The organism is Sediminicola sp. 1XM1-17 (assembly GCF_037203765.1).
Classification (GTDB): Bacteria; Bacteroidota; Bacteroidia; order Flavobacteriales; family Flavobacteriaceae; genus Sediminicola.
Genome location: NZ_JBBCAS010000001.1, coordinates 576,715 through 667,174, shown reverse-complemented (window position 1 = coordinate 667,174; position 90,460 = coordinate 576,715). Strand labels below are relative to the sequence as shown.

At 41.5% G+C, this 90,460-nt stretch carries 83 protein-coding genes and 1 tRNA gene (1 of these 84 cut by a window edge); 41 read left to right on the top strand and 43 right to left on the bottom strand.

Annotated features, from left to right (window positions below):
* Window positions 1–95: 95 nt before the first annotated feature.
* Together WAA86_RS02980 and WAA86_RS02975 are read right to left on the bottom strand one after the other, a co-directional pair.
* A complete protein-coding gene (locus WAA86_RS02980; protein ID WP_337299481.1) occupies window positions 96–380 on the bottom strand; it encodes a GIY-YIG nuclease family protein in 285 nt (94 codons plus the stop codon).
* 136 nt (window positions 381–516) lie between these two features.
* The gene (locus WAA86_RS02975; protein WP_337299480.1) at window positions 517–1,071 is read right to left on the bottom strand and encodes a nitroreductase family protein; all 555 of its coding nucleotides are present in this window, start codon (window positions 1,069–1,071) and stop codon (window positions 517–519) included.
* 183 nt (window positions 1,072–1,254) lie between these two features.
* On the opposite strand from WAA86_RS02975, the gene WAA86_RS02970 reads away from it, so the two are divergent.
* Entirely contained in the window at window positions 1,255–3,558 is a 2,304-nt protein-coding gene (locus WAA86_RS02970; protein ID WP_337299479.1) for an FdhF/YdeP family oxidoreductase, read from the top strand.
* Window positions 3,559–3,596: 38 nt separating this feature from the next.
* Here the strand turns inward: WAA86_RS02970 and WAA86_RS02965 are convergent, their stop codons facing one another.
* Genes WAA86_RS02965 through WAA86_RS02955 form a run of 3 tightly spaced genes read right to left on the bottom strand, consistent with a single transcriptional unit; the run spans window position 3,597 to window position 6,768 of the window.
* Window positions 3,597–4,493 (bottom strand): DMT family transporter, encoded by an 897-nt coding sequence (locus tag WAA86_RS02965; protein ID WP_337299478.1) that lies wholly within the window; start codon window positions 4,491–4,493, stop codon window positions 3,597–3,599.
* Between the two features lie 57 nt (window positions 4,494–4,550).
* Complete coding sequence (locus tag WAA86_RS02960; RefSeq protein WP_337299477.1) at window positions 4,551–4,943, bottom strand: response regulator; 393 nt, start codon at window positions 4,941–4,943, stop codon at window positions 4,551–4,553.
* Between the two features lie 10 nt (window positions 4,944–4,953).
* Entirely contained in the window at window positions 4,954–6,768 is a 1,815-nt protein-coding gene (locus tag WAA86_RS02955; protein WP_337299476.1) for a PAS domain-containing sensor histidine kinase, read from the bottom strand.
* Window positions 6,769–7,136: 368 nt separating this feature from the next.
* On the opposite strand from WAA86_RS02955, the gene WAA86_RS02950 reads away from it, so the two are divergent.
* Complete coding sequence (locus tag WAA86_RS02950) at window positions 7,137–10,397, top strand: VPS10 domain-containing protein (RefSeq protein ID WP_337299475.1); 3,261 nt, start codon at window positions 7,137–7,139, stop codon at window positions 10,395–10,397.
* Window positions 10,398–10,450: 53 nt separating this feature from the next.
* On the opposite strand, the gene WAA86_RS02945 is transcribed toward WAA86_RS02950, so the two are convergent.
* Entirely contained in the window at window positions 10,451–10,927 is a 477-nt protein-coding gene (locus WAA86_RS02945; RefSeq protein WP_337299474.1) for a nucleotide triphosphate diphosphatase NUDT15, read from the bottom strand.
* A 68-nt stretch (window positions 10,928–10,995) separates the two neighbouring features.
* Window positions 10,996–12,783, bottom strand: coding sequence for an alpha-amylase family glycosyl hydrolase (locus tag WAA86_RS02940; RefSeq protein ID WP_337299473.1), 1,788 nt, complete (start codon window positions 12,781–12,783; stop codon window positions 10,996–10,998).
* A 200-nt stretch (window positions 12,784–12,983) separates the two neighbouring features.
* Here WAA86_RS02940 and WAA86_RS02935 point away from each other — a divergent pair, with 200 nt between their 5' ends.
* Window positions 12,984–14,189 carry an NAD(P)/FAD-dependent oxidoreductase gene (locus WAA86_RS02935; protein ID WP_337299472.1) on the top strand — a complete coding sequence of 402 codons (1,206 nt, stop codon included), beginning with the start codon at window positions 12,984–12,986 and terminating at the stop codon, window positions 14,187–14,189.
* 95 nt (window positions 14,190–14,284) lie between these two features.
* On the opposite strand, the gene WAA86_RS02930 is transcribed toward WAA86_RS02935, so the two are convergent.
* Window positions 14,285–14,358, bottom strand: a tRNA-Asn gene (locus WAA86_RS02930).
* Window positions 14,359–14,440: 82 nt separating this feature from the next.
* Window positions 14,441–15,796 (bottom strand): RIP metalloprotease RseP, encoded by a 1,356-nt coding sequence (gene rseP, locus WAA86_RS02925; RefSeq protein ID WP_337299471.1) that lies wholly within the window; start codon window positions 15,794–15,796, stop codon window positions 14,441–14,443.
* Window positions 15,797–15,955: 159 nt separating this feature from the next.
* Here rseP and WAA86_RS02920 point away from each other — a divergent pair, with 159 nt between their 5' ends.
* The 5 genes from WAA86_RS02920 (at window position 15,956) to WAA86_RS02900 (ending at window position 21,057) form a co-directional block, all read left to right on the top strand.
* Window positions 15,956–16,630, top strand: a complete 675-nt coding sequence (locus WAA86_RS02920) for an SCO family protein (RefSeq protein ID WP_337299470.1) — start codon at window positions 15,956–15,958, stop codon at window positions 16,628–16,630.
* Window positions 16,631–16,718: 88 nt separating this feature from the next.
* A complete protein-coding gene (locus tag WAA86_RS02915) occupies window positions 16,719–16,964 on the top strand; it encodes a FeoA family protein (RefSeq protein ID WP_062056535.1) in 246 nt (81 codons plus the stop codon).
* Entirely contained in the window at window positions 16,961–19,198 is a 2,238-nt protein-coding gene (gene feoB, locus WAA86_RS02910) for a ferrous iron transport protein B (RefSeq protein WP_337299469.1), read from the top strand. The genes WAA86_RS02915 and feoB overlap by 4 nt, the downstream gene beginning before the upstream one ends.
* A gap of 1 nt (window position 19,199) precedes the next feature.
* Entirely contained in the window at window positions 19,200–19,349 is a 150-nt protein-coding gene (locus WAA86_RS02905; protein WP_337299468.1) for a hypothetical protein, read from the top strand.
* A gap of 166 nt (window positions 19,350–19,515) precedes the next feature.
* Window positions 19,516–21,057: a carboxypeptidase-like regulatory domain-containing protein gene (locus WAA86_RS02900; protein WP_337299467.1), complete on the top strand. Its 1,542-nt coding sequence runs from the start codon at window positions 19,516–19,518 to the stop codon at window positions 21,055–21,057.
* Here WAA86_RS02900 and WAA86_RS02895 read toward each other — a convergent pair.
* The 9 genes from WAA86_RS02895 to WAA86_RS02855 form a co-directional block, all read right to left on the bottom strand.
* Window positions 21,054–21,440 (bottom strand): DUF423 domain-containing protein, encoded by a 387-nt coding sequence (locus WAA86_RS02895; protein ID WP_337299493.1) that lies wholly within the window; start codon window positions 21,438–21,440, stop codon window positions 21,054–21,056. The genes WAA86_RS02900 and WAA86_RS02895 overlap by 4 nt on opposite strands.
* 115 nt (window positions 21,441–21,555) lie before the next feature.
* The gene (locus tag WAA86_RS02890; RefSeq protein WP_337299466.1) at window positions 21,556–21,963 is read right to left on the bottom strand and encodes a DUF2141 domain-containing protein; all 408 of its coding nucleotides are present in this window, start codon (window positions 21,961–21,963) and stop codon (window positions 21,556–21,558) included.
* Between the two features lie 54 nt (window positions 21,964–22,017).
* Window positions 22,018–22,449 carry a hypothetical protein gene (locus WAA86_RS02885; RefSeq protein WP_337299465.1) on the bottom strand — a complete coding sequence of 144 codons (432 nt, stop codon included), beginning with the start codon at window positions 22,447–22,449 and terminating at the stop codon, window positions 22,018–22,020.
* A gap of 218 nt (window positions 22,450–22,667) precedes the next feature.
* Entirely contained in the window at window positions 22,668–23,828 is a 1,161-nt protein-coding gene (locus WAA86_RS02880; RefSeq protein WP_337299464.1) for a metal ABC transporter permease, read from the bottom strand.
* On the bottom strand, window positions 23,821–24,948 hold the full coding sequence (locus WAA86_RS02875) for a metal ABC transporter permease (RefSeq protein ID WP_337299463.1): 1,128 nt from the start codon (window positions 24,946–24,948) through the stop codon (window positions 23,821–23,823). Before WAA86_RS02875 ends, WAA86_RS02880 begins: the two co-directional genes overlap by 8 nt.
* Window positions 24,949–24,963: 15 nt before the next feature.
* Window positions 24,964–25,707, bottom strand: coding sequence for a metal ABC transporter ATP-binding protein (locus WAA86_RS02870; RefSeq protein WP_337299462.1), 744 nt, complete (start codon window positions 25,705–25,707; stop codon window positions 24,964–24,966).
* Between the two features lie 16 nt (window positions 25,708–25,723).
* Window positions 25,724–26,638 carry a metal ABC transporter solute-binding protein, Zn/Mn family gene (locus WAA86_RS02865; protein ID WP_337299461.1) on the bottom strand — a complete coding sequence of 305 codons (915 nt, stop codon included), beginning with the start codon at window positions 26,636–26,638 and terminating at the stop codon, window positions 25,724–25,726.
* Between the two features lie 10 nt (window positions 26,639–26,648).
* On the bottom strand, window positions 26,649–27,455 hold the full coding sequence (locus tag WAA86_RS02860) for a transporter (RefSeq protein ID WP_337299460.1): 807 nt from the start codon (window positions 27,453–27,455) through the stop codon (window positions 26,649–26,651).
* A complete protein-coding gene (locus WAA86_RS02855; RefSeq protein ID WP_337299459.1) occupies window positions 27,455–28,108 on the bottom strand; it encodes a metal-dependent transcriptional regulator in 654 nt (217 codons plus the stop codon). The genes WAA86_RS02860 and WAA86_RS02855 overlap by 1 nt, the downstream gene beginning before the upstream one ends.
* Before the next feature lie 350 nt (window positions 28,109–28,458).
* Between WAA86_RS02855 and WAA86_RS02850 the strand changes: the two genes are divergently transcribed.
* Both WAA86_RS02850 and WAA86_RS02845 read left to right on the top strand, forming a co-directional pair.
* Window positions 28,459–29,601, top strand: a complete 1,143-nt coding sequence (locus tag WAA86_RS02850) for a lycopene cyclase family protein (RefSeq protein ID WP_337299458.1) — start codon at window positions 28,459–28,461, stop codon at window positions 29,599–29,601.
* A gap of 22 nt (window positions 29,602–29,623) precedes the next feature.
* Window positions 29,624–30,205: a GNAT family acetyltransferase gene (locus WAA86_RS02845; RefSeq protein ID WP_337299457.1), complete on the top strand. Its 582-nt coding sequence runs from the start codon at window positions 29,624–29,626 to the stop codon at window positions 30,203–30,205.
* A gap of 13 nt (window positions 30,206–30,218) precedes the next feature.
* Here the strand turns inward: WAA86_RS02845 and WAA86_RS02840 are convergent, their stop codons facing one another.
* Complete coding sequence (locus WAA86_RS02840; RefSeq protein WP_337299456.1) at window positions 30,219–31,193, bottom strand: polyprenyl synthetase family protein; 975 nt, start codon at window positions 31,191–31,193, stop codon at window positions 30,219–30,221.
* A gap of 156 nt (window positions 31,194–31,349) precedes the next feature.
* Between WAA86_RS02840 and WAA86_RS02835 the strand changes: the two genes are divergently transcribed.
* From WAA86_RS02835 to WAA86_RS02820, 4 genes are read left to right on the top strand one after another with little or no spacing between them, the layout of a single operon-like run.
* Window positions 31,350–31,955, top strand: a complete 606-nt coding sequence (locus WAA86_RS02835; protein WP_337299455.1) for a TetR/AcrR family transcriptional regulator — start codon at window positions 31,350–31,352, stop codon at window positions 31,953–31,955.
* Window positions 31,956–33,293 carry a TolC family protein gene (locus WAA86_RS02830; protein ID WP_337299454.1) on the top strand — a complete coding sequence of 446 codons (1,338 nt, stop codon included), beginning with the start codon at window positions 31,956–31,958 and terminating at the stop codon, window positions 33,291–33,293.
* Between the two features lie 39 nt (window positions 33,294–33,332).
* On the top strand, window positions 33,333–34,502 hold the full coding sequence (locus WAA86_RS02825; RefSeq protein ID WP_337299453.1) for an efflux RND transporter periplasmic adaptor subunit: 1,170 nt from the start codon (window positions 33,333–33,335) through the stop codon (window positions 34,500–34,502).
* A 7-nt stretch (window positions 34,503–34,509) separates the two neighbouring features.
* Window positions 34,510–37,980, top strand: a complete 3,471-nt coding sequence (locus WAA86_RS02820) for an efflux RND transporter permease subunit (RefSeq protein WP_337299452.1) — start codon at window positions 34,510–34,512, stop codon at window positions 37,978–37,980.
* 205 nt (window positions 37,981–38,185) lie between these two features.
* Here the strand turns inward: WAA86_RS02820 and WAA86_RS02815 are convergent, their stop codons facing one another.
* On the bottom strand, window positions 38,186–38,533 hold the full coding sequence (locus tag WAA86_RS02815) for a toxin-antitoxin system YwqK family antitoxin (protein WP_337299451.1): 348 nt from the start codon (window positions 38,531–38,533) through the stop codon (window positions 38,186–38,188).
* Between the two features lie 315 nt (window positions 38,534–38,848).
* Here WAA86_RS02815 and aspS point away from each other — a divergent pair, with 315 nt between their 5' ends.
* The 4 genes from aspS (at window position 38,849) to WAA86_RS02795 (ending at window position 42,995) form a co-directional block, all read left to right on the top strand.
* The gene (gene aspS / locus WAA86_RS02810; protein WP_337299450.1) at window positions 38,849–40,603 is read left to right on the top strand and encodes an aspartate--tRNA ligase; all 1,755 of its coding nucleotides are present in this window, start codon (window positions 38,849–38,851) and stop codon (window positions 40,601–40,603) included.
* An 86-nt stretch (window positions 40,604–40,689) separates the two neighbouring features.
* Complete coding sequence (locus WAA86_RS02805) at window positions 40,690–42,447, top strand: chloride channel protein (protein ID WP_337299449.1); 1,758 nt, start codon at window positions 40,690–40,692, stop codon at window positions 42,445–42,447.
* A gap of 10 nt (window positions 42,448–42,457) precedes the next feature.
* The gene (locus WAA86_RS02800) at window positions 42,458–42,715 is read left to right on the top strand and encodes a hypothetical protein (protein WP_337299448.1); all 258 of its coding nucleotides are present in this window, start codon (window positions 42,458–42,460) and stop codon (window positions 42,713–42,715) included.
* 85 nt (window positions 42,716–42,800) lie between these two features.
* Window positions 42,801–42,995, top strand: coding sequence for a cold-shock protein (locus WAA86_RS02795; RefSeq protein WP_337299447.1), 195 nt, complete (start codon window positions 42,801–42,803; stop codon window positions 42,993–42,995).
* A gap of 77 nt (window positions 42,996–43,072) precedes the next feature.
* Here WAA86_RS02795 and WAA86_RS02790 read toward each other — a convergent pair whose 3' ends face one another.
* Entirely contained in the window at window positions 43,073–43,522 is a 450-nt protein-coding gene (locus WAA86_RS02790) for a nucleoside deaminase (RefSeq protein ID WP_337299446.1), read from the bottom strand.
* A gap of 75 nt (window positions 43,523–43,597) precedes the next feature.
* Here WAA86_RS02790 and WAA86_RS02785 point away from each other — a divergent pair, with 75 nt between their 5' ends.
* Window positions 43,598–45,361 (top strand): 1-deoxy-D-xylulose-5-phosphate synthase, encoded by a 1,764-nt coding sequence (locus tag WAA86_RS02785; protein ID WP_337299445.1) that lies wholly within the window; start codon window positions 43,598–43,600, stop codon window positions 45,359–45,361.
* Complete coding sequence (locus WAA86_RS02780; protein ID WP_337299444.1) at window positions 45,348–46,487, top strand: DUF3078 domain-containing protein; 1,140 nt, start codon at window positions 45,348–45,350, stop codon at window positions 46,485–46,487. Before WAA86_RS02785 ends, WAA86_RS02780 begins: the two co-directional genes overlap by 14 nt.
* Here the strand turns inward: WAA86_RS02780 and dgt are convergent.
* Window positions 46,484–47,830, bottom strand: a complete 1,347-nt coding sequence (dgt, locus tag WAA86_RS02775) for a dGTP triphosphohydrolase (RefSeq protein WP_337299443.1) — start codon at window positions 47,828–47,830, stop codon at window positions 46,484–46,486. The two genes, WAA86_RS02780 and dgt, sit on opposite strands and share 4 nt — an antisense overlap.
* Window positions 47,831–48,201: 371 nt before the next feature.
* On the opposite strand from dgt, the gene WAA86_RS02770 reads away from it, so the two are divergent.
* The 8 genes from WAA86_RS02770 (at window position 48,202) to WAA86_RS02735 (ending at window position 56,894) form a co-directional block, all read left to right on the top strand.
* Window positions 48,202–49,407, top strand: coding sequence for a porin (locus tag WAA86_RS02770; protein WP_337299442.1), 1,206 nt, complete (start codon window positions 48,202–48,204; stop codon window positions 49,405–49,407).
* A 112-nt stretch (window positions 49,408–49,519) separates the two neighbouring features.
* The gene (locus WAA86_RS02765) at window positions 49,520–50,464 is read left to right on the top strand and encodes a PstS family phosphate ABC transporter substrate-binding protein (protein ID WP_337299441.1); all 945 of its coding nucleotides are present in this window, start codon (window positions 49,520–49,522) and stop codon (window positions 50,462–50,464) included.
* Between the two features lie 69 nt (window positions 50,465–50,533).
* Window positions 50,534–51,412: a phosphate ABC transporter permease subunit PstC gene (pstC, locus tag WAA86_RS02760; protein WP_337299440.1), complete on the top strand. Its 879-nt coding sequence runs from the start codon at window positions 50,534–50,536 to the stop codon at window positions 51,410–51,412.
* Window positions 51,405–52,259 carry a phosphate ABC transporter permease PstA gene (gene pstA, locus WAA86_RS02755; RefSeq protein ID WP_337299439.1) on the top strand — a complete coding sequence of 285 codons (855 nt, stop codon included), beginning with the start codon at window positions 51,405–51,407 and terminating at the stop codon, window positions 52,257–52,259. Before pstC ends, pstA begins: the two co-directional genes overlap by 8 nt.
* A gap of 26 nt (window positions 52,260–52,285) precedes the next feature.
* On the top strand, window positions 52,286–53,077 hold the full coding sequence (gene pstB / locus WAA86_RS02750) for a phosphate ABC transporter ATP-binding protein PstB (protein ID WP_337299492.1): 792 nt from the start codon (window positions 52,286–52,288) through the stop codon (window positions 53,075–53,077).
* An 11-nt stretch (window positions 53,078–53,088) separates the two neighbouring features.
* A complete protein-coding gene (gene phoU, locus WAA86_RS02745) occupies window positions 53,089–53,751 on the top strand; it encodes a phosphate signaling complex protein PhoU (protein ID WP_337299438.1) in 663 nt (220 codons plus the stop codon).
* Window positions 53,752–53,878: 127 nt separating this feature from the next.
* Window positions 53,879–56,149 (top strand): inorganic phosphate transporter, encoded by a 2,271-nt coding sequence (locus tag WAA86_RS02740; RefSeq protein ID WP_337299437.1) that lies wholly within the window; start codon window positions 53,879–53,881, stop codon window positions 56,147–56,149.
* Between the two features lie 238 nt (window positions 56,150–56,387).
* Entirely contained in the window at window positions 56,388–56,894 is a 507-nt protein-coding gene (locus WAA86_RS02735; protein WP_337299436.1) for a nicotinate-nucleotide adenylyltransferase, read from the top strand.
* A gap of 73 nt (window positions 56,895–56,967) precedes the next feature.
* Here the strand turns inward: WAA86_RS02735 and WAA86_RS02730 are convergent, their stop codons facing one another.
* Window positions 56,968–59,466, bottom strand: a complete 2,499-nt coding sequence (locus WAA86_RS02730; RefSeq protein ID WP_337299435.1) for a zinc-dependent metalloprotease — start codon at window positions 59,464–59,466, stop codon at window positions 56,968–56,970.
* Between the two features lie 115 nt (window positions 59,467–59,581).
* Here WAA86_RS02730 and WAA86_RS02725 point away from each other — a divergent pair, with 115 nt between their 5' ends.
* Together WAA86_RS02725 and WAA86_RS02720 are read left to right on the top strand one after the other, a co-directional pair.
* Window positions 59,582–60,292, top strand: coding sequence for a DUF6503 family protein (locus WAA86_RS02725; RefSeq protein ID WP_337299434.1), 711 nt, complete (start codon window positions 59,582–59,584; stop codon window positions 60,290–60,292).
* A 74-nt stretch (window positions 60,293–60,366) separates the two neighbouring features.
* Entirely contained in the window at window positions 60,367–60,534 is a 168-nt protein-coding gene (locus WAA86_RS02720; protein WP_337299433.1) for a hypothetical protein, read from the top strand.
* Between the two features lie 329 nt (window positions 60,535–60,863).
* Here WAA86_RS02720 and nadD read toward each other — a convergent pair whose 3' ends face one another.
* The 7 genes from nadD to WAA86_RS02685 are packed head-to-tail and all read right to left on the bottom strand — an operon-like array spanning window position 60,864 to window position 65,950.
* Complete coding sequence (gene nadD, locus WAA86_RS02715; RefSeq protein WP_337299432.1) at window positions 60,864–61,448, bottom strand: nicotinate (nicotinamide) nucleotide adenylyltransferase; 585 nt, start codon at window positions 61,446–61,448, stop codon at window positions 60,864–60,866.
* A 19-nt stretch (window positions 61,449–61,467) separates the two neighbouring features.
* A complete protein-coding gene (gene gmk / locus WAA86_RS02710; protein ID WP_337299431.1) occupies window positions 61,468–62,055 on the bottom strand; it encodes a guanylate kinase in 588 nt (195 codons plus the stop codon).
* The gene (locus WAA86_RS02705) at window positions 62,055–62,912 is read right to left on the bottom strand and encodes a YicC/YloC family endoribonuclease (RefSeq protein WP_337299430.1); all 858 of its coding nucleotides are present in this window, start codon (window positions 62,910–62,912) and stop codon (window positions 62,055–62,057) included. Before WAA86_RS02705 ends, gmk begins: the two co-directional genes overlap by 1 nt.
* A 36-nt stretch (window positions 62,913–62,948) precedes the next feature.
* A complete protein-coding gene (locus tag WAA86_RS02700) occupies window positions 62,949–63,311 on the bottom strand; it encodes an SdpI family protein (RefSeq protein ID WP_337299429.1) in 363 nt (120 codons plus the stop codon).
* Window position 63,312: 1 nt separating this feature from the next.
* A complete protein-coding gene (locus tag WAA86_RS02695; protein WP_337299428.1) occupies window positions 63,313–64,125 on the bottom strand; it encodes a 3-keto-disaccharide hydrolase in 813 nt (270 codons plus the stop codon).
* Between the two features lies 1 nt (window position 64,126).
* Window positions 64,127–64,882 (bottom strand): 3-keto-disaccharide hydrolase, encoded by a 756-nt coding sequence (locus WAA86_RS02690; protein ID WP_337299427.1) that lies wholly within the window; start codon window positions 64,880–64,882, stop codon window positions 64,127–64,129.
* A gap of 15 nt (window positions 64,883–64,897) precedes the next feature.
* A complete protein-coding gene (locus WAA86_RS02685) occupies window positions 64,898–65,950 on the bottom strand; it encodes a sugar phosphate isomerase/epimerase family protein (RefSeq protein ID WP_337299426.1) in 1,053 nt (350 codons plus the stop codon).
* Window positions 65,951–66,313: 363 nt separating this feature from the next.
* Here WAA86_RS02685 and WAA86_RS02680 point away from each other — a divergent pair, with 363 nt between their 5' ends.
* Complete coding sequence (locus tag WAA86_RS02680; RefSeq protein ID WP_337299425.1) at window positions 66,314–66,772, top strand: ASCH domain-containing protein; 459 nt, start codon at window positions 66,314–66,316, stop codon at window positions 66,770–66,772.
* 51 nt (window positions 66,773–66,823) lie between these two features.
* Here WAA86_RS02680 and WAA86_RS02675 read toward each other — a convergent pair whose 3' ends face one another.
* The 4 genes from WAA86_RS02675 to WAA86_RS02660 form a co-directional block, all read right to left on the bottom strand.
* Window positions 66,824–67,960: a Gfo/Idh/MocA family protein gene (locus tag WAA86_RS02675; RefSeq protein ID WP_337299424.1), complete on the bottom strand. Its 1,137-nt coding sequence runs from the start codon at window positions 67,958–67,960 to the stop codon at window positions 66,824–66,826.
* 24 nt (window positions 67,961–67,984) lie between these two features.
* Window positions 67,985–69,214, bottom strand: a complete 1,230-nt coding sequence (locus WAA86_RS02670) for a nucleoside permease (protein ID WP_337299423.1) — start codon at window positions 69,212–69,214, stop codon at window positions 67,985–67,987.
* Between the two features lie 16 nt (window positions 69,215–69,230).
* Window positions 69,231–69,599, bottom strand: a complete 369-nt coding sequence (locus WAA86_RS02665) for a DinB family protein (RefSeq protein ID WP_337299422.1) — start codon at window positions 69,597–69,599, stop codon at window positions 69,231–69,233.
* Window positions 69,600–69,688: 89 nt separating this feature from the next.
* A complete protein-coding gene (locus WAA86_RS02660; RefSeq protein ID WP_337299421.1) occupies window positions 69,689–70,690 on the bottom strand; it encodes a sugar phosphate isomerase/epimerase family protein in 1,002 nt (333 codons plus the stop codon).
* Between the two features lie 138 nt (window positions 70,691–70,828).
* On the opposite strand from WAA86_RS02660, the gene WAA86_RS02655 reads away from it, so the two are divergent.
* Both WAA86_RS02655 and WAA86_RS02650 read left to right on the top strand, forming a co-directional pair.
* Window positions 70,829–72,541 carry a GMC family oxidoreductase gene (locus WAA86_RS02655; RefSeq protein ID WP_337299420.1) on the top strand — a complete coding sequence of 571 codons (1,713 nt, stop codon included), beginning with the start codon at window positions 70,829–70,831 and terminating at the stop codon, window positions 72,539–72,541.
* Window positions 72,541–73,188, top strand: coding sequence for a gluconate 2-dehydrogenase subunit 3 family protein (locus WAA86_RS02650; protein ID WP_337299419.1), 648 nt, complete (start codon window positions 72,541–72,543; stop codon window positions 73,186–73,188). Before WAA86_RS02655 ends, WAA86_RS02650 begins: the two co-directional genes overlap by 1 nt.
* 436 nt (window positions 73,189–73,624) lie before the next feature.
* Here the strand turns inward: WAA86_RS02650 and WAA86_RS02645 are convergent, their stop codons facing one another.
* The 3 genes from WAA86_RS02645 to WAA86_RS02635 all read right to left on the bottom strand — a co-directional run bounded on the left by WAA86_RS02645 (window position 73,625) and on the right by WAA86_RS02635 (window position 78,088).
* Window positions 73,625–76,108, bottom strand: coding sequence for a ribonucleoside-diphosphate reductase subunit alpha (locus WAA86_RS02645; RefSeq protein WP_337299418.1), 2,484 nt, complete (start codon window positions 76,106–76,108; stop codon window positions 73,625–73,627).
* Between the two features lie 201 nt (window positions 76,109–76,309).
* Window positions 76,310–77,296, bottom strand: a complete 987-nt coding sequence (locus tag WAA86_RS02640) for a ribonucleotide-diphosphate reductase subunit beta (protein WP_337299417.1) — start codon at window positions 77,294–77,296, stop codon at window positions 76,310–76,312.
* Window positions 77,297–77,956: 660 nt separating this feature from the next.
* Window positions 77,957–78,088: a hypothetical protein gene (locus WAA86_RS02635; protein ID WP_337299416.1), complete on the bottom strand. Its 132-nt coding sequence runs from the start codon at window positions 78,086–78,088 to the stop codon at window positions 77,957–77,959.
* A 402-nt stretch (window positions 78,089–78,490) separates the two neighbouring features.
* Between WAA86_RS02635 and WAA86_RS02630 the strand changes: the two genes are divergently transcribed.
* Together WAA86_RS02630 and WAA86_RS02625 are read left to right on the top strand one after the other, a co-directional pair.
* Window positions 78,491–79,225, top strand: coding sequence for a LytR/AlgR family response regulator transcription factor (locus WAA86_RS02630; protein WP_337299415.1), 735 nt, complete (start codon window positions 78,491–78,493; stop codon window positions 79,223–79,225).
* 18 nt (window positions 79,226–79,243) lie between these two features.
* Complete coding sequence (locus WAA86_RS02625; protein ID WP_337299414.1) at window positions 79,244–81,211, top strand: tetratricopeptide repeat-containing sensor histidine kinase; 1,968 nt, start codon at window positions 79,244–79,246, stop codon at window positions 81,209–81,211.
* Here WAA86_RS02625 and WAA86_RS02620 read toward each other — a convergent pair.
* Entirely contained in the window at window positions 81,201–81,773 is a 573-nt protein-coding gene (locus WAA86_RS02620) for a DUF3109 family protein (protein WP_337299413.1), read from the bottom strand. The two genes, WAA86_RS02625 and WAA86_RS02620, sit on opposite strands and share 11 nt — an antisense overlap.
* A 120-nt stretch (window positions 81,774–81,893) precedes the next feature.
* On the opposite strand from WAA86_RS02620, the gene WAA86_RS02615 reads away from it, so the two are divergent.
* Together WAA86_RS02615 and WAA86_RS02610 are read left to right on the top strand one after the other, a co-directional pair.
* Window positions 81,894–82,472: a MarC family protein gene (locus WAA86_RS02615; protein WP_337299412.1), complete on the top strand. Its 579-nt coding sequence runs from the start codon at window positions 81,894–81,896 to the stop codon at window positions 82,470–82,472.
* A 57-nt stretch (window positions 82,473–82,529) separates the two neighbouring features.
* Window positions 82,530–82,733, top strand: coding sequence for a hypothetical protein (locus tag WAA86_RS02610; RefSeq protein ID WP_337299411.1), 204 nt, complete (start codon window positions 82,530–82,532; stop codon window positions 82,731–82,733).
* Between the two features lie 16 nt (window positions 82,734–82,749).
* Here the strand turns inward: WAA86_RS02610 and WAA86_RS02605 are convergent, their stop codons facing one another.
* The 4 genes from WAA86_RS02605 to WAA86_RS02590 form a co-directional block, all read right to left on the bottom strand.
* On the bottom strand, window positions 82,750–84,366 hold the full coding sequence (locus tag WAA86_RS02605; RefSeq protein ID WP_337299410.1) for a S41 family peptidase: 1,617 nt from the start codon (window positions 84,364–84,366) through the stop codon (window positions 82,750–82,752).
* Between the two features lie 10 nt (window positions 84,367–84,376).
* A complete protein-coding gene (locus tag WAA86_RS02600) occupies window positions 84,377–84,811 on the bottom strand; it encodes a deoxycytidylate deaminase (protein WP_443217562.1) in 435 nt (144 codons plus the stop codon).
* A 134-nt stretch (window positions 84,812–84,945) separates the two neighbouring features.
* A complete protein-coding gene (locus WAA86_RS02595; protein WP_337299408.1) occupies window positions 84,946–85,530 on the bottom strand; it encodes a HupE/UreJ family protein in 585 nt (194 codons plus the stop codon).
* 56 nt (window positions 85,531–85,586) lie between these two features.
* The gene (locus tag WAA86_RS02590) at window positions 85,587–86,321 is read right to left on the bottom strand and encodes a TerB family tellurite resistance protein (RefSeq protein WP_337299407.1); all 735 of its coding nucleotides are present in this window, start codon (window positions 86,319–86,321) and stop codon (window positions 85,587–85,589) included.
* A gap of 131 nt (window positions 86,322–86,452) precedes the next feature.
* Here WAA86_RS02590 and WAA86_RS02585 point away from each other — a divergent pair, with 131 nt between their 5' ends.
* The 4 genes from WAA86_RS02585 (at window position 86,453) to WAA86_RS02570 (ending at window position 89,874) form a co-directional block, all read left to right on the top strand.
* Window positions 86,453–86,863 carry a BrxA/BrxB family bacilliredoxin gene (locus WAA86_RS02585; protein WP_337299406.1) on the top strand — a complete coding sequence of 137 codons (411 nt, stop codon included), beginning with the start codon at window positions 86,453–86,455 and terminating at the stop codon, window positions 86,861–86,863.
* Window positions 86,864–86,960: 97 nt separating this feature from the next.
* The gene (locus WAA86_RS02580; RefSeq protein ID WP_337299405.1) at window positions 86,961–87,698 is read left to right on the top strand and encodes a lysophospholipid acyltransferase family protein; all 738 of its coding nucleotides are present in this window, start codon (window positions 86,961–86,963) and stop codon (window positions 87,696–87,698) included.
* Window positions 87,695–88,354 carry an HD domain-containing protein gene (locus tag WAA86_RS02575; RefSeq protein WP_337299404.1) on the top strand — a complete coding sequence of 220 codons (660 nt, stop codon included), beginning with the start codon at window positions 87,695–87,697 and terminating at the stop codon, window positions 88,352–88,354. Before WAA86_RS02580 ends, WAA86_RS02575 begins: the two co-directional genes overlap by 4 nt.
* A 104-nt stretch (window positions 88,355–88,458) precedes the next feature.
* Entirely contained in the window at window positions 88,459–89,874 is a 1,416-nt protein-coding gene (locus WAA86_RS02570) for a Gfo/Idh/MocA family protein (RefSeq protein WP_337299403.1), read from the top strand.
* A 73-nt stretch (window positions 89,875–89,947) separates the two neighbouring features.
* Here WAA86_RS02570 and WAA86_RS02565 read toward each other — a convergent pair whose 3' ends face one another.
* Window positions 89,948–90,460, bottom strand: partial view of a PA0069 family radical SAM protein gene (locus WAA86_RS02565; protein WP_337299402.1) — the end only. It continues 561 nt past the right edge of the window; only the last 513 of its 1,074 coding nucleotides appear in the window; its start codon lies off the right edge, out of view; the stop codon is at window positions 89,948–89,950.

Below are 90,460 nucleotides of genomic sequence, written 5' to 3'. Positions count from 1 at the left end.
GGTTTTTTATAAAAATTCGTGGTGGGGAGGAAACTCTTCCCGATAGCTATCGGGACTATCCGTTGAACTATGAGGCTATTTTTGGAGCTGCAAATTTAAGAATACTTTTCGATAAGTTTTTGACTTATCTCTGGATATTTTACCAGATCCATATAATATTCTTTGCTATAAACCTCTTTTAGGTGCTTTTCCAATTTTCCGGCCAAAAAATAACTTTTCACCTCCATGGTGAAAAAATATTCCCAAGGAATTCCAGATTTGCTGGTCCCTTCATTAAGTTCCTCCGTGTTGTGATACATAATGCGCTGCTCCAAATCGAAGGTTTTACCGATAAAAAAACTCCCGTCCTTTACCGATCTTATGATATATACAAATGGCATTTTTTCGCTCTGACTCAATCAGATTTATAAATTATTATCTTTCCTTGTCCCTGTAGCTTTTGGATATTCCCCAAAGGCTTAAGGCTATTTTTTCACGCGGCGAATTTAGTAATACTTTTATTTACTTTTGATAAAATTATATCCATACCGTTTTTTTGGAAATTGGCCCGGGAATCCGCTCATCTATAGGGCCATCGAAATTACCCAAATAGAAAAAACCCAAACAGGTTTCCCCCAAGGCCATTTCAAAAAACTCGTCCATATATTGTATCAAACCCGGGGAACTCCAGTAAGAACCTATGCCCATTTCCGTGGCCGTTAACCACATATTCTGAACGGCCATGGCTACTGATGCCACTTCCTCCCATTCAGGGATGCTTTCCTTAGGATCCCGTTGCATACAGATCGCAATTATCGCACCCGCTTTTTTGGGGTTTTCCATGAGCTTCTTATATTTAAATTCAGAAAAATTTGCCTCTGTCTCCTTATATTTTTCGGCCAGAAATGACCCCAGTCTCGCTTGGGAATCGCCATGAAGTACCTTAAACCGCCACGGTTCTGTTTTTTTATGGGTTGGGGCCCAGTTGGCGCTCTCCAACAAGGTATTGATTTGTTCCTTCGTGACAGATTTGGAATTATACTGAACAGGCATTACGGAACGTCTGTTTCTTATGATTTTGAGAATATCCATATACTTCTTTCCTTAAATTTAGCTAATGCGCTATTTTACAAAGCTATAAAGAAGGAGGAGAACACATGTCCTGGAAAAATAAAAAATAAGTTAAATCTATAAGCCCTACTTTTAATTAAAGAGGTAATCCTTTAACTTGCATAGCCCCCTAACATTCCGTCCCAATTATAATATGATCCAAAAATGAAAAATAGTTCTAAGAGAAAGGTGTCCACCATAGGTTCCACGGAGTTTACTGGCATAAGGTTATCAGAACCTGCAACTTATGCCGCCGGACCAAAAGCCGTGAAAGTTACCTTGGAGCATACCTTTAGGGAGATGGGAGTTTTTAGGGCATTGAATACCTTGTCACATATGAATCAGAAAGATGGGTTCGACTGCCCAGGTTGTGCCTGGCCAGATCCGGAAAAACCATCCAAGCTGGGGGAATATTGTGAGAATGGCGCCAAAGCTTTATCCGAGGAAGCAACCACTAAACGGGTGGATCGGGCATTCTTTGCCCAATATTCTGTGGAAGAGCTCTCCCATTGGTCAGATTACCATATTGGCAAAAGTGGTCGCCTCACCGAGCCTATGGTTCTTAGACCGGGCAGCATACACTATGAACCTATTACTTGGGACGGTGCCTTTGAAGTAATTGCCAAAGAGCTACAACAGTTAGCTTCACCAGATGAGGCTATTTTTTATACATCGGGAAGATCCAGCAATGAGGCTGCGTTTTTATATGGTCTTTTTTCCCGTGCGTATGGCACCAATAATATGCCCGACTGCTCCAATATGTGCCATGAATCGAGTGGTGTTGCCCTTGGGGAAACCCTGGGCATAGGCAAGGGTTCCGTAAAATTGGAAGATTTTTATGAGGCCGAAGTGGTGATGGTCATTGGGCAAAACCCCGGCACCAACCACCCAAGGATGCTTTCAGCTCTGGAGAAATGTAAGGTGAACGGTGGGAAGGTCATTGCCATAAATCCACTGGAAGAGGCAGGGCTGATCCGTTTTAAAAATCCACAGGAAATCAAAGGTGTTCTTGGAGCTGGGGAAAGCATAACGGACATCCATCTTCAAGTAAAAATCAACCAAGATATCCCACTGTTAAAGCTCATCCTTAAGAAACTGGCTTCATTGGATCAACAACAAGGGAATGTATTTGATCACGAATTCATAAAGCGCTATACCGAAGGCTATGAAGCCTTACTGGAAGACCTCAACAAGTATTCGGATCAAGAACTTTTGGAATTATCCGGAGTCTCTGAAAGCGCGATTGATAAGACCGTAGCCCTTTTGGCAGAGAAAAAGAAAATCATCATTTGCTGGGCCATGGGGCTGACACAGCATAAAAATGGTGTTGAGAACATCAAGGAATGTGTCAACCTACTGCTTTTAAAAGGCAGTCTGGGCAAGCCAGGGGCAGGTACCTGTCCGGTAAGGGGCCATAGCAATGTGCAGGGCGACCGAACTGTAGGAATCATGCATTATGTCTCGGAAGAACTCAACCAGGCCATAGAAAAAACGTTTGGCTTCAAAGCCCCTACCAAGGAAGGTTATGATACGGTGCGCGCCGTCCAGGCCATGCATGAAGGCAGGGCAAAGGTGTTTGTTGGTTTGGGCGGTAATTTTGCATCCGCGGTCTCTGATACGGAATACACCGCAGAAGCCTTACAGAATTGTACCCTGACGGTAAATATAAGCACCAAACTGAACCGGACCCATTTGGTCACAGGAAAAACAGCATTATTACTACCCACATTGGGAAGATCTGATTTGGATATGAAAGATGGAAAACCTCGATTTTTCACCGTTGAGAACAGTATGGGGAAAGTTCACCGTTCTAAAGGTATGCTGGCCCCAGCGTCGGACAACCTCAAGAGTGAACCGGAAATTGTGGGAGGTATAGCGGATGCCTATTTTAAAAGCAACCATGCTGTAGATTGGAAAAATCTAAGCGCTGATTACGAACTGCTACGGGAAAAAATGGGATTGGTCCTTAATGGGTTTAAGGATGTGAACAGAAAATCTGAAGGCAGTGGCTATTATTTGCCAAACAATGTACGGGAATTGGACTTCAGCAAGCTTCCCAACCAAAAAGCACAATTCAGTATAAATGGTCTTCCCGGGCACAAATTAACACCCAACGAATTTATCCTGATGACCATTAGGTCCCATGACCAATTCAACACCACAATCTATGGACTCAATGATCGCTACAGGGGTGTTCACAATGAACGCCGAGTAGTTTTTATGAATATCAAGGACATGGAAAGATTCAACTTAAAAAAACTGGATGTAATCAACCTCATGAGCAACTATGACCAAAAAGAAAGAAAAGCCCTGAAATTTCTTGTGGTCCCCTATAACATACCCGAAGGCAATATAGCCTCATATTATCCAGAAACCAATGTCTTGGTACCTTATAACCAGTATGCCGATAAAAGTTATACTCCCATTAGCAAATCTGTGGTTGTCACCTTAGAAAAATCTAGATTGTGAGGTATTGGAGTCAATATATTTTATTTTTGAATCCCTATTCATTCGGACTTAGAGGCCATCAACCTCGTTTTATACCAAACATTAAGGACCATGCCTCCCACGATCAACGAAATACCCAATAAGCTCCAGAGCCCATACATTTCGTCGAACCAAAAAAATCCTATTACACCGGTAAACAACACCTCCGTATATTTAAATGGGGCTACAATATTTGTTTTGGCACCTTGAAAAGCTTTGGTCATGTACAACTGTCCGAAAAATCCAAATATTCCCAAAGAAAGTAGCAGAAGCCATTCCCACCCTTCCGGCATTATCCAATTGGGGATTGCCAATACCCCTCCGACCAGAGTTGCGATCAGCATAAAATAATTTACGATGACCACGGGGTGGTCTCCTTGCCCAATTCTATTGATGATGATAAATACCAGCCCACTGGCCACTGCCGCCCCCAAGGCCAAGGATAACCCCACAAAACTTACTTGTCCGTCAAACCCTTTGAGCACAATGACGCCAATAAAGGACATGAGAAAAAAAATCCACTGCCACCCCTTAATGCGCTCCTTTAGTAGGACAACCGCAAAAAGAGCTGCAAAAATTGGTGCTATATACCTTACGGAAACAGAGGTTCCTACCGGTAGGTATTTTAAGGACATAAAAAAAAGGGTCATGGAAGTAACCCCTGCCAAACCCCTTAGGACCAATAATTTTCTTTGATTGCCCAAAATGGAGATCCGTTGTTGCCAAAGAAAGCCCATGGTAAAAAAAAGGGAACCCAAGGACCTAAAAAACACCAATTCATACGCATTGAAATGCACGAGGTATTTCACAAATACGTTCATAAAGGTAAAACCAAAGGCACTCAAGATCATGTAGCCAATAGCCCTTTTCACATCTGAATCACCAACGGTCATTAACCTCTCTTTTCTACCTGCCAAGCCTTATTTTTTTGTGAAAAGTATATTTCCAATATTGTGCATAATAAACAGCCTGTTTTATCTTATGATCTTGTCAAGATCTTGTGGCGTAACAGGCTTAAGAATATAATTTTTTACCTCCGTATAGGATTTGGCCCTTTCACAATCTATAGGATCTACGGAAGAACTCATAATGTATAATGTTACTCCGTTTTTTTGGCCAAGGGGAATCTTCTTGTATTCTTCCAAAAACTCCCACCCGTTCATAATTGGCATATTCAGATCCAATAATATCAGTGAAGGTAATTTCTTGTTCTCTTGGGACATTTCAGTCAAACCTTCCACGGCATCCTGCCCATTGTTGTAAACAATTAAATCGCCCTTAAATCCAATTTTTTTCATGATTTTTCTGGTCCCAAAAACAAATATGCGATCATCATCTATAATACAAATCGAACCCTTTTTTTCCATGATCGTAGATTTAGAAAACTTTAAAATATAGCTTGAAGGTCGATCCTTTCCCAACGGTGCTTTCCACTTCAATTTTACCGTTCATGGCCTCTATCTGGTTTTTGGTAATAAACAGACCAATTCCTTTGGCTTCCTCATGCTTATGGAAGGTTTTGTACATTCCAAATATTTTATTCCTGTGTCGCTCTAAATCGATCCCCAAACCATTGTCCGATATGGACAATATTACGTTGTCCTTGGTGGTTGTGGAGGATATTTCTATTTTAGGATTTTTATTCGGATCCCTATATTTGATACTGTTGGTCACCAAATTCAAAAGGATGCTGTCAACATAGGCCGGTACTGCTTGGACCACTTGATCCTTGGGCACGGAGATTTCAAATTGAACATCACTCTCTTTGGCCAACGCGCTAATATTCTTCCTGACGCTTTGGATGGAATTGTACAAGTCTACGCCGGTTAGTTTTTGGGACGCGTCTTTTTTGATCTGAACTACTTCATTGAGATGGTGAACCGTATCACTCAGGCTATCTGAGGCATCTTTTAGCATTGCCAACACATTTTCTTGATCACCTTGTTCCTCTTCATCCATGAGGAAACTCGTGAGCATGGAAAGGTTACTGGAATGGGACCTTAAGTTGTGGGATACGATATGTGCAAAGTTGGTTAAATTCTCATTTTGACCCTTTGTTACCTCCAGTAGATCCCTCAATTGCTTTTCGGCATGCTTCAATGCCGTTATATCCCAATTTGTTCCTATGATCCTTTTGGCTATGCCATTCTCATCCCTTTCTAAAATGGAATCTACCTTCAAATAACGATGTTCCCCATTGGGCCATACTATTCTAAATTCCCCATTGAACTCCTTTCCTCCGTAATAGGCTGCTTCTATGCCCTTATGGCAAAGCTTTCTGTCTTCGGGATGGATCATATTTAACCACTCACCATAATCACCATTATATTCATCTTTCCCAACGCCATAGAGGGTATACATCTGATCGCTCCAATAATGGCCACTTCTTGAAAAATCGTATTCCCATATGCCAATATTCGCTGCCTTGGTGGCAATAGCAAGTCTCTCGGAGATCTTATTATACTCTATTTCTGCCCTTTTATCTTTGTCTATATCCTGGAATGTTCCAAAAAGACGAATACACTTGCCATCTACAAGTTCCGCTTCCCCTTTGGCCCTTACCCAAAGTTCCTTGCCCTTAGCAGTTATAATAATAAGTTCCGTATCCCAAGGCTTACCTTCTGCTATTCCGGAAGCGACAAGTTCCGTTATTTTATCTCGGTGTTCTCCCGCCTTATAAAAATTAATCCCCTCCTCTAAACTAGGGATATAATTTTTGGGCAATTCGTGTATCTCCTTGGTACTGTCCGACCAATAGAGTTTATTGGCGATTAAGTCTACCTCCCATCCCCCAATATTGGCAACAGATTCTGCCTTTTTGAGCATTTCCTTTTGCCTCTTACCCTGGGATATATCTTCAACAACGACGATAAGGCCACCTACCGAGCCATCTTCCTTTCTCCAAGGATTTATTTTCCACTTCAACCAATGAATGGCACTTTCAGGTCCAAAGATCTTCTGTTCCTCCATTGCAAATGAATTCCCTTTCAAACAATAATTCATTGCCTCCTTCACTTCTTCGGAAGTATTGGGAACCGAATCGAAGATATGTTCCCCTTCCAAATTCCTATCCCCAATTCCAAACTCTTGGTTCCATAAGTCCGAATATTCAATAAAGCACAAATTCTGATCTAAAGCCGATATAGGGAGGGGGGCTTCACTGATATAAGTCTTGGTATGTGTAGGTTTCAAATTATTATCCTTTTCAATTGATTTAGTAATAAATTAGGTATGCGTGGGGTATGTATCACAAGATAGCAAATATCCGAACCATTTTCTCAATCTATAAGGCTAAAATGTCTGTTCATACATCGTTTTATAACTTTCATACACCCTAAACCTAAATGGAGAGTCCTAACTTATATTATTACCCACAACCAAATAAACAAAAGAAAACAATTAAAATTAATGTCGAACTATTTGTACAACTCGAATGTCACGCTTACTCCCTGAGAATACTTTGTTAAGATTGAAAAGGTAGGCGTTTGATGGCTAACCTTTTATGAAAATTTTCATTAAATTAGGCCGGCATATCATTTTTTTAACCCAAAAATTCATTTATGAAAAAATTATTACAATTAAGCACTTTGGTTTTTTTGTGCTGCTTCACTTTGGTGCAAGCTCAAAAGAAACGCTCCAATACATCAAGCTCCAATTCCGATGAAATCTCATTGGAAGGACTACAATTGCGCAATGTAGGTCCGGCATTCCTTTCGGGAAGAATTGCAGATATTGCCGTTCACCCGGATGATCAAAATGTATGGTACGTAGCCGTTGGCTCCGGAGGCGTATGGAAAACAGAAAATTCCGGTACCACATGGACCCCCATCTTTGACAAGGAAGTTTCTTATTCTACAGGCTGTATAACCATAGACCCAAACAACCCCTCTACCATTTGGGTAGGTACAGGAGAAAATGTAGGTGGCCGCCATGTAGGCTATGGAGATGGTATTTATAAAAGTAAAGATGGAGGGCACAGTTGGGAAAATATGGGCTTAAAAGCGTCCCAGCATATATCAGAGATCATTGTACATCCTTCCAATCCAGATATTGTATGGGTTGCTGCGCAAGGACCTCTTTGGAACAAGGGAGGGGAGCGTGGTCTTTATAAAACTATGGATGGCGGAAAAACCTGGAAAAATGTACTCAGCGGAAATGAGTGGACAGGGGTAACGGATATCCTTTTGGACCCAAGAAATCCTGACCGCATCTATGCGGCTACCTGGCAACGACATAGAACGGTAGCGGCCTATATGGGAGGTGGACCAGATTCTGGAATTCACAAATCTGAAGATGGTGGCGAGACTTGGGAGAAATTGAACAGCGGCCTTCCCAAATCCAACATGGGAAAAATAGGAATTGCCATTTCCCCACAACAACCCGATATTTTATATGCAGCCATAGAATTGGATCGTACCAAAGGCGCCGTTTACAAATCAGAGGACCGTGGTGCATCTTGGAAAAAAATGTCGAACACCGTTTCTGGTGGTACCGGCCCACACTACTATCAGGAATTATATGCGAGTCCACACGAATTTGACCGTTTATATTTGATGAATGTCCGCATCCTGACCTCGGGCGATGGTGGCAAGACCTTTGTGCAATTGGAGGAAGAGGACAAACATTCGGACAACCACTCCATCGCCTTTAGGGCCGATGATCCCAATTATTTACTGGTAGGTACCGATGCCGGCATCTATGAGAGTTTCGACAATGCCAAAACATGGCGCTATATCAAAAATCTGCCCTTGACCCAGTTTTATAAGGTTGCCGTAAATGACCAAAAGCCGTTCTACCATATATTTGGTGGTACTCAGGATAATGGTTCTGCTGGGGGACCTTCTAGAACCGATGAGGAAGAGGGCATCCATAATGGGCATTGGTACAAGACCTTGGGAGCAGATGGTCACCAATCGGCCACCGATCCGGAATACAACAATATCATTTATGCAGAGACCCAACAGGGAGGCTTGCACAGAGTAGATCTGAACACTGGGGAACAAGTATTTATACAACCACAAGCTAGAGCAGGCGAAGGGTTTGAAAGATTCAACTGGGACGCCCCAATCTTGGTAAGTCCACACAAGGCCTCCAGATTATATTTCGCCTCACACCGCGTATGGAAGTCGGAGAATAGAGGAGACAGTTGGACCCCAATCTCTGGTGATCTTACCAGGAACGAGGAACGTATTACGCTTCCCATCATGGGCAAACAACAAAGCTGGGACAACCCATGGGACGTTGGCGCCATGTCCAACTACAACACCATAACATCCTTGGCAGAATCCCCTATTAAAGAGGGGTTGATCTATGCCGGAACAGACGATGGATTTATCCAGATGAGTTCCGACGGTGGAGGGAACTGGAACCGCATTGCAGTGACCAATCTCGGTATTCCTTCGCGCTCTTTCGTCAACGATATCAAAGCAGACCTTTTTGATGAAAATACAGTTTACGTTGCTTTGGACAATCATAAAGAGGGAGATTTTTCATCTTACTTGTTCAAAAGCACCAATCAGGGTGCAAGCTGGCAATCCATTACCGGAAACATCCCAGAAAATACCTTGATTTGGCGGGTGGTTCAGGACCATGTAAACATGAATTTATTGTTTGCCGCTACAGAAAAAGGGATCTATACCTCCATGGATGCTGGCAAAAACTGGCAAAAATTACCAGGTTCACCAACCATACCCTTTAGGGACGTAACCATCCAAAGAACCCATAACGATTTGGTTGGAGCATCCTTTGGTAGAGGATTCTATGTCCTGGACGACTATAGCGCCCTTAGGGAAATTTCAATTGAAAATATCAAGAACGAGGGGACCTTGTTTTCCACACGTGATGCTCTCTGGTATGTTCCTAAAAGCACCATAGGAAACACTGGCGCAGATTTTTACTTTGCCAAAAACCCTGATTTTGGTGCTGTTTTTACCTATCACTTGGCAAATGAATTCTCAGATCTGGAAAAAGCGCGTAAAGATTCAGAAAAGGAATTGGAGAAAAAGAATCTGAACATCCCTTTCTCGGGTTGGGACAACTTGGAAAAGGAGCGCAGACAGGATGATGCGAAAATCTGGATCACTATTAAAGATCAGGAAGGAAATGTGATACGCAATGTTGAAGGAACCACTAAAAAAGGAATCAATAGAGTTGCTTGGGATTTAAGATATCCCAGCGCAAGACCTATCAGACCTGGTCAGACCGAAGATAGGGGTGGAAGATGGAATATTGGTCCATTGGCCATGCCTGGAGCTTATACCGCAACACTTTTCAAAGAAGTAGATGGGGTTGCTACCCTTTTGGACGGACCACAGAATTTTAAAGTGGTTCCCCTAAGGGAAGGAACTCTAAAAGGTATCTCCTATGAGGATTACCGATCCTATAACGATAAGTACAATGAAGTGCAAACCAAAAGTGTCATGATCTCTGATATGCTGAACCAAAGTATGGATAAGGTAAAGGCCATGGAATTGGCGTTGACCAAGGCACAGGCAGCTCCAGGAGCATTGACCAAAAAATTATACGATGTGAAGCAACAACTCTATGGATTTGAAGAAAAACTGGAGGGAAACAAATCCAAAGATGAAATAGGGGAAAGAAACCCACCAAGTATCAATACATTTTTGGGCACGGCAAGAAGGGGAATGTCCACTACCTATGGCCCAACACCGATGCACCAGGATAATTTGGAGACCGCAGCAAAAATGGCATCTCAATTGATGGAAGAAATTAAACCTATGGCCAATGGCACTATTCCACAGTTGGAAAAAGAACTTAGAAACCTTGGGGCCCCTTACATTTTAGGACAGGGGATAGATTAAATCGAATACTACAATTTTATATAAGGGAGCCACATTTAATTGTGGCTCCTTTTTTATGCCCCATGATCCGTTTGACCACTCCCCTTCTTCAAAGTTGGGATATAAAAAATAGCTTCCAAATAACAGTGAATACCCATTCTGCTAGCATCAAAATGTGGCATTGGAAGATTATTGGGATCTACCCATAACCATTCCACGCATTTATCGGGCTCCATTAAACGAAGGATCCCAGAATATGATGTGGCCACCAAAATTACGGAGATATAGTGCACCCCCTCCAGTGAAAAGGTTTCCAAATTATTGGTAACTGCAATTACTTGGGGATTATCTATAGAAAGATCGGTTTCTTCCTTCACTTCACGTATGGCCGCTGACTCAAAAGACTCCCCCAGCTCCAAGTGACCTCCCGGAATGGAATAATAGGGCGCATGTCCACCTCTGCGCTTACCAACAAGCACCCGGCCACTTTCATTAACGACGATAACCCCTACTCCTACTTTCGGTTCTTGCTTTTGATCTAACCAAATCATAGAATTAAGTTACAAATAATAACAGACATCAATAATAAAGCCGTCTAAAAAACAAGAGCAACTCGGCACTATCTGGTAAAAATGAGGGCCCCGTATCCCGGAATGTCAATTTTTCCAGTAAATGCCTTTTGGTCGGTTCCTTCGTCTATAACCTTGGGATCGGCAACTTCCATTTCTGAGAAAGCAATGTCGTATTCCTTCGCAACGCTGTTGATACGCAGTTTCCAATTGGTTCCTTCGTCCAAGCCTATACCATAATCCCCTCGATCCTGATTACTGAAATTTAAGACGATAAGTACCGGGTTTTCACTACCACCTCCTCTTATATAGGCCAATATTTTGGTCTCTGGATTAAAATGCACAATATCTATATCCTGGGTCCGTAGACCTGTGGCCCCACCCCATTCTCCGGTACGGAACTTGATGAGGTCTCCCACCATTTTGCTTATACCACGGTGCTTTTTCTGTTTTCTCCAATCCAGCTCCTCTGTGTCCTGAAAATACTCGTCCTCTATGAATTCCTGTCCCTGAAATAGCATGGGAATCCCCGGGGCTGTAAGGGTCAGTACAATACCCAAGATCGCACGTTTTTTCGCAAATTCACTTTCCGCATTACCTGGTTGAACCTCTTCGGGAATCCTTGCCTTTCCGTTGGCAATCTCGTCATGCGATTCCGTATAGACTACCCGTTTAAAGGCATCCATACTATAACGGTATTGCAGGGCGTCAACAATTTTTTGGAGGTCCCTGGTATCGTCATGGGTATCTATAAGCACCTCACGCACTGGGTGCACGAAGTGCATATCCCATTGTGCTCCATAGCCGATACCTCCATTTTCAATTGGGTCCGTTACAAATTCATGACCCTTAAGATCTTCTGCAATAGTGATGACCTTTGGATATTTTTGTTGAAGTTCAGCATTGATCTCGCGCATCATCTGATTACCTTCTTCTATGGCCTTATCCTCTCCAAGTCCGCCACCTTCAAATCTGATATAGGAAGTGGCATCGAGCCTCAAACCATCACAATGGTATTTCTCAATCCACATCAGGGCATTATCGCGCAGATATTGTCGTACTTCCTGCCTTCCATAGTCGGGCCGGGTATCTCCCCATGGTGTGGCACTACGATGGTCATTATAAAAATAGATACCACCCTTGTCGTTCTCGCTCCAACCATCAAACTGCCAAAGATCCACGTCCGAAGGTCCAAAATGATTGTACACTACATCCATGATAATTCCTATTCCCAATTTGTGTGCCTCCTTTACAAGTTCTGCAAGACCTTCTGGTCCCCCGTAGTCCTGTTCAATCGCAAACGGGTGTGCGGGATTATATCCCCATGAAATAGCCCCTGCAAATTCGGCTACTGGTAGTAGTTCGATGCAATTGATACCAAGTTCTTTGAGATATGGAAGTTTGTTTACAACATCGCCAAAAGTCCCTACCTTATGCGGATTGCTCCTATTAAAAGTTCCCACATGCAGCTCATAGATCACGAGCTCGTTGTAAGGGGGAAGTTCAAAATGATCCCCATCCCAATTGAAATCCAAATTTCGTACGACAGAGTTGCCGTTGCTATTGGTGACCTCATATGCGTACGGATCATTGCGCTCCAGAACCATGTCGCCATTATGTATAAGGAACTTATATTCATCCCGATTGTTTGCCTTATCCGTGGTTGCCGCCCAGTACCCATTCTCTTCCCGCTCCATTTCGAGGTCTTGCCTTTCCCAATCATTAAAGTCACCAATAACGAACACCTTATCGGCATTCGGAGCCCATACCCTGAAGGTCGTTAATCCGTCTTTCAGGATTGCACCCATTCCCAAGGATTTTTTGATTGTCATCTCCATAATACATTGATATTGTAATTGTTGAACAAAATAATTAGCGGATTGAAATAGGATATAAATCTATGCTAATCCTGAAATCGACGATAGAATTTACCACTTATTAATGCTCCTAAAAGGATTAAAAATGACCCTAAAGAGAAGGGGACAAAAACGTATGGATTATTGCCATAATTTTAATCTATCAGACAAAATAGATAGTTATGCGATTACGATCTAGTGAGCCGTTTTGGTTGGAAAAGAATGGGATATTGAACTCTTATCCTTCTTTGCGCGAAGATGTGGAAACAGAAATTCTAATTATAGGTGGAGGAATTACTGGTAGCCTTATCGCACACCAATGCATGGAAGATGGCTATAAGACAGTTTTAATTGACAAACGCGAAATCGCCCATGGCAGTACTTCGGCCACTACCTCCATGCTTCAGTATGAAATTGACGTGCCCTTGTTTGAGTTGATGAAAAAGATTGGTGCGGAAGGGGCAGTAGCAAATTATCGAGCGTGCTCGGAATCCATAGATACCCTAGGGAAGGTATCCAAACAGGTAAAATCTGGGTGCGGTTATGCAAAAAAGGATTCCCTATATTTTGCGGCCTATAAAAAAGATGTTGCCGACCTAAAAAAAGAATTTGACACAAGGAAGGAAAATGGGTTTCCCGTAACTTGGCTCGAAGCAAAGCAAATAGAGAAGCAATATGGACTTAAAAATACCCATGGTGGTATACTCTCCGCTCAAGGTGGCAGTATTGATGCCTTTCGTTTGGCCCACGATATTCTAGCCTATAATCATAAAAAAGGGCTATTGATATTCGACAAGACCAATATAGAAAACGTGCAATACAGGAAAAGTGGGATTACGGTCAAAGTTGAAAACGGACATACCGTCCGCACCAAAAAACTAATCTATTGCAACGGTTTTGAAAGCACGGAAATCATCAAGGAAAAGTTTGTTAAACTCCTTTCAACTTTTGCCATGGTGGGGGAGCGTTTGGAGGACGACCAGTCGAAATTAGAGTCCACCCTATTCTGGAACACTGCCGACCCATACATCTACATGCGTACTACCGATGACAATCGCTTATTGATTGGAGGGGAAGACGAGGACTATATAGATCCAGAAAAAAGAAATGCCAATGTTGGGAAAAAGGCCGACAAACTGGAAAAATACCTCAAGAAGGTCCTACCGGATTATGATTTCGTAAACGACTTCGCTTGGGCGGGTACTTTTGGGGAAACCAAGGACGGTTTGCCGTATATTGGCAAACACAACGATTTTGATAGCACGTATTTCGTATTGGGGTTTGGAGGTAATGGTATTACTTTTTCCGTAATCGGAATGGATATCATTTCGTCAATGTTGAAAGGTAATGCTCATCCTTTGGCCGAATATTATCGGTTTGGAAGATGATATCAATAAGCTTTTGCTACCCTTAAGGTCTAAAAAAATATTTGGGACAGGTACCAACAAAAAAGAGCCGCACTTGCGTGCAGCTCTGTATTTTGCTCCCCCTCTTGGGCTCGAACCAAGGACCCTCTGATTAACAGTCAGATGCTCTAACCAACTGAGCTAAGGAGGAGTTTCACACCTAAACTATTGCTTAGGCGGGTGCAAATATATATGTTTTTTCAAATGTACCAAACAAATAAATAGGGTTTTTTTTATTTAAAAAGCCATTTGTAGATATCATTGCCATTTGCGAACAATAATAACCCTATCAATAGGAAGAATCCGACCATTTGGGCGTACTCCAAAAACTTATCGCTAGGCTTTCTTCCAGATACCATTTCATACAGCAGAAACATTACGTGACCGCCGTCCAATGCCGGGATGGGCAAGATGTTCATAAAGGCTAGAATGATGGATATAAGAGCGGTTGTCCCCCAAAAGATCTCCCAGTTCCAAGTATCAGGGAACATGCTACCGATGGCCGCAAAACCACCCACGCCTTTATACGCCCCAGTTTCTGGATTGAATATTTTTTTCAATTGCTTTACATAACTGGACAAGGTGGTCACACCTTTGTCAATTCCCGCAGGGATTGCTTCCAAAAAGGAATATTTCTGGGTCTCGATCTTAAAAACTCCCATATCAGCATATTCCTGAAAAGTCAATGCGCCCACGGCAACTCCCAGCTTCCCCTCTTGAGACACCTTTACATTGACTGTTTTAAGAGAACCATCTTTGGTTTTAACTTTAAGGTCAATATTCTGACCTGCATATTTTTTCAACAAAGGTTCAGCCTGGTCAAAATAAGCAATCTCATCATTGCCTATAGCGACGACCTGATCTCTTTCTTCTAGATCAACACCCTTATTGGGGGAATCCTTTGAAACCTCCTTTATAATAAATGGTTGTCGGATACTGATAAATCTAGCCTTATCCTCATCTTCAATCAAGGTTGCGATAAAGTCAACCGGGATCGCTTGTTCAAAGACTTGTCCGTCCCTTTCAATGGTAATACTATTGCCATTTACAATTTCGATGAAAAGTTCATCAAAATTCTCAACTTTTTCTCCGTCTACCGCTAGAATTTTATCTCCCGTCTGCACCCCTAATTCGTCACCTATTGCCTTTTCGGTTACGAGAATACCTCCTTTTAAAGAATCCATAGGTATATACTGATCTCCGTAAGAATAAGCCATACCTATATATATGATTACTGCCAATACAAAATTTACGGTGACCCCACCAAGCATAATGATCAATCGCTGCCATGCCGGCTTACTTCTAAACTCCCAAGGTTTGGGTTCTTCTTTCATGGCCTCCGTATCCATGCTCTCGTCTATCATTCCGGCAATCTTCACATAACCGCCCAAGGGCAACCATCCAATACCATAAACTGTTTCCCCAATCTTCTTTTTGAAAAGGGAAAACTTGATATCAAAAAAGAGATAGAACTTCTCTACCCTGGTCTTAAATAGTTTTGCAGGAATAAAATGCCCCATTTCATGAAGGACAATCAACAAGGAAAGACTTAAAAAAAACTGTATGGTTTGTACCAATATTGGACTCATCTATTTCTATCTAAAATTAAAACGCCCAAAAATACACTTTTAGGGGGTCTTAAAAAAGAAACAATTTTCACCATTATTTAATTTAAGAAAGATTTAGGAGGAAAGCACAAGGATATCCTTGAATGATTTTTATAACTGCCGTACCTTTGAGGAAAAATCATGCGTTCCTTTTTCGCTAAATACAAGCTTTTTTTTATGGTGATGACGGTACTTTCCGCCATCATCGTGTATTTGTTCTACAATGCGCTCCAACCACAGGAAAACCTGCCCATTTATCAACCTTCCATGGTCAATTTTGAGCTGGTGGACAGCACCCTACAGCATGTAAAAAAATACCACACCATTGCCGATTTCTCCTTGACCAACCAAAATGGGGAAACCATTTCACAAGAGAATTATAGGAATAAGATATATATCGCCGATTTTTTCTTTACTACCTGCCCTTCCATCTGCCCCATCATGACCAAAAATATGGCTGAAATTCAGGAAAAGATCATTGATGATCCCGATGTACTTTTGCTTTCCCATTCGGTTACCCCTATTATAGATTCCGTGCCCCAACTCAAAAAATACGCCTTGGAAAAGGGGGTAAAGGACAATAAATGGAATTTGGTGACCGGCGATAAAAAGGAAATTTATGAGCTAGCAAGAAAATCCTATCTGGCTGTTAAAACAGATGGCGATGGCGGTCCGTACGACATGATCCACACCGAAAATTTTATCCTTGTGGATAAGGAACGTAGAATAAGAGGTTTTTACGATGGCACCAAACAGGAGGACATTGAGAAACTTATGGCCGATTTAAAAATCCTAAAAGCATCATACCAGCCCTAACTGCTACCATATTTAATATTTATTTAGACCTTAATTTGATAATTTTCCCTTATTTTTGACCTTTAATTAAAATCAATCTAAATAAAAATTGATTACCACCGTAGCACATCTTAAGCGAGGACAAAAAGGAATCATCAAGGAATTCGCGGATGACATCCTACCCATAAAACTATTGGAACTTGGCTGCTTGCCAGGAAATGAAGTAGAAATGGTACAAGTGGCCCCCCTTAATGATCCAATCTACATCAATGTAAACGGCTCCCATATTGCCATTAGAAGGGAAGTAGCCCTTCAAATTGAATTGGAAATCATTGTTGATAATGCAGTTTTATGAGCAAAAGCATCAATGTAGCCCTTATAGGCAATCCCAACACCGGTAAGACTTCGGTTTTTAACCAACTTACTGGACTTAAGCAAAAAGTAGGTAATTACCCAGGTATTACAGTTGAAAAAAAAGAGGGCATCTGCAAACTCCCTAGAGGGGTCAAGGCCCATATTCTGGACTTACCGGGAACATACAGCCTTAACACCACTTCTTTGGACGAAAGTGTGGTCGTAGAGCTTTTACTGAATAAAAACGACAAGGATTTTCCGGATGTGGCCGTAGTGATCACCGATGTGGAAAACCTGAAGCGAAACCTGTTATTGTTTACCCAGATAAAGGATTTAAGAATTCCTTCCATTTTGGTGATCAATATGGCGGACCGGATGTCCCGCAAAGGAATCTCCCTGGACATTCCTTTGTTGGAAGAGCAACTGAATACCAAAATAGCTCTGGTCAGCACAAGACAGGGAACCGGGGTAGAACGCATTAAAGAACTTATTGCCGATTATAAGAATTTGTCCACCACCCCCAATGTGGATACCAAGATCATAGCGCCGGAGTATTTTGAGCGTCTCAAAGAGACTTTCCCCAAGGAGGATCTCTATAAACTGTGGTTGGTCATCACCCAGGATGTCAACTTTACCCCTATTGAAAAAATACTGACCCAAAGCACTACTTCCTTTGCCACAAAATCCAAATCTGAATTAAAAAGGCTGCAGCAAAAGGAAACGATTTTGCGCTATCAGTTTATCAATGGCGTTTTAAAACAAGCTTATAAGGTAGACCTAAATGCCGCTAAAGGATTCAGGGCAACATTGGACAAAATCCTCACTCACAAAGTTTATGGGTATCTCATTTTCTTTTTGATCCTATTGACTATTTTCCAGGCTATTTATGATTGGAGCAGTTACCCCATGGATTTCATTGACGAACTCTTTGTTTCTGGGAGTGAATGGGTAAAGGATACCCTGCCCCCTGGTGAGTTCACCAACCTGATTGCAGAGGGTATCCTTACTGGTATTGGAGGTATCGTCATATTTATTCCCCAAATTGCCTTTTTGTTCCTATTTATCTCCCTGTTGGAAGAAACGGGATACATGAGCAGAGTGGTCTTTTTAATGGACCGATTGATGAGACCATTTGGTCTGAGCGGAAAGAGTATTGTTCCCCTCATATCAGGCACTGCCTGTGCCATTCCGGCTGTCATGGCCACTAGGACCATAGAAAACTGGAAGGAGAGGCTGATCACCATCTTGGTAACACCTTTTACAACTTGTTCGGCCAGGCTTCCTGTTTATTTGATCATCATTGCCTTGGTTATTCCGGAAGGCCGGTTTTTGGGGCTCAGTTACCAGGCCCTGACCTTAATGTTGCTGTACCTCATAGGCTTCGGGGCCGCGATTCTTTCCGCCATGGTGCTCAATAAGATCCTAAAGATCAAATCGAAATCCTTTTTTGTGGTTGAAATGCCCAATTACAAACTACCCTTGATAAAAAACGTGGCCTATACCGTTTTGGAAAAAACAAAGAGCTTCGTCTTTGGGGCGGGAAAAATTATTTTGGCGATCTCCATCATTCTATGGTTTCTGGGTTCCAATGGTATTTCCAACGAATTCGAAAATGCAGATGAAATCGTTAAAGAGCGTATAGCCAACGAAGGGTATTCTAGCTATAACGAAGCCAATATCGAGAACAAAATAGCCGCCTATAAATCAGAATTACAAGAGCATATTGATGACAATAACCTCGTAATTTCTCCCAGTGCACTACAAGACTCCATAGCACAAAAAATGTCCCTTTTGAGGGCGAGGGCCGAAAACCAAGAGATAGCGAGCTATAAATTGGAGAATTCCTATATGGGATACATGGGGAAGGCCATAGAGCCTATCGTAAAGCCACTTGGCTATGATTGGAAAATAGGGATTGCCGTTTTGACCTCCTTCGCCGCAAGGGAAGTTTTCGTGGGCACTTTAGCCACGATTTACAGTGTTGGAAGTGATGAGGAGGAGACCATTAAAAATAGAATGGCTGCCGAGGTAAATCCTTATTCCAAAGAACCATTGTTCAATATGGCATCCGGTATTTCGTTGTTGTTATTTTATGCTTTTGCCATGCAATGTATGAGCACCCTGGCCGTAGTAAAAAGGGAGACCAATACGTGGAAGTGGCCAGCCGCACAGCTTGTATTTATGAGCATTTTTGCGTATATTGTAGCATTGATCGCCTATCAAATCCTAAAGTAAAATGGAACTGTTTCAAAACATATTGGTCTACATCACATTGGTCTTGGCCATAGGCTATATCGTTAAAAAATTCTTTTTGCCCAGTACGGTTTTCGCATCCAAAAAAAGAAGGGCGAAATCCTGCGGTGATGGCAATTGTGGATGCCACTAAGGGATTCCCTTCAAGTCTTATTTATCTCCTCCAATTTGGGTCTTATTTAGGCCTTGGAACAATCTTTTCGGTTAAAACACTAAAATAGGTCTTAACAAAATGTCAAATGCCTAGGTTAAATTTCATTCATTGTATTGATTTGTAGAAACTCCTTAGAAATCACGCCATGGCCATAAAAAAGCATCTAATACCCATTATCTTAATAATCTATAGCTTCCTCCCATTAAGGGCACAGGTCATTTCCGGCACCTTACTGGATTTCTCCACTCAAAAGCCTATTCCGTATGCAACCATCCATTTGGAAAATAACAAAGGAGTTATCTCCAATGAGGAAGGACAATTTAACCTATTTCTTGATCGCAATAACAAAAGCACAGATTCGCTTTTCATATCCTGTATGGGCTATGAAACCCTAGGCAATACCATTGGCCAATTTAAAGACACCCTGGTATATCTAAATCCGAAACCTATAGCATTAAACTCCGTGATTGTTTCCAATAAACAATACAGCGCCGATGATATTATAGCATTGGTCAAGACCAACATGGACAAGAATTATAACCGTGAGCTTACCAAAAAAAGGTTGTTCTTCAGGGAATATTACTACCAGCATCTTTACAGATCGAAATATTCCGATTTAAAATCGACCATCAAGGCATTCAATAAGTCCTTTCTGGACAGCGTTATACAAACCGTACCCAAAGTGGATGCCCGATATATGGAAGTGCTCTGTGATCTCTATGGTAATTTTGAAAAGGAAAATCAGAAAATAGATCTTATCAAAGCGTCCGAGCTTTACGACAAAAACAGTGCATTGGACCTAGAGGCCCTGGAAGAAAAGTTCAATACGATTATAAAGAAGAATGTAAAGAGCGATTCTTATTTTAAAATAAAATCGGGTTTATTTGGAACAAAGATGGATGCCGATGAACTATTTGAATCCGAAGTGGATTCCAATGACGTTGCGGCTCTAAACAAACATTTGGAACAAGAAAAAAAGAAAACCGAAGAGCGAAAAACAAATTTCGCCAAATACAGAAAAAGCACCATTTCCAACCTTATGGAACAAATCTTCTTTATGGAAGATTCCAATCTCAACTTTATTTGGAAGCCCCGCAGATATCACTTTATATTAAACGGATTTACCTATTTGGGAAGCGATCCGGTTTATGTAATAGGTTTTGAACCAAAAGGCTCTGAAGAGTATCGTGGATCCCTATACATCAATGCTGATGATTATGCCATTACCAGGATCGATTACGAAAATGTCAAACCCGTTCGCAATTTTAAATTGCTTGGAGTTTCCTTGAACCAATACGGCTCCAAGGGGAAAATGATATTTTACAAAGGACCGGAAAATAAGTATAACCTGAGGTACCTGGAAAAAGAAAATGGTAGTACCGCAGGTATAAAAAGACCATTAAAAATTATTGAAAAAAATAAACATGTCAAGGGAAGGAGAAAGCAGAACGAGCTTTCTTTGGATATGGATTTGGGCATTTCCAGTACCAATAAATTTGAAATTGTTGTTTTCGACACCCAGTATTCTTCCGTATCACAATTTGAAGCCTTCACTGAAAACAATACCACCTTGCCCACGTATATGCCCAAATACGATCCAGAATTCTGGAAAGGTTACGCGATCATAGAACCCAATAAGGCAATCAAGGAGTTTACCTCCAAAGAAGAGGTTACGGATAAAGATTAGATCACCTCTGCTATAAAGGAATACAACAATAGACCCCAACCAACAACTAAGAACAAGCCCCCTATGGGCGTGATTGGCCCCAGAATTTTTAATTTCTTTCCTTTCGAATCGCTCAAGCACAAGCCGTATATACTAAAGGAGAACAAAAAAGTCCCAATGATAAAACAATAGGCAATATTGGTTTCCAAGGTAGTATTAAACCCAAAGTTAAAACCAATGACCAACAATACGATAGCGTGGTACATTTGATACTTCACCCCGGTTTCAAAACTACTGAGCTGCGCTTCAGAAAATGACTTTTTGAGCGCATGGGCTCCAAAAGCCCCAAATATAACCGCCAACATTCCATATAAAGCGCCAATAACCTGTACCAGTAATATCATAGTATTTTTTTCCAAATATAGGAATTCCACAAGGTTTAATACGCTGTCCACACGCTTGAAATAGGTCAATAAAACGGTCACACGATTGGTGGTGATATTTTTGCCTAATCAAAGCTTAATTGAGTTCCAATCGGATTTGGGCATCCCCTTGGAGGTTAAAAGCACAATCTTCAAAACTCGGGGGTCCAAACGTTTTCATTTTGGCATTGGAAAAGCCAATAGCCTCCTTGGGTATCCCCAACCAATTCGTGTCCAACTTGTCATTCCCATTCTTGTCATGGAAAACCGCCAAGGCATAGGTGCCGTTGGGGAGGTTGGTAATAACAAGATTAGTTTTCTTTTTCTTGGCTGCAGTACTATCACTCCTGTAAACTGACTCGAATTTTAAGAACCCGGAGGATTTATTGTAAACAGCCACACTGATCTGCCCTTCGGAGGAGGCAACTCCATCTACCTCAACAGAAAGCTTATTTTGGGAAAAACCGATCAAAGGGAAAATAAATAATAGCAGTACGTATCTCACAGTGTCAAATCTATTAAAAATTGCCGCAAATTAAACGCTATTTATCAAGGGAAATTATTCTTGTTCAAGTTTTATTTTTCCATGTAAGAACTGAAACATCTGCTGGGTCTTGGTACTATCGGTCAGATTGAGGAACAACTTCAAGGAGTCTTGGTAAACGACCCTTATTTTTGGCTGTGATAGTCTGTCCACATAAACCAATACTTCCGTTTGATGGATACTGTCCTTAAAGATTCCCTTTTCGCGCTCCATGGCAGAGAAGCCATTGATGCGTTCCATTTTGGGAATCTTCTCCACCATGACCACACTATCAATTTCGGAGTAGGGCAATTCCTTGTAATAGATACCTGATAAAATTTCGATGGTATCCATTTCGGTCCGGATCCAGTTTTTATAATGGGCGGTAAAAACCAACAACACCACAAATATGGTGACTACGATCAACATATTCAACATCCAAGGCCTTTTACTGTTGTTTCGTCCCATTATTCAAGTTCTTTAATTTTGTATTGAACGTACCAGACCAAGGTATGTGCAATTTTGGTTGTCAAGCTACTGGGGCTGTTCGCAATGCAATGAACAGCTCTTGGAATCTTAACCAAAACAGCCTCCATTCTCGGCAATGTCTTCTGTATCGTCATAGATATTTTAGAGTGAATAAACTTAAGCAATCCTACAGATTATTACAAGACCTGTAACGCGACCTATCCTCTAAACAGAAAGAACCTATCCTTCATATCTTCAATGGCCGCACTTTTGTTGGTGATAATGTAATTAATGGCCTCGGCCGTGAACATCTTTCCCTTTTCCGTTAAGGAGATAATCTGATCTTCAATAACGATCATATTGTTCTTCACGGCCAGGTCCAAGACTGATTTTGCCGTAACCTCATGCCAATTGATATGCTCATTAAGGTGTTTGATATGTCGCTCTGCAATATCCTCATGATTCTGCAAATGCAGTAAAAAGGTGAGTAGATGAACCTCTATCTGTTGACGTTTTTGACGATATAGCACAGATATCAGTCCGGTGTTGGGAGCAAATAGGTAGACCAAGAAAAACAATACCCCTAATATGGTGGTGATGGAACCAGCGATGGAAGCGTCTAGCCAATGTGCCACCCAATAGCCCAAAATAGCGGCTATTACTCCAAAAAGTACGGAAAGCCACAACATTCTCTTTAAATCCTTGGTCAATAAATAGGCCATTGCTGCAGGAGCTATCATCAAAGCTACCACTAGGATGGCCCCTACGGCATCAAAAGCCCCAACGGTCGTCACCGATGCTACCGTCATTAATCCATAATGCATCACTACCGGAGAAAAGCCCAGGGTAGCTGCCAACTGTGTATCAAAGGTGCTCAATTTAAGTTCCTTGAAAAATGCAATCAATAACACCAAAGTGATCAACAATATTGTTCCTATGACATAGAGTGATTTGGGACCCATATCGGTTCCGTTGATCAATAATCGATCAAAAGGTGCAAACGCCAATTCTCCCAAGAGAACAGCATCGATGTCCAAATGCACGTCCCCAGCGTTTTTGGCAATAAGAATAACCCCAATGCTGAACAGTGCTGGAAAAACAAGGCCAATGGCCGTATCCTCCTTTACCAATCCGGTTTTTTGGATATACTCTACCAAAACCACGGTAAGTATACCACTGAAGGCGGCCAATAAAATGAGCCAGGGAGAGTTTAAGTCTTCGGTCAAAAAAAATCCGACCACAATGCCTGGAAGAATGGAATGGCTAATGGCATCGCTGATCATTGCCATCTTGCGGAGCACCAAAAAGGTCCCCGGAATGGCACAGGCAATGGCCACAATACATGCAATCAACTGTATTTCCAATTGTGCGCTAGTCATACAAATTTTCTTGTTGGTTATACAAATTGATGGCCTTTTCAAAACCTTTGGTGGTCAAAGACCACGTTGACCCTTGGATGGTTATGTATTCTCTATCTGCCAATTTGTTGAGTGAACTTTTGGTATACCCCTGAAAATTGTTCAGGATCTTTACCTCGTGGGGATGCGAAACGTCCTCGTGGTTTTTGGCAATGTCGTACATAAATGCCAGGGTTTTGTGAAGTTGCAGATCGTTCCTGTTGTTCCAATACCTGATTTCCTTGAACAATAGCCCACGTCCTGGCGAAAAAATAAAAGAGATCACCACAAAGGCAGCAGCTATCAATACAATGACAGGTCCTGTAGACAGGTTATTGGAACTTGCACTGACCGCAGTTCCCAAGATTCCAGAAAAGGCCCCGAACAGCGCGGCCAAAAATACCATGACCCCCAATTTATTGGTCCATTGACGGGCAGCGGCAGCCGGTGCCAATAACATGGCACTCATGAGGACTACACCCACTGTTTGGAGTCCTATCACAATGGCAAGCACTATGAGTGAGGTAATGATCGTGTCCAAAAACCGGGTATTGAACCCAAGGGATTTTGTATAATCGGCATCAAAATGAAGTAGTTTGAACTCTTTCCAAAAAATAATGAGGACAATAAGGCTTATGGCCATGACAACGGACATCAACAAAACATCGCTTTCCACCAAGGTAGCTGCCTGTCCAAAAAGATATTTATCCAACCCCGCCTGTTGGGCATTGGGCATTTTTTGGACAAAGGTGAGCAGGAGCATTCCAAAACCAAAAAACAGGGACAGTATCAGACCCAAGGCGGTATCTGATTTTAAATGCGTCTTTTTTACAATTCCCCTGATCCAAAAAGTTCCTATCAAACCACTGATCAAGGCTCCGATTAAGAGGGTATTGCTGTTTTTAGCACCTGTGATCAGAAAGGCAATAACAATTCCGGGAAGTGATGCATGAGAAATGGCATCTCCCAATAAGCTCTGTTTCCTCAACACGGCAAAACTTCCGAGTATACCACAGACCAAGCCCAAAACGGCCGTTCCCAGCGTAATGGTACGCAAGGTGTAATCGCTGATTACCAGTGAAAAGTACTCTTGAATGGACATCTAGATAATATATAATTAGTTTAAAACACTGACCTTGTAATTGATGCCATATGTTTTTGTAAGGTTATCGTCATTAAAAATTTCCTTTACGGAACCCGTGGCAATTTTTTTGACATTCAAAAAGGTGACCCAATCAAAATATTCCGGAACCGTCTGTAGATCGTGGTGTACGACCACCACCGTCTTACCTGATTTTCTCAATTCTTTAAGGATATTGACAATGGCGCGTTCCGTAGTGGCATCGACCCCTTGGAAAGGCTCGTCCATCAGATAGATACTGGCATTCTGTACCAAGGCCCTAGCAAGAAAGATGCGTTGTTGTTGGCCACCGCTCAACTGGCTTATCTGTCTATTTTTAAACTCCAACATGCCCACCTTTTCCAAAGCTTCCAGTGCTTCCTTTTTCTGTTTTTGTCCCGGTCTTTTTATCCATCCCAGGCTACCATAAGTTCCCATTAGGACGACGTCCAGGGCCGTGGTTGGAAAGTCCCAGTCCACACTGCCCTTTTGTGGCACATACGCCACTAATTGATATTGTTTTTTATAGGGCTCTCCAAAAACCGAGACGGACCCTGCGATGGGCTTGATTATTCCTAAGATGGCCTTGATCAAGGTAGACTTCCCGGCGCCATTGGGTCCTACAATGGCCATCAGCACCCCTTCGGGAATGGCTAGATCAATATCCCACAGTACCGGTTTATAATTATAGGCCACGGTAAGGTCATCTATTTGTATGGCAATTTTGTTGTTCGTCTCCATGGTTTTGAATTAAACCCTATTTAAGGGCATTTACTATGGTATTAACATTGTATTGGAACATACCAATATACGTACCCTCCACAGTGCCTTTGTTTCCAAGTGCATCGGAATATAAACTCCCCCCTATGGCCACATCATGACCTTTGGATTTTACAGACGATTGCAAAGCTTCAATGGTTCTTCTGGGCACCGATGACTCTACAAAAATGGCTTTAATCTTCTTCTCGATAATAAAATTGGACAACTCCTGTACATCCTGGACCCCCGCTTCCGTTGCGGTAGAGATCCCCTGTAACCCGACCACCTCAAATCCATAGGCATTACCAAAATAATTGAAAGCATCATGGGCAGTAACGAGGATCCTCTTTTCGGGTGGCAATGTTTCTATAATATACCTTATTTCAGTTTCCAATGCGTCCAATTTCTCTATATAGGCCGTACTGTTCTTATCAAAAAGATCAGCATTGTCAGGATCCTGTTCCTTTAATTTTTCCGCTGTATAAAGCGTTATCTTTTTCCAAAAACCAATATTGAACCATATATGTGGATCGTAGTTGGATGCGAAATATTCTGACCCCAAAAGCTCACTTTCATCAATGGCATCTGCAACAGCTGCTGTCTTTTTGCCCTGACTTTCCATTTTTTCAAATATTTCCACCAATTTGCCCTCTAAGTGGAGGCCTCCATAGATTACAAGATCGGCATTAAATAATTTGCTGACATCACCCTCACTTGCTTTGTACAAATGCGGATCTACCCCACTTCCCATCAACCCTTGGACTTCCACGGCATCTCCCCCGATATTCTGCACCAAATCGGTGATCATGGTTGTGGTGGTTACAATTTTCAGCTTCCCAGAGTTGGCCTTATCGGCCTTGTCCTTACAACCAACTACGGCCAATATGGCCGCAATTATAATATACTTTTTCATACTTCTTATTTTAATTGGGCACCCTAAAACTGACACCCGCACTTAACAAAATATCCTGATCATCTGTAATTCCCTTCCCTACGGTAGCATCTAGCTGTATGTTGGACTGCAATAAGTACGTTATTCCCGTATCAAAGAAATGATTGGCCGTACTGTTTTCGGGTAAATCACCGTACAGTTCCACATAAAATCCAAACTTGTCAGTAATTCTATGGCCTAAGGCAATTGTATAGATGTAGGCCAGTTCAGGAGAATCATCACCCCATTTTGCCCCCACATTGTACGATAAATTTGATTTTTCGGATAGGGTATGTGAAAATGCAAATCTGAAATCTGCCCCGGTGGTCTGTGGCCTAAAATCTTTGCTGGCACTAAAAGGCAAAAACAAATGTCCTATCAGCCCAATTTCTGGCGCCCCATTCTTCTCCTGTGCAATACCAATTTTTACGCCCAATAAAAGGGGGGAAAATCCATTGAGATCAGTATCAAATCCCAGGCCTCCCATATTTAATTTTTGCGACTCAAGATTCCAGCCCAGCCGTAGTTCCATATTGTCCAAAAGACCATATCGCATTAAGGTGGTATTGTAAACGGTCCTTTCAAATTTGGTATTGTTCTGATCCAAGGATTCATAATACCCTCCGGTTTCCACCTGCAGATAACCTTTGGGAACCAGAGTGGGGGATTCCGTGGCATCTGGCCTATCTGTGACAATGGTACCTGGTCCTGTATTGTCCTGCTGGGCTTGCACCTTATAGAAAGAACCCATCAAGATCATAAAAACTAAAGAAATTCCAAAGTTCTGATTTCTTCTCATTATGAAATTTTAATATAAAGGTTGGATGCTATTTGATTTGAAATATGCTCTCTTCGATTCCCAATTTTGATGTAAAACGAACTATCAAATTCCTCTTTTTCCAAAATGGTAATTTCATCACCAAGGGCAATTTTATTTTTATCCAAGAACTTTAAAAAGGCAGTTGAGGAATCTTTGACTCCTACACAGATACCTTTTGACTCCACGGGCAATTCACTCAACAGTTTGCGGTCCCCATGCTTAAAAGCACCATTTTTGTCAGGAATGGGATCACCGTGCGGATCAAATTTTGGATAGTTCAACAGTGCATCCAATTTGTCTATTAGCTTATCACTTTTAATATGCTCCAGCTGCTCGGCAACCTCATGGACCTCATCCCAAGAAAAGTCCAGTTTATCAACCAAGAAAACCTCCCAAAGACGATGTTTTCTGATAATGCCCAAGGCGGTTTTGGTACCCAATTCCGTCAATGAAACACCTTGGTACCGTTTATAGTTGACCAAGTCCTTCTCGGAAAGTTTTTTGACCATATCGGTAACCGAAGAAGGCTTGGTTTCCATCAATTCCGCAATGGCATTGGTAGCAACGGCCTCAGTTCCTTTATTGCCCAAATGAAATATGGTCTTTATATAGTTCTCTTCAGAACGCGTCATATCCTTATACAAGTTTATACAAAAATACATTTTTACATTTTAAAATTAATTTTTAGACGAACCTAAATTTAATTGACGTGAAATTTAACATTTTGATTACCAATCCACATCTAGCCGTATAAGGGTATAGTCGTCTTGCCCTGCTTTTATATTGTTTTATATCAGTGACAAACACACCGGTCTCACGGACCTTTAAACAATGTTTGTTGGCCTTCCATAGAAATACCCATAAATCCTACATCATATAGCTTGTTGCCCTTTGATGATAATTTGTATTTTTGATCAATGCAACAACCTTGGATGGGAAGTTTTAAATAAAGGGTTCCATAAGTATGGACATATAGTACGGTATGGACACATTCGATTATATTATTGTAGGCGCTGGGGCAGGCGGATTTATGCTCGCCGAAGCTCTGGGGAAAGATCCTTTTTTCAAGGGTAAAACTATCTTATTATTGGATAAGGATTCCAAAAGTAACAATGACCGAACCTGGTGCTTTTGGGAAAATGGCATGGGCGACTTTGATGACATCCTCCACAAGTCCTGGAACAATATTTATTTTGGAGGCCCAACCTACGATGCAAGATTGGACATAGCGCCCTATTCCTACAAAATGGTAAGGGGCATTGATTTCTACTCCGCATATAAGAATAAAATTGCCTCTTATTCCAATATTGCTTTCAGAACAGATACGGTTCTTGACATTGAGGACAGGGACCAGCATGTTTTGGTCAGGACAGAGAATACCGTTTATACCGCAAAAAAAGTATTCAATAGTATATTGGATTACAAGGTGTTGAAAGCCCAGACCAAATACCCACTATTACAACAACACTTCATCGGTTGGTTCATTAAAACCGATAAACCAGTTTTTGATATGGACCAAGCTACCTTTATGGATTTTTCCATTCCCCAAAAAGGCAATACACGGTTTATGTACGTACTCCCCTTTTCTGAAACTGAGGCCTTGGTGGAGTACACCTTATTTTCAGAAAGCCTACTCCCTGAAGCTGAATATGAAGAGGCCATAGCCACCTATATAAAAGAACAATTGCAATGTGATGCATTTACTATCCTTGAAAAGGAAAAGGGCAACATACCCATGACCTGTTTTGATTTTAATGTTTTCAACAGTAAGAATCTACTCCATATAGGCATGGCCGGGGGATGGGCAAAACCCAGCTCGGGATATACTTTCAGGTATGCTTGGAAAAAAACCAAACTCTTGGTCTCATACTTGAAAAAAGACAAACCACTTCATCATTTCTCCAAAAAGGACCGTTTTTGGTACTATGATCTACTATTACTGGATATTCTTCATCGGGACAACCACAAAGGCGAGTCCATTTTTGGCACGCTCTTTAAAAACAGGTCCCCACAATTGATTTTTAAGTTTTTGGATGAGGAAACCAATTTATGGGAAGAACTTAAAATTATTACGGCCTGCCCAATTATTGACTTTACCAAAGCTCTATTGAGAAGGGTATTCTAACCTTAAAAAAACCTTCCATGAAATGATACAAACGCGTTTGGGAAAATTATCGGATATCATCGGAGTATTGGAGCTTCAGGAACTGAATCTTTTTAAAAATTTAACTTTTGAGGAATTGCAGCATGGGTTTGTCACCACTCCTTTTACCCAAAAACAAATTGAAGACATTATATCACAAGATGGTCTCTTTGTTGGGCTTGATGAGCACCAGAAGGTAATTGCCTATGTCTTTGCCGGGGACTGGTCGTATTTTTCACAATGGGATATATTCAATAAAATGACCGGAAGATTTTACAATTTATCATTTCAAAATATTCCGATTACCACGGAGAACAGTTTTCAATACGGTCCCATATGCATCCATAAGGACCACCGCGGCCGCGGAATTATAAACCAGATTTTCGAAACAATGCGACTAATTTTCGTGGACAAATACCCCATCAGTGTCACCTTTATAAACAAATTGAACAAAGTTTCGGAGCATGCCCATATCCAAAAGTTGGGTTGGAAAGTTGTGGATGAATTCAGTTACAATGGCAATGCCTATAGTGCCTTGGCATTTGATATGTCTAAAAGTGTCCAAGATAAGGGCTCTTGCAACTAAGGTGCTAATGGCGCTATACTTTGCGCTTCATTAAACCTTCCCCAAAACGCTTGAGAATTTCTTTCTTATCGGGGGAAATTTCCAATGTTTCCAACACCTCAAAGGCCTTATTGGTGTACTTTTCAATTTCGTCCTTCGTCTGTTGGGCGGCCGTGCTCTCTATAAATACATCCTTCACGGTATTGATCTTGGCCGAGGTATCTTTGGGTTTGATAGAAAACAAATGCGCCAATTCTTGCGCTTGTTGGGTGGTCGCCATTTCCAATGACTTGAGGTACAAGAAAGTTTTTTTGTTCTCTATAATATCCCCACCTACCTGCTTCCCAAATGTCTTGGGATCACCAAAAGCATCCAGATAATCATCTTGCAATTGAAATGCTATTCCCAAAAGCCTACCAAATTCGTAAATGGCTTTCTGGGACGCTACCGATGCACCCGCAATAATAGCTCCCATTTTCATCGCCGCCGCAACCAAAACTGCGGTCTTATATTCAATCATTTTAATATACTCAGGGATGGTCACATCCTCCCTATCCTCAAAATCTACATCGTACTGTTGTCCTTCGCAAACTTCCAATGCTGTTTTGCTGAACAATCTTAGAAGATCTTTATAAACCTGCCCCTCATATCGTTCAAAATATTGGATTGCACTGATCAACATGGCATCACCTGATAGTATCCCTGTATTTATATCCCATTTTTCATGTACAGTGACCTGTCCCCTGCGGAGTGGGGCATCATCCATTATATCGTCATGTACCAAGGAAAAATTATGGAAAACCTCCACGGCCAGTGCCGCGTCCATGGCCTCTTTGTAATCCTTTCCAAAAATATCCGCTGTCATCAATGTCAATACAGGACGCAAGCGTTTTCCTCCCAATCCCAAGATATAGCTCATAGGGGCATATAAATTTTCAGGCTCTCTGGTTGTGGTCTTGGCCTCTAAATAATCGATGAATTCCGAACGGTACTGGTCTATGGTGAGCATTAATGCAATTTTTGTCCAAAAATACACCAAATCAATAAATCATCATACTTTCCAAAGGGATTAAGCGTTTTTCATGCCTTCATGATATCCATTCCACGAAAAACTTTGGAAACTTTTTTTGTTTTTAAAGTTTCCTGCGTTATATTTGCCGCTCTTATGAGAGAAAATATCATCGAAAAATCGTCCGAATTGTTCTTGAAACTTGGATTCAAAAGCATTACCATGGATGATATTGCCCAAGAAATGGGCATTTCCAAGAAGACCATTTACATCCACTTTAACAACAAGACCACTTTGGTAGAAGAGTGTACCATGTTCATCTTCCATAAAATTGTGGATAATATCAATTGTATCCGGGATCTGCAAAAAAATCCCATCGAAGAGCTCTATGAGATCAAAAAAATAGTCATGTTGCATTTGCATGATGAAAAAGGATCCACAGAATTTCAGCTACAGAAATACTATCCAAAAATTTTTATCGCCCTTAGAAAGAAGCAATTCCAGATCATGGAAGATTGCATCGTTGACAACATCAAGAAAGGTGTTGGTGAGGGCATATACCGAGAGAACATCAACGTGGACTTTATCGGTAGGATCTATTTCTCCGGTGTCACAACCCTAAAGGATCATGATATATTTCCCGAAGAGCAATTCCCCATAAAGGTATTGATGGATGACTTCCTGGAATACCATCTTAGGGGAATAGTAACCCCAAAGGGAAGGAAAATATTAAATGCATTAATCAATTCAAATCACGAATAAATGAAACAGTTTTTACTAATCGCCTTTACTGCACTCATTGGCCTAACGGGGTCTGCCCAAGAACAGGTCCCACAGAGCTTTTCTTTGGACGAGGCGATCGCCTTTGCCCTGGAGCATAATTATAAGGCCATCAATGCCAACAAGGATATCATTGATGCCCAAAAACAAAAGTGGGAAACCATTGCCGGGGGCCTACCGCAAATTGAAGGTGCAGTAAGCTATCAAAATCAACTGAAACAGCCCGTTTCCCTGATCCCTGCAGAGTTTTTTGGTGGGGAACCTGGGACCTTCGCTCCTATTGTATTTGGACAGGCACAAACAGCAAGTGCCACAGCCACCTTAAAACAACAAATTTTTGACGGCTCCTATATTGTAGGCGTACAGGCATCCAGAGCATTTATCAGCTATAGTGCCAACAACAAAGAAAAAACAGATCTTGAGGTCCGCAAAGCCGTGGTTGAAGCCTACGGTAATGTGCTTCTTGCCAAAGAAAGTGTTGCAATACTTGAAAAAAACCGGGAAACACTTAACAAAAACCTGTACGAAACCAAGAAAATCTATGAAAATGGACTTGGAGACGAAGAAAGTGTGGACCAACTTCAGATTACCCTTTCTTCCGTGGAGAATCAATTGAGAAATTCACAACGATTGGAGAGGTTGACCCTTCAAATGTTGAACCTCGTAATGGGCCTGGACATTGAAACTCCCATCGTTTTAAAGGAAGATCTGGACAAACTTACCCAAAAAAAAATGGACCTAAGGCTACTGGATCAGGAGTTGACCATGGAAAACAATGTGGATTATAAGTTGGCCTACAACCTCAATGAACAACGTTACTATGAACTAAAATTGGCAAAAAGCAGGGCCCTACCCACGTTGAATGCCTTTCTAAATTACGGGTCCACGGCCTTTAGTCAAAATTTTGATTTTTTTAGCGGGGATCAAGAATGGTATGATTCATCCGTACTTGGTTTTGACCTCAGCATACCCATTTTCAGCTCCTTTAAGCGCAGTGCCACTACGGCAAGGGCCAAAATAGCATTGGAAAAGGCAAAGACTCAGTTGGAAGAAGCCAAAGAAAATATCAGATTGCAGTTGGAAAATGCCAAAAGTGAGTATCTGTTCGCCATAGAACAGTACGATACTTCCAAGGACAACCTGGCCTTGGCCGAGCGCATTGAACATAAAAATCAGGTAAAATATACTGAGGGACTGGCTTCGAGTTTTGAGCTAAGGCAGGCCCAAACACAATTGTATACCGCCCAACAGGAATATTTGCAATCTATGGTTGGGGTTATCAATAAGAAAACAGCATTGGAAACTATCATCAACAACTAAGAGATCTATCAAAATAAAGCCATCTATAATACTATTCAAATGAAAAAAATCTATTCCATACTTGTATCCGCCCTTGTACTCACCGCTTGTGGCAATAACGGTCAGTCCTCCGTGGACAGCCTTATTGAAGCTGGTGATGTGGAGGCCCTAAGGGCCAAGAAAAGTGAACTTTCCGAGCAATTAAAAACTACGGATAGGGAAATAAAGCTTCTCGACTCTGTCATTGCAACTTTTAACTTGGATGAAAAGTTACCATTGGTTACCACAGTCATGGCCGAGGAACAAAAATTTGACCACTTTTTGGAACTTCAGGGAGACGTAATGACCAAACAAAATGTATTGATCTATCCGGAAATGGCTGGAACATTGCAAAAGGTCTATGTTCAAAAAGGACAGCAAGTAAGAAAAGGACAGTTGTTGGCAACCATAGATGACGGTGGGTTGGGAAGCCAATTGGAGCAACTTAAAACACAGGCCGAACTGGCCAAGACCACCTTTGAACGCCAAAAACGCCTATGGGAACAAAAAATAGGCTCTGAAATACAGTACCTCCAAGCTAAGTCGAACTACGAGGCACAACAGAATGCTGTGAAACAATTTCAAAGCCAATTGGGAAAATCTACCATTAGGGCTCCCTTTGCTGGTATCATTGACGATGTTATCAAAGACCAGGGTACCGTGGTTTCTCCAGGTCCGGGATCAGAAGTGTTCCGAATTGTCAACCTCTCTGACATGTACATAGATGTAGAGGTTCCGGAAACATATCTAGGCAGTATTACCAAAGGGAAAGAAGCACAGGTTTACTTTCCTGTTTTAGGGGATAGTGCCAACACCAAAATCCGCCAGACCGGAAATTTCATCAATCCAAGCAATAGATCTTTTAACGTGGAAATCCCCGTTCCCAATAAAAATGGGAACATAAAGCCTAACCTCACCGCCAAGGTTCGTATCAATGATTACACTAGTGAAAAAGCAATTCTGATTCCCCAGAGCATTGTTTCCGAAAATGCCGAAGGGGAGCAATATGCTTATATCGCCATGGAACCCAATGCTGATAATGAGGCTATAGCGAAAAAAACCATTATTACCACCGGGAAGACCCAAGGAGCATTAATTGAAGTGCTTTCCGGATTGGTCAATGGACAACAGGTGATCAAGGAAGGCGCAAGGAGCGTTAAAGATGGTCAAAAAGTAAAAATCATAAACTAAAGAGTCCATGAGCAGACAGAAAAAAAACGCTGATAAGGAATTTGGACTATCATCATGGGCCATTGATAACCCGAGTGTGATCTATGTGATGATCGGTCTCTTTCTTTGGATAGGCCTTTCCTCATATTTTGCGATGCCAAGGGAAGATTTTCCGGAAATCAAGGAAACCAAGATCTATATAAGCACCCTCTACCCCGGCAATACCGCGGAGGACATAGAGCGCTTAATTACCGACCCTTTGGAGGACAAATTAAAGAATGTGAGCAACCTTGTGGAAATAACCTCCACCTCCCAAGAAGATTACTCCATTATCACGGTAGAATTTGATGAAGAAATTACCGTAGAGGCTGCCAAGCAGAAAGTAAAAGATGAAGTAGACAGTGAAAAGGCCACGGAAGACTGGCCTATTTTCAACAATGCCAAGGTAGACCCCAATGTGTTCGACCTAAATCTTTCCGAGCAGTTCCCTATCATGAACATCAATTTCACTGGGGATTATCCGGTTGAAAAGTTAAAAGAATTTGCGGAGCACATGCAGGACGAAATTGAGGACCTGCCCGAGGTAAAGCAAGTGGATATAAGAGGAGCCCAGGACAAGGAGGTTGAAATTGCAGTGGATGTATATAAAATGATGGCTGCCAAAGTCAGTTTTGACGATGTATTGAACACGATAAGAAACGGGAACGTAACCATGTCCGCTGGTAACCTAAAAACCAGTAGTCAAAGAAGGACCATTAGAATATTGGGGGAGATTGAAGACCCCAAGGAACTCAACGACTTTGTGGTAAAATCAGAAAATGGAAATGCCGTTTATCTAAAGGACATAGCGCAAGTGACCTTTTCGGAAGAAGAAAAAACAACCTTTGCCCGTGAGTTCGGAGAGAGTGTGGTGATGTTGGATGTAAAAAAACGGGCGGGCAAGAACATGATTGAGGCGGCAGACAAGATCAAGGCCATGGTCAAGGATGCCAAGGCAAACTACTACCCTGCAGATCTGGGAATATCCATAGCCAATGATTCATCGGGCAGGACCCTGAACCAAGTAGATGACCTTGTCAACAATATCATATTTGGTATTATCCTGGTGGTTACCGTACTCATGTTCTTTTTAGGGTTCAGAAATGCGCTCTTTGTAGGGTTTGCCATCCCCATGTCCATGTTCATGTCGTTTATGATCCTGTCATTATTGGGATATACCCTAAACACCATGATTTTATTTGGTATGATCATGGGCTTGGGAATGTTGGTAGATAATGGCATTGTGGTCGTGGAAAATGTGTACCGACTCATGGATGAGGGAATGCCGCGTATTGAGGCAGCCAAAAAAGGTATTGGTGAAATAGCATTTCCCATTATTATTTCAACGGCCACTACGGTAGCCGCCTTTGTTCCCCTAGGTCTATGGCCTGGAATTTTCGGGCAGTTCATGATATACTTCCCGATCACCCTATCCGTGGTTCTTGGATCATCACTTTTTGTGGCCATATTCATGAATTCCATGTTGGTCTCCAATTTTATGGACACCGGAGATAAGGAACTATCATTGAAGCAATTGATCCGCCTTAGTATAATCCTGGGCGCAATAGGTATTTTTGTGCTCATTTTTGGCGGAGCGATGAGAGGTTTGGGAACGGTCATGATCATAACAGCTCTGATGTTCTGGGTTTATAAATACTTCCTGAAAAAGTGGGCTGTCAATTTTCAAAAAAACACCATGGTACGTTTTGAAAACTGGTATGAAAAGAGATTGATCCATGCGCTCAAAGGAAATAATGTCTATTGGTATTTTGGCATAACCGTGGTCATGTTGATCGGTGCATTTATGCTTTTTGGGGCTTCTATCGGGGCAAAAAGAACCAAAATTGAATTTTTCCCGGACACCATCCCCAATGAAATATATGTGTACATCGAATATCCCCAAGGAACATCCATTGAGAAAACGAATGAGTTAACACAGGCTATTGAGAAAAGGGTATATGCTATTGTAAATAGCAATAAATATACCGATGCCACCGGCGAGACCAATTACCTTGTGGAATCTGCCGTTTCACAGGTCGGTGAGGGTGCAGGGAACCCACAAACAGATGGTGGCTCGGCTGCCGAAATGCCGCATCGTGGCAAGCTAACCGTATCCATGAGGGAATATAAGTACCGGAACGGACTGGATACAGAGGAACTCCGGGAAAACATACAGGAATCCCTAAAGGGTATCTATCCAGGAGTAGCCATTTCCGTGGAGAAGGATGCTGCTGGTCCTCCTGCGGGATATCCCATCAATATTGAACTTCAAGGAAAGGATTATGATGTATTGATCAATACCGCTGAGGACATGCGGAATTTTATCAACACCAAAAATATTGCAGGGATAGAGGAACTGAAAATTGACGTAAATAAGGGCAAGCCCTCTATGCAGGTGGTTGTAGACCGTGAGAAAGCAGGGGAGTTGGGTGTTGCTGTAGGCCAGGTGGGAAATCAGCTCAGAAGATCCCTGTTTGGCGAAAAAGCCGGTATTTTCAAAAAGGATGGGGAGGACTATAATATCAATGTTCGTTTTAATGAGGAGAACAGATATGAAAAGAGTGCCCTCTTCAACCAAAATATCATTTTTAGGGATCCGGCAAACGGACAGATCAAAGAAATTCCGGTCTCTGCCGTAGCCTCACAAAGAAACACCTCTTCTTTTAGCGCCATCAAGCACAGGGACAACGAAAGGGTGGTTACGGTTTATTCCGGATTAAAACCTGGATTTACGGATGCTGCGGCCATTGTGGCCGAAATCCAAGAAGAAATGGAGAGCTATAAGGCCTTGCCACAGGACGTACAAATAGATTATACCGGACAGATTGAGGAACAGAACAAGCAAATGAACTTTTTAGTGGGCGCTTTCTTTTCCGGGTTAGGGTTGATCATGCTTATTTTGATATTCCAATTTGGGGGAATCTCCAAACCAGCGATAATCATGATTGCTATATTTTTGAGTTTTATCGGGGTCTTTGGCGGACTGATCATTACCGGGAAACCATTTGTGATCATGATGACCATGATGGGCATTATTTCCTTGGCGGGTATTGTGGTCAACAATGGTGTGGTACTGTTGGACTACACTCAAATACTTATTGACCGAAAAAAGGTTCGTTTGAATATTGACGATAGTGAACTACTAACAAGGGATGATGCTAGGGAATCCATTATACAAGGTGGAAAAGCAAGATTGCGCCCTGTTATACTTACCGCAATCACCACCGTATTGGGGTTGATTCCTTTGGCGATTGGATTGAACATAGACTTTTTTGCCCTGTTTTCGGAGTTTAATCCTCACATCTATATAGGAGGGGACAATGTGATCTTCTGGGGGCCATTGGCATGGACCGTCATCTATGGTCTTATCGTGGCAACCTTCCTTACGCTTATTATTGTGCCTGTATTATTCTTCATCACCTATAGGTTCAAAATAAAGTTCCGCGCTAGAAGGAAGTAATAAAATGTATAAATTGGCAAATAAAAAAAGGGGTAGTTCTAAAAACACTGCCCCTTTTTCCGTATTTCTAAGCTAAGTTTGTTACCATGAAATAATTCCTATGTTCAAATAGAATTTAAGCTTATCACTTGATCATACCCTCTAAAATTTGGACATAAAAAAACCCGCAATAGATGCGGGTCATATATTTTATAAAGTAATTCTTTTAATTGATCACCAACTTACCGGCTTTATCCCATTGGATTACTTCTGCAATACGGCTATCCACAAAATCAACCTCCTGTAATCCATCAGCCTGCCAAAAAAACCACTTTCCAGTTTTTTGTCCTTCCACATAAGAACCCAAAGCTATCTTCTCTCCTTTTTCGTCATACATGGTCCATTCACCATGTAATTTTCCGTTCAAGAAATGCCCTGATTGGGAAACTATACCATTTTCATGGAAGTAGGTTGCTTTAACCATATCACCAACCTTAACAAAGTTCGGTTCAGGTGTCTGAGCATAAGTTACTAGTGAGAAAATAAATGCGAAAACTAAGGATGCTACTTTCATTGTATTTGGGAATTAAATTGAATTATAATTTGTTAACGAATTAAATTTACAAATATTTTACAATAAAACAATAGTTAGGTAACATTTAGTTTACATTAAATTAACATTGGAATACGCGACAACGTTTCAAAGAATAGAAAAAAACATGCTATGGTCCACTCTTTACATTTTAAGTAACATTTAAAAGCCAATAACTTTCACAGCTAGTTAAAGGAAAATGCTTTGCACTTTTAAAAATATTGCACAACATACACCCTAATTGTTTCTCCTTATCCCGATACTTCTTACATTTGCGAATCAATTAAGACATTATAAATGTATAGAAGTCAAACCTGTGGCCAATTAAGGTCTTCAGACATCAATAAAGAAGTAATCCTCTCCGGATGGGTACAAAAAGTTAGGGATAAAGGGTTTATGATTTGGGCCGATCTTAGGGATCGTTATGGCATTACCCAACTCATTTTCGATGAGGAGCGTACCTCCAAAGAAATAATGGATCAGGCAAAATCCTTGGGAAGGGAATTTGTGATCCAAATACAAGGCAAGGTAATTGAAAGGTCCTCCAAAAATCCAAATATGCCTACGGGAGATATCGAAATATTGGTCACCAATCTGGTCATTTTGAACAAGGCCCTGCTTCCACCGTTTACCATTGAGGACCAGACAGATGGTGGGGAAGATATCCGAATGAAATATCGCTATCTTGATATCCGAAGGAACCCAGTTAAAAACAACCTGATATTCAGACATAAGGTGACCATGGAGGTAAGGAAATACCTCTCCGATCAAGCCTTTATAGAAGTTGAAACACCATATCTAATAAAATCCACTCCGGAAGGAGCAAGGGATTTTGTGGTCCCAAGTAGAATGAACGAAGGTCAGTTTTATGCCCTTCCACAATCTCCCCAAACCTTCAAGCAATTGCTAATGGTTGGCGGCATGGACAAATATTTCCAAATCGTTAAATGTTTTAGGGACGAGGACCTCAGGGCAGACCGCCAACCGGAGTTTACGCAGATCGACTGCGAAATGGCATTTGTGGAACAAGAGGATATATTACATGTATTTGAAGGACTTACAAGACATCTATTGAAGGAAATCAAAGGGATTGAAATTGGGGATTTTCCACGTATGACCTACGATGATGCCATGCAGAAATACGGGAACGATAAGCCCGACATTCGATTTGGAATGGAATTTGGCGAATTGAACGCTGTAGCCCAACATAAGGATTTTGCCATATTCAACGATGCGGAACTGGTTGTGGGAATTGCAGTACCAGGGGGAGCTGCGTATACAAGAAAAGAAATTGATGCACTTATAGACTGGGTAAAAAGACCACAGGTAGGTGCCAAAGGCATGGTCTATGCCAAATACAATGAAGATGGCAGCTTCAAATCTTCCGTAGACAAATTCTATGACGAAAAAGATCTTTCCCTTTGGGCCGAAGCTACTAATGCAAAACCAGGCGACCTAATCTGTGTCCTTTCAGGAGAAACTCATAAAACAAGGACACAATTAAGTGCTTTGAGAATGGAACTGGCTCAACGTTTGGGACTTCGGAACAAGGATGAATTTGCCCCGTTGTGGGTTGTAGATTTCCCTTTGTTGGAACTGGATGAGGAAACCGGTCACTACCATGCCATGCACCATCCCTTTACCTCCCCAAAACCAGGACAACTAGAATTGCTGGACAGTGATCCGGGAGCAGTAAAGGCAAATGCCTATGACTTGGTATTGAATGGTAATGAAATTGGGGGAGGATCTATCCGTATCCACGATAAGGAAACCCAAGCTACCATGTTCAGGCATCTAGGCTTTACAGAGGAAGAAGCAAAATCACAATTTGGCTTCTTGATGGACGCCTTCCAATACGGTGCACCTCCCCATGGAGGTCTGGCATTTGGACTGGACCGGTTGGTTGCTATTTTGGGCGGACAAGAAACCATCAGGGATTTTATTGCCTTCCCAAAAAACAATAGCGGAAGGGACGTCATGATAGATGCCCCTGCCTTTATTGATGACGCACAATTGAAAGAATTAAATCTTAAATTGGACATTCAATCATAACCTAAAAATCCCGTTTATCACGGGATTTTTTTTAACTATACATTAAGGTAAGCCAAACAATGCCGATCCAGAAGAAGAATATCTTAATGCGGTTTTTAATTTGGAGATACAAACATATCTCCAACAAAACCTTTATTTATATTCTCAGTGTCATTGTTGGTTTTTTGGCCGGTTTGGCTGCTGTCACCTTAAAGAACACTACTTATTTTATTGAGGCATTTTTGGAACAGGGGATTATCTTTTCCAATAATCAATTGTATTTCATATTGCCCGTAATTGGGCTTTTCTTTGTGTTTCTTTATGTGAAGTTTGTTTTGAAGAAACCCTTGGAACACGCTGTTTCCTCCATCCTTTTTACCTTGTCCAAGAAAAAGGGACTTATAAAGCCCGTACAGATTTATACCCCTTTGATTACAGCTCCCCTTACCGTTGGTTTTGGAGGTTCTGTTGGATTATTGGGCCCGGCCGTGGCCTCGGGAGCTGCCATTAGTTCCAACCTTGGAAAATTGTTCCACATCAATGCCAAAACAAGGTCCTTATTGATTGCCTGTGCCTCGGCAGGAGCTATTGCCTCCATCTTTCAATCCCCTATCGCCGCCATTATTTTTGCCGTGGAAGTCTTTAGCTTGGATCTGACCATGCTTTCTTTACTTCCTTTATTACTGGCATCTATTTCGGGTGTTCTAACATCGTATTTCTTTCTGGGCAATGAGGTACTTTTTAATTTTACCATTACGGACAAATTCGAAATAAAGGATACCTTTTTCTTCATTTTACTCGGTGTCGGAACAGCCTTTGCCTCTATTTACTTCACCAAAATGTATTTTGCTATTCTTGCTTTTTTTAAAAGGTTCAAGAGTCCTAAATACAAATTATTGGTCGGAGGTATTACCATAGGGATCATGCTCTATTTTATTCCGCCTTTATACGGGGAAGGTTTCGGACTGATCAACAATCTTTTGGATGGGGACCATTTAAAAGCCTTGGGGAAAACCCCGTTCGATGCGTTTACCAGCAACATATGGGTGGTAATTGCGCTTTTATTTGGCATTACCATTTTCAAGGCCATTGCGATGACCACTACGATAGCGGCAGGAGGGTCCGGTGGGATCTTTATCCCGACGATGGTCATGGGAAGTGCTTTGGGGAATGTAGTCGCCAAGGTCATCAACAATTCTGGGCTGGGCCTAGTGGTTTCAGAAAGTAATTTTACCCTTATTGGCATGGCCGGACTTATAGCCGGTGTTTTGCACGCTCCCCTAACTGCCATATTTCTAATAGCCGAGATTACGGGAGGCTACGAACTCTTTGTGCCCTTAATGATCACCTCTTCCATCTCCTACCTGATCACCAAAAACACAATAGACCATTCCATTTATACCAAGGAATTGGCACAACAAGGTGCATTGATAACCCATAACAAGGACCAGACCGTTCTTACCCTAATGCATTTGGATGATGTGATAGAACAGAATTTCAAGACCGTGACCTCCACAATGACCCTAGGGGAAATGCTCCATGATTCCGTTGCAAAATCTACCAGGAATATCTTTCCCGTCATAGATGAAAATGATGCTTTGGTGGGAATCATCCTTTTGGACGATATAAGGGAAATAATGTTCGACAGTTCCCTATATGAGTCAACCATGGTAGGATCCCTTATGCACAGTGCCCCGGAATATATCTTTTACGAAAAGGACACCATGCAAGAGGTCATGAAAAAATTCCAGGATAGCGGTGCTTGGAACCTGCCCGTAATAAAGGATGGCAAATACCATGGTTTCATTTCAAAATCGAAACTGTTGACCGCTTACAGGAGAAAATTGATCAATTTTACCAAATAAAAAAATCATCATGAAACTAAAATATATCATAGTTGCAATCCTTCTAGCCTCCTTGGGGAGCATCATATATGGCTTTACCTTAATGGATGCAAATCCCTTGTTAGGCAATAAATATATCGGATTTGGTACGGTTGGAATTTTTCTCATTGCCATGCCCCTATTTCTTATCAAGGAGAGTAAAGGAAAAAAGGTAAAAGATTATATGTTGACCGAAGAAAATATTAGAAAAATGCAGGCCAAAAATGAGGAAAAGCCTGATAATCAATAATTTTACTTGCTATTTTCTACACTTTCGCCCAAAAAAACATAACTTAGTAGTTCAAACGATTTGTATATTTTTTAATTTTTATTGAATGACTGGAACTGTTAAATTTTTCAATGTATCCAAAGGTTACGGATTCATAACCAATGACGACACCGGGAAAGACATTTTTGTTCACGCAACAGGATTGAACGGGGTTGAGTTAAACGAAGGCGACAAAGTAGAATACCAAGAAGAGGAAGGAAGAAAAGGAGTGGTTGCTGCACAAGTGCAAGTAATTGGATAATATGTTTTATTTTGAATTGAAACTAGAAGCCTTCTTAACGGAAGGCTTCTTCTTTTTGGGACTCTGTTGTTCAGCCATTAATTGAGGTTTCTTCGCTGTATAAAGAATTTTTTTAGGAGTTCAGAAGCTTCTTGCTCCATGACCCCTCCCCTAATTTTAGTTTTGGGATGGAGGACCGTTCCCATGACCCCACAACCTCTTTCCACATCCGTGGCCCCGAATACTATATTGGCAATCTGGCTCCAGTACAATGCCCCGGCACACATCTGGCAAGGTTCCAAGGTGACATATAGGGTACAACGATGCAAATATTTTCCGCCCAAGAAATTGGCTGCAGCGGTTATCGCCTGCATTTCCGCATGTGCCGTAACATCATTTAACTGTTCGGTCAAGTTATGGGCACGTGCAATTATTCTATTTTCAATGACTATAATGGCCCCAACGGGAACTTCCCCCTTGTCATAGGCGGCCTCCGCCTCTTGCAGGGCCCGTTTCATAAAATAGGCATCGTCCATTTTTAAATCCATACCCCCAAAATTACAATTTTAACCCTTTAATCCCCCGCCTGAAAAAATGAATTTAATGTACATTTGCCTGAAGCCATGAAACATCTAGAAAAAATAAATTTTCCAGCAGATCTACGACAGTTAAAAACTGCTGACCTTCCCCACCTTGCAAAGGAATTAAGGTCATTTATCATAGATATTGTCGCTACCAAGGAAGGGCATTTGGGCGCTAGTCTCGGCGTGGTGGAGCTTACCATAGCCCTACATTATGTATTCAACACCCCTATAGACAGATTGATCTGGGACGTAGGCCATCAAGCCTATGTACATAAAATTCTTACCGGAAGAAAAAATCTTTTCGATACCAACCGACAACTGGGCGGTATCAGTGGATTTCCAAATCGGAAGGAAAGTGTTTATGATGCTTTTGGAACAGGTCACAGTTCAACCTCCATTTCAGCCATTTTGGGAATGGCCATCGCATCAAAAATTAAAGGGGAAGAGGATAGGCACCATATTGCAGTCATTGGAGATGCTTCCATAGCGAGCGGAATGGCCTTTGAAGGTTTGAACCATGCCGGAGTAACGGATACCAATGTCCTGATCATCCTCAATGACAATGCAATCGGTATAGATCCAAGTGTTGGAGCTTTAAAAAAATACTTGACCAACGTTAAAAAAGGAACGGCAAAAGAGGAGAATATCTTTGAATGCCTAAATTTTGATTATTCCGGACCTGTAGACGGTCATGACATTACTGTTCTCATTGCAGAATTGGAGCGCTTAAAGACCGTGAAAGGTCCTAAATTACTACATATCATTACCACAAAAGGAAAAGGCCTTCCCCAGGCGGAGGCAGATCAGGTGACCTATCATGCCCCGGGAAAATTTGATAAACTGACAGGTGATCTGTATCCAAAATCGCTTCAGGATGGGCCTCCAAAATACCAAGATGTATTTGGACATACCTTAGTGGAGCTGGCACTGGAAAACAAGAAGATCATTGGGATAACCCCCGCCATGCCTACTGGAAGCTCCTTAAAATTCATGATGGAACAGATTCCTGAAAGGGCACTGGACGTGGGCATTGCCGAACAACATGCGGTTACCATGGCCGCTGGGATGGCGGCAGAAGGACTGGTGCCATTTTGCAACATCTATTCCACTTTCCTGCAACGGGCCTATGATCAGGTGATACACGATGTTGCCCTGCAGCAGCTCCCCGTCATTTTCTGCTTGGACCGGGCGGGATTGGTAGGCCAGGATGGCGCTACCCATCACGGTATCTATGATATTGCCTATCTAAGATGCATCCCAAACATGATCATTTGCGCCCCGAGGAACGAGATCGAACTGAGAAATATCATGTATACTGCCCAATTGGGATTGGACAGACCAATTGCCATAAGGTATCCCCGAGGAAAAGGTGTCTCAAAACAATGGAGACAACCTTTTCAAAAAATTGAAATTGGATCTGCCGAAGAAATGAAAAAAGGCACAAAAATTGCGGTGCTTTCGCTCGGACATATTGGAAATAGTGTTGGCCAGCTTTTGCAGCAAATGGATAATCCCGAAAAGGTTGGTCATTACAATATGCGTTTTGTAAAGCCCTTGGACGAAAAAATGCTGGAAAGGGTCTTTATGGAGTACGAACATATTGTTACGATTGAAGATGGGGTTAAAATAGGCGGTATGGGCAGCGCGATCATAGAATTCGCCAACAAAATTGGATCGGACAAAAAAATAAAAATATTTGGTATAGATGATACTTTTATAGAACACGGCACTGTTGAAGAATTACAGTCGCTCTGCCACATAGATGTATTGTCCCTTAAAAATTATATTGATGAGATTTATTGAGTATTGTTGTAAAGAGGGCAAAAAATGGTCAGTATTCTTACTATTTTTCCTAGGCCTTTCCACAATGACCGCACAAGATACCATTCCCGTAATTCAACCCATAGATACCACAGCTGTAGACACTACTATTGTTGACACTATAGTTATTCGTGCCGTTCAGAGCAAGATCAGAAATATCCCCCGAAGTGTAAATCTCACCAATCCCATCGTATCCTTCAAAAAAACAAAGGCGAGGACCAAGGAATTCCGGCAATTCCAAGTACCATCATTCTGGCACAATGAAAATGTGCTGAAAATCAACTTCAATGAGGTTGCCTTTGTCAATTGGAAGGCCGGTGGAGACAACTCCATTGCTGCGGCCGGGAACCTTAAGTTCGTCAAGAATTATAAGTTCAGGTATATACAATGGGACAATGATCTGGAATTTAGATATGGACTCAATGCTCAAGAAGGGCGTAAAGTCCGAAAAACCGAAGACCTTATACGCCTTAGCTCTACCTTTGGCTATAGAAGGGACACCCTGAGCAATTGGTATTATTCGGTAAAGGCCAATTTTAATACCCAATTTTCCAACGGGTACAAGTATCCCGACAGAACGACCCCCATATCCAGATTCATGGCCCCGGGATACCTATTTTTGGGAGCGGGAACTTCATTTATTCCAGACGGAAAAAAATTCAATCTTTATATTTCACCCATAACCCAAAAGGCCACTTATGTCCTGGACCAAACCCTGGCCAACCAGGGTGCTTTTGGAGTTAAAAAGGCAAGTTATGATGCTGAGGGCAATGTCATTGCCCCCGGTGAAAATGTTTTTATGGAATTTGGTTTTCTCGTTACCAATACGTGGCAAAAGGAAATTTTTGACAATGTGTTTTTGGACCACCGGATAAACTTATATACCGATTATCTCCGTAGGTTCGGCAATATCGATGTTGACTGGGAGCTTAATTTAAAGCTCGTAGTCAATAAGTATATCCAAACTAACATCGGCACCCAACTTATCTATGACGACGATATTAAGTTTGATGAGATCATAGCAGATGATGGTACCATTGTGGACTCAGGTGGACCTAGAATCCAGTTCAAACAGATTTTGGGGGTTGGTGTTGCCTATACCTTTTAAAGTTGCCTACCCATTATTTTATTGTGGATGTGCACGGCCGCCCCATCGGATAAGCTGGCCACATAACAACACGTATTCAATAGAATTTGATAAATAGAAAGACCTTCCGTTCGTTGATAAAAAGCCGGTAAGGTCCTTATTACCAATTTATCGTAATTGGACGCTTGACCCTCCGTTTTTTTGACCAATGCACTCGTGTAAACATCCAGGATATCAGAAATAATCCTATATCCTGCTATCTCCTTTTCTATAACTTCCTGGGACTGGTACAACTTATCAACACTAAGTTGGATTATATCGGCAATTTGGGCCTTATACTTACTCTTGTCCAATAAGGAAACCCCGAAGGTGCCCTCTAAAATGGCATCTTCATTTTCTACAAAAACATCAATGACGTCCGTTATCAACGTACTTATTGCCAATGCCCTAAGATAGCTGAGCCTATCCTCCATAAAGGCCATTTCATTGTACTTTTTTGTATTGATGTTGTCCTTGACCAATTTGATCAGATACTCCAAAGCAAAATCTTCAGGAATCAGTCCCAGGTTAATCCCATCCTCAAAATCTATTATGGTGTAACAGATATCATCTGCCGCCTCCACCAAATAGGTCAAGGGGTGCCTAGAAAATGAGGTGTCCTTTCCCTGTCGTGTCTGATTTAATCCCAGCTCCAATGCCACTTCCTCAAAGAATGGGCGCTCGGTCTGGAAAAATCCAAATTTCTTATCTGCAATATGAGCGGTTGGCTTTTTGGGCAAAGACTCCTTGGGGTATTTCATAAAGGCCCCAAGGGTAGCATAGCTCAATCGCAATCCTCCCTGCACCCCTTCCCTGGTTTCCGTCAATAGCTTCAAACCATTGGCGTTGCCCTCAAAATCTATAATGTCCTGAAATTCTTTTTCGGATAATCTGGAGCGATACTGCTGCCCGTTCCCAGTTTTAAAATATTCCCCTATGGCCTTTTCGCCACTATGCCCAAATGGTGGGTTTCCAATATCATGCGCAAGTGCGGCTGCGGCAACTATAGCTCCAAAATCATTGAACTGGTACCCATGGACCTCCTTTAGATAGGGATGTTTTGCCAAGATCTTTTTTCCCGCAATCCTTCCCAAACTTCTACCAACAACGGAAACTTCCAAACTGTGGGTAAGCCTTGTGTGCACAAAATCGGTCTTGGATAATGGGATTACCTGGGTTTTGTCCTGTAAACTTCGAAATGCTGAGGAAAATATAATACGGTCATAATCCACCTCAAACCCCAAACGGGTCTCATCTTGTTCTTTCCGTATCCTTTTGTGGGTATCCCCTTGTCTTCTAAGGGATAGCAATTGTTCCCAATTCATAGTAAATTATTTGAAGACGCAAGATACATTTTATAGCTTTTCCTTACCTAATCCCCCTTCTTTAAAACTAATGTTACAAGAATAAATTTTCCATTCAGATGTGGATTAGATTTTATTCTTAATAATTCCTTAATCTAAAATTTACCTAAGAATGGAGAAAATATCTCAATTTGGTACCGTCTTTAGACCCCTTATAGATTTCATAATGTATTAGTTTTTGTCAACTATTTATGTAAATCAACAGGCTACCTCTGGCCAAGGTAGCTTTTTTTCTACATTTTACTGGGAAGCAATGATGTCTTTAGGTTAATCTCCAATTAACGTTAACTTAACTTTGCCTCTTGTTCTTTGCAGCGACAAAAACTAATAAAATGAAAATAAGAATTTTTACAGCAGGTTTGTTCCTGTTTGTTGCAACTTTAAGTTTTGCCCAAGAAACAGAAGCTCCCGCTTTTGGAAAGGGACTTTTCAACCTAATGGGAAAAGATAGCACCTTTAGCATGAAAATTGCGACCAGGATGCAATTTTTAACGGTTGCCAATTGGGAGAAAGACGCCGATGGAGGATTAGTAAATCCAGAGTCCAATTCTTTGGTCCGCAGGTCCCGTTTGAAATTTGACGGATTTGTCTACAGCCCCAAATTGGAATATAAATTGGAGTTGGGATTATCCAACAGGGATATTTCTGGTACCTCGGAATTCACTAGCAATGCGCCAAGATATATTTTAGATGCGGTTGTCATGTGGAACTTCTACGAAAACTTTGAACTTTGGGTTGGTCAGACCAAACTTCCAGGTAACGTGGAACGTGTAGTATCCTCTGCAAACCTACAGTTGGTAGATCGTTCCCTATTAAATAGCAGGTTCAACATAGACCGTGATATGGGTATTCAATTAAGGCATAAAACAAAATTGTCCGACAATTTTGTGATGCGCGAAAAATTTGCCATCTCACAAGGGGAAGGTAGAAATGTGACCACCGGCAATTTGGGAGGACACCAATATACCTCACGTTTGGAATTCTTGCCTTTCGGAGAATTTAAAGGGGATTATACAGGATCAGATTTAGACCGGGAGAAATCCCCAAAATTAATGATTGCCGCTACTTATGATATCAACCAAAATGCGGTAAGAAATCGAAGTAACCTAGGATCCTATATGACCATTGACAATGAAACCGGTTTCTATGAAACCAACATCAACACTCTTTTCATTGACGCCATGTTCAACTATAATGGATTCTCCTTTATGGGTGAATATGCCCATAGGGATGCCAAAGATCCTTTGGCCAAAAACTCTGACGGCACTTTAACAGGTGACGAAGTGCAGGTGGGCAATGGTCTAAACCTACAAATGGGATACCTATTAAAAAATGATTGGGAAATCTCAGGACGTTACACCAACATCACATTGGATGAGAATATCACAGGAAAATCACCAGAGGACCAATACACCTTAGGTTTATCCAAATATATTGTAGGTCACAAATTGAAGGTACAAACGGACCTTAGCTATCTAAATGTAGATGGTGGAACGGACGAATTGATGTACCGCCTTCAATTGGATGTACATTTTTAAGTATCTAAACAATTGTTTTATAGGGATTTGATCAAAATTATTCTTAACCCTAATTTAACCCCTAGTATTTATTTAATTCTTAAATTTAGCAACTTTTAAAAGTATTATTCTCATGAAAAAAATTGTATCTCTTTTAACCTTGGCCCTGGTATTGAGCGCCTGCGGTGACAAAAAAGAAAAAAAGGATGGTGCTGGTTCAATGACCGGGACAATTCAAATTGACGGTTCCAGTACCGTATTCCCAATTACAGAGGCTGTTGCTGAAGAATTCAGATCGGAGCAACCCGATGTAAAAGTTACTATTGGGGTTTCCGGAACCGGAGGAGGTTTTAATAAGTTTTCTAGAGGAGAAACCAATATTTCCAATGCTTCCCGACCTATAAAGGATCAAGAAAAAGCGATTTGTGAGGAAAACAACATCAACTACATTGAGCTAGAGGTTGCTTATGATGGTTTGGCTGTATTGGTCAACCCAGAGAATACATGGGTAGATAATTTTACGGTAGAGGAGCTGAAAAAAATATGGGAGCCATCTGCTCAGGGTACCATTATGAAATGGAACCAGATCCGTCCAGAATGGCCAAATGAAGAGATCCACTTGTATGGTCCTGGAGTTGCTTCAGGTACCTACGATTATTTTACGGAGGCTGTTGTAGGAAAGAGCGGTTCCAGTAGGGGCGACTTTACTGCCAGTGAAGATGATCATGTTTTGGTTCAGGGTATTGCAGGCGATAAATATTCCCTAGGCTTTTTCGGATTGGCCTATTATGAAGAGAACAAAGATAAATTAACCCTTATTGGAGTGAACAATGGAACCGAGGTTGTTAAACCATCTTTGGAAACCGTAAAGAACGGTACTTATACACCATTGTCCAGACCTTTGTTCATCTACGTAAACAGCACTTCTGTAAAGTCTCCTGAAGTGGTTGAATTTGTGAACTTCTATTTGGATAATGCAGGAGAATTATCTACCGATGTAGGATACATTCCGTTACCTTCAGAATTGTACGCCCAACAAAAAGAAAGCTTTAAAACTTTTGTTGAAAACAACAAATAATTAAAAGCTATAGATGAAAAATCAGGTGCTTTATAGGTGCCTGATTTTTCCTATTTAAAATAATCTTACATGCGCAAGATAAAAGAACTTATAATCGAGAAATCGCTTTTAACAAGCGCTTTGATTACTATTGCCGTTACCGTAGGTATCATTTTGGTTCTTTCCATTGAAGCGGTACAGTTCTTCAGTGAGGTATCTATTATTGATTTCTTTACCGATACTCAATGGACTCCGTTGTTCACTGAAAAGCACTTTGGAATTCTACCGCTGCTCTCCGGAACATTGTTGACCTCCTTTATTGCCATTGCAGTAGCATTGCCAATTGGATTGACCATCAGTATTTACCTGAGCGAGTATGCCCCACGAAATTTTAGGAAAACTATAAAACCATTATTGGAACTACTGGCTTCCATCCCAACGGTTGTTTATGGTTTTTTTGCTTTGGTTGTTGTAACCCCTTTCTTACAGGGATTTATCCCAGATCTAGCTGGCTTCAACTCCCTTTCGGCGGGTATCGTTATGGGGATCATGATAATCCCTTATATCTCCTCCATAAGTGAGGATGCCCTTCATGCCGTTCCCGCTTCCCTGAGGGAAGCTTCTTACGGCATGGGTGCCACCAAACTGCAAACAGCTTTTAAAGTGATTGTCCCGGCAGCATCCTCGGGTATTATCGTTTCTATCATCCTGGCCATCTCCAGGGCCATTGGAGAAACCATGATCGTTGCCGTAGCTGCAGGTCAACAACCCAGATTAACATTGGACCCAACGGTTCCCGTAGAGACCATTACCGCCTATATTGTTCAGGTGAGTCTTGGAGATGTACAGCACGGGTCTTTGGAATATAGGACTATTTTTGCCGCAGGTATTACCTTGTTTGTATTTACCTTTTTACTGAATACATTGAGCTATAGAATCAGAAAAAAATACCAAGAGAAATATGAATAATATACAGAAAAATAGGTGGAAAGACCAGGCTTTCAAGTATTGGGGCATATTCTGTACCATTATCGGCTTGGTATTATTGGCAGTCTTCATTGGAGATATCCTAATTGACGGAATACTTAGGATAGATTGGGCTTTTATCACGGACCTGCCTTCCAGAAAGGCTGAGAATTCCGGAATCTACACTGCCCTTATGGGGAGTATTTGGATCTTGCTATTAACCACCATCATCGCATTTCCCATCGGGGTTGCCGCTGGGATCTATCTGGAGGAATACGCAAAGAATAATAAGCTTGCGGGTCTTTTGGAAATAAACATCTCCAATCTGGCAGGGGTACCTTCCATCATCTATGGACTTTTGGGTCTTGAGGTTTTTGTTCGTATCATGAACTTGGGTGCCAGTGTCTTGGCCGGAAGTTTAACCCTATCCCTGCTCATCCTGCCTATTGTTATCGTGGCAACCCGGGAAGCTATCAAGGCCGTGCCTAAATCAATCAAGGATGCATCCTTTGCTTTGGGTGCCTCTAAATGGCAAACAATTTGGCACCAGATATTACCGGCTTCCAGCGGTGGAATTCTTACCGGGGTCATTTTGGCCCTTTCAAGGGCAGTTGGGGAAACGGCACCATTGATCGTAGTAGGTGCATTGGCCTATGTGCCCTTTGCCCCTTCCAATCCGATGGATGAGTTCTCTGTGATGCCAATTCAAATATTCAACTGGATATCAAGACCACAATCCGGATTTATAGAAAATGCCGCTGCGGCTATCATTATCTTATTGGGCATCACTTTTATCATGAACGGTATAGCGGTGTACTTTAGGAACAAATGGCAGAAGAAATGGAAATAATTATGGATAATCCTATAAAAGAAAATATGGTACTGGACAGTGTAATAGACCCGTCTTTAAAAAAGATACCTAAAATAGAAGCCAAGAACATTAAAGTTTGGTATGATGATTTCAATGCTATAAAGGGTATTGATATGTCCATAAAACCAAACACCGTCACCGCCTTTATTGGGCCTTCAGGTTGTGGAAAATCTACTTTCCTTCGTCTATTTAATAGAATGAACGATTATGTTGATGGCTTTAGAATGGAAGGGAAGATCAAGATCAACGGCAATAATATCTATAAGAAAAATATCAACGTTGAGGAATTGCGGAAGGAAGTGGGAATGGTGTTCCAAAAGCCAAATCCGTTCCCAAAATCCATATTTGACAATGTTGCCTACGGTCTGAGGATACAAGGCATAACCGATAAGAAATTTATCGAAGAACGGGTAGTTTCCTCCCTACAACAAGTTGGACTTTGGGAAGAGGTGAAGGATGGTCTAAAGAAATCTGGCATTGCCCTTTCAGGAGGACAGCAACAAAGACTATGTATTGCACGGACATTGGCGGTTGAGCCCTCCATCATCTTAATGGACGAGCCCACATCGGCGTTGGATCCAATTTCTACAGCGAAAATTGAGGAACTTATTTTTCAATTAAAAGAAAAATATACCATTATCATTGTAACCCATAACATGCAACAAGCCAGTAGAATCAGTGATTATACTGCTTTTTTCTATCTTGGTGATCTTATTGAGTACAATAAGACAAAAAACATCTTTACTAACCCAGAAAAACAAAAAACCGAAAACTACATCACTGGTAGGTTCGGATAAAATATAGGATTATGGCAAATGCTATTTACCAAAGGGAAATCATAAACCAGTCGGGTTTCAAAATGCTTACGTTGTGCAAATCCCAGCTTGAAAAAGCCAAAGTTGCATTTCGGGAGCACGATAGTGATTTGGCAGAGGAAGTCATCAATACGGAGAACAGGGTCAATGCCTTGGATCTGAAAATTGAGGAAGATTGTGAAAAATTCTTGGCACTGTACAATCCAGTAGCCATCGATCTTCGATTCATCATGGCAGTTCGTAAAATCAATTTCGATTTGGAAAGAATCGCCGATCACGCCTACAGTATTTCAAAGTACGTAGTTGATCTTGACGAGCCCATAGCGCCACATCTTTTTGAAAGATTACAGTTTGAACAGATGTATACTACGATCTCCGCTATGTTTGACCACATAACCGTTGCTTATGAGGATAAGGACGTAAAGGCCGCTAGAAAAGTCTTTAAAAAAGACAAGGTTCTGGATCAGATCAATAGGGAGTCTTTTGCCATTATTGAAGAGGAAATACGTAAAGACCCGAAACTCATTAGACAATCCCTGGTGCTGTTCTCCGTTGTGAAAAAATTGGAACGTGTAGGAGATTTAATGAAAAACGTGGCAGAGGAAGTTATTTTTTATATCGATGCCGAGGTACTGAAACATAAAAGAAAAAAATAAATTTTTACCCCAATCCCTATTACAACCTACATAGTACTAGGGATTTTGGTCAAATTAGTGCTCTTTTAATATTATACATTGTTAAGTTTTAAGTAGGTTTGCAAGGTTGGCTTTCAAGACTTTAATTATGGATAATATTTACTTGTTAATGATTATTGCCCTTGCCTTTTTGGCCGTGGCCGATTTGGTAGTTGGCGTTAGCAATGATGCAGTAAATTTTTTGAATTCTGCCATTGGCTCCAAAGCCATTTCCTTCAGAACCATCATGATTGTTGCCAGCTTGGGAATTGCCATAGGTGCCATATTTTCCAGTGGGATGATGGAGGTAGCCAGAAAGGGCATTTTCAATCCCAGTGAATTTATGTTCAGTGAGATCATGATCATATTCATGGCCGTGATGATCACCGACATTTTATTGTTGGATTTCTTCAATACCGTAGGAATGCCAACTTCTACAACGGTTTCCATTGTATTTGAACTTTTGGGTGCTGCAGTGGCCATGGCCTTTATCAAGGTGGCTGCGGATACTGGAAATTATGTAGATGTATATAGGCATATCAACACCTCCAAAGCAACCGAAATTATCGTTGGGATCCTATTATCTGTCGTCATTGCCTTTTCCATAGGTGCCCTCGTCCAATATTTCTCTAGGATGTTGCTCTCTTTTGATTTTAGAAAAAAAGCAAATTGGGTGGTATCCATATTTGGTGGCAGTGCCCTAACGGCCATCACCTATTTCATTATGATAAAAGGATTAAAAGGAGCCACTTTCGTTAGTGATGACTTACTCACTTTTATTCAGGACAACACCATCCTAATTATCATGGGAAGCCTTGTTATTTGGACCGTATTCTCTTATTTGATTACCATTATCTTAAAATTTGATGTTTATAAACTGATCATTATCGTTGGAACTTTTGCCTTGGCCCTCGCCTTTGCAGGAAACGATCTTGTCAATTTTATAGGTGTCCCCATTGCTGCATGGCAGTCTTTTGAAGCTTGGCAAGCTTCCGGTATTCCGGCAACTGAGTTTAGCATGACCGTTTTGGCAGAAAAGGTACCTACCCCTAACTTCCTATTATTTGGAGCAGGGATGGTCATGGTTTTGACCTTATGGTTCTCAAAAAAGGCTCGTTATGTGACCCAGACCGAGATAAACCTCTCAAGAGAAGGGGAGTCCAAGGAACGTTTTCAGCCCAACTTCCTTTCCCGGGGAATTGTCAGGGGAGCTATTTTAGTTTCACAAATCACCACTTCCCTCATCCCAAAATCACTCAAGAATAGGATAGATGCCAATTTTGAAAAACCGGTCATAGCACTTTCCAAGGATAAAACTTATGAAATGCCGGCTTTTGATATGGTTAGAGCCGCAGTTAACCTAATGGTAGCAGGGGTATTGATCTCTATAGCCACCTCTTACAAATTACCGCTTTCCACCACCTACGTAACTTTTATGGTTGCCATGGGTTCTTCTTTGGCAGATAGGGCTTGGGGTGCTGAAAGTGCCGTTTACAGGGTTGCCGGAGTATTAAATGTTATCGGGGGATGGTTCTTTACTGCCTTCATTGCTTTTATATCGGCGGCAGTAATCGTATACCTAATCAATATCCATGTCCCTTCCATGGTAGCCATACTTTTACTTATAGCTATTTTCCTTTTGGTAAGAAATTACATTTCCCACAGTCAAAAATCAAAAGAAATAAAAGCTGAAGATAGCCTTAGAAAAGCAGAGAGCAGTTCTATCCAAGGAGTTATAGAGGAGAGTGCCAATAACATTGCCAATGTTGTAAAAAGAGGAAACAAAATATACACCAACACTATCAATGGTTTGGCCAAACAAGACCTTGATCTCCTCAAAAAGAATAAAAAAGGAGTTATCAAATTATCCAATGAAGTGGATGAGTTGAGGGATCATATTTTTTACTTCATCAAAAACTTGGACGAAGCCAGTGTGGGCGCAAGCAATTTCTACATCAATATATTAGGGTTTTTGCAGGACCTGGCCCAATCCCTGGAGTACTTGGCCAAAATAAGCCATAAACACATCCATAATAACCACAAGAAACTTAAGTACAATCAGATCAAAGAGCTAAAAGAAATAGATCTTAAGCTCGATGAACTTTTCCGTGCCACGAAGGAGGTTTTCGATTCCCGCTCATTTGAGCAAATTGGAGAGCTTCTAACAAGCAAACAAGAATTACTGAACATGGTCTCTGAAAAAATTGAGAGGCAAGTGGAAAGGACACGTACGGAAGAATCCAGCCCTAAGAATACCACGTTATACTTTGCCCTACTCCTTGAGACGAAAGATATAATTTCGGCAACCACCAACTTATTGGAGCTGTATTACAAGGAACATGACAGTTCCGTAATTCCTGCCAAGTTGGACACCAAGTAAAACTTGTTGAACTTAAAATTCAAAGGTTCGGCCAAACTATGTTTGGCCGAACCTTTTTTTTATTGCTCATCCTGATCATTGTACGCTGTGCTTTATTTTTTGAATGAGAAGCAGCTACTCCCTTCATTAACTAACCTCATGGTTATTCCCACATGACCTATATCATGGTGGAACATGATCAGAAAAGATAATTTTGGGACACACTAAAGTTTAACCATTATCTATTAAAATACGTATTATGAAAAAAATATTGTTTGGTCTATTCGTTTTTGGCCTTACCAGCCAAGGTTTTTCTCAAATTGTTAAAACAGAACAGTTATCCGAGGTGGTTGTTACAGCGGTTAACTATAAATACCTCAATGCAACTACCAATGAAGAGGAGGCGCTTCCCGTAAAAATGCTGGAAAGAAAAGCTGCAGCTTACAACATCAAAGAATCAGATCTTTACAGCGATGAATATGATTTTTACACGGTTTCCTTTTTTATACCTGAAGGTAAAATTGTCGCCGTTTATAATGCAGACGGCCAGATTACTAGAACCATTGAAAAATTCAAAAACGTAAAATTACCGGAAACTGTTGCTAAAGCCGTAATGGACAGGTTCCCCAAATGGACGGTTGAATCCGATGTATATCTCGTAAGTTATACGGATGAAAAAGGGGCCAAGAAGACCTACAAACTAAAATTGATGAACGGGGATGAAAGAATGAAGGTGAAAATTGATGAAACTGGAACCTTCCTCTAGTCAGTCTAGACTTCTAAAAAATAAAGGGCCCAACTTAGTGAAGTTGGGCCCTTAATTTTTTACTAATCTACAATTACTTTCCAGGATCCAATATCTGGTCTATTCTGGCAATGGCATCCTCATAGTGATACCTTGTAATTGTATTCACAGCGCTGTTCCTCGCTGCCTGCAACCTAAATCGAAGGGTTTTGAGCTCTCCCCTTACCAACGTACGCACATCCGAAGTACTCACGTCGAACGTTAAGGTTCGTTCCACTTCCGAATCATTGTTTCTACGGGATGGACCTTCATCTGTCATTAAATAGGCCATTCTATCCAAATAGGTGCGCTGTAGGTTTCTGCGATAAATATCAACATTGGTGCCCCTTCTGACCTCGCTCCACACACCATTGCGCAAGTCCCTTAGCATTCCCAAAGCACTGTAATAGTCCACAACGGTTGTTTCTGCATCGATGAGCCTGCCTATCCGGTCAAAACTGAGCAGATCGTTCAGATGCCTGGCCTGCACCCTTCGCAATGCCTCAAAGTAACCTGCATGGTCTATATTTTGTAATATTTCCTTATCAATGAGCCAAGCTGGTGTTGAAAATAAATTTTCCTGTAACCATACCATGGATGCCTTTTGCGCAGCATGATCCAAGTGGGTATATACCAGGCCTTCCTGATCTGGAGTTTTCAAATTTTCAAATACGCCTCCAATATTGGTCACTACATGGCCTACATACCTACTGTACACACCCAACAACTCCCCATACAACTCTTCAAGATCACCATAGTCATTGGTCCGGTCCGATGTCCAACTCTTAAGGTTCTGTGCCACATATTTTAGATTGCTCAAGGCATAATCTCCTGCTTTTATGGGGTCGTCCCCTATACTTTCTGTCTGAGATTGGGGATCAAAACGACTGGATTGCCGGCCAAACTTATATTTCGGATCCAACTCGTGCTTTCTGATCCATTGATCTAGCGTATCCCGTTCCTCCGCCACCGTGGTGGTGTTCGGAATGACCCGATAGCCCCAATTGGTCGCATAATGGTCATAGGGGCCCATTTGTCGGATGAACCTAATATTTTCATCCTCAGGCTGTGCCACATAGTTATAACGGGCATAATCCATAATACTGGCGGCTATTCCATTTTCTTGGGTAAAGGCGCCATTGCGCAAAGAATCAACAGGGTAGGCATAACTGGCCGCCATATTATGAGGAAAGCCAAGGGCATGCCCCACTTCATGGGCTATAACCATGCGCATCATCTCCCCTATTTCTTCCTCGGGAGTATTCAGGGTCCTCGCTGATGGATTTGCGGCTCCGGTTTCCAACAAATATCTATTTCTATAGCTTCTCAAATGATTGTGGTACCAAATAATGTCACTTTCAATAATTTCTCCACTTCTAGGATCCGACACACTGGGACCAGTGGCATTCCTTGTGGTGCTGGCAACATATCGGACCACGGAATATCGGATATCCTCCGGACTGAATTCTGGATCTTCCTCTGCCGTGGGAGCGTCTTTGGCCAAAATGGCATTTTTAAAACCAGCCGTTTCAAAGGGTTTTTGCCATTCCTCTATTCCCTGCTTGATATACTCCCTCAAATTCTCAGGAGTTCCGGGATCCAGATAATACACAATGGGCTTTATGGGCTCTACCAGTTCACCCCGCGCATATGCTTCTGCATCCTTGGGCTCCAACCGCCATCTCCTGATATAGGTTTTTTGATCCGATTTCAATTCCTTGCTTCCATAGTCGTACTGGCTAACCGTAAAGAACCCTACCCTGGGATCATACCTTCTGGGCCTCATGGGCTCCTTTGGCAATAAAATCATAGATTGGTTCATCTGTAGACTAATGGACTCCAAGTCAGAAAAGGAAGGTGGCTCCGAGGCACTATAGGTCAAATCCTGTTTTACCTCAATATTCTCGGGGAAACTCTTGATCCCGTTAATAAAACTCAAGGAAGACTCGAGCTTTTTCACCTTATACTCCTTGCGCAATCTTGCGGATAGACCACTGATGGCCACCACATCTGTATTAAAAAGAGAGGTCACATTGATCACCACTGCCGTGGTGTCCGTATTATAGGCCTTTATATCGAAGGCAAATAGTGTAGGCTCGTAATTATTCACCATCACCGAATGGTGGATCGCCTTGGTGCTGTCCGCCACATTCGCGTAGGACTTTACCTTTAATAGAATTTTATCTTGGAACCTAACCCACTCCACCACTTGCTCATTGGTCTTGGTACCCGCATTAAAATAACCGCCGCCCAATCCCTCGGGGAGCTGCGCAATTCTGCTTACCCAAAGCATTTCCTTTTTTAGCTTATTGAACGGTATTTCATAAAAATACTCCTCCTTTATCCTATGCACCGTAAAGAGTCCATCATCGGAAACGGCATCTTTAGTTATTACCTCCCCATATTCTTTAATGCCATTTTTATTTTTAGGCTTGGTAGCATCGTTAAAATTGGTCGGTATTTTGGGGTCTTCATTTCTAGGTCTTCTTTGCCCCTCCACAGTTAGGGATATAAAGAACATGGAGAACAAAATAAACGGCAATAGGCTTTTCATAAGAGGTAATTGTTTTTTTCTGTCTTCTAAAATAAAACTATTCAAAAGCTATTCCTGCCTTTTTATAGAATATTAACAAAATACTTACCTTGTAAGCGTGTTAACCTTATACATCATGATGAGAATAATTATTGTATTGCTTCTATCTTCCATGTCTTTCTTAGGCCACTCTCAAGAACTAACAGCAAATCAACTTTTACAAAAAACTATGGCCTACCACGATCCCAACAATAATTGGTCATCGTTCAGTGGGGCGTTCAAGGTACTTATGAAAACTCCGAATAGCAGCGAGAGAAAAAGCATCATTCAAATCAACCTCCCACAGGAACAATTTAATTTGAACGTTGAAAAAGATGGAAATACATTGGAGTACAAATTGAAAGGCAAAACATGTACTTTACTTTTAAACGGTAGTCCAGAAATAACCGAGGCGCAACAAAAATCATTCAACCTAAATTGTGAGCGGGCAAATATGATGAAGGACTACTACACCTACCTGTATGGCCTGCCAATGAAATTAAAAGACCCAGGAACCATTATTGACCCTAAGGTGCAGCATAAAAAATTGAAGAACAAAGAGTACCTGGTTCTAAAGGTCACCTATGAGGAAGGTGTTGGCGGGGACACATGGTATTTCTACTTTGATCCGGCTTCCTATGCCATGGAGGCCTATCAATTTTATCATGATGAATCAAAAAATGACGGGGAATATATCCTTTTAAAGGACCAAGAAAACATCAATGATATTAGGATGCCAAAAACCAGGGAGTGGTATTACAATAAAGACCACAAATTTCTTGGGACCGACATCCTATCCCAAATATAAATTGTGGTCCAAACTGACGGTGCTCATATCCACCAGTATTTGAAACAACTACTTTTGCATATTATATAATTCATATGAAAACCGTAATTTCCTTACTCTTTACCCTTTTGTTTTGCCCCATCCTATGGTCACAAGACCCCAAAACCGAGGAACTTTCGGAGGTGGTGGTTACGGCGGTCAACTATAAATACCTCAGTAGTATTGACTCCAAGGAGACGCCGGTACCGGTTAAACTATTATAGCGTAAGGTAGCTGGTCATAACGTAAAAGAGGAAGGTGCTTTTCAGGATGAATATCCATTTTATACCGTTTCCTTCTATATACCGGAAGGCAAGATAGTCGCCGTATATGACGAGAACGGCAAGATATTAAAAACGATCGAGCGATTTAAAAACCTTGACCTTCCTTCTGCAGTCCTTAGTGCCTTAAAAACCAAATATCCAGGTTGGAATATTATTGACGATGTTTATCTCATAGATTACAACCATCAAAAAGGAGTGAACAGGACATTTAAAATCAAATTAAAAAAAAGAAAAAAAACCCTCAGGGTAAAGTTGGATGAAAAAGGCAATTACCTATAAAAATTCATTTCATCCATGTAAGCCCATACATTCTCCGGCAATAAAGGCCTAATATTTTTTCCGGCCTTGTGTTCTTTGCGGATAAAAGTAGATGAAATCTCCATGATCGGGGCATTGATATGGGTAATCTTAGGGTGCCCGTCAAAACTGTGATCCACTTCACCCTCTGAAATTCTCGGATAGACATAAATCTGATGGTGCTCCAGAATGGCTTCATAATTTTTCCACTTATGTAGTCCTTTGAGGTTATCCTCTCCCATCATGAGTGAAAATTCATATTTGGCACCGTACTTCTCGGCCAAATGCACCAACGTATTAATGGTATAATTGGGTTGGGGAAGATCAAATTCTATCTTACTGGGGTGTAGTTTAGGGTAGTCCTTGGTAGCTTCATAGACCATCTCGTATCTATGGTTATTGTCCAATAATGTTTTCTTTTTCTTAAAAGGACTATGTGGGGTAATGACCATCCAAACCTCATCAAGATCCGAAAATTCCACCATATGATTGGCAATTATAAGATGACCAATATGGATTGGATTAAACGTGCCAAAATAGAGACCTACCTTTTTCATCCTTCTAATATGCCCGGTGCTATTTTTTTTCCTGTTTTACCCCTACAAAATCGGCAACCAGATCATAGGCCTCCTTAAGGGCTATTTCCAATTCATAATTTTTGATGATCTTATCAAATTGTGGAGCCGTAGCGAGTTCTACTGATGCCTTGGCGATACGCATATTGATCTTGTCATCACTTTCAGTACTGCGTTTTTTTAATCTGATCTTTAGTTCGTCAACACTAGGTGGTTTTACAAAAACAGCCAACGTATTCTCGGGGAATTTCTTCTTTATTCTAAGCCCCCCCACTACATCAATATCAAAAATCACATTCTTGCCCAAGGCCCACAAACGTTCCACCTCACTTTTCAAGGTACCATAAAAGTTATCTCTATATACCTCTTCCCATTCCAAAAACTCATCGTTCTTAATGTGGTTTTTGAAATCGGATATGGACATAAAGTAATAATGTTCCCCATGTTTTTCCTTTCCCCGACGAGGTCTGGAAGTAGCGGAAACGGAAAAGGCCAAATTCAATTCTGGCTGATCCAATAAATATCTGGTGATGGTTGTTTTTCCACTTCCCGACGGTGCCGAAAAGATTATAAGTTTTCCTTCCTCCATTACAGTACGTTTAGCATTTGTTCCTTAATTTTCTCTAACTCATCTTTCATTTGCACAACGAGCTGTTGCATAGGAGCATAATTGGCCTTGGATCCTATGGTATTTATTTCCCTTCCTATTTCCTGACTTATAAAGCCCAGTTTTTTTCCGTTGGAATCTTCAGATTTGAGAGCAGTCGCAAAATAGTCCAAATGATTGGCCAAGCGCACTTTTTCCTCTGTGATATCGTATTTCTCCAAATAATAAATCAATTCCTGTTCAAACCTATTGGTATCCAGATCGGTCTTTAAATCGGCTACGGCCTTTTCCAAGCGTTCTCTCACCATGGAGAGTCGGTCTTTATCCATGGCCTTCACTTCTTCCAACAACCGGTTCAGCGAAGCGATCCTTTCCAAGAAATCCTTTTCCAGTACCTGACCCTCCTCCGATCTGAATATGTTGATTTCTTTCAGGGCATTATTAAGAGCTTCCAAAATGGCCTTATATTCCTCTTCATCAATATCGTCCCTTTCCGTCTTTAGGGCATCTGGCAAGCGTACAGCCATTTCCAGGAATTTAACATCATCCCCTTCTGCAATGGCTCGTAACTGTTTGATATAACCCTTAACCACCCCTTCGTTGATCACAGCGGAGGTTTCATCACCCGTAGACTCCATATACAATCCAAAATCTACCTTTCCTCTCTCCAAAGAACTGGCGATAATCTTTCGAAGCTCCAACTCCTTTTCCCTATACGCCGACGGTATGCGGGCATTTAAGTCGAGACTCTTGCTGTTCAATGATTTTATTTCAATGGTGATTTTCTTTGAGGGAAGTTGAATAACGTACTTCCCAAACCCTGTCATGGATTGGATCATAAATTGATTTTAAATTTTGGCAAAGGTAATTAAAATTCAGTTTTGCTTTTTTGGGTTGCCATTTTTATCAAAATACCTATTGATCTTTGTCTCGCACCAATACATCCCTGCACCAATACCAATGATAAAAATAAAAAATGAAGCCACTATATTGGCACTTGGGGCCAAAAGGAAATAGGCAAAAAAACTTAAAACCAAGGTTACTATACCTACCTTGATGAACATTTTCGATCCTATTTTATTGGCATAATCCCATATGAGCTGGTTGGCCATACTTCTTCTGGTCCGGTAGCCGTACAACGCATTGATTTTCTTAGGGGGATATAATTTCCAATAATAACCAAAGGCAATCAATAAGGTTGGGGTAATGCCTATGGCCATCAATTCTTCCAAGAGCATGCTACAGTTCCCTGACCCAAATATTTCTAAAGCTTACCCTGCTGTTGTCTCCATGATCTTGGAGCTTTATAGGTCCCTTTCCATGGGCTTCGTTCTTTGGCCAGCCAATGTAGGGTGTAGTACCTTTTATTTCTGCGTGGTCCTGGACCAAAACCCCATTGTGTATTACCGTAATGGTCCCCGACCTAATTTTCTTTCCTTCATCATTGAATACCGGTTCATGAAAAATGATGTCATAGGAATTCCATTCCCCTGATGGCACGGACGCTTTTGCCAAAGGCACGTGTTGCTTGTAAATAGAACCAACCTGGCCGTTTACGTAAGTGTCATTGTTGTTATTGTCCAGAATCTGAACCTCATAGATCCCCTGAAGGAAAACCCCACTGTTTGCCCTGTTCTGGCCTTCCCGTTGTATGTCTGCAGGAGATTTCCATTCCAGGTGCAACTGAACACTTCCAAAATTCTGTTTGGTCTGAATATCCCCTGACCGATCCTTTACGGTCATACTCCCATCCTTGTTCAAGTGCCACGCTACTGAAGTACTGTCCTTTGCACTGATCCACTGGTCAAAATTTTTCCCATCAAATAGCACAATGGCGTCACTTGGAGCTCCGTTATTCGCATAGGGCTGTACTGTAGGGGGTACAGGCTCATAGACCTCCGTTTCTTCCGGTTTTGTGGGTTCCACTCCGGTATACTCCTCATAGACTATTTCCTGGGGAGTGTTGTCCTTTGCCTCCAATGGGGCTACTTCTACCTTTTCTTTACAAGAAAAAAGGGCAAGGCCCAAAAAGACGGTAAATACATATTTCATACTATAGTTCCTTTATTTTGATATTTCTATAGGAAACCATATCTCCATGATCCTGCAGTCCTATTTTTCCTGTTTTATATTTTCCAAAATGTTCCCAATCTGCAAACTTGGATTTGGCCACCATGGCACTCCATTCCGGATCATTTACGGGAAAGGTAACTATGGTCATTCCATTGAGTTCCACACGACCCTCGTTGGTTTTGTGGTTTACGGTCAATACACAGGTATTCCACTCTCCAGCAGGTTTCGCCATTTCGTGATTGGGGGCCACCATATCATATAAAGCACCTGCTTGGTGGGTAGTACCAACTTTCGCATCAGGATGTCTTTCATTGTCCAACACTTGAATTTCCGGTCCGGTCTGATAAGCTTCGGACAAATTGGGATCTTCTTTGACACCCCAAAAAATACCACTGTTTCCTCCTTCGGATATCTTCCAGTCTATGGAGAGTACAAAGTCCGTAAATTCCTTGTCGGTTACCAGATTGTAACTGGCCCCTTTGGCTCTATCTTTGGGTGGATGGAAAACCATTGCCCCATCTTCCAATTTCCATTGTTCCGGCATGTCTTCTTTTAGATAGCCGTGCCAACCATCAAAAGAGGAGCCGTCAAAAAGTACCGTCCATTCATCTTGTGTTGCTGCTTCCATTTGTGTCTCTGCCCTATCGGCATTCATTTCTTCTTTGGTTTCCTTGGCCTTTTCTTTACAGCCGAAGATCATCAAGGCCAAAAGGCCACTAAAAATTAGTTGTTTCATGGGTATAGGTATTAGTTAGATTCCAAGTATTTTTTTGAGTGTTGCCTTATCTATTTCCGCCCCAGCAAAATCATCAAATGTCTTCTCTGTAGCCTCTATGATATGGTCCTGAATGAATTTTGCTCCTTCCCTGGCACCTTGTTCCGGGCTTTTGATACAGCACTCCCATTCCATAACTGCCCAAACATCACAACCATATTGGGTCAACTTGGAGAATATTGTTTTAAAATCAATTTGCCCATCACCCAAGGAGCGGTACCTTCCGGCCCTATCGCCCCAATCATTATACCCGCCAAAAGCTCCTTTTTTTCCCGTGGGATTAAATTCGGAGTCCTTCACATGAAACGATTTGATAAATTCATGGTAGTGGTCTATATAAGTGATATAATCCAGTTGTTGCAGCACAAAGTGACTTGGATCGTAAAGGATATTGACCCTTTTATGGTTCCCCGTTGCAGCCAGAAAACGCTCAAAAGTATCTCCATCATGTAAATCCTCACCCGGATGTATCTCGTAACAGACATCAACCCCTTCCTTGTCAAAATGGTTCAATATGGGCATCCACCTTTTTGCCAATTCCTCAAAACCCATTTCCACAAGACCCGCTGGCCGTTGTGGCCATGGATGCATGGTATGCCACAATAGCGCTCCCGAAAAGGTGGCATGCGCACTTAATCCCAGTCTTCTACTGGCCGTGGCCGCTTTTTTAACAGTATCAACCGCCCATTCCGTCCTGGCCTTGGGGTTGTTCTTTACCTTGTCCGGAGCAAAATTATCGAACATGAGATCATAGGCAGGGTTCACAGCCACCAATTGTCCCTGCAGATGCGTGGACAATTCCGTTATTTCAAGCCCATAAGAATTTATTTTTCCCTTTAGTTCGTCACAATAGGTCTGACTTTCGGCCGCCTTGTCCAAATCTATCAGAAAGCTTTCCCAAGTAGGGATCTGAATTCCTTTATATCCTAAATCCGAGGCCCATTTGCACATCCCATCCAAGGAGTTGAACGGAGCTTTATTATCTACAAATTGGGCAAGAAAAACTGCCGGTCCTTTAATTGTCTTCATTGTAACGATCTCATTTTTATTACCATTCATATTTTGACTGGCCACTGAAATTTTGAGAATTAAACCCTATATTTAGTGTTGAAAACATTCTCATTTATAATTCCGCAGCAGATTATAAATATAGGGATTACTAAAGAATTAAAAGAAAATATAATACTGAATCATACTGTATCGGGAGTCGCAAACGTTATAGGCACGGGATTAAAATTCAGGATAAACCTTTTTGGCCAAAATCTTAGGTTGGGCAAAAAAGTATAAGTCCTTTATTTTGACAAATATGTAGTTTAAGAAGGAACATCATAAACGCCTTCTGCCATTTAGACTTAGCCTCTCGAATTGAAAGTGCAACAATTAATATCAACCATGAAGAACCATTCTGCTGAAAACATGTGGGGCGATTTTTTAAAGGCCCATCTGGAATTTGCTTTTGAGCACACCCCTAAGGTTTACCATTTTTATGACAATGAAAAGGATGCCAATAACTCCGTAGCGCTGGTTTTGGCCGGTGCCAAAAAGGCGACCTCCCATTCCCTTCTAGGCTTGCAATTAAGGAATCAACCCTTACCCAAGCGGGGTGATTTCACCGTTTTTACAGATTGGGAAGGCAATGCCAAATGTATTGTAAGGACCACATCCGTAAGAATGATGCCCTATTTTAGTATATCAGAAGATCACGCCAAAATGGAAGGGGAAGGTAATGGCAGCCTTGCCCACTGGAAACAAACCCAATGGGAATTTTATCAAAGGCAACTTGGAGAACATGACCGCAAGCCCAATGAAAGCATGATTGTGGTTTGTGAATATTTTGAAAAAGTCTTTTAAAACAAAAAAGAGCCGCAGGTAGCGGCTCTTTTTTGTTTGTATAGTTCAATTTTACTTCAAAGTCACCCATGTATTCCCTTGTTTATGGGAAGCCACTGTACTTTCTATGAAGTTAAGGCCCCTTACGCCATCCATCATGGTGGGGAATTCCCCCGGGTTGTAATCCTCTCCACGTACGGCCCTGGCAACACCCAAATATATATTGGCCATGGCATCGAATATCCCTTCGGGATGTCCTGGAGGAAGCTTCGTACCGTCCAATGACAATTTGGAATTATAGGCATGGCCCGGCTTAAAGACCTGCAGTGGCTTATCATCCGAAAGGACATACAGATAATTTGGATTTTCCTGCTCCCAACGAAGTCCGGCCTTATCTCCGTAAATAGCCACCGTTAGACCATTTTCTTCTCCTGTAGCAATTTGGCTGGATCTGATAACGCCCTTGACCCCACCTTTCATACGTATGAGTACGGTCCCATCAATATCCATTTTATTGTCCTCGTAAAGATAGTTCAGGTCTGCTAAAATGGTATCTACCTGAAGTCCGGTAGTATATTCTACCATATTGAAGGCATGCACCCCAATATCGCCCATACAACAACTGATACCCGCTTTTTCGGGATTTAAACGCCATGTTGTGGCGCGTTTTTCCTTATCGTGAATAATGGGGTTTATCCAACCCTGATAATACTGTACATCCACTTTTTGAACCTTTCCCAAGGCGCCTGCTTTTACCATTTCCCGCATCTGGCGTACCATTGGATAACCCGTATAGGTGTGTGTAACGGCAAAAACAGTCTTGGCCTTTTCCAGGGCAGCTTGTAATATTTTGGCCTCCTCATAAGTGGTGGTCATTGGCTTTTCACATATGACATTAAAGCCGTTCTCCAATAATTTTTTGGCCATTGGGAAATGTAAAAAATTGGGCGTTAAAATGGAGCATACCTGAATCCTCTCCTCCACGGGAAGTTTCATTTCCTCCTCCACCAACGCATCAAAGTCCTTATAGATCCTATTTGTAGGAACCCCTATTTCCTTGGCAAAAGCCAAACTGTCGTTGTGGTCCGGATTAAAAACGGCACCAACAATTTCATAATTATCATTCATGAAGGAAGCAATCCTGTGCAATACCCCGATCAGGGAATCCCCACCTCCACCTAAAATACCTAGTCTAATTTTCTTGCTCATAACCTATCTTCTACTTATTAATATCTATTCTTTGTATTCTACTTCTTCATTCTTAAAAAATATCGCGAACAATACCATCACCACTAAGGCGAATATGGCCGGGAATGTCCATATATTATCCCATGAATGTAACCCGTCCGCACCTTTATAGGTATCTGTAATTATTCCGGCTATCTTAAATCCGATCAACATCCCCACTCCATAGGTAGCCAGAGTGATCAGTCCCTGGGCGGCACTTTTATATTTTATCCCAGCCTTGCTATCGGTATAGATTTGACCAGATACAAAGAAAAAGTCATAACAGATACCGTGAAGCGCAATACCAATGATCAGCATAAAGGCCAGATCTCCCGCATTGCCATAGGCGAACAACATATATCTCACCGTCCAAGCCAGCATACCGGCTATAAGGGTTTTCTTAAAACCAAATTTTTTGAAAAAGTAAGGAAGAAGCAACATGAACAATACTTCAGATGCCTGCCCGATGGTCATTTTTCCAGTAGGGTTGTCCATCCCAATTTCAGATAAAAATGGATTCGCATTCTGGTAGTAAAATGCCAAAGGAATACAAATTAGAATAGAGGATATAAAAAACACCAAGAAATTCCTGTCCTTCAATAATTTCAAAGCATCCAACCCTAGGATGGCAGAAATACTGATTTTCTCATCTTTCCCAACCTTGGGAGGTGTTTTGGGCAACATAAAACTAAAAACCCCCAAAATGGCAGAAGCAATGGACACCATCAAAAAGGTATTCCTCAATAATCCAGCCTGTCTTCCCTCTACAGAATCCCAAAAGAACACGTAACTAATAAGCAAGCCGGCGGCAATCCATCCAATAGTTCCAAAAACGCGGACAAATGAAAATTCCTTTGCAGGGTTTTTCATTTGATTGAATGAAATGGAATTGACCAAGGCCAAGGTTGGCATATAAAGGACCATATATCCAAAAACATAGGGATAAAATCCAGCAAAATCGGTTGACATATACATTTGGTACATGAGCAAAGCCCCTGCCAAATGCAGAATTCCCAAGATCTTTTCTGCATTAAAATAACGGTCTGCAATAAGCCCTATAATAAAAGGTGCAATTATGGCTCCCCAAGACTGGGTAGAGAAGGCCATAGCGGATTCGGCGCCAGTGGCATTCAAATTATTCCCTAAAAATGTCCCTAGGGTAACAAACCATCCTCCCCAGATAAAAAATTCAAGGAACATCATGAAGGACAATTGTATTTTGATTTTCGTGTTCATAAGTGGCTAGTTGTATTTATCGTTTGTAAAATATAAAATCCAATGTAAGGGGGTCTATCCCGTTATTTCTAAAATCCATAGAAATTTGCGCTCTGTGGTGCGTGGAATGGTTGATGATATGGAACAACATATCCTTAATGGTATTGGTAAAAAGTCGGCCTTCAGAATTCTCATAGTCCAATCGCACCTCAAAATCCTCGGTATAGGTTATAATTTCGAAAGAACTTCTTTGGTTTTCATAATGGATATCGCCCCAATCTTTAAGGGGTTGTATCTGCGTGACCCCATATTCGGGCGACTTTTGCAATATTCTATGGTTCCAGATATGGTGTGCATTCAAAATATGGCTAAAAAGCTCTGTGCTCCTTTGGGGAACCGTTTCCATTTTATTGCATGCCTCGATCAGCTTTTTGTTGCAATAAAAGTTGTAATCAAACAATTGATTAAAAAAGCTCTGCATATTGGATCTCCGGACTACTCCAGATTTTTTGAAGCATTCAACAATAATTCCTTGGTCGCCAAAATACCTGCCTCTTCTCCGAGTTCATCACCTTCATATTCCACCCCTATAAAACTGGTATAGCCTGCATTTTTCACAATCTGCAACATTTTGGAATAGTCAATTTTGGTTTCGTTACCGGCTTCATCAAAATTATATGATTTGGCACTAACACCTTTAGCGTAGGGCATCAGTTCGCTAACTCCCTGATACATATCATATTCCTCTTCGCATTCTCCACTATAATAGGATCCTCCCTTTCGTTTTACACAGAAATTCCCAAAATCCGGTAATGTACCGCAATTCTCCATATTCACGGTTTTCATAACCTCTGCCAACATAGCGGCATTGGAAGATAGTCCCCCGTGGTTCTCCACAATAATATTTACATTCTTATCCTTGGCATAGGTCGCCAATTGTTTTAAACCATCCACAGAATTGGCAATCCACTCCTCTGGTATTTGGCTCCCATCCAAATTTACACGGATGGAATGACAACCCATTGCCGCGGCCGCATCCACCCATTTATAATGGTTCTCTACCGCCTTTTTGCGCTCTTTGGCATCCACACTGGCCAGATCTCCTTGTCCGTCAATCATGATCAGCACATTCACCATCCCATATTTTTCACTTTCAGCATTACATTTTTCAACAAACGCCGCCATGGCTTCCTTGGAGAAATTGGACTTCTCCAGCTCCTTATAATAAAGACCACTTACGTACTCCAAACCGCTAAAGCCCCATCCTTTTGCTTTTTCAGCGAAAGTATAGGGATCTACCCCTTCATCAAATACCATTTTGTGCATGGACCATTGTGCCAGGGAAAGTTCAAAAAAGGGATCGGCTGTCTTTTCTTCCTCAGTTGAAACAACAGTCGGTTCAGCTTCAGCTTTTTTAGTCTCTTTACAGGAATACATTCCCAGAGTTACGATGGCCATTCCCAAAAGAACGGCGTGTTTGAGGTGATTTCTTTTCATGGATTAAGTTGATTATTTAGTTTTCAATGAATAGCCCCAACTACAACGTTATAGTGCAGGTATCCCAATAAAATTGGCGTTTAAATGTAGAAAATTCTTTTTATATTTAATAAATTTAGGAAATAAACAATTCAATAAATGGGTAAATTTTATTACAACGAAGAACAGGAATCTTACGACGCAATCGTTGTGGGTACTGGGATTAGCGGCGGATGGGCGGCTAAGGAGTTATGTGAGAACGGACTCAAAACACTGGTTCTAGAGCGCGGAAGGATGGTGACTCATATCCAGGACTACAAGACTGCCAATATGGATGACTGGGATTTTCCGAACAATGGAGAACTTCCCAGGGAAGAACAAGCAAAGCAATTAAAACAAGCCAGGACCGGATACACGACCAAAGCACAGCACAATGAGTGGTTTGTTAATGATCTGGAACATCCTTATAATGAAACCAAACGTTTTGATTGGATGCGAGGTTATCATGTTGGAGGTAGGTCGATCATGTGGGGGCGCCATAGCTATCGTTGGAGCGAAATGGATTTTGAAGCCAATAAAAGAGATGGTATTGCCGTAGACTGGCCCGTTAGATATAAGGATATAGCTCCTTGGTACGACAAGGTAGAATCCTATATCGGGGTGAGCGGTGAAAATCTCGGTTTGAAACAATTGCCCGATGGACAGTTCTTACCCATGATGGAATTGAATTGTGTAGAACAGGTTTTCAGGGAAAAAGTTTCAGAAAATTTTGATGGCCGCGTAGTGACCGCCGGTAGGGTGGCACATATTACCGGTAATAAAGAATTTGAGGGGCGTAGCAAGTGCCAATTTAGAAACCGCTGTATTAGGGGCTGTCCTTTTGGGGCCTATTTCAGTAGCAACTCCTCTACTTTGCCTGCTGCGGAAAGAACAGGAAATCTAACCCTCAGACCGGATTCCATCGTTTCGGAAGTCATTTATGACCCCAAAACAGGAAAGGCCTCCGGAGTTAAAGTAATCGATAGGCTCACGAAAGAAGAATTGGTATTCAATGCCAAGGTAATCTTCCTTTGCGCTTCTTCCATGGCATCAACAGCCATTTTATTGCATTCGAAATCTGATCGTTTCCCGAACGGAATGGGTAATGACTCCGATCAACTGGGAAGAAACATTATGGATCACCATTTAGGTGTTGGTGCTTCTGGAAAGTTTGATGGTTTTGAGGACAAGTACTACAAGGGAAGAAAGCCAAACGGTGTCTATATTCCCCGATTCAGGAATCTAGGGGGCACTAGCAACCAAAAAGATTTTATACGAGGGTATGGTTACCAAGGTGGCGCCAGTAGGGACAACTGGGAAGAATCCATTTCTGAAATGTCCTACGGCAAGGAGCTCAAGGAAAACTTGTTGAAGCCGGGAGGCTGGAGTTTTGGAATTGGTGGCTTCGGAGAAGTACTCCCATATGAAGAAAACAGAATGACTTTGGATTACGATAATTTGGATAGTTGGGGACTCCCCACCGTTACCTTTGACGCTGAATTCAAGGAAAACGAATGGAAAATGCGCGAGGACATGAAAAACCAAGCCATTGAGATGTTGGAAAAAGCCGGATTTAGAGATGTAAAAGGGTTTGACAATCCTGGAGCATTGGGTCTGGGGATCCACGAAATGGGAACAGCGAGAATGGGTAGGGATCCTAAGACATCGGTATTGAATGGGTACAACCAAATACATGCGGTACCCAATGTTTATGTAACAGATGGTGCCTTCATGACTTCTGCAAGTTGTGTCAATCCATCATTGACCTATATGGCATTTACGGCAAGAGCTGCCAACCATGCCGCCCAAGAACTTAAAAAAGGAAACGTATAATGGATAGAAGAATAGCACTCAAAAATATAGGCCTTTCATTGGGATACGTAGTAGCGGTCCCAACATTGGTAAGTCTAGTTCAAAGTTGTAAGGACAAACCAGCGATGGAATGGGCACCGTCCTTTTTAACCAAAGACCAAGGAGCGGCACTGATGAATTTGGTAGATCTCATTCTACCCAAAACAGATACCCCTTCGGCCACAGAAGTAAATGTTCATATGTTCATCGACAAATTTGCCTATGAGGTGATGGAACCAAAACAACAGGAATTCTTCAAAATGTCCATGGGCAATTTTCTGGACAAAGCTTTAAAAGATTCCGGCAAGGAGACCTTGGCAGACCTTACAGCTGAAGATTTGGAACCGTCCCTATCTCAGGCCTTAAAGGTTACCAAAGAGCAAGAAATTGAAAATTTTGAGATTATAACCTCCTACCAAGAGGCTATTGAAAATGGACAAACAGCAGAATTGGATGCCAGCATAGGCAGTTTTGCTTTTGCCAATAATCTTAGAGGCATGACCATATGGGCCTATAAGAGCTCCGAATATGTTGGGGAAGAAGTCTTGGCATACCTTCCAGTTCCTGGAGAATATATCGGTTGTGGTGAACTTCAAGAACTGACCGGTGGCAAGGCATGGTCTATCTGATGAACTTCTGTAGCTAATACCCATTATTTTATTTTTAAGCCCTTTCAGGTAGCATATGCCTTGGAAGGGCTTTTACATTTCTAGGAGCAGCATGGGCTCACCAATAGTAATGGCCCCGTTACAAGCACCCCCATTGATCTATTTATCAATTGTTTAACATACACACAAGTAAGTTTAGACCCACCACAACCGTCTAAAAATACATTATGGAACATTATATATGGTTACTGGGAGTTTATGCCATACTGTTGGTAGGCTCCAAATTGGTCTACTATAGCTACATAAGAACAAGATAGTTCCCCCATTATGGTTGGCTTTTGAAAATGGACCACAAAAAAATACCTCGAGAAGCACCACAAGGTAACCTATCTCGAGGTATTTTATTTTAATGATGATATGGGCCATCAAGAGCTTTGGCTAAAGCTCCTTCAATATCTTAAGAGCCACACATTAAACAATCGTCATCTCCTTCGCTGGCCTTTGCCTGCGCTATCAAAGCCTTCATTTCGGCAGCGCTCATGGGTTTTACTTCAACATCTTCTTTGACTGGCATAGCAGCCACTTCTGACGCAGTCTTTGTTTCCGGTTTTACCGCAGCTACATTTAAGACCTCTGCTTCCTCCAATTCTTTCGCCGGAGCCTCTTGTTTTTTACTGTTGTCCAAAGTAAACTTGATGGCATCTACGGCCGCCTTGGTCCTCAAGTAGTACATCCCTGTTTTAAGTCCGCTTTTCCATGCATAGAAATGCATTGAGGTAAGCTTGGAATAATTGGCGTTTTCCATGAACAGGTTCAAAGACTGACTCTGGTCAATGAAATACCCTCTATGTCTGGACATATCAATTATATCTTTCATACTTAATTCCCAAACTGTCTTGTACAACTCTTTGATATCTTCTGGAATGCCCTCTATATCTTGAACCGAACCATTGGCCCGCATCAATTCCTGTTTTACATTCTCGTTCCAAAGCCCAAGGTTCACCAAGTCCTCCAATAAATGCTTGTTCACAACAATGAATTCACCGGACAATACCCTGCGGGTATATATGTTGGAGGTATACGGCTCAAAACACTCATTGTTCCCCAATATCTGAGAGGTTGAAGCCGTTGGCATCGGAGCAACCAACAATGAGTTGCGAACACCACTTTTCTTCACTTCTTTTCGAAGTTTGGCCCAATCCCATCTTCCTGACAATTCCTCATCCTTAATGCCCCATAAATTGTACTGGAACTCACCTTTGGACATTGGCGACCCTTCATAAGTAGAATAAGGTCCTTCTTCCTTGGCCTGTTCCATGGAGGCGGTAACTGCGGCAAAGTAAAGCGTTTCAAATATCTCCTGGTTCAATTTTTTAGCTTCTTCACTGGTAAAAGGCAAACGAAGCATAATAAAGGCGTCGGCCAGACCTTGTACCCCAAGACCTACCGGTCTATGGCGCATATTGGAATTTTCAGCTTCCTTAACGGGATAGTAATTTCTATCTATAACCCTGTTAAGGTTTTTGGTAACCCTTTTGGTTACACGGAAAAGTTCCTTGTGATCGAAATCTCCGTTCTTTACAAACATAGGCAGGGCTATGGAGGCAAGGTTACAAACAGCCACCTCATCAGGGGATGTGTATTCCATAATCTCCGTACAAAGGTTGGAAGAACGAATGGTCCCCAGGTTTTTCTGATTGCTCTTTCTATTGGCGGCATCCTTATACAACATATAAGGAGTTCCAGTTTCTATTTGGGATTCCAAAATTTTCTCCCAAAGTTCACGTGCCCTAATGGTCTTTCTTCCTTTACCCTCTGCTTCATACTTTAAATAAAGGGCTTCAAATTCGTCACTATGGGTATTGAACAGGTTTGGACACTCATTGGGACACATCAAGGTCCATTCCTCGTTTGCCTCTACCCTTTTCATGAACAAATCAGGAATCCACATGGCATAAAAAAGATCCCGCGCTCGCATTTCTTCTTTTCCGTGGTTCTTTTTCAGGTCCAGGAATTCAAATATATCAGCGTGCCATGGCTCAACATAAATGGCAAAGCTACCTTTACGTTTCCCACCTCCTTGATCTACATACCTAGCAGTATCATTGAATACCTGCAACATGGGTACAATTCCGTTAGAGGTACCGTTGGTTCCAGCAATATAGGATCCTGTGGCCCTGATGTTATGTATGGATAATCCAATCCCCCCCGCAGATTGTGAAATCTTGGCCGTTTGTTTTAGGGTATCATAAATCCCATCGATACTGTCGTCCTTCATGGCCAGCAAAAAGCAAGAGGACATCTGAGGTTTCGGCATCCCTGCATTGAACAAGGTAGGGGTAGCGTGAGTGAAGTATTTCTTGGACATCAGCTCATAGGTCTCAATGGCAGATTCCAGATCGTTCAAATGGATTCCTATGGAAACACGCATCAGCATATGTTGTGGCCTTTCAGCAATTTTTCCATTCAATTTTAATAGGTAGGAGCGCTCCAAAGTCTTAAAACCGAAATAATCGTAGCCAAAATCGCGGTTATAAATTATGGTAGAATCCAATGTTTCTGCATTCTCTTCTATGACCTTGTATACCTCATCGGATAACAGAGGGGCCTTTTTCCCGGTCCGTGGGTTTACATATACATAAAGATCCTTCATCGTTTCGGAGAAAGATTTTTTGGTGTTTTTATGTAAGTTGGAAATGGAGATACGCGCGGCCAATTTTGCATAGTCCGGATGCGTGGTAGTCATGGTTGCAGCAATTTCCGCAGCAAGATTATCCAATTCAGATGTGGTCACCCCATCGTACAGACCTTCAATAACCCTCATGGCGACCTTTACAGGATCTACAAGGCTATTTAGTCCATAACATAACTTTCTTACTCTGGCCGTGATCTTATCGAACATCATCGGCTCTTTTCTGCCATCTCTTTTTACTACAAACATGTGCTACAACTATTTAAATGAAACGAATATTTACTGGTCTTTTTCTTTTCCCTTGACTGCCAAAACCATTTGGCGGTCCGAGATTCTGAGATCGACTTCCTTTGACCAAAAAAGCCGATTGATATAATTTTTGGTTTTTCTTAACATTTTAATCCAAGGGCTTAAAAACCCCTTTTTCAAGGGGCCTCTAATTCTATTGGACTAGAAATCAGCGTCGAAACTGATCTTCTGGTTTTCACCGTCCTTTTCCTTGTTCAATACACCCGCTTTCTGGTATTCTGAAACTCTTTTCTCAAAAAAGTTGGTCTTCCCCTGTAGGGATATCATATCCATAAAATCGAAGGGGTTAGATGAATTGTAGACCTTTTCACAGCCCAATTCCACCAACAACCTATCGGTGACAAATTCAAGATACTGTGTCATCAACTTGGCGTTCATCCCAATGAGACTGGCAGGTAGGGATTCGGTTATAAATTCACGCTCTATATTTAGCGCATCCACTATAATTTCTGTAATTCTGGCTTTTGGAACTTTGTTTACCAAATGATGGTTGTGCAGATGAACAGCATAATCGCAATGCATACCCTCATCCCTGGATATTAACTCATTGGAAAATGTCAGACCAGGCATTAGTCCTCTTTTCTTCAACCAGAAGATAGAACAAAATGCTCCGGAAAAGAAAATTCCTTCAACGGCGGCAAAAGCAATCAATCTTTCCGCAAAACTTGGAGATTCTATCCATTTCAATGCCCAATCTGCTTTTTTCTTAATAGCAGGGAAATTATCAATTGCATTGAAAAGTAGATTTTTTTCCTTTTCATCCTTAACATAAGTATCGATCAACAGGGAGTAGGTCTCTGAATGGATGTTCTCCATCATAATCTGAAAGCCATAAAAGAATTTGGCCTCAGAATACTGAACCTCATTCACAAAGTTTTCTGCCAAATTCTCATTGACAATCCCATCAGAAGCAGCAAAAAAAGCAAGAATATGCTTTATAAAGTAACGCTCATCATCATTGAGCTTATTTTTCCAATCGATAGGATCTTGATGTAAGTCTATTTCCTCAGCGGTCCAAAAACAAGCTTCGCACTTTTTATACCATTCCCACAAATCGTGATGTTGGATTGGGAAGATCACAAATCTATCCTTGTTTTCCTTCAAAATGGGCTCTACTGCTGTTGACATATGTAATGTTTTAAGTAATTTGTTGTTTTGGGGCGAAAATTACCCTACTCGGGAGTAACAAAGATTGAAAAATGTAAGCAATAAACGAAGGTTGTTTCATCATTTAAATTACAAAGTTTTTAACACTATATGTTGAAATCTAGGCTCGCCAGTGATGTTTATTGCCTTTTCGGAAATGCAGGTTGTTGTAATAAGTTGCATGTTGAAATTGGACAAAAAGAGAAGTGGAAAAATAAACCAAAAAGTATTAAAAATTAGACCTTTCGGTCTACTTCAAAACAAAAGGGACAGCTTTTTCAAGCTGCCCCTTTATAAACTCATAATAATACTGTCAAACCTTACGACCCTTCAATAGATAGTATATTCAATATTACCTTGAATGGACCTGCTGATTTAGGTAGTTCCCCCGAAACCTATTAACCGAGCAGATTTCCAAAACCAACACGTTGGCTAGGTTTTCCAATAGGTTGTTTTTCCATTGAGTAAGGCATTTTCCGTACATGCACCTGTTTCGATAGAAACAAACTGCATTGGGTCGTATTCATGGCCTGACAGTTTCATTAACTTTATAACTAATTATTACCTTAAAATTTCATTGGCCCTCTATTGTATTCAAATATTGGTTGCCAATTTGTAATCTTTGTGACCCGCATTAAAAATTTATCGGGACATTTTGCCAAAGTCGTCAACAATTACTAGTTGTTGTTCCTCCGACGCTTCCTTAGGCTCTACAATACTCGCAAAGACCAACAAGGCTATCAGAATGGAAAATAAAATCAAGCACCTCATCATAATTCCTGGTATTTACATTCAAAGAATGTCTTAACCACTTTCAAAACACTTGGACAGATCAGCCATCCACTCCAGATTTCATTACCAAAAAAGGTTTCAAAAAATCCCTACCATTCCAATAGGATACCGAATATAGCTCCTTAAAAGGGTCTTTTAAGCCCGATATGTATAATTGGTTACCTATTTTGTATAATTTGCAGACAGATTTAGACAGACATTTTCTATATTCTCAATAACATCCATGTCAACCAAAATTCATAGGGATTAGTGGGTTTAATATCAATTATTGACTACATTTAAACCAAATTGAATACTTAATATCCTATAACCCTATGGCGCCAGCCATCACAATATAGGCTCGACATATTTTGACCAACTATAGTTTAAGTTTATCCATTGCACATGTTAGAAGCAGTAATAGTAGACGATGAAATAAAAGCAATTCAGGGACTCTCATGGGAGCTCACCAATTTTAGCAGCGAGCTAAAAGTTGTAGCCTCTTTTACCAACCCTTTCGAAGCTTTGGAATATTTGGAGAAAAACACCCCAGATTGTCTTTTTCTGGATATTGAAATGCCTGCCATGGATGGATTCCAATTCATAAAGAAGATAACCAATAAAAACTTCCCAGTGGTCATTACCACCGCCTATAACCAATACGCCATAAAGGCCCTGAAAAATGAGGCCATAGACTATTTGTTAAAGCCCATTGACAGTGATGACCTCAGTGACACCATTGCTAGGATCAAGAAATTCAACTTGAAACATTATAGCGCCGATAGGCTGGAAAAAATCCTCATGAATTTTAATTCTTCCAACATTCAAAAGAAAATTACCATCAATACAGATGGAAAATTGCTCTTTCTGGAAAACGACGAGGTTATGTACGCTGAGTCCGATGGCAACTACACCACCCTTTTTCTCAGTGATGGCCAAAAGATTCTGCTCACCAAAAAATTAAAAGAAGTCAATGAAATGTTACCCAAAGAATGCTTCTTTAGGGTGCATAATTCGTATATTATCAACCTTAACAAAATAAAGGAATTCCTTAAAACAGACGGCTATGTCGTGCTGCAGTCCAACGATAAAATCCCTGTTTCACGCCAAAAGAGATCGGATTTCCTGGATATGTTATAATTCATTTTAGGTTGTCCCATGTTCAATAAAATTACATCCCCTACTTTTTCATTCCGTTCCTTGAGGAAGTTGATCTTCCCTTTGGTCATGACCTTGTTTTTTACACCCATCCTAAATTCACAAGAAATTCCCGGGGCACACCAAAAAGCCATCGAAACTATTTTACGCAATAGACCCATCAATCTTACGAATTTTGAGACTGCATTAAATCTCCCACCAAACGACACCATTTCCTTAAACTACCTCCTGTCGCTATCAATTCAAAACAAATACTATGCAGGTCAGGCCTATGCCCTGAACCAATTGGGATCAATATATCAAGACCTATCACTTTTTGACAAAGCCATAACCTTGCACGAAGAAGCGTTGAAAGCTGCGGAATCTGGGGAGAATCCTGTATTTAGAATTTCCAGTTTAAACATGCTAAGCTTAGCCAATCTGAGAAAAAATGCCATTCAGTCAGCATTGGATTATGCACAGATGGCATTGGATATTGCCCAAAATATTCCCGACCCGTCATACGAAATAAAAAAAAGCCTTAACGTTTCCCTCAACAGAATAGGCAACATCTACAAAACCCTGGAGCAATGGGATATCGCTACGGCCCGATTCCAAGAAGCACTGAAGCAGGAAAAGGAATTGGGAAACAATTTGGGGATCGCCATCAACTATCAGGATATTGGAGAAAGCTTGGAGGCCCGCGGAATAATAAAAGAGGCGCTCACCAACTACCAAACGGCATTGGACTATAACAAAAAAGTGGGGTCCAGAAGTATCTATTTGAAATCCAACTTGGGAATAGCGCATATACACGTGCACCAAGAAAAATATGATCAAGGTTTACGCGAATTAAAATCCTTGGTTGAGCCCGCCTTAGCCTTGGGGAATATGGAGCTCATTTCAGAAGTATTTATCAATATTGGCTGGGCGCATTTAAAACTGGATCAGCTTGACTTGGCCAGAAAATACCTTATCCACGGTTTTGAGATTGCCCAAGAATACAACCTTACCAGTGGTGTTGAAGAAGCTTATGTATTTCTATCCGATCTTAGTGCGAAGGAGGGTGACTACAAGGCTGCCATGGAGTTTAACAAAAAAGCCCGTTGGGTAGAGAGAAAAACGATCAATGAAAGAAACAGACGTTATGTCGCGGATCTGATCAACCGTTCGGAAACGGAAAAGAAAAACAATCAGATCGAGGTATTGGGCAAAGAGAATGAGATCGTTAAATTAAAATTGCGCAAGAACCAAACTACCTTATTGGTAAGTGGTTTTGCATTGGCATTGCTCGGCAGCATATTGTACATCCTTTTTTATCAGCGCCAATTAAAAAATGAAAAACAGTTAATGACCTTGGAGGCCACCATGCTACGCAGTCAAATGAACCCCCATTTCTTGTTCAATTCACTGAACTCCATTAAATTGTACATCATCAACAACGAAAAAAAGAATGCTGTACATTACCTCAACAAATTCTCTAAACTGATCCGTAAAATTTTGGAGGCTTCCTCTGTGCGGGAAATATCATTGGCAGATGAGCTGGAAACGGTTCAACTCTACATGAATATTGAGAATATTAGGTTCAACGATGAGATCGACTTTGAGATGCAGGTGGATGAAAATATTGATATACATACCGTAAAAATCCCATCCCTGATCCTTCAGCCTTTTTTGGAAAATGCGCTCTGGCATGGGCTTTCGGCAAAAGAAGGAGAGAAAAAGGTTGCTCTGCACGTGAGCAGGGAAAACCAGAACTTCATCAATATCGCTATTTCCGACAATGGCATAGGACGTGTCACATCTGAAAGACTAAAGAAAAATAGGGTAATCAAGCGAAAATCAGTTGGCATCAACATCACCAAGGAGCGTTTGGCCAATTTCTCAAAGGACTACCAGAACTCTTTTACATTTGAAATATTGGACCTCTATGACGAACACCAGAATCCATGTGGAACCAAGGTAGTTTTAAATATTCCTACTCTTTGATATAATCTTTGGCAACCTCCTCCAATTCGGCATACCATTTGTTCCCAAATTTTCTAATAAGTGCTTCTTTTACAAATTTATAAATAGGCACCTGAAGCTCTGCCCCCAAGGAACAGGCAGGATCACAAATTTCCCATTTATGATAATTTACGGCTGTAAAGCTGGTATATTCTTTTACACGAACAGGATACAAATGACAGGAGACCGGTTTTTTCCACTTGGTAGCCCCTTGATTGTAAGCCTCTTCCAGGCCACATTTGGTGATACCATTTTCAGAAAAGATCACATAGGCACATTCGCTTCCATTGACCAATGGTGTTTCCCATTCCCCGTCCTCGCCCTTCACAAAAGCCCCCTGCTCCTCAATGGCCGCAATGCCCTCAGGTCTTAGGAATGGCTTTACGTCGCTATAGATATTCACCAAAAGATCCGTCTCCTTATCCTCTAAAGGCGCTCCCGCTTCACCATCTACACAACACCCCCCTTTGCAAGCATTCAAATTGCACACAAAATCCTTCTCAATAATTTCCTCGGACACCAAGGTTTTACCTAATTGGAACATAATTTTCAAATATGGCGCAAAGATACTTCTTTCACCCTAAAAAGAGACAGAATTATTTGCTTTAGGGCATCCAAAAGCATTTTAGAAAACGTAATTTTGCTGGATCAATAAAAGCCTAACATGGAATTTCATTTTAATTTCAAGGAAATATTTACCGCCAGTATGGTGCTATTTGCAGTCATAGATATAGTGGGCAGTATTCCGATCATCATATCACTTCGCAACAAAGTAGGCCACCTACATTCGGGCAGGGCATCCATTGTTGCCGCCTGTATCATGGTCGCCTTCTTGTTCATTGGTGAAGAGATCTTAAAATTGATCGGGATCGATGTCAACTCCTTTGCCGTGGCCGGATCCTTTATCATTTTCTTTCTGGCCATTGAAATGATCCTGGGAATATCACTTTACAAGGATGATGAGCCCGAAACGGCCTCTATCGTGCCAATTGCATTTCCCCTAATAGCAGGTGCGGGTACAATTACGACCCTCCTGTCCTTACGGTCAGAGTACTATGTTGAGAACATCATTGTGGCTGTAATTGTCAATATTATTTTCGTTTATCTTGTCTTAAAGTCGTCAAGAACGATCGAAAAAGTATTGGGCAAGAACGGTTTGGGTGTGATTAGAAAAGTTTTTGGTGTAATTTTGCTAGCCATTGCGGTAAAATTATTTGCCAGCAATATCAACGAATTATTTTAAACACCTGTACGACGGCATTTCCAATCTATGACGTTGTACTCTTTAAGCATTACCACTATGAACAGAATTCTGAGCATTATCCTGATTTCCCTGGCCGTTGCCCTGATTGCCTATAATGTAACCCTCATCAATTTTGAAAATCCTATGGAAGGGGATAGCATCATTGCCATTATTGGCATTGTGGCCTCTCTTAGTGCCATTGTATTGCTATTGATCTTTATAGCTTCAAAAAAAATTCAGAAAAAGGTGAACGAGAACTAAAGGCACCTCTAAAATCTTACTCTTTTCTTTTTTGAATTTTGGATCTATCCAGTTCCTTTACCTTTTGTAACATGCTATCTCCCTCACTTTTGATCTTGGCATAAATATTTGGGTCGTACAACTGTTCTGCCAGGGAAGCCTTTATATACAACTTGATCTGTTCCTCCAGATCATAATAGGAGAGGTTTAGGTCCCTTATCACGGATATGCCATCCGCGTATTTGATGAATTTCTCAAACAAGATGTCATCTACCTTAAAATTATAGATGAAATCATGCTTCGATAAATAGGAATATCTATTCCTGTCCTCATCCAAATGCTCAAATACAAATCGGGATATCAATCCCAAACTTTCAATAGATTCAATGGTTTCAACTTCATTGGATCCAATAGGAACGAATACGTCCGGGATAATTCCACCTCCACCATAGACCACTTTGCCCTTAGGGGTAGTGTACTTTAGGGAATCTGCAACTCGTATACTATCTACAGATTCCAGTTCACCATTATGGTAACGGTCTGTAAATTTCTCATAGTAGTCCTTGCTCCCGTTCTTATAATCCTTTTGAATTGACCTACCGGTGGGGGTATAATATCTGGAAATGGTCAACCTGACCGCAGATCCATCTCCAAGATCCATTTCGCGTTGCACCAATCCCTTTCCAAAGGAACGACGCCCAACAATGGTTCCTATATCGTTATCCTGTAGCGATCCAGCAATTATTTCACTGGCCGAGGCCGAACGTTCGTTGATGAGCACATATACCGGCTTATCCTCAAAATCGCCCTTCTCTGTGGCGAACGACTTGGTAATTTTACCGTTCTTATTTTTGGTATACAAGATCATTTTTCCGTCCTCCAAAAACTCATCCGCAATTTCCTCTGCAATGCCCAAATATCCTCCGGGATTGTCCCTTAGGTCCAAGGTCAATTTTCTCGCCCCTTGTTTTTCCAAACTTTTAAGTGCCGATTTAAACTCTTTATAAGAAGATTCCGCAAAGCGGTTGAGTTTGATATACCCCATATCTGAGGTCAACATATAATAGGCTTCCACACTTTTTATGGGTATCAGGTCCCTTTTAATGGAAACGTTGAACTTCCTATTGTCCTTTTTTCTAAAGATGTTCAGATTCACGGCTGATCCTTCTTTTCCCTTTAATTTGTCTACAATGAAATTATTGGAAATGTTCTTTCCAAACAGCGTATCCTTGTCCGCTACCAAAATTCGGTCTCCCGGTTGAAGTCCCTTTAGGTAACTTGGGCCATTCTCCACGGTCCGGATCACTGCAATGGTATCTTTGTACATGTAAAAATTGACTCCGATACCTACAAAATCGCCTTTCATGTTTTCTGAAACCGTTTCCATTTCCTCTTTGGGTATATAAACGGAATGGGGATCCAATTTATCCAGGATATTGTTTACGGTAACATCAACGATGCTATCCGTGTTAATATCATCCACATACTCATATTCTATATAGTCGATCAGCCTATTGAGCTTGTCCTTTTTTGAATTGGTGGTAAATAACTTTTCCGGGGAATCGTTAAAGTGCAACTTACCCCCAATTAATATCCCTATGGCAAGTGCCAAAGCAATAACCGTAGGCCATATGTAATTGTATTTTTTTTTCATAAGTAGCGCTTTAAGAACTGAATTCTTCAATGGGCATATGCGTAATCACTACCCCGGCCTTTTCTAAAAATCGCAGACCGGAATCATCTTTGTACGCCCTCTGGTATACCACACGTTTTATGCCAGACTGATGAATCAGCTTGCTACATTCCTTGCACGGGGACAGTGTGATATACAATGTGGATCCCTCACAGGATTGGGTGGACGAAGCCACTTTGGAAATGGCATTGGCTTCCGCATGGAGTACATACCACTTGGTGTATCCTTCCTCATCCTCACAACAGTTTTCAAATCCCGTAGGTGTCCCGTTATAGCCATCAGAGATAATCATTCGATCCTTTACGATAATGGCCCCTACCTGCTTGCGTTTGCAATAGGACAACTTGCCCCATTCGTTCGCCATCCTCAAGTATGCCGTATCGTATTTTTTTTGCTTCTTTTCCAACTTCACAAAATTAATTCACCGGGAATCTTAATATCCAAAACCAATATCTTGGCGATTATAAGACTCAAAGGTACACTAATATACCCTCTTTGTTATATTGTAACAACCTTATAAGGTTAATTTTTAGTGAAATTCTACCATGGAAACGTTTCTACCAACATTGGTATCACAATACCGATGATCAGGATGGAAGCAACACCAATAAACAGTTGGGTCTTAACCTTTATCAGCGATTGGCTTATATAGGACAAGAGCAAGATACCAAGTATAACGAACACCTGGGACAATTCGATCCCTGTGGCAAAACCGAGCAATGGGATGGATTTCTGTTCTTCTTCGGCCATCAACATTTTAAAATAATTGGAAAAGCCAAAGCCATGGACCAGACCAAAAAATGCGGTGGCCCACAAATGCGCTGCGTTGCTTTGGTTTGTTAGGTTTTTAATGACAAGCCAAAGATTGTAAAGAGCCGTGAACAAAATGGTCACGGGGATCAGGAACTCAATTAGGGAAACATTCATGGTGACCAGACCATAGACGGAAAATGCCAAAGAAATGCAATGGGCTATCGTAAATACGGTGGCCAGCAATAAAACCTTCTTCCAATCTTTAAATGTAAACGGCAACACCAGGGCAGCTAGAAAAAGGATGTGGTCATAAGCATTGAGATCCAACACATGATCCAATCCCATTTGAAGGTAAAACCAAAAATTTTCCATACAATCCGTATTCTTTTATTTTAATGACAGCAATATACCATATCGCTGAAAAAGATCTATAATCCCCTTTCCTTCTGGATGGTCTCGTATGCCTTTTGCACCTCCTTAAATTTTTCTTCTGCCCCGCTCTTTATGGCCTCATTTTCGGTATTCACCCTGTCCGGATGGTATTTTTTGGCCATGGTTCTGTATGCCTTTTTCACTTCCTCATCGGTAGCAGATCTTTCAATTTCCAAAATTTTATACGCTGTATCCGCAGATTTGATGAACATGGCCTTTATACTCTCAAAGTCGATCATCCTTACGTTCAAATACCCGGCGATTTCCTGGATTTTTTCAACCTCAAGCGCACTTATCTTCCCATCTGACTGCGCAATACCGAACAAAAAGTGCAACAATTGCAGTCGGACTTCATATCGTGTGCGCTGGTTGAGATAGGCACAAATTCTCTCGGCGGAAATTTCCCTTTTTTTGATCACCTCGTTAAAGGTCCTAAAAATGGCATTTGCCTTATCCTTGCCATAAGTACTCAAAAAATACTGTCTCACATAGTCCAGTTCGCTCTGGGTCACGTTACCATCGGCCTTGATGACCACGGAACACAGGGAAAGCAAATTGAGTTCGAAATCGGCCGGGGACACCTGCTGACTGGATCCACCTCCAAAGAGGGATTGGCCTCCGCTTCCACTACTTCTTAAGCTGTCAATATAACTTCCTATCAAAAACCCCACAATTGCACCCGGAAACCTAAGCACATAATACCCCAAGATGGCGGCAAACCATTTTATCATCCTATTCAAAATTTTGTCAAAGATATAATATTAAGAGGGAAAAGAACCCCTAAGGAAAAGTTAAGGCAGACGGGATAAATCACTCAAATTGGTTACCTTTGTAAAATATCTAAATCATTAAAAATTAGACTATGTATCCTGCAGAATTAGTTAAACCTATGAGACAAGATCTGGCATCCGCCGGGTTTGAAGAATTATATACGGCCGAAGCTGTTGAAAAGGCCATCAAGCAAGAAGGAATTACTTTGGTAGTGGTTAACTCCGTTTGCGGTTGTGCTGCCGCCAACGCCAGACCTGCGGCTAAAATGAGCTTAAGGAACAACAAAAAACCAGACCATTTGGTAACGGTTTTTGCCGGTGTGGACACGGAAGCAGTAAACGCTGCAAGGGGACTTATGGTTCCTTTCCCTCCATCATCCCCAAGTATGGCTTTGTTCAAAAATGGTGAATTGGTCCATATGATAGAGCGTCATCACATTGAAGGAAGACCAGCTGAAATGATCGCTGAGAACCTTATGGAAGCCTATAACGAATTCTGTTAATTAGCACATGGCAACCTCCAAAGAGGTATGCCATGAGACAGAAAAAAATAAAAAGAGAAATCATGTGAATCATGGTTTCTCTTTTTATTTTTGTGACATGCAAAAAATATTAGCCTACCCATTCTCCGTAATATATCAGGTTTTGTTTGGCTTGACCTTGTTGGTATTCCATCCCGTCCAGTACATATCATTCAACGTTTTTGGATATCCTGCGCTTAAAAGAACTGTGAGCATCTTAAATTTATGTCTGCTACGATGTTCCAACATCCTTGGAACCAAGTATACCTTTAACAATCCGTACGATCTTCCAACAGATAGACCTTTGATTATTGTGGCCAACCACCAGAGCATGCACGATATACCACCACTCATTTGGTATATGCGCAAGCATCATCCCAAATTTGTGAGCAAGCAAGAGTTGGGCAAAGGTATTCCCAGTGTTTCCTACAATTTAAGACATGGTGGTTCGGTATTGATCGATAGAAAGGACAGTAGGCAGGCTTTGACCGAAATTGCCAAATTGGGTACCTACATAGAAACCCATAACAGAAGTGCCGTTATTTTTCCTGAGGGCACCAGAAGTAAAACCGGTCATCCCAAGAAATTTCAGGCCATGGGGCTAAAGATATTGATGAAGAATGCTCCTTCTGCCTTGATTGTCCCCATTAGCATCAACAATTCCTGGAAGATGTTGCGTTATGGAAAATTCCCAAATGCTTTGGGCAACCATATTACCTTGGATGTACACAAGCCCCTTGAAATTGGTGAGGATAAAGATGCCCTGATTGCCCAGATAGAACAACAGATTACTGCCGGAATAACTTCATTTGCATGACAGACAGCCAAATAGTAGAAGAGACGATTGCATTTGTCAAGGAAACCCTAAAAGGTGCCGAGGGTGGTCACGATTGGTTCCACATACAACGTGTTTTCAAAAACACATTACTGATTGCCAAGGATGAACAGGTAAACATTTTGGTAGTGAGCCTTGGGGCCCTTTTACACGACATTGCCGACGCAAAATTCCATGGGGGAGATGAAACTGTTGGGCCAATGCTCGCCAAAGAATTTTTGACATCCATTGATGTTGATTCCCAGACTATTGACCATGTGGTCAAAATTATTGAAAATATATCCTATAAGTCCAGTTTGGACACTAGTACCGCACGATTTGCCTCCCCAGAATTGGAGGTAGTCCAAGATGCTGACCGTTTGGATGCCATTGGGGCAATGGGTATTGCCAGAGCCTTCAATTACGGTGGTTTTAAAAACAGGGAACTCTATAATCCTGAGATTGCCCCCAACCCCAATATGTCCAAGGAGGAATACAAAAAATCCACGGCCCCGACCATCAACCATTTTTATGAAAAGCTTTTGTTGTTGAAAGATAAGATGAACACCAAAAGTGGCAAGAAATTGGCTGAAGCACGACATCAGTTCATGTTGGATTATTTGGAGCAGTTCTTTAAGGAATGGAACGGGAATTCATAATGCTCCTTTCCTTACCAAAAGATTGGACACTTGTTGCACAATTACGAACCCTGTAGTTTTCATTTTTTTGTATCTTCAAACGGAAATCTACAATCCATACCATAATGCAAAGAAGAAAATTCATTAAAAATGTGGCTGCCACTTCGGCGGCCTTTTCCATTGTGCCCAGTTTTGTACTTGGAAAAAACCATGTTCCTCCCAGTGACACCCTTTATGTTTCTGCCTTTGGTGTAGGTGGCCGTGGTGCCGGGGTTATCAGGGAGTTGACAGAGACCGGTAAAGTAAAATTTGTGTCGTTCTGCGATGTAGATATGCGCATGGTTCAGAATAGCCAAGCCCTACATCCCAAAACTAAGATGTACAAGGATTTCCGAAAGGTGTACGACAAGCATTTGAAGGAAATGGACGCTATTATGGTGGCGACTCCGGACCATACCCATGCTTCCATTGCATTGCCCTTTATGCGCGCCAAGAAACACGCATATGTGGAAAAACCTTTGGCACATAATATATATGAAACCCGCTTGATGACGGAAGTTGCCAAAGAAAATGGCATTGTCACACAGATGGGGAACCAAGGAGCCTCTAGTGATGGTAGCCGACAGGCAAAAGAATGGATTCAATCTGGAATTCTCGGAACGATTGAAAAAGTGGATTGCTGGACCAACCGACCGGTATGGCCACAAGGCGTAAAAATCCCTGTTGGCAAGGAAAGCATCCCAAAAGAATTGGATTGGGACCTTTGGTTGGGCCCCGCGGCAATGCGCGATTATAATTCCGCCTACCTCCCCTTCAAATGGCGTGGTTGGTGGGACTTTGGTACCGGCGCCCTCGGCGATATGGGCTGTCATATCATGGAATCTCCTTTCAGCGTATTGGACTTGGGCTATCCTACAGAAGCCGAAGCCAGTTGTACAACTGTATGGGTAGGAGATTTTGTGGAAGCTGATTATAGCTCTTCTTGCCCCCCTTCTTCCATAGTGCGATTAAAGTTCAATACCGAGGCTCATGGCGATATTGCCCTAAATTGGTACGATGGTGGACTTAAACCAGATCTACCGGATGAATTGAAGAACGAGGAGACCATTGGAGATGGCGGTGGTGGCAGTGTTTTTTATGGTACCAAAGGGATAATGGTCCTTGACACCTATTCTAGGAATCCTAGGTTATTGCCTTCTGAAGCCATGAAAATATTTAATGTTCCCGAACCTTCCCTTACAAGAATTTCGGGCTCCCATGCCAATAATTGGGTAGATGGATGCATGAACGGGGCCGCCACCTCATCCGATTTTGCACGATCGGGACCGTTGACGGAATCCGTACTTATGGGTAACCTCGCCATCAAAGCCTATCAGTACAAGGAATTCAAGGAAGGCAAAAAAGCTGGAGATTGGGATCCTTTCAACTATCCGGGAAGGCGCAAGTTGTTATGGGACGGCAAGAACATGAAAGTGACCAATTATGAAAAGGCCAACGAATGGGTGAAGCGAGCTTATAGACCAGGCTGGGAATTGAGCTAATAAAAACCATTCTTACATACAAAGCCCATCGTTACCACAGTAAAGATGGGCTATTTTTATGCCTTGAACTCTGCTAAAATAATGACAACTGTACGTCCTTATAATTTTCGTGCAGTGTGGTATTGAGCTTAGGGAAAGTCCTATCCTTAAAATACTTCATTTTCGCCAACTTGACCATGGCGTGGATATGTTCTGCAATTTTTCCATCCCCTTTGGCACGCACACCAAACCTACTATCGTTCAAAGTCCCTCCGTGGCAGGCTGCTATAAGGTGCAGGACCTTTTCAGCCCTGTCAGGTAAGGCCTTGTTGATCCATTCGGTAAAGATCTCACCAATGGCACCATTGAGACGTACCATGGTAAAGGCCATGGAAACAGCGCCGTGGTCCGACACCGCTTTGGCCAAGTCCATTATTTCATGACTGTTGATTCCGGGAATGATAGGGGCCAACATGGCATTCACCGGAATATTGTTTTCAGATAAAATTTGGATGGTCTCCAAGCGCTTTTTAATGGTCGTGGTTCTAGGCTCCAAAATACGCCTGGTCTCCTCGGACAGGGATGTTACGGAAATATGGACACCTAT

Excerpts from the sequence above, each read along its gene's own strand:
- gmk (WP_337299431.1), bottom strand. The coding sequence starts at position 62,055 with ATGGAGGAAGGAAAACTTATAATCTTTTCGGCACCGTCGGGAAGTGGA.
- WAA86_RS02795 (WP_337299447.1), top strand. The coding sequence starts at position 42,801 with ATGACTGGAACTGTTAAATTTTTCAATGTATCCAAAGGTTACGGATTC.
- WAA86_RS02680 (WP_337299425.1), top strand. The coding sequence starts at position 66,314 with ATGAAGAACCATTCTGCTGAAAACATGTGGGGCGATTTTTTAAAGGCC.
- WAA86_RS02585 (WP_337299406.1), top strand. The coding sequence starts at position 86,453 with ATGTATCCTGCAGAATTAGTTAAACCTATGAGACAAGATCTGGCATCC.
- rseP (WP_337299471.1), bottom strand. The coding sequence starts at position 15,796 with ATGAGTCCAATATTGGTACAAACCATACAGTTTTTTTTAAGTCTTTCC.
- WAA86_RS02780 (WP_337299444.1), top strand. The coding sequence starts at position 45,348 with ATGAGATTTATTGAGTATTGTTGTAAAGAGGGCAAAAAATGGTCAGTA.
- WAA86_RS02885 (WP_337299465.1), bottom strand. The coding sequence starts at position 22,449 with ATGGGACGAAACAACAGTAAAAGGCCTTGGATGTTGAATATGTTGATC.
- WAA86_RS02685 (WP_337299426.1), bottom strand. The coding sequence starts at position 65,950 with ATGAAGACAATTAAAGGACCGGCAGTTTTTCTTGCCCAATTTGTAGAT.
- WAA86_RS02800 (WP_337299448.1), top strand. The coding sequence starts at position 42,458 with ATGAAACTAAAATATATCATAGTTGCAATCCTTCTAGCCTCCTTGGGG.
- WAA86_RS02650 (WP_337299419.1), top strand. The coding sequence starts at position 72,541 with ATGGATAGAAGAATAGCACTCAAAAATATAGGCCTTTCATTGGGATAC.
- WAA86_RS02670 (WP_337299423.1), bottom strand. The coding sequence starts at position 69,214 with ATGAACACGAAAATCAAAATACAATTGTCCTTCATGATGTTCCTTGAA.
- WAA86_RS02785 (WP_337299445.1), top strand. The coding sequence starts at position 43,598 with ATGAAACATCTAGAAAAAATAAATTTTCCAGCAGATCTACGACAGTTA.
- WAA86_RS02640 (WP_337299417.1), bottom strand. The coding sequence starts at position 77,296 with ATGTCAACAGCAGTAGAGCCCATTTTGAAGGAAAACAAGGATAGATTT.
- WAA86_RS02620 (WP_337299413.1), bottom strand. The coding sequence starts at position 81,773 with ATGTTCCAATTAGGTAAAACCTTGGTGTCCGAGGAAATTATTGAGAAG.
- WAA86_RS02735 (WP_337299436.1), top strand. The coding sequence starts at position 56,388 with ATGAAAAAAATATTGTTTGGTCTATTCGTTTTTGGCCTTACCAGCCAA.
- WAA86_RS02605 (WP_337299410.1), bottom strand. The coding sequence starts at position 84,366 with ATGAAAAAAAAATACAATTACATATGGCCTACGGTTATTGCTTTGGCA.
- phoU (WP_337299438.1), top strand. The coding sequence starts at position 53,089 with ATGGCAAATGCTATTTACCAAAGGGAAATCATAAACCAGTCGGGTTTC.
- nadD (WP_337299432.1), bottom strand. The coding sequence starts at position 61,448 with ATGAAAAAGGTAGGTCTCTATTTTGGCACGTTTAATCCAATCCATATT.
- WAA86_RS02595 (WP_337299408.1), bottom strand. The coding sequence starts at position 85,530 with ATGGAAAATTTTTGGTTTTACCTTCAAATGGGATTGGATCATGTGTTG.
- WAA86_RS02855 (WP_337299459.1), bottom strand. The coding sequence starts at position 28,108 with ATGACGCGTTCTGAAGAGAACTATATAAAGACCATATTTCATTTGGGC.
- WAA86_RS02840 (WP_337299456.1), bottom strand. The coding sequence starts at position 31,193 with ATGCTCACCATAGACCAGTACCGTTCGGAATTCATCGATTATTTAGAG.
- WAA86_RS02635 (WP_337299416.1), bottom strand. The coding sequence starts at position 78,088 with ATGATGAGGTGCTTGATTTTATTTTCCATTCTGATAGCCTTGTTGGTC.
- WAA86_RS02905 (WP_337299468.1), top strand. The coding sequence starts at position 19,200 with ATGGAACTGTTTCAAAACATATTGGTCTACATCACATTGGTCTTGGCC.
- WAA86_RS02610 (WP_337299411.1), top strand. The coding sequence starts at position 82,530 with ATGAACAGAATTCTGAGCATTATCCTGATTTCCCTGGCCGTTGCCCTG.
- WAA86_RS02700 (WP_337299429.1), bottom strand. The coding sequence starts at position 63,311 with ATGCTCTTGGAAGAATTGATGGCCATAGGCATTACCCCAACCTTATTG.
- WAA86_RS02740 (WP_337299437.1), top strand. The coding sequence starts at position 53,879 with ATGGATAATATTTACTTGTTAATGATTATTGCCCTTGCCTTTTTGGCC.
- WAA86_RS02575 (WP_337299404.1), top strand. The coding sequence starts at position 87,695 with ATGACAGACAGCCAAATAGTAGAAGAGACGATTGCATTTGTCAAGGAA.
- WAA86_RS02970 (WP_337299479.1), top strand. The coding sequence starts at position 1,255 with ATGAAAAATAGTTCTAAGAGAAAGGTGTCCACCATAGGTTCCACGGAG.
- WAA86_RS02625 (WP_337299414.1), top strand. The coding sequence starts at position 79,244 with ATGTTCAATAAAATTACATCCCCTACTTTTTCATTCCGTTCCTTGAGG.
- WAA86_RS02645 (WP_337299418.1), bottom strand. The coding sequence starts at position 76,108 with ATGTTTGTAGTAAAAAGAGATGGCAGAAAAGAGCCGATGATGTTCGAT.
- WAA86_RS02960 (WP_337299477.1), bottom strand. The coding sequence starts at position 4,943 with ATGGAAAAAAAGGGTTCGATTTGTATTATAGATGATGATCGCATATTT.
- WAA86_RS02570 (WP_337299403.1), top strand. The coding sequence starts at position 88,459 with ATGCAAAGAAGAAAATTCATTAAAAATGTGGCTGCCACTTCGGCGGCC.
- WAA86_RS02895 (WP_337299493.1), bottom strand. The coding sequence starts at position 21,440 with ATGATATTACTGGTACAGGTTATTGGCGCTTTATATGGAATGTTGGCG.
- WAA86_RS02860 (WP_337299460.1), bottom strand. The coding sequence starts at position 27,455 with ATGAGAAGAAATCAGAACTTTGGAATTTCTTTAGTTTTTATGATCTTG.
- WAA86_RS02675 (WP_337299424.1), bottom strand. The coding sequence starts at position 67,960 with ATGAGCAAGAAAATTAGACTAGGTATTTTAGGTGGAGGTGGGGATTCC.
- WAA86_RS02690 (WP_337299427.1), bottom strand. The coding sequence starts at position 64,882 with ATGAAACAACTAATTTTTAGTGGCCTTTTGGCCTTGATGATCTTCGGC.
- aspS (WP_337299450.1), top strand. The coding sequence starts at position 38,849 with ATGTATAGAAGTCAAACCTGTGGCCAATTAAGGTCTTCAGACATCAAT.
- WAA86_RS02665 (WP_337299422.1), bottom strand. The coding sequence starts at position 69,599 with ATGGAAACGGTTCCCCAAAGGAGCACAGAGCTTTTTAGCCATATTTTG.
- WAA86_RS02765 (WP_337299441.1), top strand. The coding sequence starts at position 49,520 with ATGAAAAAAATTGTATCTCTTTTAACCTTGGCCCTGGTATTGAGCGCC.
- pstB (WP_337299492.1), top strand. The coding sequence starts at position 52,286 with ATGGTACTGGACAGTGTAATAGACCCGTCTTTAAAAAAGATACCTAAA.
- WAA86_RS02850 (WP_337299458.1), top strand. The coding sequence starts at position 28,459 with ATGGACACATTCGATTATATTATTGTAGGCGCTGGGGCAGGCGGATTT.
- WAA86_RS02940 (WP_337299473.1), bottom strand. The coding sequence starts at position 12,783 with ATGGAGATGACAATCAAAAAATCCTTGGGAATGGGTGCAATCCTGAAA.
- WAA86_RS02975 (WP_337299480.1), bottom strand. The coding sequence starts at position 1,071 with ATGGATATTCTCAAAATCATAAGAAACAGACGTTCCGTAATGCCTGTT.
- WAA86_RS02580 (WP_337299405.1), top strand. The coding sequence starts at position 86,961 with ATGCAAAAAATATTAGCCTACCCATTCTCCGTAATATATCAGGTTTTG.
- WAA86_RS02695 (WP_337299428.1), bottom strand. The coding sequence starts at position 64,125 with ATGAAATATGTATTTACCGTCTTTTTGGGCCTTGCCCTTTTTTCTTGT.
- WAA86_RS02900 (WP_337299467.1), top strand. The coding sequence starts at position 19,516 with ATGGCCATAAAAAAGCATCTAATACCCATTATCTTAATAATCTATAGC.
- WAA86_RS02830 (WP_337299454.1), top strand. The coding sequence starts at position 31,956 with ATGAAACAGTTTTTACTAATCGCCTTTACTGCACTCATTGGCCTAACG.
- WAA86_RS02815 (WP_337299451.1), bottom strand. The coding sequence starts at position 38,533 with ATGAAAGTAGCATCCTTAGTTTTCGCATTTATTTTCTCACTAGTAACT.
- WAA86_RS02705 (WP_337299430.1), bottom strand. The coding sequence starts at position 62,912 with ATGATCCAATCCATGACAGGGTTTGGGAAGTACGTTATTCAACTTCCC.
- WAA86_RS02880 (WP_337299464.1), bottom strand. The coding sequence starts at position 23,828 with ATGACTAGCGCACAATTGGAAATACAGTTGATTGCATGTATTGTGGCC.
- WAA86_RS02865 (WP_337299461.1), bottom strand. The coding sequence starts at position 26,638 with ATGAAAAAGTATATTATAATTGCGGCCATATTGGCCGTAGTTGGTTGT.
- WAA86_RS02725 (WP_337299434.1), top strand. The coding sequence starts at position 59,582 with ATGATGAGAATAATTATTGTATTGCTTCTATCTTCCATGTCTTTCTTA.
- WAA86_RS02870 (WP_337299462.1), bottom strand. The coding sequence starts at position 25,707 with ATGGAGACGAACAACAAAATTGCCATACAAATAGATGACCTTACCGTG.
- WAA86_RS02820 (WP_337299452.1), top strand. The coding sequence starts at position 34,510 with ATGAGCAGACAGAAAAAAAACGCTGATAAGGAATTTGGACTATCATCA.
- WAA86_RS02950 (WP_337299475.1), top strand. The coding sequence starts at position 7,137 with ATGAAAAAATTATTACAATTAAGCACTTTGGTTTTTTTGTGCTGCTTC.
- WAA86_RS02655 (WP_337299420.1), top strand. The coding sequence starts at position 70,829 with ATGGGTAAATTTTATTACAACGAAGAACAGGAATCTTACGACGCAATC.
- WAA86_RS02805 (WP_337299449.1), top strand. The coding sequence starts at position 40,690 with ATGCGGTTTTTAATTTGGAGATACAAACATATCTCCAACAAAACCTTT.
- WAA86_RS02590 (WP_337299407.1), bottom strand. The coding sequence starts at position 86,321 with ATGATAAAATGGTTTGCCGCCATCTTGGGGTATTATGTGCTTAGGTTT.
- WAA86_RS02730 (WP_337299435.1), bottom strand. The coding sequence starts at position 59,466 with ATGAAAAGCCTATTGCCGTTTATTTTGTTCTCCATGTTCTTTATATCC.
- dgt (WP_337299443.1), bottom strand. The coding sequence starts at position 47,830 with ATGAATTGGGAACAATTGCTATCCCTTAGAAGACAAGGGGATACCCAC.
- WAA86_RS02980 (WP_337299481.1), bottom strand. The coding sequence starts at position 380 with ATGCCATTTGTATATATCATAAGATCGGTAAAGGACGGGAGTTTTTTT.
- WAA86_RS02920 (WP_337299470.1), top strand. The coding sequence starts at position 15,956 with ATGCGTTCCTTTTTCGCTAAATACAAGCTTTTTTTTATGGTGATGACG.
- WAA86_RS02875 (WP_337299463.1), bottom strand. The coding sequence starts at position 24,948 with ATGTCCATTCAAGAGTACTTTTCACTGGTAATCAGCGATTACACCTTG.
- WAA86_RS02720 (WP_337299433.1), top strand. The coding sequence starts at position 60,367 with ATGAAAACCGTAATTTCCTTACTCTTTACCCTTTTGTTTTGCCCCATC.
- WAA86_RS02825 (WP_337299453.1), top strand. The coding sequence starts at position 33,333 with ATGAAAAAAATCTATTCCATACTTGTATCCGCCCTTGTACTCACCGCT.
- pstA (WP_337299439.1), top strand. The coding sequence starts at position 51,405 with ATGAATAATATACAGAAAAATAGGTGGAAAGACCAGGCTTTCAAGTAT.
- WAA86_RS02615 (WP_337299412.1), top strand. The coding sequence starts at position 81,894 with ATGGAATTTCATTTTAATTTCAAGGAAATATTTACCGCCAGTATGGTG.
- WAA86_RS02790 (WP_337299446.1), bottom strand. The coding sequence starts at position 43,522 with ATGGATTTAAAAATGGACGATGCCTATTTTATGAAACGGGCCCTGCAA.
- WAA86_RS02945 (WP_337299474.1), bottom strand. The coding sequence starts at position 10,927 with ATGATTTGGTTAGATCAAAAGCAAGAACCGAAAGTAGGAGTAGGGGTT.
- WAA86_RS02835 (WP_337299455.1), top strand. The coding sequence starts at position 31,350 with ATGAGAGAAAATATCATCGAAAAATCGTCCGAATTGTTCTTGAAACTT.
- WAA86_RS02660 (WP_337299421.1), bottom strand. The coding sequence starts at position 70,690 with ATGAAAAGAAATCACCTCAAACACGCCGTTCTTTTGGGAATGGCCATC.
- WAA86_RS02845 (WP_337299457.1), top strand. The coding sequence starts at position 29,624 with ATGATACAAACGCGTTTGGGAAAATTATCGGATATCATCGGAGTATTG.
- WAA86_RS02935 (WP_337299472.1), top strand. The coding sequence starts at position 12,984 with ATGCGATTACGATCTAGTGAGCCGTTTTGGTTGGAAAAGAATGGGATA.
- feoB (WP_337299469.1), top strand. The coding sequence starts at position 16,961 with ATGAGCAAAAGCATCAATGTAGCCCTTATAGGCAATCCCAACACCGGT.
- WAA86_RS02630 (WP_337299415.1), top strand. The coding sequence starts at position 78,491 with ATGTTAGAAGCAGTAATAGTAGACGATGAAATAAAAGCAATTCAGGGA.
- WAA86_RS02770 (WP_337299442.1), top strand. The coding sequence starts at position 48,202 with ATGAAAATAAGAATTTTTACAGCAGGTTTGTTCCTGTTTGTTGCAACT.
- pstC (WP_337299440.1), top strand. The coding sequence starts at position 50,534 with ATGCGCAAGATAAAAGAACTTATAATCGAGAAATCGCTTTTAACAAGC.